114 protein-coding genes and 1 riboswitch (1 of these 115 only partly in view) are annotated in these 113,858 nt (G+C 46.5%); of the genes, 56 read left to right on the top strand and 58 right to left on the bottom strand.

Annotated elements, in window-relative coordinates; all coding sequences use genetic code 11:
- The first annotated feature begins 213 nt into the window (after window positions 1–213).
- The 4 genes from DB398_RS03305 (at window position 214) to DB398_RS03290 (ending at window position 6,558) form a co-directional block, all read left to right on the top strand.
- Entirely contained in the window at window positions 214–618 is a 405-nt protein-coding gene (locus DB398_RS03305; protein WP_108422986.1) for a hypothetical protein, read from the top strand.
- Between the two features lie 150 nt (window positions 619–768).
- The gene (locus tag DB398_RS03300) at window positions 769–1,851 is read left to right on the top strand and encodes an efflux RND transporter periplasmic adaptor subunit (RefSeq protein ID WP_108422985.1); all 1,083 of its coding nucleotides are present in this window, start codon (window positions 769–771) and stop codon (window positions 1,849–1,851) included.
- Between the two features lie 23 nt (window positions 1,852–1,874).
- Entirely contained in the window at window positions 1,875–5,144 is a 3,270-nt protein-coding gene (locus DB398_RS03295) for an efflux RND transporter permease subunit (RefSeq protein ID WP_108422984.1), read from the top strand.
- Window positions 5,122–6,558: a TolC family protein gene (locus DB398_RS03290; protein WP_417935538.1), complete on the top strand. Its 1,437-nt coding sequence runs from the start codon at window positions 5,122–5,124 to the stop codon at window positions 6,556–6,558. The genes DB398_RS03295 and DB398_RS03290 overlap by 23 nt, the downstream gene beginning before the upstream one ends.
- A 107-nt stretch (window positions 6,559–6,665) precedes the next feature.
- Here the strand turns inward: DB398_RS03290 and arr are convergent, their stop codons facing one another.
- The 5 genes from arr to gndA all read right to left on the bottom strand — a co-directional run bounded on the left by arr (window position 6,666) and on the right by gndA (window position 10,467).
- Complete coding sequence (gene arr, locus DB398_RS03285; RefSeq protein ID WP_417935543.1) at window positions 6,666–7,079, bottom strand: NAD(+)--rifampin ADP-ribosyltransferase; 414 nt, start codon at window positions 7,077–7,079, stop codon at window positions 6,666–6,668.
- Between the two features lie 38 nt (window positions 7,080–7,117).
- Entirely contained in the window at window positions 7,118–7,483 is a 366-nt protein-coding gene (locus tag DB398_RS03280) for a VOC family protein (protein WP_108422981.1), read from the bottom strand.
- Between the two features lie 147 nt (window positions 7,484–7,630).
- A complete protein-coding gene (locus DB398_RS03275; RefSeq protein ID WP_108422980.1) occupies window positions 7,631–8,485 on the bottom strand; it encodes a ChaN family lipoprotein in 855 nt (284 codons plus the stop codon).
- 42 nt (window positions 8,486–8,527) lie between these two features.
- Window positions 8,528–8,968 carry a DinB family protein gene (locus tag DB398_RS03270; RefSeq protein ID WP_159076292.1) on the bottom strand — a complete coding sequence of 147 codons (441 nt, stop codon included), beginning with the start codon at window positions 8,966–8,968 and terminating at the stop codon, window positions 8,528–8,530.
- A gap of 89 nt (window positions 8,969–9,057) precedes the next feature.
- Window positions 9,058–10,467 (bottom strand): NADP-dependent phosphogluconate dehydrogenase, encoded by a 1,410-nt coding sequence (gene gndA, locus DB398_RS03265; protein ID WP_108422978.1) that lies wholly within the window; start codon window positions 10,465–10,467, stop codon window positions 9,058–9,060.
- A 162-nt stretch (window positions 10,468–10,629) separates the two neighbouring features.
- Between gndA and zwf the strand changes: the two genes are divergently transcribed.
- Window positions 10,630–12,162, top strand: a complete 1,533-nt coding sequence (zwf, locus tag DB398_RS03260; protein ID WP_108422977.1) for a glucose-6-phosphate dehydrogenase — start codon at window positions 10,630–10,632, stop codon at window positions 12,160–12,162.
- Window positions 12,163–12,254: 92 nt separating this feature from the next.
- Window positions 12,255–12,980, top strand: coding sequence for a 6-phosphogluconolactonase (pgl, locus tag DB398_RS03255; RefSeq protein WP_108422976.1), 726 nt, complete (start codon window positions 12,255–12,257; stop codon window positions 12,978–12,980).
- Here the strand turns inward: pgl and DB398_RS03250 are convergent.
- Window positions 12,961–13,506, bottom strand: a complete 546-nt coding sequence (locus DB398_RS03250; RefSeq protein ID WP_108422975.1) for an acyl-CoA thioesterase — start codon at window positions 13,504–13,506, stop codon at window positions 12,961–12,963. The genes pgl and DB398_RS03250 overlap by 20 nt on opposite strands.
- Before the next feature lie 49 nt (window positions 13,507–13,555).
- Between DB398_RS03250 and DB398_RS03245 the strand changes: the two genes are divergently transcribed.
- Window positions 13,556–13,945, top strand: coding sequence for an endonuclease domain-containing protein (locus tag DB398_RS03245; protein WP_108422974.1), 390 nt, complete (start codon window positions 13,556–13,558; stop codon window positions 13,943–13,945).
- A gap of 44 nt (window positions 13,946–13,989) precedes the next feature.
- Here the strand turns inward: DB398_RS03245 and DB398_RS03240 are convergent, their stop codons facing one another.
- From DB398_RS03240 to DB398_RS03220, 5 genes are read right to left on the bottom strand one after another with little or no spacing between them, the layout of a single operon-like run.
- The gene (locus DB398_RS03240; RefSeq protein WP_108422973.1) at window positions 13,990–14,355 is read right to left on the bottom strand and encodes a 6-phosphogluconate dehydrogenase; all 366 of its coding nucleotides are present in this window, start codon (window positions 14,353–14,355) and stop codon (window positions 13,990–13,992) included.
- An 11-nt stretch (window positions 14,356–14,366) separates the two neighbouring features.
- Window positions 14,367–15,671: a DNA recombination protein RmuC gene (gene rmuC / locus DB398_RS03235; protein ID WP_108422972.1), complete on the bottom strand. Its 1,305-nt coding sequence runs from the start codon at window positions 15,669–15,671 to the stop codon at window positions 14,367–14,369.
- Between the two features lie 40 nt (window positions 15,672–15,711).
- Window positions 15,712–16,491, bottom strand: a complete 780-nt coding sequence (locus tag DB398_RS03230; protein WP_108422971.1) for an ABC transporter ATP-binding protein — start codon at window positions 16,489–16,491, stop codon at window positions 15,712–15,714.
- The gene (locus tag DB398_RS03225) at window positions 16,491–17,522 is read right to left on the bottom strand and encodes an iron ABC transporter permease (protein WP_108422970.1); all 1,032 of its coding nucleotides are present in this window, start codon (window positions 17,520–17,522) and stop codon (window positions 16,491–16,493) included. Before DB398_RS03225 ends, DB398_RS03230 begins: the two co-directional genes overlap by 1 nt.
- Window positions 17,523–18,674: an ABC transporter substrate-binding protein gene (locus DB398_RS03220; protein WP_108422969.1), complete on the bottom strand. Its 1,152-nt coding sequence runs from the start codon at window positions 18,672–18,674 to the stop codon at window positions 17,523–17,525.
- Window positions 18,675–18,729: 55 nt separating this feature from the next.
- Window positions 18,730–18,970, top strand: a riboswitch (cobalamin riboswitch).
- Window positions 18,971–19,039: 69 nt separating this feature from the next.
- On the opposite strand from DB398_RS03220, the gene DB398_RS03215 reads away from it, so the two are divergent.
- Window positions 19,040–20,902 (top strand): TonB-dependent receptor plug domain-containing protein, encoded by a 1,863-nt coding sequence (locus DB398_RS03215; protein ID WP_108422968.1) that lies wholly within the window; start codon window positions 19,040–19,042, stop codon window positions 20,900–20,902.
- Between the two features lie 139 nt (window positions 20,903–21,041).
- Here DB398_RS03215 and DB398_RS03210 read toward each other — a convergent pair whose 3' ends face one another.
- Window positions 21,042–22,538 carry a S41 family peptidase gene (locus tag DB398_RS03210; protein ID WP_108422967.1) on the bottom strand — a complete coding sequence of 499 codons (1,497 nt, stop codon included), beginning with the start codon at window positions 22,536–22,538 and terminating at the stop codon, window positions 21,042–21,044.
- 209 nt (window positions 22,539–22,747) lie between these two features.
- Here DB398_RS03210 and DB398_RS03205 point away from each other — a divergent pair, with 209 nt between their 5' ends.
- The 6 genes from DB398_RS03205 (at window position 22,748) to DB398_RS03180 (ending at window position 27,625) form a co-directional block, all read left to right on the top strand.
- Window positions 22,748–23,257 (top strand): RNA polymerase sigma factor, encoded by a 510-nt coding sequence (locus DB398_RS03205; RefSeq protein ID WP_108422966.1) that lies wholly within the window; start codon window positions 22,748–22,750, stop codon window positions 23,255–23,257.
- Window positions 23,244–23,678: a hypothetical protein gene (locus DB398_RS03200; RefSeq protein ID WP_108422965.1), complete on the top strand. Its 435-nt coding sequence runs from the start codon at window positions 23,244–23,246 to the stop codon at window positions 23,676–23,678. The genes DB398_RS03205 and DB398_RS03200 overlap by 14 nt, the downstream gene beginning before the upstream one ends.
- Window positions 23,679–23,690: 12 nt before the next feature.
- Entirely contained in the window at window positions 23,691–24,230 is a 540-nt protein-coding gene (locus tag DB398_RS03195; protein WP_108422964.1) for a DUF4252 domain-containing protein, read from the top strand.
- A 115-nt stretch (window positions 24,231–24,345) separates the two neighbouring features.
- On the top strand, window positions 24,346–24,885 hold the full coding sequence (locus DB398_RS03190) for a DUF4252 domain-containing protein (protein WP_108422963.1): 540 nt from the start codon (window positions 24,346–24,348) through the stop codon (window positions 24,883–24,885).
- A gap of 137 nt (window positions 24,886–25,022) precedes the next feature.
- Complete coding sequence (locus DB398_RS03185; protein ID WP_108422962.1) at window positions 25,023–25,838, top strand: mechanosensitive ion channel family protein; 816 nt, start codon at window positions 25,023–25,025, stop codon at window positions 25,836–25,838.
- A 257-nt stretch (window positions 25,839–26,095) separates the two neighbouring features.
- A complete protein-coding gene (locus DB398_RS03180) occupies window positions 26,096–27,625 on the top strand; it encodes a dienelactone hydrolase family protein (protein ID WP_234416017.1) in 1,530 nt (509 codons plus the stop codon).
- Window positions 27,626–27,853: 228 nt separating this feature from the next.
- Here DB398_RS03180 and purB read toward each other — a convergent pair whose 3' ends face one another.
- Both purB and DB398_RS03165 read right to left on the bottom strand, forming a co-directional pair.
- Window positions 27,854–29,197 carry an adenylosuccinate lyase gene (gene purB / locus DB398_RS03170; RefSeq protein WP_108422959.1) on the bottom strand — a complete coding sequence of 448 codons (1,344 nt, stop codon included), beginning with the start codon at window positions 29,195–29,197 and terminating at the stop codon, window positions 27,854–27,856.
- Window positions 29,198–29,244: 47 nt separating this feature from the next.
- Window positions 29,245–29,817 carry a hypothetical protein gene (locus DB398_RS03165; protein ID WP_108422958.1) on the bottom strand — a complete coding sequence of 191 codons (573 nt, stop codon included), beginning with the start codon at window positions 29,815–29,817 and terminating at the stop codon, window positions 29,245–29,247.
- Between the two features lie 34 nt (window positions 29,818–29,851).
- Between DB398_RS03165 and DB398_RS03160 the strand changes: the two genes are divergently transcribed.
- A complete protein-coding gene (locus DB398_RS03160; RefSeq protein ID WP_108423215.1) occupies window positions 29,852–30,304 on the top strand; it encodes a heme-binding domain-containing protein in 453 nt (150 codons plus the stop codon).
- On the opposite strand, the gene DB398_RS03155 is transcribed toward DB398_RS03160, so the two are convergent.
- Complete coding sequence (locus tag DB398_RS03155; RefSeq protein ID WP_108422957.1) at window positions 30,288–30,986, bottom strand: SIR2 family NAD-dependent protein deacylase; 699 nt, start codon at window positions 30,984–30,986, stop codon at window positions 30,288–30,290. The genes DB398_RS03160 and DB398_RS03155 overlap by 17 nt on opposite strands.
- Before the next feature lie 9 nt (window positions 30,987–30,995).
- Window positions 30,996–32,312: a Na+/H+ antiporter NhaA gene (nhaA, locus tag DB398_RS03150; RefSeq protein WP_108422956.1), complete on the bottom strand. Its 1,317-nt coding sequence runs from the start codon at window positions 32,310–32,312 to the stop codon at window positions 30,996–30,998.
- A 254-nt stretch (window positions 32,313–32,566) separates the two neighbouring features.
- Here nhaA and DB398_RS03145 point away from each other — a divergent pair, with 254 nt between their 5' ends.
- From DB398_RS03145 to DB398_RS03135, 3 genes are read left to right on the top strand one after another with little or no spacing between them, the layout of a single operon-like run.
- Window positions 32,567–33,220 (top strand): TrmH family RNA methyltransferase, encoded by a 654-nt coding sequence (locus tag DB398_RS03145; protein WP_108422955.1) that lies wholly within the window; start codon window positions 32,567–32,569, stop codon window positions 33,218–33,220.
- A 45-nt stretch (window positions 33,221–33,265) separates the two neighbouring features.
- Complete coding sequence (locus DB398_RS03140; RefSeq protein WP_108423214.1) at window positions 33,266–33,790, top strand: SRPBCC family protein; 525 nt, start codon at window positions 33,266–33,268, stop codon at window positions 33,788–33,790.
- Between the two features lie 5 nt (window positions 33,791–33,795).
- Window positions 33,796–34,176 (top strand): VOC family protein, encoded by a 381-nt coding sequence (locus tag DB398_RS03135; protein ID WP_234416016.1) that lies wholly within the window; start codon window positions 33,796–33,798, stop codon window positions 34,174–34,176.
- Here DB398_RS03135 and DB398_RS03130 read toward each other — a convergent pair.
- The 4 genes from DB398_RS03130 to DB398_RS03115 all read right to left on the bottom strand — a co-directional run bounded on the left by DB398_RS03130 (window position 34,165) and on the right by DB398_RS03115 (window position 39,295).
- Entirely contained in the window at window positions 34,165–35,862 is a 1,698-nt protein-coding gene (locus tag DB398_RS03130; protein ID WP_108422954.1) for an alpha-amylase family glycosyl hydrolase, read from the bottom strand. The two genes, DB398_RS03135 and DB398_RS03130, sit on opposite strands and share 12 nt — an antisense overlap.
- An 87-nt stretch (window positions 35,863–35,949) precedes the next feature.
- Entirely contained in the window at window positions 35,950–36,729 is a 780-nt protein-coding gene (locus tag DB398_RS03125; protein WP_108422953.1) for a carboxypeptidase-like regulatory domain-containing protein, read from the bottom strand.
- A 75-nt stretch (window positions 36,730–36,804) separates the two neighbouring features.
- Window positions 36,805–38,571: a DEAD/DEAH box helicase gene (locus tag DB398_RS03120; RefSeq protein WP_108422952.1), complete on the bottom strand. Its 1,767-nt coding sequence runs from the start codon at window positions 38,569–38,571 to the stop codon at window positions 36,805–36,807.
- Between the two features lie 142 nt (window positions 38,572–38,713).
- The gene (locus DB398_RS03115; protein ID WP_108422951.1) at window positions 38,714–39,295 is read right to left on the bottom strand and encodes a non-canonical purine NTP diphosphatase; all 582 of its coding nucleotides are present in this window, start codon (window positions 39,293–39,295) and stop codon (window positions 38,714–38,716) included.
- Window positions 39,296–39,355: 60 nt separating this feature from the next.
- On the opposite strand from DB398_RS03115, the gene DB398_RS03110 reads away from it, so the two are divergent.
- A complete protein-coding gene (locus DB398_RS03110; RefSeq protein ID WP_108422950.1) occupies window positions 39,356–39,808 on the top strand; it encodes a methyltransferase family protein in 453 nt (150 codons plus the stop codon).
- Window positions 39,809–40,170: 362 nt separating this feature from the next.
- Entirely contained in the window at window positions 40,171–42,063 is a 1,893-nt protein-coding gene (gene serA, locus DB398_RS03105) for a phosphoglycerate dehydrogenase (RefSeq protein ID WP_108423212.1), read from the top strand.
- Between the two features lie 87 nt (window positions 42,064–42,150).
- Here the strand turns inward: serA and rlmH are convergent, their stop codons facing one another.
- Together rlmH and DB398_RS03095 are read right to left on the bottom strand one after the other, a co-directional pair.
- Window positions 42,151–42,624 carry a 23S rRNA (pseudouridine(1915)-N(3))-methyltransferase RlmH gene (gene rlmH, locus DB398_RS03100; protein ID WP_108422949.1) on the bottom strand — a complete coding sequence of 158 codons (474 nt, stop codon included), beginning with the start codon at window positions 42,622–42,624 and terminating at the stop codon, window positions 42,151–42,153.
- Between the two features lie 356 nt (window positions 42,625–42,980).
- A complete protein-coding gene (locus DB398_RS03095; protein ID WP_108422948.1) occupies window positions 42,981–44,525 on the bottom strand; it encodes a BspA family leucine-rich repeat surface protein in 1,545 nt (514 codons plus the stop codon).
- Between the two features lie 521 nt (window positions 44,526–45,046).
- On the opposite strand from DB398_RS03095, the gene nadC reads away from it, so the two are divergent.
- The 4 genes from nadC to priA are packed head-to-tail and all read left to right on the top strand — an operon-like array spanning window position 45,047 to window position 49,769.
- Complete coding sequence (gene nadC, locus DB398_RS03085) at window positions 45,047–45,904, top strand: carboxylating nicotinate-nucleotide diphosphorylase (protein ID WP_108422946.1); 858 nt, start codon at window positions 45,047–45,049, stop codon at window positions 45,902–45,904.
- Window positions 45,905–46,885 carry a YihY/virulence factor BrkB family protein gene (locus DB398_RS03080; RefSeq protein WP_108422945.1) on the top strand — a complete coding sequence of 327 codons (981 nt, stop codon included), beginning with the start codon at window positions 45,905–45,907 and terminating at the stop codon, window positions 46,883–46,885.
- Window positions 46,860–47,309: a DUF2147 domain-containing protein gene (locus DB398_RS03075; RefSeq protein WP_108422944.1), complete on the top strand. Its 450-nt coding sequence runs from the start codon at window positions 46,860–46,862 to the stop codon at window positions 47,307–47,309. Before DB398_RS03080 ends, DB398_RS03075 begins: the two co-directional genes overlap by 26 nt.
- A gap of 3 nt (window positions 47,310–47,312) precedes the next feature.
- Window positions 47,313–49,769, top strand: a complete 2,457-nt coding sequence (priA, locus tag DB398_RS03070) for a replication restart helicase PriA (RefSeq protein WP_108422943.1) — start codon at window positions 47,313–47,315, stop codon at window positions 49,767–49,769.
- A gap of 7 nt (window positions 49,770–49,776) precedes the next feature.
- Here the strand turns inward: priA and DB398_RS03065 are convergent, their stop codons facing one another.
- A complete protein-coding gene (locus tag DB398_RS03065) occupies window positions 49,777–50,469 on the bottom strand; it encodes a LytR/AlgR family response regulator transcription factor (protein ID WP_108422942.1) in 693 nt (230 codons plus the stop codon).
- A 236-nt stretch (window positions 50,470–50,705) separates the two neighbouring features.
- Here DB398_RS03065 and rpsF point away from each other — a divergent pair, with 236 nt between their 5' ends.
- The 4 genes from rpsF (at window position 50,706) to DB398_RS03045 (ending at window position 52,382) form a co-directional block, all read left to right on the top strand.
- Window positions 50,706–51,044, top strand: a complete 339-nt coding sequence (rpsF, locus tag DB398_RS03060) for a 30S ribosomal protein S6 (RefSeq protein WP_108422941.1) — start codon at window positions 50,706–50,708, stop codon at window positions 51,042–51,044.
- Window positions 51,045–51,048: 4 nt separating this feature from the next.
- Entirely contained in the window at window positions 51,049–51,345 is a 297-nt protein-coding gene (gene rpsR / locus DB398_RS03055) for a 30S ribosomal protein S18 (protein ID WP_072882551.1), read from the top strand.
- Between the two features lie 13 nt (window positions 51,346–51,358).
- Entirely contained in the window at window positions 51,359–51,811 is a 453-nt protein-coding gene (gene rplI / locus DB398_RS03050) for a 50S ribosomal protein L9 (RefSeq protein ID WP_108422940.1), read from the top strand.
- Window positions 51,812–51,911: 100 nt separating this feature from the next.
- Entirely contained in the window at window positions 51,912–52,382 is a 471-nt protein-coding gene (locus DB398_RS03045) for a DUF6495 family protein (RefSeq protein ID WP_108422939.1), read from the top strand.
- Between the two features lie 115 nt (window positions 52,383–52,497).
- Here the strand turns inward: DB398_RS03045 and DB398_RS03040 are convergent, their stop codons facing one another.
- Window positions 52,498–53,091: a collagen-like triple helix repeat-containing protein gene (locus DB398_RS03040; RefSeq protein ID WP_108422938.1), complete on the bottom strand. Its 594-nt coding sequence runs from the start codon at window positions 53,089–53,091 to the stop codon at window positions 52,498–52,500.
- A gap of 134 nt (window positions 53,092–53,225) precedes the next feature.
- Between DB398_RS03040 and hisS the strand changes: the two genes are divergently transcribed.
- Complete coding sequence (hisS, locus tag DB398_RS03035; RefSeq protein ID WP_108423210.1) at window positions 53,226–54,614, top strand: histidine--tRNA ligase; 1,389 nt, start codon at window positions 53,226–53,228, stop codon at window positions 54,612–54,614.
- Here hisS and DB398_RS03030 read toward each other — a convergent pair.
- Window positions 54,598–55,209 carry an NUDIX hydrolase gene (locus DB398_RS03030; protein WP_313777779.1) on the bottom strand — a complete coding sequence of 204 codons (612 nt, stop codon included), beginning with the start codon at window positions 55,207–55,209 and terminating at the stop codon, window positions 54,598–54,600. The genes hisS and DB398_RS03030 overlap by 17 nt on opposite strands.
- A gap of 133 nt (window positions 55,210–55,342) precedes the next feature.
- Window positions 55,343–56,431, bottom strand: coding sequence for a M42 family metallopeptidase (locus DB398_RS03025; RefSeq protein WP_108422937.1), 1,089 nt, complete (start codon window positions 56,429–56,431; stop codon window positions 55,343–55,345).
- Between the two features lie 588 nt (window positions 56,432–57,019).
- Between DB398_RS03025 and DB398_RS03015 the strand changes: the two genes are divergently transcribed.
- A complete protein-coding gene (locus tag DB398_RS03015) occupies window positions 57,020–57,724 on the top strand; it encodes a DUF4294 domain-containing protein (RefSeq protein WP_108422935.1) in 705 nt (234 codons plus the stop codon).
- Here DB398_RS03015 and DB398_RS03010 read toward each other — a convergent pair.
- Window positions 57,721–57,957 (bottom strand): DUF6095 family protein, encoded by a 237-nt coding sequence (locus DB398_RS03010; RefSeq protein WP_108422934.1) that lies wholly within the window; start codon window positions 57,955–57,957, stop codon window positions 57,721–57,723. The genes DB398_RS03015 and DB398_RS03010 overlap by 4 nt on opposite strands.
- 56 nt (window positions 57,958–58,013) lie before the next feature.
- Here DB398_RS03010 and DB398_RS03005 point away from each other — a divergent pair, with 56 nt between their 5' ends.
- Window positions 58,014–59,333, top strand: coding sequence for a GntP family permease (locus DB398_RS03005; protein WP_108422933.1), 1,320 nt, complete (start codon window positions 58,014–58,016; stop codon window positions 59,331–59,333).
- A 1-nt stretch (window position 59,334) separates the two neighbouring features.
- On the opposite strand, the gene DB398_RS03000 is transcribed toward DB398_RS03005, so the two are convergent.
- The 8 genes from DB398_RS03000 to DB398_RS02965 all read right to left on the bottom strand — a co-directional run bounded on the left by DB398_RS03000 (window position 59,335) and on the right by DB398_RS02965 (window position 70,555).
- On the bottom strand, window positions 59,335–60,228 hold the full coding sequence (locus tag DB398_RS03000; RefSeq protein ID WP_108422932.1) for a DUF4249 family protein: 894 nt from the start codon (window positions 60,226–60,228) through the stop codon (window positions 59,335–59,337).
- Between the two features lie 4 nt (window positions 60,229–60,232).
- Window positions 60,233–62,632, bottom strand: a complete 2,400-nt coding sequence (locus tag DB398_RS02995; RefSeq protein ID WP_108422931.1) for a TonB-dependent receptor — start codon at window positions 62,630–62,632, stop codon at window positions 60,233–60,235.
- 118 nt (window positions 62,633–62,750) lie between these two features.
- Window positions 62,751–64,973, bottom strand: coding sequence for an NADP-dependent isocitrate dehydrogenase (locus DB398_RS02990; RefSeq protein ID WP_108422930.1), 2,223 nt, complete (start codon window positions 64,971–64,973; stop codon window positions 62,751–62,753).
- 616 nt (window positions 64,974–65,589) lie between these two features.
- Window positions 65,590–65,940: a 50S ribosomal protein L19 gene (gene rplS / locus DB398_RS02985; protein WP_108422929.1), complete on the bottom strand. Its 351-nt coding sequence runs from the start codon at window positions 65,938–65,940 to the stop codon at window positions 65,590–65,592.
- Between the two features lie 137 nt (window positions 65,941–66,077).
- The gene (trmD, locus tag DB398_RS02980) at window positions 66,078–66,752 is read right to left on the bottom strand and encodes a tRNA (guanosine(37)-N1)-methyltransferase TrmD (RefSeq protein ID WP_108422928.1); all 675 of its coding nucleotides are present in this window, start codon (window positions 66,750–66,752) and stop codon (window positions 66,078–66,080) included.
- Window positions 66,753–66,854: 102 nt separating this feature from the next.
- Window positions 66,855–67,463, bottom strand: a complete 609-nt coding sequence (locus DB398_RS02975) for a tRNA (guanine-N1)-methyltransferase (RefSeq protein WP_108422927.1) — start codon at window positions 67,461–67,463, stop codon at window positions 66,855–66,857.
- A 116-nt stretch (window positions 67,464–67,579) separates the two neighbouring features.
- The gene (locus tag DB398_RS02970) at window positions 67,580–69,028 is read right to left on the bottom strand and encodes a glyceraldehyde-3-phosphate dehydrogenase (protein ID WP_108422926.1); all 1,449 of its coding nucleotides are present in this window, start codon (window positions 69,026–69,028) and stop codon (window positions 67,580–67,582) included.
- A 132-nt stretch (window positions 69,029–69,160) separates the two neighbouring features.
- Complete coding sequence (locus DB398_RS02965; protein ID WP_108422925.1) at window positions 69,161–70,555, bottom strand: S1C family serine protease; 1,395 nt, start codon at window positions 70,553–70,555, stop codon at window positions 69,161–69,163.
- Between the two features lie 134 nt (window positions 70,556–70,689).
- Here DB398_RS02965 and dapF point away from each other — a divergent pair, with 134 nt between their 5' ends.
- The 4 genes from dapF to DB398_RS02945 all read left to right on the top strand — a co-directional run bounded on the left by dapF (window position 70,690) and on the right by DB398_RS02945 (window position 73,831).
- Window positions 70,690–71,472 (top strand): diaminopimelate epimerase, encoded by a 783-nt coding sequence (gene dapF / locus DB398_RS02960; protein ID WP_108422924.1) that lies wholly within the window; start codon window positions 70,690–70,692, stop codon window positions 71,470–71,472.
- The gene (locus DB398_RS02955) at window positions 71,460–71,993 is read left to right on the top strand and encodes a GNAT family N-acetyltransferase (RefSeq protein ID WP_108422923.1); all 534 of its coding nucleotides are present in this window, start codon (window positions 71,460–71,462) and stop codon (window positions 71,991–71,993) included. The genes dapF and DB398_RS02955 overlap by 13 nt, the downstream gene beginning before the upstream one ends.
- Window positions 71,983–73,026: an endolytic transglycosylase MltG gene (gene mltG, locus DB398_RS02950; protein ID WP_108422922.1), complete on the top strand. Its 1,044-nt coding sequence runs from the start codon at window positions 71,983–71,985 to the stop codon at window positions 73,024–73,026. Before DB398_RS02955 ends, mltG begins: the two co-directional genes overlap by 11 nt.
- 160 nt (window positions 73,027–73,186) lie before the next feature.
- A complete protein-coding gene (locus tag DB398_RS02945; RefSeq protein ID WP_108423209.1) occupies window positions 73,187–73,831 on the top strand; it encodes a lysozyme family protein in 645 nt (214 codons plus the stop codon).
- A 45-nt stretch (window positions 73,832–73,876) separates the two neighbouring features.
- Here the strand turns inward: DB398_RS02945 and DB398_RS02940 are convergent, their stop codons facing one another.
- From DB398_RS02940 to dnaA, 3 genes are read right to left on the bottom strand one after another with little or no spacing between them, the layout of a single operon-like run.
- Complete coding sequence (locus tag DB398_RS02940; RefSeq protein ID WP_108422921.1) at window positions 73,877–74,605, bottom strand: SAM-dependent methyltransferase; 729 nt, start codon at window positions 74,603–74,605, stop codon at window positions 73,877–73,879.
- A 4-nt stretch (window positions 74,606–74,609) separates the two neighbouring features.
- On the bottom strand, window positions 74,610–75,062 hold the full coding sequence (locus DB398_RS02935) for a low molecular weight protein-tyrosine-phosphatase (protein WP_108422920.1): 453 nt from the start codon (window positions 75,060–75,062) through the stop codon (window positions 74,610–74,612).
- A gap of 18 nt (window positions 75,063–75,080) precedes the next feature.
- Entirely contained in the window at window positions 75,081–76,505 is a 1,425-nt protein-coding gene (gene dnaA / locus DB398_RS02930) for a chromosomal replication initiator protein DnaA (protein WP_072882584.1), read from the bottom strand.
- Window positions 76,506–76,708: 203 nt separating this feature from the next.
- Between dnaA and DB398_RS02925 the strand changes: the two genes are divergently transcribed.
- The gene (locus DB398_RS02925; RefSeq protein ID WP_108422919.1) at window positions 76,709–77,107 is read left to right on the top strand and encodes an acyl-CoA thioesterase; all 399 of its coding nucleotides are present in this window, start codon (window positions 76,709–76,711) and stop codon (window positions 77,105–77,107) included.
- Between the two features lie 393 nt (window positions 77,108–77,500).
- Here DB398_RS02925 and DB398_RS02920 read toward each other — a convergent pair whose 3' ends face one another.
- Genes DB398_RS02920 through ribD form a run of 4 tightly spaced genes read right to left on the bottom strand, consistent with a single transcriptional unit; the run spans window position 77,501 to window position 80,621 of the window.
- Window positions 77,501–78,109: an IMPACT family protein gene (locus tag DB398_RS02920; RefSeq protein ID WP_108422918.1), complete on the bottom strand. Its 609-nt coding sequence runs from the start codon at window positions 78,107–78,109 to the stop codon at window positions 77,501–77,503.
- Window positions 78,109–78,972 carry an EamA family transporter gene (locus DB398_RS02915; RefSeq protein ID WP_108422917.1) on the bottom strand — a complete coding sequence of 288 codons (864 nt, stop codon included), beginning with the start codon at window positions 78,970–78,972 and terminating at the stop codon, window positions 78,109–78,111. Before DB398_RS02915 ends, DB398_RS02920 begins: the two co-directional genes overlap by 1 nt.
- Window positions 78,973–79,575, bottom strand: a complete 603-nt coding sequence (locus DB398_RS02910) for an HAD family hydrolase (protein ID WP_108422916.1) — start codon at window positions 79,573–79,575, stop codon at window positions 78,973–78,975. It abuts the gene before it with no gap.
- Window positions 79,572–80,621, bottom strand: coding sequence for a bifunctional diaminohydroxyphosphoribosylaminopyrimidine deaminase/5-amino-6-(5-phosphoribosylamino)uracil reductase RibD (gene ribD / locus DB398_RS02905; RefSeq protein WP_108422915.1), 1,050 nt, complete (start codon window positions 80,619–80,621; stop codon window positions 79,572–79,574). Before ribD ends, DB398_RS02910 begins: the two co-directional genes overlap by 4 nt.
- 29 nt (window positions 80,622–80,650) lie before the next feature.
- Between ribD and DB398_RS02900 the strand changes: the two genes are divergently transcribed.
- The 4 genes from DB398_RS02900 to DB398_RS02885 are packed head-to-tail and all read left to right on the top strand — an operon-like array spanning window position 80,651 to window position 84,325.
- Window positions 80,651–81,136 carry a GNAT family N-acetyltransferase gene (locus DB398_RS02900; protein WP_108422914.1) on the top strand — a complete coding sequence of 162 codons (486 nt, stop codon included), beginning with the start codon at window positions 80,651–80,653 and terminating at the stop codon, window positions 81,134–81,136.
- Window positions 81,136–82,056: a peptide chain release factor N(5)-glutamine methyltransferase gene (prmC, locus tag DB398_RS02895; RefSeq protein ID WP_108422913.1), complete on the top strand. Its 921-nt coding sequence runs from the start codon at window positions 81,136–81,138 to the stop codon at window positions 82,054–82,056. The genes DB398_RS02900 and prmC overlap by 1 nt, the downstream gene beginning before the upstream one ends.
- On the top strand, window positions 82,035–84,035 hold the full coding sequence (gene ligA, locus DB398_RS02890; RefSeq protein ID WP_108422912.1) for an NAD-dependent DNA ligase LigA: 2,001 nt from the start codon (window positions 82,035–82,037) through the stop codon (window positions 84,033–84,035). The genes prmC and ligA overlap by 22 nt, the downstream gene beginning before the upstream one ends.
- Window positions 84,032–84,325, top strand: coding sequence for a hypothetical protein (locus DB398_RS02885; protein WP_108422911.1), 294 nt, complete (start codon window positions 84,032–84,034; stop codon window positions 84,323–84,325). The genes ligA and DB398_RS02885 overlap by 4 nt, the downstream gene beginning before the upstream one ends.
- A 262-nt stretch (window positions 84,326–84,587) precedes the next feature.
- On the opposite strand, the gene DB398_RS02875 is transcribed toward DB398_RS02885, so the two are convergent.
- Both DB398_RS02875 and DB398_RS02870 read right to left on the bottom strand, forming a co-directional pair.
- On the bottom strand, window positions 84,588–85,499 hold the full coding sequence (locus DB398_RS02875) for a metallophosphatase (protein ID WP_108422909.1): 912 nt from the start codon (window positions 85,497–85,499) through the stop codon (window positions 84,588–84,590).
- A 160-nt stretch (window positions 85,500–85,659) separates the two neighbouring features.
- Window positions 85,660–86,430, bottom strand: a complete 771-nt coding sequence (locus DB398_RS02870) for a 5'-nucleotidase C-terminal domain-containing protein (RefSeq protein ID WP_234416012.1) — start codon at window positions 86,428–86,430, stop codon at window positions 85,660–85,662.
- Between the two features lie 61 nt (window positions 86,431–86,491).
- Here DB398_RS02870 and DB398_RS02865 point away from each other — a divergent pair, with 61 nt between their 5' ends.
- The 13 genes from DB398_RS02865 to DB398_RS02805 all read left to right on the top strand — a co-directional run bounded on the left by DB398_RS02865 (window position 86,492) and on the right by DB398_RS02805 (window position 98,905).
- Entirely contained in the window at window positions 86,492–87,025 is a 534-nt protein-coding gene (locus DB398_RS02865; protein WP_108422908.1) for a DUF6913 domain-containing protein, read from the top strand.
- Window positions 87,026–87,916, top strand: a complete 891-nt coding sequence (dapA, locus tag DB398_RS02860) for a 4-hydroxy-tetrahydrodipicolinate synthase (RefSeq protein ID WP_108422907.1) — start codon at window positions 87,026–87,028, stop codon at window positions 87,914–87,916.
- 106 nt (window positions 87,917–88,022) lie between these two features.
- A complete protein-coding gene (locus tag DB398_RS02855) occupies window positions 88,023–88,856 on the top strand; it encodes an outer membrane protein assembly factor BamD (protein WP_108422906.1) in 834 nt (277 codons plus the stop codon).
- Window positions 88,857–88,878: 22 nt separating this feature from the next.
- Window positions 88,879–89,205: a DNA-directed RNA polymerase subunit omega gene (locus DB398_RS02850; RefSeq protein ID WP_108422905.1), complete on the top strand. Its 327-nt coding sequence runs from the start codon at window positions 88,879–88,881 to the stop codon at window positions 89,203–89,205.
- A gap of 3 nt (window positions 89,206–89,208) precedes the next feature.
- Window positions 89,209–90,414, top strand: coding sequence for a bifunctional phosphopantothenoylcysteine decarboxylase/phosphopantothenate--cysteine ligase CoaBC (gene coaBC, locus DB398_RS02845; protein ID WP_108422904.1), 1,206 nt, complete (start codon window positions 89,209–89,211; stop codon window positions 90,412–90,414).
- Window positions 90,407–91,297, top strand: a complete 891-nt coding sequence (gene porD, locus DB398_RS02840) for a type IX secretion system protein PorD (RefSeq protein WP_108422903.1) — start codon at window positions 90,407–90,409, stop codon at window positions 91,295–91,297. The genes coaBC and porD overlap by 8 nt, the downstream gene beginning before the upstream one ends.
- A gap of 46 nt (window positions 91,298–91,343) precedes the next feature.
- On the top strand, window positions 91,344–92,996 hold the full coding sequence (gene recN / locus DB398_RS02835; protein WP_108422902.1) for a DNA repair protein RecN: 1,653 nt from the start codon (window positions 91,344–91,346) through the stop codon (window positions 92,994–92,996).
- Window positions 92,997–93,108: 112 nt separating this feature from the next.
- Entirely contained in the window at window positions 93,109–93,921 is an 813-nt protein-coding gene (locus DB398_RS02830) for an enoyl-ACP reductase FabI (protein WP_108422901.1), read from the top strand.
- 55 nt (window positions 93,922–93,976) lie between these two features.
- A complete protein-coding gene (locus DB398_RS02825) occupies window positions 93,977–94,984 on the top strand; it encodes a glycosyltransferase family 2 protein (RefSeq protein WP_108422900.1) in 1,008 nt (335 codons plus the stop codon).
- 3 nt (window positions 94,985–94,987) lie between these two features.
- Window positions 94,988–95,947: a CdaR family protein gene (locus DB398_RS02820; protein WP_108422899.1), complete on the top strand. Its 960-nt coding sequence runs from the start codon at window positions 94,988–94,990 to the stop codon at window positions 95,945–95,947.
- On the top strand, window positions 95,944–96,531 hold the full coding sequence (gene coaE / locus DB398_RS02815) for a dephospho-CoA kinase (protein WP_108422898.1): 588 nt from the start codon (window positions 95,944–95,946) through the stop codon (window positions 96,529–96,531). Before DB398_RS02820 ends, coaE begins: the two co-directional genes overlap by 4 nt.
- A gap of 70 nt (window positions 96,532–96,601) precedes the next feature.
- A complete protein-coding gene (locus DB398_RS02810; RefSeq protein ID WP_108422897.1) occupies window positions 96,602–98,182 on the top strand; it encodes a sensor histidine kinase in 1,581 nt (526 codons plus the stop codon).
- A gap of 9 nt (window positions 98,183–98,191) precedes the next feature.
- The gene (locus tag DB398_RS02805) at window positions 98,192–98,905 is read left to right on the top strand and encodes a response regulator transcription factor (RefSeq protein WP_108422896.1); all 714 of its coding nucleotides are present in this window, start codon (window positions 98,192–98,194) and stop codon (window positions 98,903–98,905) included.
- Window positions 98,906–98,978: 73 nt separating this feature from the next.
- On the opposite strand, the gene DB398_RS02800 is transcribed toward DB398_RS02805, so the two are convergent.
- The 8 genes from DB398_RS02800 to DB398_RS02765 all read right to left on the bottom strand — a co-directional run bounded on the left by DB398_RS02800 (window position 98,979) and on the right by DB398_RS02765 (window position 106,424).
- Window positions 98,979–99,476 (bottom strand): gluconokinase, encoded by a 498-nt coding sequence (locus DB398_RS02800; RefSeq protein ID WP_234416010.1) that lies wholly within the window; start codon window positions 99,474–99,476, stop codon window positions 98,979–98,981.
- On the bottom strand, window positions 99,469–100,392 hold the full coding sequence (gene miaA / locus DB398_RS02795; protein WP_108422894.1) for a tRNA (adenosine(37)-N6)-dimethylallyltransferase MiaA: 924 nt from the start codon (window positions 100,390–100,392) through the stop codon (window positions 99,469–99,471). The genes DB398_RS02800 and miaA overlap by 8 nt, the downstream gene beginning before the upstream one ends.
- Complete coding sequence (locus DB398_RS02790; RefSeq protein ID WP_108422893.1) at window positions 100,389–101,228, bottom strand: ion transporter; 840 nt, start codon at window positions 101,226–101,228, stop codon at window positions 100,389–100,391. Before DB398_RS02790 ends, miaA begins: the two co-directional genes overlap by 4 nt.
- Window positions 101,225–102,556 (bottom strand): exonuclease domain-containing protein, encoded by a 1,332-nt coding sequence (locus DB398_RS02785; RefSeq protein WP_108422892.1) that lies wholly within the window; start codon window positions 102,554–102,556, stop codon window positions 101,225–101,227. The genes DB398_RS02790 and DB398_RS02785 overlap by 4 nt, the downstream gene beginning before the upstream one ends.
- A gap of 15 nt (window positions 102,557–102,571) precedes the next feature.
- A complete protein-coding gene (locus tag DB398_RS02780; protein ID WP_108422891.1) occupies window positions 102,572–103,231 on the bottom strand; it encodes a YggS family pyridoxal phosphate-dependent enzyme in 660 nt (219 codons plus the stop codon).
- A gap of 3 nt (window positions 103,232–103,234) precedes the next feature.
- Window positions 103,235–104,470: a DUF1015 domain-containing protein gene (locus DB398_RS02775; protein WP_108422890.1), complete on the bottom strand. Its 1,236-nt coding sequence runs from the start codon at window positions 104,468–104,470 to the stop codon at window positions 103,235–103,237.
- A 5-nt stretch (window positions 104,471–104,475) separates the two neighbouring features.
- Window positions 104,476–105,363 (bottom strand): 3-hydroxyacyl-CoA dehydrogenase family protein, encoded by an 888-nt coding sequence (locus DB398_RS02770; RefSeq protein ID WP_108422889.1) that lies wholly within the window; start codon window positions 105,361–105,363, stop codon window positions 104,476–104,478.
- 92 nt (window positions 105,364–105,455) lie between these two features.
- Window positions 105,456–106,424: a Gfo/Idh/MocA family protein gene (locus tag DB398_RS02765; RefSeq protein WP_108422888.1), complete on the bottom strand. Its 969-nt coding sequence runs from the start codon at window positions 106,422–106,424 to the stop codon at window positions 105,456–105,458.
- 115 nt (window positions 106,425–106,539) lie between these two features.
- Here DB398_RS02765 and DB398_RS02760 point away from each other — a divergent pair, with 115 nt between their 5' ends.
- Window positions 106,540–107,181 carry a protein-L-isoaspartate(D-aspartate) O-methyltransferase gene (locus tag DB398_RS02760; RefSeq protein WP_108422887.1) on the top strand — a complete coding sequence of 214 codons (642 nt, stop codon included), beginning with the start codon at window positions 106,540–106,542 and terminating at the stop codon, window positions 107,179–107,181.
- Window positions 107,182–107,330: 149 nt separating this feature from the next.
- Here DB398_RS02760 and smpB read toward each other — a convergent pair whose 3' ends face one another.
- A complete protein-coding gene (gene smpB, locus DB398_RS02755; protein ID WP_108422886.1) occupies window positions 107,331–107,792 on the bottom strand; it encodes an SsrA-binding protein SmpB in 462 nt (153 codons plus the stop codon).
- Window positions 107,793–107,873: 81 nt separating this feature from the next.
- Here smpB and DB398_RS02750 point away from each other — a divergent pair, with 81 nt between their 5' ends.
- Window positions 107,874–108,617, top strand: coding sequence for a DUF6503 family protein (locus DB398_RS02750; protein ID WP_108422885.1), 744 nt, complete (start codon window positions 107,874–107,876; stop codon window positions 108,615–108,617).
- Here DB398_RS02750 and DB398_RS02745 read toward each other — a convergent pair.
- Window positions 108,614–109,138 (bottom strand): SixA phosphatase family protein, encoded by a 525-nt coding sequence (locus DB398_RS02745; protein WP_108422884.1) that lies wholly within the window; start codon window positions 109,136–109,138, stop codon window positions 108,614–108,616. The genes DB398_RS02750 and DB398_RS02745 overlap by 4 nt on opposite strands.
- Window positions 109,139–109,259: 121 nt before the next feature.
- On the opposite strand from DB398_RS02745, the gene DB398_RS02740 reads away from it, so the two are divergent.
- Window positions 109,260–110,657: a PorP/SprF family type IX secretion system membrane protein gene (locus DB398_RS02740; RefSeq protein ID WP_159076291.1), complete on the top strand. Its 1,398-nt coding sequence runs from the start codon at window positions 109,260–109,262 to the stop codon at window positions 110,655–110,657.
- Between the two features lie 4 nt (window positions 110,658–110,661).
- On the opposite strand, the gene DB398_RS02735 is transcribed toward DB398_RS02740, so the two are convergent.
- From DB398_RS02735 to DB398_RS02720, 4 genes are all read right to left on the bottom strand, one after another.
- Window positions 110,662–111,258 (bottom strand): TetR/AcrR family transcriptional regulator, encoded by a 597-nt coding sequence (locus DB398_RS02735; protein WP_108423207.1) that lies wholly within the window; start codon window positions 111,256–111,258, stop codon window positions 110,662–110,664.
- Between the two features lie 151 nt (window positions 111,259–111,409).
- Window positions 111,410–112,474, bottom strand: coding sequence for a dipeptidase (locus tag DB398_RS02730; protein WP_108422882.1), 1,065 nt, complete (start codon window positions 112,472–112,474; stop codon window positions 111,410–111,412).
- Window positions 112,475–112,478: 4 nt separating this feature from the next.
- Window positions 112,479–112,946, bottom strand: a complete 468-nt coding sequence (locus DB398_RS02725; protein ID WP_108422881.1) for a RidA family protein — start codon at window positions 112,944–112,946, stop codon at window positions 112,479–112,481.
- 4 nt (window positions 112,947–112,950) lie between these two features.
- Window positions 112,951–113,858 carry the 3' portion of a gluconate:H+ symporter gene (locus DB398_RS02720; protein ID WP_108422880.1) on the bottom strand. 406 nt of this gene lie beyond the right edge of the window, so 908 of the gene's 1,314 nt are visible here — the last part of the coding sequence; the start codon falls outside the window, past its right edge; the stop codon is at window positions 112,951–112,953.

Below are 113,858 nucleotides of genomic sequence, written 5' to 3'. Positions count from 1 at the left end.
CGGACAAGTTACGCAGGAAAACGGAAAATGGGTATAGATGAGGCCCATATCATCACTTTTGTTAAAACAATCACCATTATTTTACACTTAATGAAGGTATTGTTTGCCTATACAAATTTTATGGTAAAAATGATTTCTTGATTTCTGATTTTAACCATAATTAACACAGACTATTTGTTGGAGAAACTTCGGTGACCTAGTTTTGTTGCCCAAATGAAAAAGGCATTCCACTTTTATTTTCTTCCCCTATGTGTCCTTTTGTTGGGAGGGTTCATCAATCTATATGCGGATTCGCAGTACGATTCTGAGCCGGAGAATGCCTGTATCATCCAGTACGAACAAGACCAATGTCCAGTAGCTTCCATCGGATTGCAACATTTGGATTTGGAGAAAAAGCACTATGCCGAGACCGAGGTAGGTGAAAAAGAGGAAAAGGACGAAGAGGCCTCTTCATACAATTCAGATTTTGGACATGGCAGTTATTTGACTGCCTTTTTTTATGTTCCTATCGGGGAACAGAATGCCAGTGAACTTGGAACGAATCCCAAGCATTTTGCTTCGGATTCCAAAATCGTTGACCTTAAACGGCACATCCGGTTCCAGGTTTTTAGAATTTAGTATTTCCACCCAAGGAAGGCAATTTTTCATTCCACCGCTTTCCATATCCCGCCCTTTTTGGGCCATTTTCATTGACCGGGCAATCCCATCACGACGATAGGGGTTTCCCAAAGTACATCACAAAAATCAATTTCTAAACCAGTAAAGACCATGAGGAAAGTTACCATCTTCCTTGGCATGCTTGTGTTGCTTTGTTATACAAGTTGCGAATCCAAAAAACACGAAAAAAAGGACGAGACCAAATACCTCGTTTCCAGTCCTATCCAAAAGGACACCTCCATCACCAAAGATTATGTCTGTCAGATCCATTCCATTAGGCACATTGAGCTAAGGGCCTTGGAAAAGGGATATTTGCAGCACATTTATGTGGATGAGGGACAATATGTAAAAAAGGGACAGCAAATGTTCCACATCATGCCCAATGTCTATCAGGCAGATTTACAAAAAGCAAAAGCAGAGGCCGAAGTTGCCGAGATCGAATACAAGAACACCCAACTGTTGGCAGATGGGAACGTGGTCTCTTCCAATGAACTGGCCATGGCGAAGGCCGAATTTGACAGGGCCAAGGCCGAAGTGGCCCTCGCTCAGACCCATTTGGGCTTTACGGACATCCGAGCCCCCTTTGACGGCATCATGCACCACTTGGAAGCAAGGGAAGGGAGCCTTTTGGACGAAGGGGAACTGTTGACCACCTTGTCCGACAACAGCAAAATGTGGGTCTATTTCAATGTGCCCGAGGCCGAATATTTGGATTACATCACCAGTGCCAAAAAGAACAACAAGCAAGAGGTGGAACTCTTGATGGCGAACAACAAAAAGTTCAATCAGCCTGGAGTTGTGGAAACCATTGAAGGGGAATTCAACAACGAGACAGGGAACATTGCTTTCCGGGCCACTTTTGGCAACCCCGACGGCATTCTTCGCCATGGGGAAACCGGAAGCATCTTGATGACCGTTCCCTTGAAGAATGCCCTGCTCATCCCCCAAAAGGCCACTTTTGAGGTGTTGGACAAAAAATACGTGTTCGTCATTGACAAAGATGATAAAGTAAGTCAGCGCGAAGTAACGATAGGGGCCGAACTTCAACACCTGTTTGTAGTGGAAAAGGGACTTTCAAAAGATGATAAAGTATTGTTGGAAGGTATCCGTATGGTCAAGAATGGCGAGAAGATCCACTATGTGTTCGAGAAACCAGAGAAGATCTTGACGAGCCTGGACCTGTACGCAGAGTAACAACCTAAAAATCTTCAGACAAGATGTTCAAAAAATTTATCCATAGGCCAGTATTGGCCATTGTGATCTCTGTGATCATTGTGTTCACGGGACTACTTGCCATCAAGCAGTTGCCCATCTCACAGTTTCCCCAGATCGCCCCAACTACTGTAAACATATTCATTGCCTACCCTGGTGCCAGTGCCGACGTGTTGGTGAAATCGACCTTGATTCCTTTGGAAACGGCGATCAACGGGGTACAGGGCATGCGTTATATCGCTTCCGATGCCACTAGTGCAGGGGAAGGAACCGTTCGTATCATTTTTGAACCGGGCACGGACCCCAACGAAGCGGTGGTGCGGGTCAAAACGCGAGTAGACCAGGTGATGCCCTTATTGCCCGATCTGGTGCAGCGGGAAGGGGTGATCATTACCCCGGTAATTCCCAGTATGCTGATGTATGTAAACCTCTATAGCAAGGAGGACAATGCAGATGAACTGTTCCTGTACAACTATGCCTACACCAAAATGATTCCCGAAATCCAAAGGATCAATGGTATAGCCACTGCCCAAATTTTGGGAAGTAGAAAGTTTGCTATGCGAATTTGGTTGAAACCGGACCGTATGCGGGCCTATAGTGTGTCTGCAGAAGAAATCTTGGAGGCGATGGAGGAACAGAGTATCATTGCCCGTCCCGGTAGATTGGGACAGAGTTCAGGTAGAAATGCCCAATCCTTGGAGTATGTGTTGGTCTACCAAGACCGATATAGTGAACCCGAGCAGTACAAGGATATTATTATAAAAGCCAATGAGGAAGGGGAAATCCTAAAATTGGGCGATTTGGCCGATGTGGAGCTCGGTAGCGAGTTTTTCGATATTTACTCCAATTTGGATGGGAGACCTTCTGCTTCCATTGTGTTAAAACAAACGTTTGGCAGCAATGGTAGTGAGGTAATCAAGGAGGTAAAAGCAAAATTGAAAGAATTGGAAGCCGATCTTCCCCCCGGCATGGACTATCAGATCAGTTATGACGTGTCCAACTTCTTGGACGCCTCCATTGATCAAGTGATCCATACACTGCGTGATGCGTTCATTTTGGTGGCCATTGTGGTGTTCCTCTTCTTGGGGGATTGGCGGTCTACACTCATCCCGATCATTGCGGTGCCCGTATCATTGATCGGTGCTTTCTTTGTGATGCAATTGTTCGGACTGTCCATCAACCTGATCACACTTTTTGCCTTGGTATTGGCCATTGGTATTGTGGTGGACAACGCGATTGTCGTCGTGGAAGCGGTGCACGTGAAGATGCACGAGGAAAACCTCACGCCATACAAAGCGTCCTATGAAGTTTTGGGAGAGATTGGGGGTGCCATTATCGCCATTACTTTGGTAATGACCTCGGTGTTCATTCCTATTTCCTTCATGACGGGGCCAGTTGGGGTCTTCTACCGACAGTTCTCCATCACCATGGCAGGATCCATTGTGATTTCGGCGATAGTCGCATTGACATTGACCCCTGTACTCTGTGCCATGATGTTGAAGAACACCCATGGAAAGGAACGCAGGAAATCCCCAGTGAACCGTTTCATCGATTGGTTCAATGGCAAGTTTGAAAAACTTACGGGAAGGTATGTAGGTGTCTTGAACAAGATTGTGAACCGAAGGGTGGTCACTTTTGGTATCCTTATCGCTTTTTGCGCAGGAATCTTCTTTACGAACCAAGTGTTGCCTGCCGGATTTATTCCCAATGAGGACCAAGGGATGATCTACGCCATCATCCAGACCCCTCCAGGTGCTACCTTGGAGCGTACCAATGCCGTGGCACGAAAACTTCAGGAAATCTGCGAAGAAACCGAAGGTGTGGAATCCGTTTCGTCCTTGGCTGGTTATGAGATTATGACCGAGGGTAGGGGTTCCAACGCCGGTACCTGTCTCATCAACCTAAAACCATGGTCCGAAAGGGAACATACCGTTCACGAGATTATGGAAGAATTGGAGGAAGAAACCAAAGACCTGGGAGCGGTCATAGAATACTTTGAACCCCCCGCCGTTCCTGGGTTCGGTTCTTCCGGTGGTTTTGCCATGCGTTTGTTGGACAAGACCAATGGTACCGACTACCACGAGTTCGAAAGGGTGAACAATGACTTTATGGAGGCTCTAAGGCAGCGTAAGGAGTTGACAGGTCTGTTTACCTTCTATGCGGCCAATTATCCTCAGTATGAGCTGAAAATCAATAATAAGGCAGCGATGCAGAAAGGTGTTTCCATAGGAAAAGCCATGGAGAACCTGAACATTTTGATCGGTAGTACGTACGAGCAAGGGTTCATCCGTTTTGGTCGATTCTTCAAGGTATATACCCAGGCAGCGCCAGAATATCGTGCACTTCCATCGGATTTGGAAAAACTCTTTGTGAAGAACGAAGAGGGCGAAATGGTGCCGTATTCCGCTTTCATGACCATGGAAAAACGTTTGGGTCCCAACGAGATCACCCGTTATAACCTTTACAACTCTGCGGCCATCAACGGTCTGCCCGCAAAAGGCTATACCACGGGCGATGCCATCGATGCGATTAAGGAAGTAGCGGCACAGACCCTGCCCCGTGGCTACGATATCGCCTGGGAAGGATTGTCGTTTGATGAGGCACAGCGCGGTAATGAGTCGCTCTATATTTTCATCGTGGTATTGATCTTCGTGTATTTGGTGCTGGCGGCGCAATACGAGAGCTTCTTGCTGCCCATGGCCGTGATCCTTTCCTTGCCCGTTGGGGTATTTGGTTCCTTCTTCCTGTTGAAGTTGATGGGATTGGCCAACGACGTGTATGCACAGATTGGGGTCATCATGCTGGTGGGACTGCTGGGCAAAAACGCGGTATTGATCGTGGAGTTTGCCGTTCAGAAACACCGACAGGGCGCCACGATCCTGGAAGCGGCCATTGAAGGTTCCAAGCAACGATTCCGACCAATTTTGATGACATCCTTTGCCTTTATCGCCGGTTTGATTCCATTGGTGGTCGCTTCGGGCGCCGGAGCCATCGGTAACCGCACCATTGGAGGTTCGGCACTGGGAGGGATGCTTATCGGGACCATTTTCGGGGTGTTGCTGATTCCTGGATTGTATTTCATTTTCGCCAAGATGTCCGAAGGCAAGAGCCTTATCAAGGACGAACACGATGAACCGATTTCCGAAGAATTGTTCAAGGAGAATGAAAACGAAAGTAGGCTACGTGCACGCTTGCGCGAGGTGAACAAACTGTTGAAAAAAATGACCACACGAAATGGAAAAAAAAAGAAAAATGACAAAGATGAAGAACAGTAGATCATTTTTAATAGGGGTTATTTCGCTTGTGGCCTTTTATGCTTGTGTGCCCACCCGCGAGATCCGGGACGAGAATACCTTGGTTCCCGAGCAGTACCAAAACCAGTCCACGGACACCGTGAACTCGGGGTTGGTGCAATGGAAGGAGTTTTTCAAAGATCCCAACCTGATTGCCTTGATCGATACGGCCTTGGTGAAAAACCAGGAATTAAACATCATGTTACAACAAGTGGACATGTCCAAGAACGTGATTCGGGCCAAAACCGGGGAATATTTGCCCTTTGTCAACTTTCAGGCCGGTGCCGAAGTGGAAAAAGTAGGGGAGTATACCCGCAATGGTGCTGTGGAGAAGAACCTCGAAGTGAAGGAAGGGGAAGAATTTCCCGAACCCCTGACCAATTATGGTCTGGGTGCCTTTGCCACTTGGGAACTCGATGTGTGGAAGAAACTTCGCAATGAGAAAAAGGCGGCCGTGTACGAATACCTTTCCAGCGTGGAAGGGAAGAACTTCATGGTCACCAATTTGGTTGCGGAGATTGCGGATTCCTATTATGAGCTGATGGCGTTGGACAACCAATTGGCCATCATTGACCAAAACTTGGAAATCCAGCAGAATGCCCTCAACATGGTGAAACTCCAGAAGCAGGCGGCCCGTGCCACCGAATTGGCGGTGCAGCGTTTTCAGGCGGAAGTGTTGAAGAACCAAAGCCACAAGTACGAGATCCAGCAGGAAATCGTGGAGACCGAGAACAAACTCAATTTCTTGATCGGTAGGTCACCACAGCATATCAATCGTACTTCGGATAATTTTATCGATACCCCGATTGATCATCTTTATGCAGGAGTTCCTTCGCAATTGTTGCAGAACCGTCCCGATGTGCGTCAAGCTGAATTGGAATTGGCAGCCGCCAAATTGGACACCAAAGCGGCCAAGGCCAGTTTCTATCCACAGTTTACCATCAAGGCGGGTGTGGGGTTGGAAGCATTCGACACCAAATACTTGACCACCACGCCAGAATCCGTTCTGTATTCGGTGATGGGCGACATGGTGGCGCCCTTGATCAACAGAAATGCGATCAAGGCGCAGTATCTGAATGCGACGGACAGACAGTTGCAGGCGGTGTACGAGTATGAAAAAGCCATTTTGAACGCCTATATCGAAGTGGCCAACCAGTTGTCCAACATCGACAATTTGAAGAAAAGCTATGAATTAAAAGACGGTCAAGTACAGGCCCTGACCCAATCCATTGATCTTTCCACACGTTTGTTCCAATCCGCACGAGTGGAATATATCGAGGTGCTTTTGGCGCAACGGGAGGCTTTGGAATCGAAGATGGAGCTTGTAGAGACCAAAAAAGACCAGATGCTGGCCCAAGTAAAGATGTACCGGTCTTTGGGCGGCGGCTGGAATTAATGCCCCAAAACCAATGGACCTACTGTGTTGGCTGTTGATTTACCCAAGTGAAAGCCCATTTACATTTGTAAATGGGCTTTTTTTTATGGGTTTCTATGCTTTGGAGGTTATTCATCATTCAGTGAATCAATACCTTGGTCTTTTAATTGTTCAAGATGCCCCTTCATAGCATTGACCTGCTGGGGCGGATGCCCTTGCCAGATCGTGATTTCACCAACTACTTTGAAAGGATGGGTGGAACGATAGGATTTTGTCGGATTTCCAGGAAATTTCTGATCGGTCAAATCTGGGTCGTCCTCAATTTCCCCGGTGGGTTCCACCAGATAAATCCGCTCGTGACCTTCTCCCAAAGCGAGTTCGGCACCCCAGATGGCGGCATCCAAAGTAGCGGTCAGAAAGATGTATTTGGCATTTTTCCGTTGGCCAAAGTTGGAATTGTATCCAGGTTCGATGGTATCACCGATTTTAAGGTCAGCCTTTGTGCCGTGAAAATAGGTTTGGGCAAAAGGGCTTGGGGCCAGGTTTTGATGTTCTTTGTCTTGTTCCAATGAAATTTATCTTATCTTTTTTGTAGGTTGAACACGGTTCCCGCGGGATCTTGGATCCAATGCATGTTTTTGGGAATTTCCTCAATCTCGTCACAAGTTTCCACTCCGTTCTGTTCTAGGTAATTTGTTGCTTCTTCCACATCAGGAACGGTAAGCTGCAACCACGTTTCTGAGTGGGTGTAGTTGTCCACACAATCCAGCCATATAATATTATTGCCAAATTTCACCTCGTGTGTTCTTGAAACCGTTGGGTTGTCAATGGGCTTTTCTTCCACTTTCAATTTTAGAATATCCTTGTAGAAAGCAACAGTTTTGTCATACTTACTTTTTGGAATTTTTAGGGCAATATTGATTCCGGCTTCAAATTTTGGGGTCATTTGTATTTATAAGGTTTATGGCCACCAAGAGGAGCAAGGTGACGAGTGATTTTTTTGTTGGGATGGGATTAAAAAGTTTTAGATTTCTAAAAATACGGAATAATTCTCCTTATAAATGAAGAAGAATAAAATATTAGGAATAGCTGGTCAGTACGTAGTGGTCATGTTGCTGTCCACACAGATGACAAAGTCCGCAATGCCTATGTTTTCCTCATCCAATTGGTGAACATCGTCTTGCATGACGGTAGAAATGGTGCCGTATTGCAGGTCGGGTCGGTCTTTTTTCAAATACCAGACAATGCCTTCATAGTCGTTGGAGTGGTAGGCCCCGTTGTAGTGGAGGAACAAACTGCCTTCTTTGTAGTTTTTTAGCATGAAATGCGCCATGGTGGCATCTTTGATGGCCTGGGCCATTACTAGGGAAGGAGTGGCGTGCTCCCCCATCATGGCTAACATTTTCTTATATCCGGGCAGTTCAGGGTCGTAAGCAATCGGTAAGGGGGCTATCCACGACTTTTCCTCTTGGGTAAGGGTGTCCAAAACCTGAAAACCACCTCCTTTATAAACTAGGCTGGCATAGCGACGGGGCACATTGGAGGCCACGAAGACCAGTTTTTTGTCCTTGGCGAAATCCACCAAGGGAGCATAATCGGTTTTGTGGTTGTTCCACAGTCGAGCCGTGGAATCCAATGCCTTGTAATCGATGCTGCCCGCCAAATAGGCATCCAACTCATCCTGATTGTCGGCTTCCAGCATTTCGGCACCTAAGATCAGCGGTCTTTTGGCATACAGGTCGGAAGTCAACTCGTATTGCAACCAGTGTGCAATGGGGTTGTTGTGCAGTTCCCCGAAGAGCACCATATCCTTTTCCTCCAAACCCTTCAACATTTTTTCATAGGATACCTTTTTGCCCTTGGCGTTGTAGATGATATAAGGGGTTTTCTGAGCGAAACCAAAGGTTAGGTAAAGGATGCAGGCGAAAAGGGAGAGGAGTTTTTTCATTTTTTTGTTGTCAGGATATCAATTAAAAGTTAGTGCGGAGATTTATTGCTTCCACCAACCATTTTGCTTTCTAATGTAGACTATTTGTCCAGTGTGATAAGCGGTATGAGTGCACATATTGGCAATTTCACTGCCCCAATCATTGATTTGTTTTTCTGTTGCATTTTCAACCAGGGTTTCCCATTCGGTTTGTATACTGTCCAGCTTTCTTAAAGTTTTTACCCATTCTTCCTCACTGTACTTCTCAAAAGTCTCCTCGTTTTTGATATTTAAATCGGTAAAATTTTCGTTTTTGAAGGCCCTTAAGTTTGTTTCATTCCAAAACAGTAAATGGGAAGTCAACTCACTTATTGAATGATTTGTGGTGCTATCTTTCCAGCTTGCCTGTTCAAAAGTAACACCATCCAATGCCACCTTGGTCGGAGCAAACCATTCCTCCTGGGTATGGGTGTTTTTTAATTGTTGGGCAAGAAAAGCCTTCATTTGTAAACCATTCGGTTTACTGGAACAACTCATCAAGAGCAACCCTATGCCGAAAACAAATATCGATTTCACCATCTTTATACGAATGATTACTCTTCCCACTCCGTATGAAAAATCCCTTCGCGGTCCACACGCTCATAGGTGTGCGAGCCAAAATAGTCGCGTTGCGCTTGGATTAGGTTCAACGGTAATCGGCTGCTGGTATACGCATCAAAATAGGTGAGTGCATTGGAGAGCCCCGCCAAAGGAATTCCGTTCAAAGCTCCATAAGCAGTCATTTCTCTAGCCGCACCCACGGTTCCTTTTACCTTTTCCACAAAGGATGGGGATAGCAACAGGTTTTCCAGTTTTTCATTGGTTTGGTAGGCATCGGTGATGTCGGCCAACAAAGCAGCGCGGATGATGCAACCTGCCCTCCAGATCTTGGCAATTTCGCCCAGTTCCAGTTCGTAGCCATATTCCTTGGAGGCATCGGCCAATTGGTGCATGCCCTGCGCATAGGTGATGATAAAGGCAAAGTACAATGCCTGCTCCGCTTTGGAGATAAAATCGGCTTTGTCCACCGTTGTTGGGGTTGGACGGTCGTAAAGGTCATCTGCTTTTACGCGTTCTTCCTTCAAGGCGGAAAGTTCCCGCATGCTCACGGCCACATCGATAGTGGGCACAGGAATACCGAGGTCCATGGCGTTTTGCGAGGTCCATTTTCCGGTTCCTTTTTGTTTGGCCTTGTCCAGGATCTTGTCCACGAGTTCGCCATCGCCCAAATCGTCTTTTTGCTCAAAAATTTCAGAAGTGATCTCTACCAAAAAGGATTGCAATCGGCCTTCGTTCCATTTTGCAAAGGTTTGGTGCAGTTCTGCATTGGAAAGCCCGCCTGCTTTTTTCAGCAGGTCATAGATTTCCGAAGTCAGCTGCATCAACCCATATTCAATACCGTTATGGACCATTTTCACATAGTTTCCGGCCGATTTCGGACCCAAATAGGCCACACAGGGCTCACCTTTATATTTGGCGGAAACCGCCTCAAAAATAGGTTTTACATGTTGGTAGGCTTCTTTGGAACCTCCAGGCATGATACTTGGCCCTTTTCGGGCCCCTTTGGCACCTCCGGAAACCCCGGCGCCAAAAAAGTTGATGCCCTTTTCTTTCAAATAGGCTTCGCGACGGTCGGTATCCGTAAAAAAGGAATTTCCACCATCGATGATGATATCACCTTTGTCCAAATGTGGCAGTAGGCTTTCGATAACGATGTCCACCACTTTTCCGGCCGGTACCAACAACATGATCTTTCGGGGTGTGGTCAATGCATCTATGAAGGTTTTTGCATCAGTGGAGGCATTGACTTTGCTTGTATCGCCCCCTTCTTTGATCAAAGCTTCCACTTTTTCATCATCCAAATCGTTCCCAAAAGCGGTAAAACCATTATCGGCCACATTCAAAATAAAATTGCGTCCCATTACCCCAAGGCCCACAAGGCCAAAATCATACGTATCTGCCATCTTGTTTTTTTATCTTCTTTCGTTGTTAAGACAACCCTAAGGATGCCCTTTCTTCAATTACGAACCTAAAATAAACCTTATATTCGTGATGCTCAAAAATAAATGACCACAAGCTTGATGTTGGGTCATGGCAACAATCGACCAGCAAAATTTTAAGATACTATGAAGAAGACCGAGAACCAGATGCTCGTAATTTTTGGAGCGTCGGGAGATCTGACTGCAAGAAAACTGATTCCCGCACTGTTCAACCTACATTTGGCCAAACAACTGCCCAAAGGCTTTGTTGCGCTTGGGGTGAGCCGAAGTGATATGACTGATGAAGCCTTCCGGGACCGAGTGGTTTATGACAGCGATTACCTGAAGGATAAATTGAAGAAGTTGGACAAAGCGGAGATCAAGGAATTTGCGGACAAACTTTTCTATGAGGATTTGGGCGAAAGCTACGATACCGATTACAAAGGCTTGCGCAAGCGGGTAGAGGAACTAAAGGCAGCCCATGATACTTCTGGGAACATCATCTATTACCTTTCCACGCCACCCACTTTGTACGAGACCGTGGCACATAAGCTGGCCGATGCCGGAATGAACACCCAAAAGAATGGTTGGAAACGGTTGATCGTGGAAAAGCCTTTTGGCTATAGTTTGGAAACCGCCAAAAAACTGAACGAAGGCCTGCACCAGTATTTTACGGAACCACAGATATACCGCATTGACCATTATTTGGGCAAGGAGACGGTACAGAATCTCTTGGTGACACGCTTTGCCAACAGCATTTTTGAACCCTTGTGGAACCGAAACTACATACAACGCGTGGAAATTACCAATGCCGAAAGGGTAGGTGTGGAAAAACGAGGGGGTTATTATGACAAATCGGGGGCTTTGCGCGATATGTTCCAGAACCATTTGCTCCAGATAGTTTCCTTGGTGGTGATGGAACCGCCCATTGGTGCCGAAGCAGAAGAAATCCGAAATGAAAAGGTAAAGGCCCTTAAGTCGTTGCGTATCATGGAGGATGAGGAAACGCTCTACCAAAATACCATCCGGGCCCAATATGTGGGGTCTGTGGTGAACGGCGAGCCCATGAAAGGGTACCGAGAAGAAGAGGGGGTGGACCCCAATTCCACGACAGAGACCTATGCTGCCATCAAATTCTTTGTGGACAACTGGAGATGGCATGGTGTCCCTTTCTATGTGCGGACCGCCAAGCGAATGCCAACAAAGGTCACCGAGGTGGTGATCCACTTCAAGGAACCACACCATCAAATCTTTAAGGAGCCCGGCATGCACAACAAGGACAACAAATTGATCATCAGGATACAACCTGACGAAGGTATTTTGATCAAGTTTGGTGTGAAGGTGCCCGGACAAGGATTTACCGTGGAGAGGGCCAATATGGATTTTTATTATTCCAGTCTGGCCGAAACCTATGTGATGGAAGCCTATGAGCGCCTGCTGTTGGACGCCATGCAGGGCGATGCCACCCTTTATGCGCGTGCTGATGAGGTGGAAGCGGCTTGGGAGTTTGTGGACCCCATCCTCAATTATTGGCAAAAAGGCAAGGATGTGCGCATGTACGGCTATGCCGCCGGTGTCTGGGGACCCGAAAATGCTGACGAACTGTTCGAAGGAGATGGCTTTTGGCGCAATCCAGGGGAGAATTTGGCCGATGATCCTGGGTATTGTGTGATTTGTTGATTTCAATTATCAATGAACAATAAACAATTTTCAGTTTGGGATATCATTCTGAGCGCAGTCGAAGGAATGCTCAAGAACACAAGTAAGTTTAGATGGAAATAAAAATATATAAAGACAAAAACGAAGTCGCTGAGCAGTTCTCGGCCTATTTTGTGGAAAAGGCAAATGGAAAAGGAGCTTTTCATGTGGCCCTTTCCGGAGGGAGTACCCCCAAGATTGTGTTCGATGTGTTGGCCCAAAACTTTGCCGATAAAGTGGATTGGACCAAAGTGCATTTTTATTGGGGAGATGAGCGTTGTGTACCCCCAACGGATGATGAGAGCAATTACAAAATGACCGTGGAGCACCTTTTTTCCAAACTTGACCTGCCCGAAGGGAACATCAACCGTATTTTGGGTGAAAAGGATCCTGAAGGCGAGGCCATGCGCTATGCCAATCTTCTAGAAATCAACCTGGACAGGGTAGAGGAGGTGCCCCAATTCGATTTGGTGATCTTGGGCATGGGCGATGATGGACATACGGCATCCATTTTTCCCCATCAAATAGAGCTTTGGGATGCTGCGGACCATTGTGTGGTGGCCACCCATCCCGATTCTGGTCAAAAACGGGTGTCCATCAATGGAAAAGTGATCAATACGGCCAAAGAAGTGGCCTTTTTGGTCACAGGCGCATCAAAAGCGGAAAAAGTGGAGGCCATCATTGAAAAAACGCAAGGCTCAGAAATGTATCCTGCATCGTTGGTCCACCCAACATCGGGAAAATTGGTCTGGTTCTTGGATGAGGAGGCCGCGGCCCAACTCAATCAAAGTCCATCATAACATTTTCCCCTTGTAGAAACTCCAGAAAATCGTTCACCTTAAAATTGGCCGATTCGTACTTGCTGTCCCGTTGGTAGGCAGATTCTTTCCGTTCCTTGCTCCGGGCAAAACGTCGGATGTCCTGTTTGGTCTTTAAGATCAAACCGGGAACGGTCTTGTTCTTGCCGTCCTTTCCCTTGGCTACCATGGTAAAGTAGGAGGAATTGCAATGTTTTACCTCTCCAGTGGTCACTTTTTCGGATTCTACACGCACCCCAACCACCATGGAGGTCTTGCCCGTGTAGTTGATGGAGGCCTTTAGCGTGACCAGTTCGCCCACCTCGATGGGATTGAGGAAATCTACACGGTTCACGGAAGCGGTCACACAATAACTCTGGGAGTGTTTGGAGGCACAGGCAAAGGCAATCTGGTCCATCAGGTTCAGGATGTGCCCCCCGTGCACCTTGCCCCCAAAGTTGGAATGGGAGGGGAGCATCAGTTCGGTGATGGATACCCTACTTTCCTTGGACGACTTGAATTTTTTCATATTTTGTCGGGATTTAATCCCTTTTGAAAAGGAACAATGGCGGAATGAAATGATCATCAAATATAACCCAAAGCTCAAAGAACTTGCAAGACAATTGCGGAACAATGCCACTAGGTCCGAAGTGCTCTTGTGGCAGAAGTTGAAGAGGGACCAAATGCATGGATATGATTTTCACCGACAAAAGCCAATTGATGAATATATCGTTGATTTCTTTTGCAACAAATTACGACTCGCCATAGAAGTGGATGGGTATTCACATGAAATCTTGGAAGTTTGGGAAAAAGATGTGAAAAAAACCAAACGATTGAACGAACTGGGCATCCATGTCCTCCGATTTTCGGACCATCAGGTTTTGAAGGATATGGAGAATGTCCTACGGACGATAGAGGATTATATCTCAAATTTTGAGGCCACACCTCCCTCTACCCCTCCTTATTAGGAGGGAAGTTCCGTTCCCCTCTAAAAAGGGGGCAAGGGGTGTGTCTAGTTTCTAAAAAGAGGCGATTTTTCTTCCTGTACCTCCGTGATGAAATATTTGGTGTCGCCCAACCAGAAAAAGGTGGCGTAGCGTTCTTTGTAAGTGACCTTGATGTAATGGCCTTGGTATTCCTTCATCTTTTCGATGATTTCCTTTTCCTTGTCCTCCACAGAGAAGGAAAATACATTGGTGCCGCCCAATCCTTGGGTAATCTCTCCTTCCCAGGTTTTTACGGCAACGCCCCTGCGACTGAACTTGATGAGTTCCCCGGAGCGGTACCCCTCACTGAACGGGACGTAGTAAATAAAGGCAAAGTAAGCCGCTGTCCCCAATACAACGACAGAGATAAAAAGGATCAGGAATTTTTTCATGGTCAGTGTATTTAATCTTCATCGTCCTCTTGGGCGCGTTTCAAAATAGGCTCCGGCAGTGCTTTTTTGGCCTTGGCACCCATGGAGCGAAGCTTTTCGATACTTGTGATGATATTTCCACGCCCATCGAACAATTTGTTCATAGCGTTTTTGTATTCTCCTTTGGCGTCGTCCATCTTTTTGCCCACTTGCGTCAAATCACCCATGAAACCAACGAACTTGTCATAAAGTGCCCCGGCCTGTCTTGCAATTTCCATGGCATTCCGTTGCTGTTTTTCATTGCTCCACATACTGTCAATGGTACGGAGTGTGGCCAGAAGAGTGGAGGGGGTAACGATGACGATGTTCTGCTCAAAAGCTTTGTTGTATATGGAACTGTCCTCGTTGATAGCAATGGCAAAGGCAGGTTCTATCGGAACGAACATCAATACAAAGTCCGGACTTTCCATTTCGTACAGGTCTTCGTATTTTTTGGCGGAGAGCTGCTCCACGTGCCTTCTCAGGGAGTTGATGTGGTCCTTCAGGAATTTGGCCTTGTCCCCCTCATCGGCATTGGTGTAGCGTTCGTAATCCGTCAAGGAAACCTTGGAGTCCACTATCATTTTCTTGCCGTCGGGCAGGTGGATGATTACATCGGGCATCACCCTTCCGCCATCCTCCCGCGTGAAGCTTTGCTGTACACTATATTCCCTATCTTTTTCAAGGCCAGACTTTTCCAATACACGTTCCAACACCAGTTCCCCCCAATTCCCCTGCATTTTGCTGTCGCCTTTCAAAGCTTTGGTCAAGTTTTCGGCTTCTTGGGTGATTTTGAGGTTTTGGGTCTGTAAATGGAGCAATTGTTCTTTAAGGGCTGCATGTAGACCAAAGCTTTCCTTTTGGTTTTCCTCTACCTTTTTTTCAAATAGCTGGATTTTTTCCTGGAGCGGGTTTAGGATAAGTTTGATGTTCTTTTGGTTTTGCTCCGTAAATTTCTCGCTCTTTTCCTCCAAGATCTTGTTGGCCAGGTTCTCAAATTCCTTGGTGAACTTTTCCTGGAGCTTTTCAACTTCCTGTTTTTGCTCCACAAGTTTTTCAGTCAAATTTCCGGATTTGGCTTCTTCTTTTGCCAATGCAATTTCAAGTTCGGACTTTCGATTCTGGGTATGACTGAGTTCTGTTTTCAGGGATGTAATCTCTTGATGGGCTCTTTCTTCCTTATCATTCCAAACACTTATATCGGATTTAGTCTTCAGTTTTTGGATGTACATGCCCCCGAAGAGCCCAAGGGCCAAAGTGATTATTGCGATGATGACGTAGATCAATTCTGTACTCATGTAATGGTTTCTGAAGGATAAAGATAACGGATCACGGGCATTATTTGGTGATTTTAAATGAACCGGTCTTTGCATCAAACTGCACCATTTCCATCGGGAACAAACGCTCAAAATGCTTTTGTTCAATCAGTTCACAAGGGTCGCCGAAGGGATTGGTGTCCCCATCCAAAATCAGGATTTTGTCGCACAGTTGGATGGCAAGGTCAATCTCATGGGTGGAAAAAAGGATGGTCTTTTGCTGGTCGTGGGCCAACTGTTGCAGCATTTTCAAGATCTGTACCTTATGATAGAGGTCCAAATGTGTGGTGGGTTCATCCAAAATGATCACTGGGGTATCCTGGGCCATGGCACGAGCAATCAATACCCGTTGCAATTGCCCATCGCTAAGTTCGTGACATTTTCGGTGTTTGAGCTCGTTCAATAAAAAGGCATCCAGACTGTTCTGAACCTGTTTTTGGTCCTCAGGGGACAGGGTGCCCAACCAATTGGTATAGGGCTGTCTGCCCAAAGCTATGAGTTCTCCAACAGTAAGGTTTTTGGAGGCAGGTGGTTCGGTCAACACCACGCTCAATTTTTTCGAAAGGCCGGAAGGGGAGTGGTCTTCCACATTTTTTCCTTCCAGTTGTATGCTTCCGGATAGTTTGGGTTGGAACCTTCCCAAGGTACGGAGCAGAGTGGATTTTCCTATGCCGTTGACACCGACAATTCCACACAACACCCCTGGTTCCAAAACAAAATGGATGTCCTTGGCCACGATTTTTGAGCCATATCCGATGGACAAATTCTTGGTTGAGAGGATGGTCTTACTTTTGTTTTCCATCAGAATAGCATTTTGCGTTTTCGGACCAAGAGCCATATGACCACGGGGGCACCCACCAAGGAAGTAATGGCGTTGATGGGCAGTACATTGGCCGAATTGGGCCATTGTGCAATCATATCGCAGAGCAGCATCAATATGGAACCGTAAAGGAACACGGCCGGCACCAACACTTTGTGTTCCATGGTATCAAATAGCTGTCGGGTGAGGTGAGGGACGGCCAAGCCCACAAAGGCTATAGGTCCGGCAAAAGCTGTAATGCCACCTGCCAATAGACCCGTCGCTATGATGATGATGAACCGGGACCGTTTCAGGGAAACTCCCAGACTTTGTGCATAGCGTTCCCCCAAAAGAAAGGCGTTCAATGGTTTCAATGAGATGATGCTGAGCAAGATGCCCATCAAAACGATGCCCGTCAACAAAAGGATTTGCTGTGGACTTAGGTTGCCCACACTTCCGAAGGACCAGAAAATGAAACGTTGGAGGTTTTCTGCACTGGAAAAATAAGCCAGGACACTCACAATTGCGGAGGTGATGCTGCCGAACATCAACCCGATGATCAAAAGCGCCATGGTGTCTTTTACGCGTTGCGCAACCACCATCACCACGGCCAACACCAAAAAACTGCCGATGCTGGCTGCGAGGGCCAAGGAAACATCGCCCAAAAAAGACAAAGAACCCATCCCGACGAACAATGAGGTTCCCATAAGCAAGAGTGCGGCCCCTAAACTGGCCCCAGAACTGATGCCCAGTACAAAAGGCCCTGCCAATGGGTTACGGAAGAGGGTCTGCATCAAAAGTCCGCTCAGCGAAAGCCCACCGCCCACCAAAATGGAGGTGAATGCCTTGGGCACCCGAAAGTCCCAGATAATGTAGTTCCAGGTATCCACTTGGGCAGCGGTGCCCGAAAGAATGGAAACCACTTCAGAAAACGGAATATTCACTGACCCTGAACTGATGTTCAGCAACCATGCGAGTACCAAGGCGATGCCCAATAGGACAAAGGAAAGGCGATATGGTGCTGTTCCCTGCATTTACTGTAGCGGTTTGATGAATCGGAGTTCATGATCGGGCAGCAACCCTGGGTGCAAAATGGTGATGAGATCCTTTAGGACCAGATCGGGCCGTTGTGGGGCCAGTTCATAAAAAACAAGCCCTCCTTTGGCCCCTTTCTCTATTGCGTTGGAATAAATTTTCTTTTGGGTGAAGGCCTTAAACTGTTTGTGGTGTACGTTCACGCTTTCGAGTTCTTCATATGATGTTTGTGATGATGGATTGAGCCAAAAATCGGCTTGTTGGGCCTTTTCCAGTACAGATTCCAAACTCAGACCGATACTTCCTGTTTCTTCGGTGTCGGCCCAGAGATAGTCGGCATTGGCATCGTTCAGGAACTGGGCCATCCAGCTTTGCCCCCCGGCCACGTACCAAACATCCTTGTAGAGCCCACCAGTGAGGACCGTTGGCTTTTCTGTTGCTTTTTGGGCCAATTGTTTAGCCTGTTGGTAGGATGTTTCGATGTCATTGAAAATACGATCTGCTTGCTGCTCCTTTTGAAAAAAAGGTGCAAAAAACTTGATCCATTCGGCTTTGCCCAGCGGCGTCTGCTCCACCCAATCTCCGTTGTAAACTACAGAAATACCTGCATTTAGTAGCGTTTCGTAGGCCTTGTTGGTGTCGTTTATCCCAAAACCCATCACCACTTCGGGTTTCATGGCCAAGGCAATCTCGGTATTGATGCTTTCGTTCATGCCCAGTTCCTTGATTTGACCATTCTCCACCAGTTCCCTGGCTTTGGGCGATGAGATAAAATCCGTATTGGGAAAGCCGACCACCACATTCAGCTCGTCCAATGCTTCCAAGGAGGGAATATGGGTAGTGGAGGTGATCACCATTTTCTCCACGGGAGTGCCCACAATGGCATCGTAAGTATCCCTTGGAAAGGTCATGACCGCCAATTTTTCCTTGGGGACCAGGGCGTAGGTAAACGATTGCTGTGCTCCGGGCCATGGGGCCGTGACCTCAATGATGGTGACCTTATTTTCCGAATGCACGGTAAACCCTTTGGCGTGCCGGATGTTCTGGTCTTTTTTGAGAGGGGTTTCGGTAAGGGGAACCTTCTTTTCGCCACATCCGATGAGCATCAAAAAGGCAAATATGGACCCTATGTAAAGCTGTTTTCTTCCCATGGACCCAAAAGTAAGATTAATTCACTTTTGCAGAAAAAGATTGAACAGAATGATTACTTTCGCGCTGAATTTTGGTTCGTGCAGGGCGTTTTCCTGTACGATTAAAAGGGAATCCGGTGCAAATCCGGAGCTGTTCCCGCAACTGTAAGTCTTGCCAAAACCACCTGTCTGCAGACAGGCTTTTTGGCACCCCTTTGGGGATGTTGCTTTCTTCAAAACCACTGTCCAGTTTATGGGATGGGAAGGTGTTGCAACAGATGATAAGTCAGGAGACCTGCCCAATTCAAACAAACAATGTTAAACTTTCGGGATAAAAGTTTACGTATGGAAACCATACTATGCTCCCGTTTATTCACGTAAACGAAATGAAAAAAAATCATTTTTGGTTATTGGCCGCTCTATTGGCGGGCAAGGGACTTCTTGCGCAAAACACACAGCAGGATTCCCTAAAAGTGCAGCAACTGGACGAGGTTGTTGTGAGCGATTCAAAATTTGAACTGAAACGAGAAAATTCAGGAAAGACGGTAATCCAGATCACCGCAAAGGAACTGGAACGCAGCCAAGGCAAGACGGTTGCCGAGATCATCAACACCAAGAGCGGTATCGAGATTGCCGGTAGCCGTGGTCGCGACGGTGATGTTTTGGGCGTTTATGCCCGCGGCGGCCGGGGAAAACAGGTCTTGGTGATCATCGATGGGGTGAGGGTATCCGACCCCTCCACATTTTCGCAGGAATATGACCTTCGGTTGTTGTCCCCCACAAACATTGCGTCCATAGAGATCATCAAAGGGGCGGCAAGTACCTTGTATGGCACCAATGCAGCCGCGGCCGTGATCAACATCACCACCAAAAGAAGCTCCCAAAAGGACATTTCCGGCAGTTTCAGTACCAGTATCGGCACCAACCAGACCGCGGAGGACCAGAACTATGATCTGGGAAGCATCAGCAATGCGGTGAATGTGAACGGTACCTTGGACAAGTTCAACTATGCCGTGGATTTTTCCAACCGCTACAAGAGTGGATTGTCTGCAGCGGTAACGCCGGACAATGAAGAGGATGTGTTTTCGCACTACAGTACCAATGTGAGGTTGGGTTATCAGTTTTCCAAAGATTTTGAGGTGTCGGTCTATGGCAACCAGACCAAGTTCAGCAACGAATACGATGCATCGAATGCGGACGCCCCGAACATAGGAAGAAATGAACAGGAAAGGGTGGGTGTATCCTCTTCCTTTTCGTATGGAAAAGGTTCCTTGCACCTCAATGCGGCACTTACCGATTATGAGACCAACTCCAGGGATACCTATGGTGAAAGTGTTTCTGAGGGAAGCAATTGGGTGTTGGACCTCTACAACAAATATGTTTTCGGGGAGCAGTGGCATACCATACTTGGAGTGAATTACATCAAGGATGAAGCTATTTTTTCAGAAGATGTGGATTTCACCATTGTAGATCCCTATGCCAATGTGGTCTATGTTTCTGATTTTGGTTTGAACCTGAATGCCGGGGTGCGTTTGAACAACCATTCGGAGTATGGAAACCATGTGGTGTACAATGTCAATCCGTCCTATGTGTTCCAGACCTCGAACGGATATGTGAAATTGCTCGGGTCGTATGCCACTTCATACATTACGCCCAACTTGACCCAACTTTTTGGGGCATTTGGAGGAAATCCTGATTTGGAGCCCGAAGAGAACAGGACCATAGAAGGCGGACTTGAATTCAAGGTGAACGATAGGTTGCGGTTCAGCACGCTTTATTTTGACCGAAACGAAAAGAATGCCATTGGGTACGATGTCAATTTTATGAGCATCAATATTGCCGATGAGATCGATGCCAATGGAGTGGAAGTGGAAGCGGTATGGTTTCCTTTGGATGTCCTGACCATTGATGCCAATTATACCTTTACGGAACGCAAAGGGGACAATGCCATCCGCATTCCGAAACACAAGGCCAATGTGACCTTGGGGTATCAATTGTGCGAGAAAACAAATGTATCGTTGAGCTATGCCTACACGGGCCAACGGTTCGATACAGATTTTGTGACCTATACCGATGTGGCTTTGGAATCTTTTTCTTTGGTGAACCTGTATCTGGGGCACGAGTTGATTCAGAACAAACTCCATGTGTTTTTGGCGGCGGACAATTTACTGAACGAGGATTACACAGAAATTATTGGGTTTACCACTAGGGGACGAAATTTTCGGCTAGGCCTGAACTTGAATCTATAAAAATAAAAAGCCGTCTCTAAAGTATGGTGGTTCGTCATTCTGAATTCATTTCAGAATCCTATCATTGACAAACAAATCATTGTGAGAACCTGAAACAAGTTCAGGTTGACGGAAAAATCAACTTTAGAGACGACTTTTTTTATTGTATTTGGAGATCCAAAGGTTTATCTAAGTACATATTGTCCCTCATGGGTGTTTGGAGCCTTGAGGAAGTAAACGGTTCAGCCGGCATTTCAACCGTAAAGTCCATTTTAGCAGATTCTCCTGAGATTTCTAACAATGCACGGGCCAGTAAAGGTTCATCCATTTCTCCTAAAATTCCCAAATTGGTGATGTCTTCTACCAACTCAATATCGGGAACTAGGCCGCTGGTGTAATCGGAAAACCCAGCTGCATTTTCATTACGTCCAACCAAAGGTTGGAGACCCCAGCTATTGTTTGGGTTGATTTTGTCCTCACGGTTACTATTATAAGCAAAGTTATTATCCGGATCGTCCACCAAGGTAATGGAAAATTCATTTTTACCTCTAGTGGTCTCACCAATGTGGATGACTTCCATATGAGGTACCAATCCGTTCATCACCAGTTCGCTGGCAGAGGCCGAATCGTTGGTGGCCAATACAAAGACCCTGCTTAGGTTTAGGGCGTTGATGCTGGTCGTGCCCGTGGTATTGGCAAAATAATCGGTCAAAAATTCATTGGTCAATTGGGCTTGGACTTTATCGTTCCATCGTTGTTTTATATAAACTTCATCGGTGTGGGTGCCATAGATCATACTGGCCAAGAGGCGTGAAGTGTTCACATTGCCACCAGGATTGTAGCGCATATCCAGCACGAGTTCGGTGGCTCCTTCCACTTTAAACTGTGCAAAGGCCTGATTGAGTTGTTCGTCAAAACTGCTCAAAAAACGGTTGTACATCAAATAGGCCACCTTAGTGCCATTTACGTCCAGCGTTTTGGCTACCAGAATAGGGTTTTCGACTTGATTGGCCACTTTGGTCAGGGTGACTTCCTTGGCGTCATTCACAAAATCCCCATTTTCTATATGGGCCATGCCCAACGTATAGGTATCGTTGGCGCCAAAGAGCAAGCTGATATAGTTGCTATCTGTTAACTGTACACCATTGACACGGGTAAACATTTCTCCCCGAACAATGTCGGCACCAGAAGCATTGGAGTCGGGCAATACATACAATACATATCCGAAGATTTCATTGCCAGTGGAATATTTATACATCAAATTGAACTCAAGGCCATTGCTCTTGGAAACCCCGGAAAGATTGCTGACCAGATCTTCGTAATCTTCGTAGGCAAAACTAAACCTGTCCACCGCATTGTCCCCGTAAATTTCCTCGTGTTTGTTACAGATTTGATAGAAAAAGGCTTCAGGGTTGGATGTGGCCTCTAAAAACTTTGTGTATGCTGCATCCGAAGAAAACCGGTCATCCGCTAGGTCGGCCACATCCCCTTGCCAAAAATACCAAAGGTTCATCGCCTGCCACATAAAATGTTGAGCTATAGCTTCAGAACCCGCCAGTAGTTGCGGGGTTTCCCCATTTTTAATTTGATTATCATCATCGCTACAAGCAGAAAAGACCAAGGCAACGCCCAATAGGAGAAAGAAATATTTTTTCATAGCTTAATTTTATAAAAATTCCTCAATTTTCATTCCAATTCGATAAATAGGTTGGAATAGGGGCTTGGAATGTTTGGTAAAATTGAAAGAACCACTATGCAAAATAGGCACATAAAGGGAGATTACAAATTTTTTGTAACAATTTTCGATATGCGTCGTCGTGATATTGTAGGGCGATAATTAAGCCTGAAAACAACTAAGACAACCAAATGAAACAAACAGAATTTTTAAACGTGGTGATGCCCTTCAAGGACAAGCTTTACCGAATGGCCAAAAGGCTGTTGGTGTCCAGGGAGGAAGCGGAAGATGCCACACAGGAAATTTTGTTGAAGCTTTGGTCGAAAAATGAGTCGATGGGAGAGTACAAAAATGTAGAGGCCTTTGCCATGACCATGACCAAAAACTTTTGTTTGGACCGTTTGAAGTCCAAACAAGCTGGTAACCTGAAATTGGTGCACAGCAACTACACGGATGAAACCGTGTCGCTACAGAAGCAATTGGAAGCCGAAGATAGCATAGGTTGGATGGAGCGCATCATGGAAGAACTGCCGGAACAACAAAAAATGGTATTGCAACTGCGCGATGTGGAGCAATACGAGTTCGAGGAGATCTGTGACCTGCTCGACATGAAACCTACGGCGGTGCGCGTGGCACTGTCCAGGGCAAGAAAAACAGTTAGGGACGAATTAACAAAAAAACATAGCTATGGAATTGGGTAACATAGAAAAAATATTGGAAAAGTATTTCGAGGCCACGACCACCGTGGCCGAGGAACGGAAACTTAGGGAGTATTTCGCACAGGACAGCGTAGCACCGCACCTAGAGCAATATAGGCCCATGTTCAACTACTTTTCCATCGCCAAGGAAGAAAGGTACACCAAGCAGGTTCCATTAAAACCTAGAGTAAACTATTACAAGTGGCTATCCGTTGCAGCGGCAGTAGTTCTCACCTTTGGTCTCTATTTTGGTAAGCAATATCAGGATAGAAAACAGCAGGAACTTGAACAGGCAGAATATGCCTATCAGGAAACCAAAAAGGCCTTTGAGCTCTTGGCCGAGAATTTTGGAAGGGGCACGGAAAAAGTGGCCTACCTAAAAGAGTTCGAAGAAGCAAAACAAAAAATTTACAACAACAATTAAAAAACGAAAAAGATGAAAAAGTATATTTTGATCGCAGTGATGGCATTGTTGCCTTTGGCCGGATTTTCACAATCCCTTTTTGACAAGTTTGAAGATATGGACGAGGTCACCTCCGTAGTGGTGAACAAGAGCATGTTCAACCTGTTGTCAAAAATAGAAGTAGAGGTCAATGACCCAGAGGCCAGGGATTTTATGGACATTGCCAGTAGCCTGAAAAGCTTGAAAGTGTTCACTACCGACAACAAAAGTATCGGTTCCGATATGACAGCGGCCGTGAACAGCTACCTGAATTCTTCCAAAATGGAAGAATTGATGCGAGTGAAGGACAAAGACGCCAACGTGAAGTTCTATATCAAACAAGGAAGGGATGATGACCATGTGAGCGAGCTGCTCATGTTGGTGACCGACCTGGACAAGGTGAAGACCAATGGAAGAAACGTGGAGACCGTGCTGTTGTCACTTACCGGGGACATCGATCTCAACAAGATCAATTCATTGACCAAGAAAATGAACCTGCCCCAAGAGCTGAACAAAGCAGGAAAGAACAACTAAAAAGTCTGTCGGCTGATCGTTATGGGCTGGAAGTGTAACAAAACACAAAACCCAACCACCAATAACTATCAGCTGACATGCTGGTTTTTAATGAATCAATCAAAAAAGAGCAAAGATGAAAGGTATGATTAAAAGTATTTTGGCAAGCATGGCCATCCTTGTGGCTTCCTGTTCTTCGCAACAGAGCCTACAGGAATATTATGTGGACAATTCAGAGAACCCCAATTTCCTGTCCATAGATGTCCCGGCCAGTATCCTTAAAATGGATGGCGTGGATTTGACACCCACACAAAAAGAAGCAGTGGAATCCTTGAGGAAGTTCAATTTGTTGGCTTTCAAGAAGAATTCAGAGAACGGTGCCGAATTTGAGATAGAGAAGAAAAAAGTAAAGGAAATCCTCAAAGGCGACAATTTTGTGGAATTGATGAAGATCAATTCGAAGTACGGGAAGGGAGTGATCAAATATCTTGGCGATGAAGATGCCATTGATGAAGTGATCATTTACGGGGACAGTGACGACAAGGGTTTTGCCCTAGTGCGCGTTTTGGGCAAGGACATGAATCCCGCCCACATCATGCAATTGATGCAGGCCATCCAAAAATCCGAATACAAGGGTGAAGGTCTGGGCCAAATCGGTGACTTTTTGAAAGGTTAAGACCGACCATCATACAATGGAACGAGGGCGACATCTGTCGCCCTCGTTTGTTTTTGGGCCTATTTTTCGCACCTTTTTGTGACCATCTTTTTTAACTTAGTGTCTCATTGTAAGAACACTAACTTAAAAATCTTATCATGGAAAAAGCTGAAGAATGGATGAACTACGGCCTGGAATTGGCCAAAGAATTTGGTCCCAAACTCATTACCGCCATACTCATTTACCTTGTAGGCATCTGGGTGATCAAGAGAATAACAGGGGGCACCCGAAAAATGATGTCCAAGAGCAAATATGACGAATCGCTCCAAAAATTCCTGTTGAACCTGTTCTCGTGGGCGCTGAAGGTCTTCCTTGTGATTGTTGTTATTTCCAGGTTGGGGGTGGATGTGACCACCTTTGCGGCCGTGATCGCCGCTGCCGGCCTTGCTGTTGGGTTGGCGTTGCAGGGATCTCTTTCCAATTTTGCGGGCGGAGTGCTCATTATGATTTTCAAGCCGTACCGTATTGGGGACCTTATCGAGGCCCAGGGTATTCTGGGAAAAGTGAAGGAAATCGAAATATTCACCACCAAGATGGTGACTCCTCAAAACAAACTTGCCATTGTGCCCAACGGAGCTGTGGCGAACGGGAACATCATCAATTATACGGCAGAGGGGAAGATGCGTGTGGACACTGTGATCGGGGTGGGTTATGGAGAGGACATTAAAAAGACCAAAGAAGTGCTTTTGAATGTGTTGACCAGCAACCCCAAAGTGCTTCAGGAGCCAGCTCCTTCAGTAAATGTATTGGAACTGGCGGACAGTTCCGTGAATTTTGCGGTGAGACCCTATTGTAAACCTGAGGATTACTGGGATGTGTATTTTGAGACCTATGAAAAATCCAAATTGGCCTTGGATGCCGCTGGTATCGAAATACCCTATCCGCACCGAGTGGAAATTCGCAAAGAAGGGTAATACAGTTGTCGCTTTAGGCCTGCCTGCCGAAGGTAGGGGATTTTAGGGGTGTCGAAATATGTGTGATCGATAAGCATTCAGTTCTCGGCTGCGCTCGAACGCACACAACACTTGGCATTCTGAACGCAGTGAGGAATCTGAAGTGAGATAATCCTTCAAAATGAAAGAAAACCGGGCCAAGTAGGGTTTAAAAGGGCAAAAACTGTAACAAAGAAGAAATCAGGACATCTTTAAAAATGAATTCTAACCGATCTATTGTGAGATTGACCATTCTACCCATTTTGATGCTTTTCCAAGCACAACTGATCATTGCCCAGACTTCACTCAAGGAAATCAACCTTGAAAATGGCCATCACAACGTAGGATTTCGGCAGTATACAATTTCTGACAGCACAAGGACATACAGTAGAATATACGACTACACCAACGCCAAGGTGCCAAGGCCTATTTCCGTGAGTATGTGGTATCCGTCCGGACAAAATGTTGAAGTTCTGGAACCCTTACAGATTTTAGATTACTTCGAAATACTGAAAAAGGAAGAGGAGTGGGAGCATTTGCCCAACGAGCAATTGTTGAATTGGTTCTATTATTCCGATACGCCGGAAAACCAAAAGCATCTTGAAGAAAAAACGACCGCATATGCTGATGTGGAATTCGAAAAAAGAAAATTTCCACTGATTCTCTATACGCCCAGTTTCCAAGCGTCATCCATCGAGAACTTTGCCCTTTGTGAATATTTGGCAAGTCATGGTTTTGTGGTCATGTCAAGTCCAAGTAGGGGGGCCGAAACCCGCTGGTTTGGCAACAACAATGCAAAGGAAATGGAGACCCAAGCCAGGGATGTGGAGTTTTTGATGAAAGAAGCGGGGAAATTTCCAATGGTGGATCATGATAAAATAGCAGTCATGGGTTTCAGTTTTGGAGGATTGTCGAATATTATCGTGCAAAATCGAAATGACAACGTAAAAGCCATTGTCAGCCTTGATGGAACAGAACGGTATCAATATGGACTGCTCAATCAATCCCCTTTTTTTGATGAAGGTAAGATAGACGTCCCCTACATTCATATGGCGCAGAAGGACATCCCAGAAATCGTCTTGAAGGAAGATCAGATAGATGCGGAACTGAACTCCAAATTCCAATTGTATGATAGTATTTCAAACAGTAAATCCTATCGATTGAAGTTCCATAATCTGACGCATAGCCATTTCAGCACGTTGGGCGTCCTTTTTGCCCATAGGGACCCTAGGCAGGACAAAAGTGATTCGGAAATCATGGAATCCTATAAATGGGTCGCGGCCTACACCTTGAACTTTCTAGAGGCCACGTTGAATCAAAACAAAAAAGCATCGGATTTTATGGAAAATGGTCCCTTGGCCAATGGAATGGCAAAGTCGTTGGCGACCCAAACCATCAAACAACCGAAAATAGGAAGATTCAACTTTCAGGATTTCAATGATTTGGCCATGGCCCAGAACTATGAAAACCTATCTCAGCTACTCGATTCAATACTGAAAAGCCATCCCACGTTTAAAATACCGGAAGCTGATTTGAACACCCTTGGACTACAACTCGTTTTCAATCCAAAAAGGTCTTCCCAAGGAATCCAAGTATTTAAATTGGCCATAGCGCTTTTTCCAAATTCGTCCAATCTATATGACAGTCTAGCAGAAGGGTATCTGTTCATGGGTGAAAAGGAAAAGGCCATTGAAAGTTTTGAAAAGGCGTTGGAATTGAATTCCCAAAATCAAAACGCCATTACCCGATTGGAACAACTGAAGGAATGAACCGGGTCCAGATTGAAAACAAAATCTGGCTCTAGTCAATTCACTGAGATTATTTTTTTGGTTTCCGCCAAATGTAAAGAAGTATTGCAATAAAAAGCAGAAGATAGGCAATGGATATCAATAGGGAGCCATTGATGGGGCCAAATTCCCAGTGCAGAATTTTTATCAAAGATCCACCGAAAAGAAAAAGGAAACCAAAAGTCAACAGGATTTTTTGGTAAAGAGTCATTAGATTCCTGTATAATTTGCCGGTGTGATCTGTTTCAATTCCGTTTTGATGGCATCCGAAACCTCCAGCGTTTCAATGAAATCCGCAATGGATTTTTGGGTGATTTTTTCATTGGTCCGGGTCAGGCCCTTTAGGGCCTCGTAGGGATTAGGATAGCCTTCCCTGCGCAAAATGGTCTGGATGGCCTCGGCGACCACGGCCCAGTTGTCCTCCAAGTCCTTTTCAAACTTTTCTTGGTTCAGGACCAATTTGTTCAGCCCTTTCAAAGTGGATTGGAACCCGATCAGGGTGTGCGCAAAAGGAACACCCACATTTCGCAATACCGTACTGTCCGTTAGGTCACGCTGCATTCTGGAAATGGGCAGTTTGGCCGATAGGTGCTCAAAAACAGCATTGGCGATGCCAAGGTTGCCCTCCGAATTTTCAAAATCGATGGGGTTGACCTTGTGGGGCATGGCCGATGAGCCCACTTCCCCTTTTTTGATCTTTTGCTTGAAATAATCCATCGACACATAGGTCCAGATATCCCTGTTGAGGTCGATCAAAATCGTGTTGATACGCTTCAAACCATCAAATAGGGCGGCCATGTGGTCGTAGTGTTCAATCTGTGTGGTGGGAAACGAATGGTGGAGCCCCAGCTTTTGTTGGACAAACTGGTTTCCAAAAGCTTTCCAGTCCCTGTTCGGATAGGCCACTTTGTGGGCATTGTAATTTCCGGTGGCACCCCCAAATTTGGCCGCACTCGGGATGTCGTTCAATAAATTGAACTGCTCTTTGAACCGCTCCACAAATACTTCGATTTCCTTGCCCAAACGGGTAGGGGAGGCCGGTTGACCGTGTGTTCGTGCCAGCATGGGGATGTTTTCCCATTCCTTGGCCAGCTCCTTCAATTTTTCAAATACTTCCAAATAAGAAGGGACATAGACCTCGTGCATGGCTTCCTTGATGGATAGCGGAATAGCCGTATTGTTGATGTCCTGCGAAGTCAGTCCAAAATGGATGAACTCCTTGTATTTTTGGAGCCCCAGAGCATCAAATTTTTGTTTGATGAAATACTCCACGGCCTTTACGTCGTGGTTGGTGGTCTTTTCAATTTCCTTGATACCCAGTGCATCCTCCGAAGAAAACTCCAAATAGATTTTTTGAAGATCGGAAAACAACGCTTTGTCGAAATCGGCCAATTGGGACAAAGGCACCTCACATAGGGCAATGAAATATTCAATCTCTACCAGAACACGGTACCTGATCAGGGCCTCTTCGGAAAAGTAATCCCTTAGTGCCTTGGTTTTGTTTCCGTATCGGCCGTCAATGGGCGAAATCGCATTGAGTTGGGTCAAAGACATGGTCAAGAAAATTTTGAAAGCCCCAAAGATACTTAAACTCGTAGAGTTTAATGGCCTAATTGGGCCAACTTATCCAGGGTTTTTTTGGCCCGGTTCCGATATCCCGGAGTTCCATCGGCAAAGGTGTCCTGCAAAACCTGCTTCAGTTCTGGATGCACCCAATCAAATTTTAGCCCCAGATAGAAGAGGCTCGTCATAGAGAATACCTTTGGTGCCATGTTCATGGGGCTGATGAGCCAATCAAAACACACGGTCATGATCTGTTCCAGTTGGGTGTCGGTAATATGTTGTGTAAAAGCGGGTTCCTTCTTTTTAAAATAGGCCCTACAGACCATTTCGCACACATGGGCCATGGGGCGGATACAGGACTCGGTCCTCAGTTCGCCCAACCTGTTCGCAAAATCATCAAAGAAGGGCAACAGGTACTCCAACTTTTTTCGCATCAGGTGGTCAAAGGTCCAACTGGCGTTGAACGTACCCTCCCGGTCCTCCATAAATATCGCTTCAAATAGCACCTTGGCGAGTTCGGGCTGCTTTTCAAGCTCGCGTACCAATCGGTCAATTTGGGGCTTGGAAAGCCTTCCGGAGTCCAGTGCGATATGTAGTTCCTTTTCAGTCACAAAAAAAAGTATATTTATGACAAACCTTTTCGTGATGAAAATAGTGAAAAAAATAGCGATTGCCCTATTGGTGATCCTGATAGGCATGCAATTTTACAGACCTGAAAAAAACCAGGCCGAAGGCGATTATGTTGCTGCTTTTGAAGCAGAGACCGCGCCCAGTGCACAAGTGAAGGAAATTTTGCGATCGGCTTGTTATGATTGCCATAGTGCCCATACGGAATATCCGTGGTACAACAATGTGGCACCGGTATCCTATTGGTTGGCCGATCACATCAAAGATGGGAAGAAACACCTCAATTTTTCCGATTGGGAAAACTATACGGACAAAAAGAAGGACCATAAATTGGAAGAAGTGGTGGAAGAGGTGAAAAAAGGAGGTATGCCCTTAAAGGAATACACCTGGACCCATGGCGATGCCAGATTGACCCAAGAACAGATCATCGCTCTGGTGACCTGGGCCGATGGCGCTAGGGCCAAGTACTGAAAAGTTCTTCCACAAGGGGCGGAACCCCCTCCACAGCTGTTTTTGGGATGATGGTCAGGTTACCAAAATCCGATGCACGCACAGTTGGTTTGGGATCTACAAAATAAATGGGCGTTTGGCCATCCGCATAATGGATCAGGCTGGCTGCGGGATATACCTGCATGGAGGTGCCGATGATGATCAGCACATCGGCCTGTTGGGTGATTTCTGCTGCCGTTTGGAGCAAGGGCACCATTTCCCCGAACCAAACGATATGGGGCCGTAGTTGATGTCCGTGTGGATCCAGATCGCCCAGCACAAGGTCTTCCTTCCATTCCAACACATGATTTTCATCTTTGGTGCTCCGCACCTTGAAAAGTTCACCGTGCAGGTGTACCACATGGGAACTTCCCGCCTGTTCGTGAAGGTTGTCCACGTTTTGGGTCACTATGCTCACATCAAATCGGTTTTCCAATTGCGCCAAGGCCAGATGTCCTTGGTTGGGGCTTACTTGGAGCAATTGTCGCCTACGTTGGTTATAGAATTCCAGCACCAATTCAGGATTACGGGCAAAACCTTGAGGTGAGGCCACTTCCATCACATCATGGCCCTCCCAAAGACCATTGGCGTCCCTGAAGGTGCTCAATCCGCTTTCGGCACTCATGCCTGCTCCGGTAAGTACAACGACTTTTGGCTTGCTCATGGTTGTGTTTTATTGAGGATCAATGGAAATGGTCTTACGGGGTTTCCACCTCAAAATAAGGAAACCGATGACCGCAGAGATGAACGATCCCACAAGAATCCCGATTTTGGCCGAGTCTATATTGATGGGGTCGTTTTCAAAGGCCAGCCCTGCAATGAAAATGGACATGGTGAAACCGATACCGGCCAAAAAGGCGACTCCCACAATCTGCTGTGTCCCGATGTCCTTTGGCACCTCGATCAATTTGATTTTTTTGGCCAATAGGATGATGGTTGAGATACCGATACTGTTTCCGGCCACAAGGCAGATGGTCATATTGATGATGAGTTGGGTATCCAGGTCCGTCGAGTTGTTAAATGATACCCCTGCATTGGCCAGGGCAAAGACCGGGATGATGAAATAGGCGACCCAGCCGTGCAGATTGTGTTCCAGACGTTGAAGAGGGGATTGGTAGCTATCGGTCCAATATTCCAGGGTGTCAATTTCCCCGATCTGTTCTTTGGAGAGCATGGAGTTGTCCAAGACCTTGGCCTTTTTGATCCGTTCAGTGATCCGTGTCAGATTGTCTATGAATTCAGGGGTATCCACCTTTTGCCTGATGGGCACGGAAAAAGCCAACAGGATCCCTGCCAAGGTTGGATGGATCCCCGCCTTTAAAAACAATGTCCAGATGATGATGCCAAAAAAAGTGACCAGATATTTAGAGTAGATCCCTTTGTAGGCTATGGCATAGAGTATGGCCAAAAGCCCAAAGGCATAGAGCAGGAGGGAGAAGTCAATGTCACTGCTGTAAAAAACAGCGATGACCAGAACGGCCCCAATGTCGTCCACTATGGCAAATGCGGTCAGGAAGATTTTCAGGCTCAGGGGCACACGGGACCCCAATGCGTTTAGGACGGCCAAAGAAAATGCAATATCGGTGGCCATGGGAATGCCCCACCCCACTTGGGTTTCTGGACTGTGGTTGAGGAAGAGGTAAAAAAGTACAGGCACGGACATACCGCCCAAGGCTCCAAAAAGAGGGAAAGCTATTTTTTTGACCGAGTTGAGCTCCCCGATCAAAAATTCCCTTTTGATCTCCAATCCGATCAGGAAAAAGAAAATGGCCATCAATGCATCATTGATCCAAAGGATCAGCGGTTTTTGCAGTTCAAAAAAAGGAGTGCTGAACCCTAGCTTGTACTGCCAAATGGATTGGTAACTGTCCCCGAACGGTGAGTTGGCCCAGATAAGGGCTATTATGGTCGTGATGAGCAATAGGATGCCACTAAAGCCCTCAATCTTTACAAAACTCTGAAAAGGGGTCAGGATGATTTTTTTGATCATTTTTCCGTTTTTGGTGGTGAACGGTGCCCTGGCAACACTGTAGTTCCATCAATTCTTGTTTGGTGAAAAAGCAGGCTTTTTTGCCAGATGATGGCCTGCCTTACAAAACAACAAAATAATTATTGTTTTGAAAGTGAATTTAGTGGTTCTTATCATTTTTATGGGATAAAGAGTTGCTTGCTGCCATTGGAACAAGGGACTGCATATCCTGTGTTGAATCCCGGCACATTTCAAATTTGTCTATCTTGCGCCCCATGTTCGATCATGATCTCTTTGCTTATTTGGAAAGCTATCTCACCGAGGAACGCAAACAGCGTTTTTTGGAGGTGCTGCAGCACCGTACCAATTTTTTGACCGTGGCCATTGAGGATGTGTACCAAATGCACAACACCAGTGCCATTATCCGTAGTTGCGATGTGTTCGGGGTGCAGCAAGTGCATGTCGTGGAAGACCGTTTTGCCAAGGAATTGGACAAGAACATCGCCATGGGGGCGGAGAAGTGGGTGGATGTCCATAGGTACAGGAACACGGGGGACTGTGTGACCAGATTAAAGGAGGAAGGATATCAGATCATTGCCACCACGCCGCATGACAACTCCACACTGCTCCATGATTTTGACCCAGAGAAAAAGTCGGCCATTTTCTTTGGCACGGAAAAGGCAGGACTCAGCGATGAGGTGATGCAGCAGGCGGACATTTTTTTGAAGATTCCGATGGTGGGTTTTTCGGAAAGCCTGAACGTTTCCGTTTCGGCGGCCATCATCATACAGTACTTGGCCCAAAAAGTGAGGCAATCCAAGTTAGATTGGCAACTGTCTGACATTGAGATTCTTGAAAAACGATTGGATTGGACCAAAAAGTCCATCAACCATGTGAAGGGAATCATCAAAAGATACCGTTCTGAGTAAAGTTTTTTTGTATTTTTAGCTGTTAACCAATCATTTAAGCATATGATGACAGCACTTTACATTGTCCTTGGAATTGTTTTGTTGATCTTGATTTTGGCCACAATCGCGCCCAAAACCTACAACGTTTCCCGATCTATAGAGATAAACCGGCCGAAGGATGAGGTCTTTGTGCATCTGAAATCCTTAAAAAAGCAAAATGAATGGTCCCCTTGGGCCAAAAGGGATCCGGATATGCAACAAAAGTTCACGGGAACCGATGGTGAGGTTGGAGCAACCAATTATTGGAACGGCAACAAACAAGTAGGGGAAGGGGAGCAGGAAATCAAAAAAATTGTGGAAGGCGAACGGGTGGAAACTGAACTACGTTTTCTAAAACCTTTCAAGTCCACTTCGGATGCCTATTTGGTGACCGAAAGTGTTGCCGGGGACAGAACCAAGGTCACTTGGGGCTTTTCTGGCCATAATAAATTCCCCATGACCATTATGATGCTGTTCATGAGCATGGACAAAGCCGTTGGTAAAGATTTTGAGGAAGGTCTCAGCAACCTAAAGACAACTTTGGAAAAATAACGGATATGGATTACAATATGGTGGGCTGGTTCGAGATCCCAGTGGAGGATATGGAACGGGCGAAAACATTTTATGAAACAGTTTTTCAGATAGAAATAGGCCTACAGGATTTTGGTGGCACAAAAATGGGCTGGTTCCCAATGGATCATGCAAAACCTGGTGCGGCAGGATCTTTGATCCAGAATAAGGATTGGTACAAACCTAGCGGGAGCGAGGGAACATTGCTTTATTTTAATAGTATGGACGTGCAGAATGAACTTGACCGTATTGAGTCTAACGGAGGAAAAATTATGCAACCCAAGACCCAAATCAGTAAGGAAATAGGTTTTATGGCTGTGTTTTTGGATACAGAAGGCAACCGGATTGCCCTACATTCAAGGCAGTAAGGTCTGTTCCACCAATTCAAGAAGGGCAATGTCAAAGTCATTGTTCAAGAGTACCTTCCCGTTGGCAACGGTGACCTCTGTTTCGGAATAGGTATCGTACAGTTTGGTGCCATCCCCGAAGAATCCTTTCACCCATAGGGATTTTTTGCCCTTGGGCAAGTCCAGTCCAACGACCACTTTATCCCTGAAATCACCGTTCACATAGGTCCTTGAGAACACATAAGGGGACTTGGCCAACCTTTTGTGCTTGCCGGCCCCTATTGCTGGGTGATTTTTACGGAACTGCCCCAGTTTTTGCCAGTGTTTATGGATCTGTTGCACGTTGGGCAAACTATCCAGGTCTTCCCAGTTCATAAAGGAGCGCAAAGTGGCATCACCTTCGGCGCCCTCAATAGTGAGGCTTCGGGCTGTTTCGTCCCCATAATAGACTTGTGAGGCGCCGGGGGTCAAAAGCAGGACATTCGCGGCACGAATGGCTTTTTTCCGTTCCTTGTCGTAAGGGGTGCCATCATCATGTGAGGTGAGGTAATTGAGTACGCTTTTGTCCTTTAATTTCGTATTGAGGATGTCACTGTATTTTTTAAAGATGGATTCATAATCGTTATCGGCATCGGCCTTCAGCTCAAAATTGATCAAGCTTTTGAACCCATACTCAAAAAAGTCCACCTTCTTGTCGCCAAAATCAAATTGGCGTCCCCCTGAAATTCCATAATTATAGACTTCGCCCACCATATAGAAAGCATTGTCGTCCAAGATTTTGCTCTCGTGTTTCTTTTTCCACATTTCGAAAGCGTTGTTGGCTTCCTTGTGCAGTTCGCCCCATACATCTTCGTTCACGTGCTTTACAGTGTCCACGCGGAACCCATCCACTCCGAACTCGTTGATGTAATCGGTCAACCATTTGATGATGTAGTAGCGTGGGGCCCTTGGGTAGCCTGTGCGTTCGAAGAAAAGCTGGAGTTCATCCAGTTCCTTGCTCAAACGGCCCTCTTCTTTCCATTTGGCCAAAAGCGCATCTGGGAGTTCCACAGCTTCGTTGGATTCGGTAAGGATGTCCGGCAAGTTTTCTACCAAGGTACATGCCGTGGTGTTTTCGTAGGTGGTAAACTCACATTTGGGTCCGGTCCTTACCCAATCATCGGGCCATACGGGGTCTTGCTCGGTCACGGGCCCCGTGTGGTTCAGCACCACGTCCAGTAGGATGCGGATACCTTTTTTATGGGCAGCCTTCACCAGATTGCCCAAATCTTGTTTGGTGCCAAAATTAGGGTCTATGGCGGTCCAGTCCTTGGCCCAATAGCCATGATAGCCGTATGTTTTTCCAGTGCCTTCGTCCGTGGCCCCGTGTATCTGTTCCACAACGGGAGTGAACCAAATAGCGTTGATGCCCAAGTCGGTGAAATAGCCTTCTTCAATTTTTTTGGTGATGCCCTGTAGGTCACCGCCCATAAATCCCCGGAGCACGCCTGTCTCTTCCGTTCGTTCAAAATTGACATCATTTTCGGGATTTCCGTTGTTGAAACGGTCCGTCAGTAGAAAATAAACATTGGCGGCCTCCCAGACAAAAGGAACCTCTTTTTTGGGTGCCTCTTGCTGGACTACTTGTATTTTTTCAGGTTGTTTTTTAACCTCTTTACAGCCGATGAACAAGGGAATGGAGTACATGACGACAAGTAGCTTTTTCATGTATTGGGATTTTTTCTAAAGCTATAAAATGAATGTGGAAATATAAAATTTATTTATAGCTGGGCCCAGACCTGAAAATGAACGGTTCTATTGTTTTCGGTTCAATACTTTGTATTCTTCGTAACAACTGGAAATGGCATCCAAGATCTGGAGATCGTTGGCGGTGTTGATGAACGACTTGGAATAGTTACAGTTGTTGAGGATGTCCTCAATATCCACTTTTTCCAATTGGAGCAGTTCGGTAAGGGTCTCTCGGTCAAATTTTGAGGCGAGCAGGTCCCTAATGTTGTCATCTTCCTTGACCAGGCGCAGTTTGCGCATCTGCCGTGGCTGTTTGCCAAAAAGGTTGCGCAGCAGGTCGGCAGGGTTCAATATGGCCCCAAGGACCTTTGTCACTGCACTAGGGCTCTTGCTCCCAGCTTCATAACTGGTGTTGAGGCCAGAAATGCTGTACTGCGGCGCATTGTTGATGGGAAGGTTCTTTACATCGATTTCCAAATAGCCCGTGAGTTGATAAGGTCTTACGATGACTTCTTCCAGTGCGTAGGCGAGCTCGGTCAGTGCTATCTTGGTATCCCCGAACTTGAACATATCGTTGGTCACCCTCACTTTTTGAGTCTTAAAACCCAAATAGGAAAGGTAAAGGGTATCGTTCACGGCGGCCGGAATGGTAAATTTTCCGTTTTGGTTGGTGATGGTCCCTTTTACCTGGTTCAGGTTGATGACGTGCACACTTTCCAAAGGCATATCGCTCTGCGCATTGATCACCGTGGCAGTGATTTCACCGACCACTTGGTTTTCCAGATCATCTTGGGCAAAGCCATGAAGGGAAACAAGGGCGAAAAGTGTAAGTAATATTCTTCTCATGCAATCTTAGTAGGTATAAAAGTACTAAACAAAGAAAAAACTACAGTACCCTAGTAGCATTTAATATAGAATTAACTAATAGAAGCCAGTTCTCTTTTTGCCGCCGCCTTTTTTGCCGAATCCGCCTTTTTTGCCACCTTTGAAGGAACGGTTGTCCCCACCTTTGCGATGGCCACGTTTCCTGTCACGTTTTTTGCCGCCTTTACCACCACCAGACCCCCCTGGGTTTTTGGACACCTCCACATTGATGAAGCGCCCATCCACCTTGAATTCGGTGAAGGTCTGCAAGATGAAATCGGTCAATTGTGCATCCGAATTGAAAAAGGAGAAACTGTCCTTGGTATCCACGTTGAAAATGTCCTCTTTTTCGAGGTTCAATGTGTCCCTTAAGAAATCTTTCAGCGACATCCAGTCATAGCCGTCACGCTCACCAATGTTGATGAAGTAACGCACGGAACCTTCAGATGGGATATCCCCACCTCTGTCCTCGCTACTGCCACGTTCTCCCCTGTCAGAGTCGGAAGTGTTGAGATCCTTGGTCTTGCTATAGTAGTTGTAGAATTGGGTAAACTCTACAGAAACGATTTTTTTGATAAGCTCATCGCGGTCAATGCCTTCCAACACATCGTTGATGGCGGGAAGATAACTGTCGATTTCCTTGTTGACCTTGGTTTCCTTGATCTTGTTGGCCAAGTGGTACAACTGGATTTCGCAGATTTCTATGCCCGAAGGAATTTTTTTGGCAATAAAGTCCTGCTTGATCTTTCCTTCGATGGATTTGATCTTACGGAGTTCCGAACGGGTAACGATGACCATGGAAATTCCTGACTTCCCGGCCCTGCCGGTACGACCGCTACGGTGGGTGTAGGTCTCTATCTCATCGGGCAATTGGTAATTGATCACGTGGGTCACATCGTCCACATCGATGCCTCGGGCCGCCACATCGGTGGCCACCAACATCTGCACCTGTTTTTTTCTAAAGGCATTCATGACCATGTCCCGTTGGTTCTGGCTCAGGTCACCATGAAGTGCGCCTGCGTTGTAACCATCCTCGATCAATTTTTCCGCTACGCGTTGGGTGTCCCGTTTGGTCCTACAAAAGACCACGGAGAAGATACCGGGATTGGCATCGGCAAGGCGTTTGAGTGCCGAATATCGGTCACGGCCGCCCACCACATAATATTCGTGTTGTACAGTGGCAGCCCCCGCATTTTTGGTGCCTACGGTAATTTCAACGGGCTGATCCATGAATTTTTTGGCAATGGAGGCCACTTCTTTGGGCATGGTGGCCGAAAACAACCATGTCAATTTTTCTTGGGGCGTATTGGAGAGGATGTCCTTGATGTCCTCATAGAAGCCCATGTTCAGCATTTCATCGGCTTCATCCAAAACGCAGTAATCGATTTTTGAAATATCGACCATTCCACGTCCGATCATGTCCTTCATACGGCCGGGAGTGGCGACTACGATCTGCGCACCACGCTTTATTTGCTTGGCCTGTTCCGTAATGCTGGCACCACCATAGATGGCCACGGTGTTCAGACCCTTAATATATTTTGAATACAGTTTTAGTTCGTTGGTGATCTGCAAACAGAGCTCACGGGTAGGGGAAAGGATAAGTCCCTGTGTGGTCCTGCTCTCTGCATGGATCTTTTGGATCATGGGAAAACCAAAAGCAGCGGTCTTACCTGTTCCCGTTTGTGCCAAGGCCACCAAATCGGTGTCTTGTCCCAATAAAATGGGGATTGATTTTTCCTGTACTTCGGAGGGGGATTCAAATCCAAGATCGGAAATGGCATCCAATAGGGGTTGATCCAACCCCAAGGCTTCAAATTTTGTCATAGTGGTGTATACCTTAAAATCGCAAATATGTTGTGTTGCACCGAGCGATTTTTCTATAACCCTTTAAGCCCATCGCAACACCTTGCCCATACCGGCGGCGTTATTAAAGCGGCAAAGGTACATTAAATTTGGTCAGCCGTAGCTATAGGGCACTCTTTTTTAAAAATTCGACCAATTTTTGGATGGCCCTGCCCCTGTGGCTGATTTCGTTTTTGGTGGCTGAGGATAGCTCCCCGAAGGTTTTTTCGTGACCAACAGGCCTAAAGATGGGGTCATAGCCGAAGCCTCTGTTCCCCTGTTGGCTTTCAGTGATGAAGCCTTCGACAATACCATCAAAAACAAAACTTTTCCCTTTGATATTCAGGTGTATAACGGTTTTGAAATGTGCCGAACGGTTATCTTTACCGTCCAATTTAGACAATAGCTTGGCCATGTTGTCACCTGCATTTTTTTGCTCCCCGGCATATCTTGCCGAATACACGCCCGGTTCACCATTGAGACTGTCCACCAAAAGACCTGTATCGTCCGAAAAACAGTCCAAACCATAGGTTTGGGTCACAAAATCGGCCTTGATCTTGGCATTTTCCTCCAAAGTCAGCCCAGTTTCGGGGATTTCATCGAAGCATCCAATATCCTTGAGCGATAAAAGTTCGAAGGATTCCGGTAAAAGTTGTTGGACTTCGTGGAGTTTATGGTCGTTGTGGGTGGCAAATACAAGTTTCAAAACGTGGAGGGGTTCTATTTGATGATCAAAAGTAGTAATTTCGAAACTTAAACACGTCGCATGAAATTGAAATTGCCACCGGTTCTGGTGATGTTGCTGTTTGGGGGATCAATGTATGTCCTTGCCAAATTCCTGCCCGTTGGGGCCTTTGATTTTTTTGGCAGGAGGGAGCTGGCCCTCTTCTTGGCGGGCTTGGGATTTTTGGTGATTTTCATTTCTATCATACAATTCATCAAGGCCAAGACCACCACGGACCCACTGAGTCCGGGCAAGGCATCCCAATTGGTGACTTCGGGCATCTACAACTACACCCGAAACCCCATGTATCTGGGAATGCTGCTTTTTCTTTTGGCCTTAGGCCTGAAATTGGGGAACGCTTTCAATACGCTTTTGGCAGCGGGTTTTGTGTCCTACATGAACCGTTTCCAGATCAAGGGGGAAGAAGAGGCATTGGCAAAAATGTTCGGTAAGGAATACAGTATGTACTGCAAACTGACCCGGCGTTGGTTTTGAGGTCTGAAGTGTCACGTTGAGCGTAGTCGAAACGTCGGAAGTATTTCGTGCCTATTCGTGAAATTCGTGTCGAAATAGACGAAAGAACATAGACTTTGGTGATTGAGTTATTGATGACTGCTTACTGACTTCTGCCAACTGCATACTGGAATTTGGAATCTTGTGCTTGAAACTTGCGTTTTGAACTTGAACTTTCACTTCATCTTGAACCAAATTGCAAAAAGTTGGATTTCAGGTGCCATTTAAAACAAAATGTAAGGGTTTTTTGATTTATCGACAATTCTGTAAGGTTTTTGGGCAGCTCAGATTTCAGGGATGGAATTAATGCTTAATTTTACACCTTAATTTTTTTGATGGAATCCATGGTGCAAACGGGACGCAAATATGTTTTCGATTTTGACAGCACCCTCACAAGGGTCGAAGCGTTGGATGTTCTGGCGGAAATGACCCTTCAGGGAAACCCAAAGCGTGACGAGATCGTAAAGGAAATCCAACGGATCACCAACTTGGGGATAGATGGTGACATTTCCTTCACTGAATCCTTGGAAAGAAGGATACGTCTGCTCAACGCGAACAAGAGCGATCTTCAGGACCTCGTTGCCGAACTTCGCCAAAAGATATCCAAATCCATCGCGGCCAATAAGGATTTTTTCCACGAATTTTCAGAAGATATCTATGTGATTTCCTGCGGATTCAAGGAATTTATAGATCCCATAGTCGAAGAATACAAGATTCCTTCGGATAGGGTATATGCCAATACCTTCAAGTTTGATGAAGAAGGCAATATTGTTGGGTTTGATGAGACCAATGTGCTCGCGTCCCACAACGGAAAGATAGAATGTTTGAAAAACCTGGGTCTGGAAGGCGAGGTTCAGGTGATTGGCGACGGTTATAGCGATTATGTGATGCGCGAGGCCGGAATAGCCCATAAGTTTTTTGCCTACACTGAAAACGTGCACCGTGAAAAAGCGGCTAACAATGCCGATCACGTGGCACCTAACCTAGATGAATTTTTATTTGTGAACGATTTACCAAGAAACCTGTCCTATCCCAAGAACCGAATCAAGATCCTTTTGCTGGAAAATGTGCACACAGCAGCCTTTGAGAACCTATCCGAAGATGGATTTTCCGTGGAACTGGTAAAGCACAGTCTCTCCGAGGACGAACTTGTGGAACGCATCAAAGGGGTCCATGTACTTGGTATCCGCTCCAAGACACAAGTGACTCAGAGAGTGTTGGATGCCGCCAATAAACTGTTGGTGGTAGGGGCTTTTTGTATCGGGACCACACAAATCGATTTGGAATACAGCAAAAAGAAGGGGGTAGTGGTCTTCAATGCACCCTATAGCAACACAAGGTCCGTAGTGGAGCTTGCCGTTGGCCATATCATCATGCTTATGCGCAGTATCTTCCCGCGTAGTACCGAGATCCATAATGGGGAGTGGAACAAAACGGCTTCCAATTCAAGGGAAGTTAGGGGCAAGAACCTAGGGATTGTGGGCTATGGCAATATCGGAAAGCAAATGTCCGTATTGGCGGAAGCCATCGGTATGCATGTGTACTATTATGATGTGGAGGACCAATTGGCCCTTGGCAATGCGGTGAAATGCAATACGTTGGAAGACTTATTGTCCGTGTCCGATGTGGTCACCCTTCATGTGGACGACAACAAGGCCAACAAGAACTTTATAGGTGAGCGCGAGATCAACCAAATGAAGAATGGAGCTATGCTCATCAACCTATCTAGGGGCTTTGTGGTAGATATCGATGCACTGGCATCTGCGTTGAAGAGTGGAAAATTGGGTGGTGCCGCGGTAGATGTGTTTCCTTCCGAACCAAGTGCCAATGGCGCTTTCGAAACGCCTTTGCAAGGCTTGTCCAATGTGATACTCACACCACACATTGGTGGTAGCACCGAAGAGGCACAGCGCGACATTGCTGATTTTGTGCCCAGCAAGATCATGGACTATATCAATTCAGGGAACACGGTAGATGCTGTGAATTTTCCCAATATCAGGTTGCCCAAACAGAACAAGGCGCACCGTTTCCTGCACATCCATAAAAATGTGCCGGGCATCATGGCGAAGATCAATGAAGTGTTGGCCAAGTACGGTCTCAATATCACTGGACAATACCTCTCCACAGACCCCGAAGTGGGTTATGTGATCACTGATCTGGACAGGGAGTACGACAAAGATGTGGTGAAGGAACTGAAGAACGTGGAAAACACCATCAAGTTTAGGGTACTTTATTAATCGATTCAGGACCCCTTCGTTGCAAGAAACAGGAACAACAAAGACATTTGGTCTTGTTTCTTGATTCCTGTCTCTTGAATTTAAGGATTACTGGTGATGATACGGTTCGTTCCGTAGGATGGTGAATCCTCTGTACAATTGTTCCACCAAGAACAAGCGGACCATTTGGTGGGAAAAGGTCATTTTGGAAAGACTGATTTTTCCAGAGCATTTGGCATAGACCGCGTCACTGAACCCATAGGGACCACCAATGGCCAGGACCAGGTTTTTAAGGCCACTGTTCATTTTCTTTTGCAGAAATTGGGCAAAATCCAGTGATGTATATTGTTTGCCATTTTCATCCAAAAGCACCAGGGTATCGGTGGGCTGTAGCTGCGCCAAAATGAGTTCCCCTTCCTTTTCCTTCTGTTGGGCCTCCGATAGGTTTTTACTGTTTTTGATATCGGGCAGTACCACAAACTCGAACTTGATGTAGTGTTTTAGCCGCTTCTCATATAGGGCTATCAGTTGCTCCAGTTCGGCCTTGTCTGTTTTTCCTATGGCAATCAATGTAATCTGCATGATCCAAAAGTAGCTCTTTATGGGGAAAGAAAGCGGTTGGGATCAAAAGTCAAAGGAGGGAATACAATTGAGGATAAAGGTGAAGGGTTCAAGGGTAAAAGGAAAATCCGATTTGCAATGAACAATTGTCAATTACCAATATCACAATAGTCAGACTTCTGACCTCTGACTCCAGACCATCAAATAATCCCTCTCTGGACAGATTCTTCAAACACTCCGTATTTTCAGAATGACCTGCACCAACAATCCAAATAACCGAATAAACCTGTAACCAAATAACTTAACAAAAAAACCACCGAAAGACCAAGGGCCTCACGGTGGTAAATTTTAATGCATATAGTCCAATTTTTTCGGGATCAGTCGCAGGTGTTCTGTTGGGAGGCATTCCCTGTGAAGACCCAATTGTGATTGGTTAAGATCACTACGGCTTCAACACTCTCTGGACAAAAAATGATTCCATCGGCACCGAGGGTCACCCCATCCGGGCCGTTATTTTGTACCACAAAGTTTTTCCATCCCACAAGGGTATCCCTGAACTTGGACACTGACATGCCACAATTGTCAAACATCCCAGCCATATTGGTCACGCTGGAGATGTCCCAACCACCTATGTTCTGGTCAAAAGCAGTGGCTTTATTGAACATGTTGAACATGTTGGTCACATGGGAGGTGTCCCAGTCTCCAATGTTCTGATTGAAAGCAGTAGCTTCATTGAACATATTGGACATGTTGGTCACATGGGAGGTGTCCCAATCTCCTATCGGTCCATTGAAAGCATCTGTTTTATAGAACATATACCCTATGTTGGTCACTTGGGAAAGATCTGGAGTATCTGTGGCATTATAGGTCATGTTTGTACAATAGGCAAAAGCACGATTCAAAAGCTTCCAAGCAATGGTACCCCACTGCTCTATGGACAGCAATTTGGATGGTGTGGTCACCCCATTGATATACTGAATTGAAGGGAATGTACCCTTAATGACTACGGTGTGGTTACCAGCTGTGGCATAGATGTGGCTGACAGGAGTGTTGGAAGTAATCTGTTCTGAAGTGCCATCACCCCATTGGATTGTATAGTCATAGGTGAAAGAGTTGTTGGTACCTATGACAATTTCCTCGTTGTCGGCATCAGTTTTCCAGATGGTGATGAAGGCGTTGGGGTCGTTGGCAGGGCCAGGATCTATATCTTCTTCTATATCCTCTACAACAATGGTCACAGTTTCTTCTACTAAGGCTAGTCCGTCGCTTACCTGAACGGTAATGTTGTAAGAAGTTGCAGTTTCATAGTCCAGACTCTTGCCAGTGAACAAAGAGAGTTCTCCTGTAGTGGTGATCTCAAAGAGGTCATCGCTATTGGTCTTGATGCTAAAGGTAAGCTCATCGCCATCTGCATCTGTAGCTAGGACAGTGCCAATGACATCCGTATCCGAGACATCCTCTTGAACAGTGAACTCTATGAATTCACCCCCATTGTTAAACGTAAACTCGGGAGCGGTGTTCTGTGGAACGGTCTGGCTCACCTTGATGGTGATGGCGGCCGTTGCCGCATCCTCCCCATCGGTCACTTCCACGGTGATGCTGTGCTGTGCCTTGGTGGCGAAACTCAACGCCTTGCCGGGTGCCAGGCTCAGGGCCCCAGCGGCCGTGATCTCGAAAAGGGCATTGTCGTTGGTCTTGATGGAGAAGGTAAGGGCGTCCTTGTCCGCATCGGTGGCCACAACGGTTCCGATAACTTGGGCTTCGGTAATGCCCTCAAAGGCAGTGAATTCCTGTGCTGCTATCACTGGGGCCGTGTTCTTGTCGGATGGTTTTGGGTCGGTGGGCCCATCATCCTTTCCACAGGACCATACAAGGGCCATGGCAAGGATGGTAAGTCCCAATTTTTTCATGATGTTTTCCATAACATTTTTTTGTTTTAGGGTGAATAACGCGGCAAGATGGGAAATGGGCGAAAAAGATTTTTGCACGATCTGACGGATGTGTGGTTTGGGTTGACGGATGGTAGTTTTGGGTTGAGGGGGAAAAGCCCAAGTGCAAGTTTCAAGTTCAAATGCAGGTGGAACTATGGGTTTTGGGTTCCAAGTTTTATGTTTCAGGTTACAGTTGTTTCAGTATGCAGCAGACTTTGTCATTCTGAGCAACGCGAAGAATCTCTTACAGGATCAGATTCATCAAATGCTCCGCGTTTTTCAGAATGTCAAGCATCACGAATAACCCAGTAACCGAATCATCCAAGTCTATTTTCTCTGTTCTATGCTCTAACATCTGACTTCCGACGTTTCGACTACGCTCAACGTGACACTTCAGACTTCGGGCATCAGACATCAGTCTTCGAGCATCGGACATCAATAACCCAATAACTCAATAACCAAATCACAAAACAACACCAATGTTTTTAGTATTTTCGTGGAAACCCAAATGCATGATTTCTGAAGAACAATTTCAAAAAGAACTGGATCTGATCATTTCCAATGCGGTGCGTGAAGATGTTGGTGATGGTGACCACAGTTCGTTGGCCTGTATTCCATCATCGGCCACCGGAAAGGCCAAACTGTTGGTGAAAGATGAGGGCATCATTGCCGGTGTGGAATTTGCCAAGCTGGTTTTTCGTTACATCGACCCTAAATTGAAGGTGGATGTCCTGATGGAAGATGGAAGTCCTGTAAAATATGGGGATGTCGTTTTTTATGTGGAAGGAAGCTCCCAAAGCATCCTAAAGGCGGAGCGGTTGGTACTGAACGCCATGCAGCGCATGAGTGCCATTGCCACCAAGACCCAGGATTTTGTGTCCCTTTTGGATGACACGGACACCAAGATCTTGGACACCCGAAAGACCACCCCGGGCATCCGGGCGTTGGAAAAATGGGCCGTAAAGATCGGCGGTGGCGAGAACCATAGGTTCGCCCTGTACGACATGGTGATGTTGAAGGACAACCATATCGATTTTGCGGGGGGCATCACCAAGGCCATTCAAAAGACCCAGGAATACCTCAAGGAAAAGGGCAAGGACCTAAAAATCATTGTGGAGGCCAGGGATTTGACCGAGGTCGATGAAATTCTACAATCCGATGGAGTGCACCGCATCCTGTTGGACAATTTTGACTACGAGCAGACCCGCGAAGCCGTAAAACGCATAGACGGCAAATGCCAGACCGAATCCTCTGGAGGGATCAACGAAGAAACCATCCGGACGTATGCCGAATGTGGAGTTGATTATATTTCCTCCGGTGCACTCACCCATTCGGTCTATAATATGGACCTTAGTTTAAAAGCCGTGTAGATGTCAGTGGCCATAGAAGAGCAATTGGAGAAAATACCCGTGGTCAATTGGTTGGTGCGCTTGTTGAAACGCATCAAACTAAAGGCTTTTGAGGGCCTGTCCTTCTATGATGTGATGGAAATGTACTTGGTGGGCATCGTGAAGGGGACGCTGTCCTCCCGTGCCAGCTCCATTGCCTTCAGTCTTTTTATGGCCCTGTTTCCGTTGCTCATCTTTTTGGTGACGCTCATTCCCTTCATCATTCCCTTCGTGAGTGTGGGCAATGAAAATTTCGATGCACAGTTCCTCGATTTTTTGGAATCCTTCCTTCCGTCGGCCACCAGTGATTATTTTGGCGACATCTATCAGCAGATCAAGGACCAGAAGCAAGGGGGGCTGCTGTCATCGGCATTCTTGGTGTCCATCTTTTTGGTGGCCAATGGGGTGAACGCCATTTTCGGAGGATTCGAAAATTCGTACCATGTGGAGCTTACCCGTAATTTTTTCAGGCAGTATGCCTATGCGCTCATGGTGGGGCTCATCCTTTCCATTTTGCTGATCATTGGGGCCGTGGCCTTTGTGTACTTCGAGTTTTATATTGTGGAATACACGAGTCAATATCTCGGGAAGACCTTGGGCTACGATGTTGAAAAAGGGGACGATGTGGGCATACAAGCGGCCAAGATTATCTTTTTCCTGAGCCTGTCCTACCTTACCACTTCCATCCTGTATTATTTTGGGACCGCCGAAGGGAGGAATGCGCGATTTTTTTCGGCAGGGGCACTCATGACCACACTTTTGTTCCTTCTGACCTCATATCTTTTTGGGATATATGTGGAAAAATTCGCCCGATACAACGAACTTTATGGAGCATTGGGAGGATTATTGATCTTGATGGTGTTCATTTGGTTAAATTCCAATATCTTACTGTTGGGTTTTGAACTCAACGCAACCCTCAACTCTCTAAAAAAACGACATGAAAGGCAGCAGAACAATCCATAAGTGCATTTTCCTGATAGGCTTTCTGTGTGTTCAGGGGGTGTGGTCACAGACTGTTTTCGGCAAATGGAAAACCATTGATGACCGTAACGGTGTTGCCAAGGCGATCATTGAAATCTATAAGGAAGATGGCCTGATGCATGCCAGGGTGGTCAAAATATTGGAAGAAGGAAAGCAAGATGCCCTCTGTACCAAATGCGATGGCGAGCTGAAGGACAAACCGGTGCTCGGCATGAAGATCATGGACGATTTCGAGGACAATGGAAGAGGGGAATACAAGGGGGACAGGTTGTTCGATCCCGAACAGGGAATGACCTTTAGGGGCAAGGTCTGGCTGGACGATGAAAACAATAATCGACTGAAGGTGAGGGGCTATCTGGCCTTTTTGCACAGAACACAGACCTGGCACAGGGTGATTGAGGAGTAGTGTATGGAATATTTTTTGGAGGTTGTTCTTCCCATCCCTTTAGAAAGACTATTTACCTATAGCATTACCCAACGGGAGGCAGACTTTATCCAGCCGGGAATGCGCGTTGCCGTTCCCTTTGGGAAATCAAAGATATATACGGCCCTGGCCTATCGGGTACACCAAAATGCCCCGACTGCATACGAAGCCAAGGAAATCTATCAAATTCTGGATGATGCCCCCCTTGTGGGTCCATTTCAGCTGCAGCATTGGGAATGGTTGGCCAAGTATTACATGTGTACCCTGGGGGAAGTGATTCGCAGTGCATTGCCCAGTGCCTTTTTATTGGAAAGTGAGACTTTGATCCTGCCCAACAAAGAGGCAAGTGTGGACGAAATGGAACTCACTGATGATGAATTTCTGATCTATGAAGCATTGCAGCACCAGTCAGCTCTCCATATCCAGGAAATCAGCGATATCGTGGACAAGAAGAACGTCCTTTCCTTGGTCAACAGGTTGGTACAGAAAGGAGTGGTCCGGCAAAAGGAAGAACTCTACGAACAGTACAAACCTAAATTGGTCCGCTATGTGAAACTTTCCGAGAAGTATGACGATGACCAACAATTGGAAGAGCTGCTGAATGAACTTTCCCGGGCGCCCAAACAGAGCCAAGTGGTACTCTCCCTTTTTCAATTGCGGAGCGGGAACAACAAGCCCATCCCCATCACCGAGCTGGAAAAGCAAAGTGGTAGCTCCAAGGCCGTGATCAAGGCCCTTATCGATAAGGATATTCTAAAAGAATATCAGATCAGGCAAGATCGGGTGGAGTACAACGAGGAATCTGAGGAAGCTCGGAACATTGCCCTGAACGAACACCAAAGCAAGGCGTTGGAGGATATCAACAAAGGTTTGGCGGAGGACAGGCCGGTTTTGCTGCATGGGGTCACCTCATCGGGAAAAACAGAGGTATATGTAAAATTGATCCAGCAATGTTTGGACGGTGGCCGACAGGCGCTCTATCTCTTGCCTGAAATTGCGCTTACCTCCCAGTTGATCAATAGGTTGAGGGACTATTTTGGGCACAAAGTGTCCGTTTACCATTCCAAATACAGTATCCACGAACGCGTTGAGGTCTGGAACAATGTGCTGAAAAGCGCCGATAAGGCACAGATTGTCATCGGTGCCCGTTCCTCCTTGTTTTTGCCTTTCTCCAATTTGGGGCTCATTGTGGTGGATGAGGAGCATGAAAGTTCCTTCAAGCAATTTGATCCCGCGCCCAGATATCATGCCCGTGATGCGGCCATTGTGCTGTCCTCGCTGCATAAGGCCCACACCGTTTTGGGTTCGGCCACGCCGAGCATAGAAAGTATGTACAATGCCAGAAAAGGGAAATATGGCTATGCTTCGATTCAATATCGATATGGAAATGTGCTGATGCCCGACATCAATTTGGTGGATATCAAAGAAGCCACCCGAAAAAAGCGGATGAAGGGCCATTTTTCCGAAACCTTGATCAATGCCATTTCCGAAACTTTGGAAGCAGGGGAGCAGGTCATCCTTTTTCAGAACCGAAGGGGATTTGCCCCAGTGGTGGAGTGTACTACTTGCGGGCACGTGGCCCAATGTCCCAATTGCGATGTGAGTTTGACCTACCACCAACGCATGAACCAGCTTCGCTGTCACTATTGCGGTTACCATATAGCATTGCAACAGGCGTGCCTGGCCTGCGGAAGTCCTACGTTGGACAAAAAAGGATTTGGGACGGAACAGATCCAGGAAGAATTGGGTCAACTGTTCCCCGAAATCAATGTGGGACGAATGGATTTGGATACGACACGGGGAAAATATGCCTACGAAAAGATCATTTCAGCCTTCGAGAACCAAGAAATGGACATATTGGTGGGCACCCAAATGGTGACCAAAGGTCTGGATTTCAGGAATGTGAGTTTGGTGGGTATCATGAATGCGGACACGATGCTCAATTTTCCCGACTACCGTGCCCATGAGCGGAGTTTTCAAATGCTGACCCAAGTGGCGGGTAGGGCAGGGCGGACCCAGAAAAGGGGAAAAGTGCTCATCCAAAGTTATAATCCCTACCATCAGATCCTGCAACAGGTCACCACCCACGATTATGATAAAATGTTCGTGGAACAGTTGTACGAACGCGAACAGTTCAAATACCCACCTTTGGTGCGGATCATAAAGATCACGTTGAAGGACAGGGACTACAACAAACTGAACGAGGCCGCCCAATGGCTGGCCGACTCGCTCCGCAATGTGCTCGGACACCAGATTTTGGGGCCGGAATACCCTCCTGTGGGCAGGATTCGGCGGGACTACCTGAAAAACATCTTGATCAAGATCCCCAAAAAACAGTCGTTGGCACAAACAAAAAATAGCATTAAAAGAATTGAAAAATCCTTCAATGCTATTTCAAAGTATAAAAGTGTAAGACTGGTCTACAATGTGGACCACATATAGCTTTTGACTATACGTTGGCGAGCGCTTCTGCCAGCTCCGTCTTTTTGTTTCTGCTCAATGGAATCTGTCTGCCACCGACCTCAACATTTTTACTGTTGAACTTTTCGATTTTTTCCAGATTCACGATGTAAGATTTATGGATGCGCAGAAATTTTTCGGCAGGCAACTGCTGTTCGAAAGATTTCATGGTGGACAAGATCACGATATTGGCTTCATCGGTCACCAATTTGATGTAATCCCCAAGCGCTTCGATCCATTTAATGTCGTTTAGGATAACCTTACGTTTCTTAAGGTTGCTCTTTACAAAAATGTGTTCTTCGTCCTCATCTACCCGGTTGATCTGCTCAAATTTGGCAACAGCTCTTTTTACAGAGGCTTCAAAACGGGCCAAGGTGATGGGTTTGTGAAGGTAATCGGTCACATCATAATCAAATGCCTTGAGGGCATAATCGGGTTTCCCTGTGATCAAGATGACCTGTGGTGGGTTCTCTAGGGCCTCTAGAAGGTCAAAACCACTGATGATCGGCATTTCCACATCCAAAAAGATAAGGTCGATGTCGTGGTTCTTCAGGCCATTTTTGGCTTCAATGGCGTTACTGTATTCAGCAACCAAAGCAAGATGTGGATGATTGTTGACCAATTTAGCAACGGCCATCCGCTGCATGGAAGAATCGTCTACAATTATACTTTTTAATTTCATAGAATGGGGTGATTTGTAGGGTTTTAAATCATCGGCAAATTACATAAAAAAGACGCTTAAGAGCAACAAAAGATGTAAACATGGTCTATTTTGTTGTGTATATTACCTTTTACGTTATTTAGGTTTATGGGGTTCTTCATTGTTGATAACTCTTGTGATTTAAACGAAGTTTTTTTGGTTTTCTTGCAAGGAGAAGGAATAATTATTACTTTTGCGCTCCTTTAAAAATATATAATATGAACCATTACGAAACTGTTTTCATTTTGAATCCCGTTCTATCTGACACCCAGATAGAGGAAACAGTCAAGAAATTTGAGGATTTCTTGATTACGAATGGTGCCAAAATGGTCTCCAAGGAAGATTGGGGACTTAAAAAATTGGCCTATCCCATTCAGCACAAAAAAAGTGGTTTTTACCACTTGTTCGAATTCACCGCTCCAGGTGAGGCCATCGGCCCCTACGAGTTGGAATTCAGGAGAGATGAGCGCATCATGCGTTTCTTGACCGTTAAACTGGACAAGCATGCAATTGCTTGGGCAGAGAAAAGAAGAACCAAATTAAAAGCAAACGCATAGGGACATGGCATCCATAGAACAACAAGCAAAAGCAAAAAAGGACGGGGAAATCAGATATCTGACCCCTCTCAATATCGAGACCAACAAGCAAAAGAAATACTGTAGGTTCAAGAAATCAGGTATCAAATACATTGATTACAAAGACCCGGATTTCTTGATGAAATTGGTGAACGAGCAAGGGAAACTGCTTCCTAGAAGACTTACAGGTACTTCCTTGAAATACCAGAGAAAAGTGGCCCAGGCCGTTAAGCGTGCCCGTCACATTGCGTTAATGCCGTACGTTGGCGATATGTTGAAATAAAAAATACCGAAGAATGGAACTTATTCTAAGAGAAGATGTACAGGATTTGGGATTTAAGGATGATATCGTTTCCGTAAAGAACGGTTACGGCAGAAACTACCTTATCCCACAAGGTTTGGCCACATTGGCCACTCCATCTGCCAAAAAAGTTTTGGCCGAGAACCTTAAGCAAAGAGCCCACAAAGAGAAGAAAATCGTTGATGAGGCCACCAAGATTGCCGAAGCCCTTAAACAATTGCAGATCCGCATCGCTGCCAAAGCTGGTGCCGGTGACAAATTGTTCGGATCTGTGACCAACATTGATTTGGCAGAGGCTTTGGACAAGGAAGGACACCAAATTGAGAGAAAATTCATCAATATCAAAGGTGGATCTATCAAACGAGTTGGTCCTTACGAGGCTACCATTAGGCTTCACAGGGAAGTTGTATTGGAATTCCCTTTTGAAGTGATCGCCGAGGCGAATTGATCTCAATGTGATATGATTTATAGAGGGCCGTGCTTGCATGGCCCTTTTTTTGTTCCCGCTTTTTGGGACATCAACAACCTGTCTTTTTTATTTTTGCACCATGAAGTACAAACGATTGACCAAGGAACAACTGGAGGAACTGCACCCGGAGTTCATCAATTTTTTGGCCACACAGTCCATCACGGCCGACGAATGGGCAACCCTCAAGGCCGATAAGCCAGAGGTGGCCGAAGAAGAGTTGGATGTGTTCAGCGACCTGATCTGGGAAGGGGTGTTGTCCAAAGTGGAATACCTGGAGAACATTTCCGAACAGCACATGCATCTGTTCCACCTTACGGAGAAGGAAATGAAGCTCCTTTCCGTAAAAGTCCTGAATCCTGAGATCGACCTGCGGACCCATGAAGGATTTGGTTGGTTCAAGCGCAATTTCCAGTCCGATTTTGTGGAATACCTTACTGCATCCAAGGCCTATGGCGAGGACAAGAACGTGGACAAGTTTGAACTTTTGAAGCAAGGAGCCGTCATCACCAAAGGTGAGCTCTACCAATGGTTTGAACAGATTATGGAGTAACCCCATGAAAGCAGAAGTGCAAGAGCAAGTCACAAAATCAAAAGTATTCGTGTTGATTCGTGCAATTCGTGTCAGGTAATAATCATATGGATTTGGTATTGAAATCGTTCAACATCTATTCCAATCCAAAGAAACGAATCACCTCATTATAGTCATTTGCATCCACTCCATAATTCTTCAGTGAAAACATCTCATCCTGCGTCAATTTGCCATTTATGTTCTGAATTTCAATGAGAATAAGATGGAGCTCTGTAAACTCTGCAGCAAGAACCCAACCCTTGGTTAAATCAGATCCATCCAAGCTAGAAACCCCAATGAAAATTTCACCTACTGTATAATAGAAAATGAATTTTCTGTCCAATTCTTTTACCGCACCAGGGATTGCTACATAAATGGGATATAGTTCATTACTAGTCTTTAAATATGCCAAAACATAATGGCTTTGCAATCTTTCCTGTGTCAATTCAGGGATTTCAAAGAATATGTCTGTTTGATTTTGTTGAATGTCGCTAAGGTCTATAATAATACGTTGTGCATTGGTGTTGCCATCTTGCCCAGGTTCGCCTTGAGAACCCTGCTCACCTTGCGGTCCCTGCACACCTTGAATTCCTTGCTCGCCTTGGACTCCCTGTTCACCATTTTCACCCGAACAAGAAACCAAAGCTAAATTGATGACCAATCCCAGTAGTAATATCGTTTTTAGTTTCATATAGTTGGTTAAAGAATTGAATAAACATAGGTTTATATTTTTATAATTTTTGGATGAATTGACGGATGCCCCTTTTGATCTGACGGATGACCAATTTGATTGGTGTATATTTGCACGAGAATTTTAAAAACCACATGGCACAGAAACCATCCATACCCAAAGGGACCCGGGATTTTTCACCGGCAGAGGTCGCTAAGCGCAACTATATCATCCAAAACATCAAAAAGCATTTTGAAACCTTTGGATTCATGCCGATAGAGACCCCATCTTTTGAAAATTCGGACACTTTGATGGGCAAATATGGGGAAGAAGGAGATCGATTGATCTTTAAGATCTTGAATTCCGGGGATTTTATTTCGAAAGTGGATGATGTGACCTATAGCTCCAAAAATTCCACATCGCTGACCCCAAAAATATCAGAAAAAGCCCTTCGTTATGACCTTACCGTGCCCTTTGCCCGCTATGTGGTGATGCACCAGAACGAAATTGATTTTCCTTTTAAAAGATACCAGATTCAGCCCGTTTGGCGTGCCGACAGGCCCCAAAAAGGTCGTTTCCGTGAGTTTTACCAGTGTGATGCCGATGTGGTAGGGGCCAATTCCCTGTTGCAGGAAGCGGAATTTGTACAACTCTACGATGCTGTTTTTACCGATTTGGGATTGAAGGGCACCACCATCAAGATCAACAACCGAAAAATCCTGTCTGGGATTGCCGAAGTGATCGGGGCCAAACATCTGTTGGTCGATTTTACGGTAGCCCTTGATAAATTGGACAAGATAGGAGAGGAGAAGGTGAAGGCCGAAATGATGGAAAAGGGCATTTCTGAAAATGCCATAGCCAAAGCACAATCGCTATTCGAGATGTCCGGCTCCGCTTCGGAACAATTGGAGCAACTGAAAACCCTGCTTACCAACTCAGAAGTGGGCATGCTCGGGGTTGCGGAACTGGAAGAGATCATTTCTGCCGTGGGGATGATTGGGCTACAGTCTGCTCAATTGCAATTGGACGTGACCTTGGCGCGTGGGCTCAACTACTATACCGGGGCCATTTTTGAAGTGGCCGCTCCCGACGGCGTCAGCATGGGTTCCATTGGCGGTGGAGGCCGTTACGACGACCTTACCGGAATCTTTGGTTTGAAGGACGTCAGTGGTGTGGGCATTTCCTTCGGGTTGGACCGCATCTATCTCGTTCTGGAAGAATTGGGCCTTTTCCCGGACAGCTTGGACACTTCGTTGGACGTGCTCTGTCTCAACTTTGGAAAGCAGGAAGGTTTGGCCGCCCTCAAATTGGTGTCCTCTTTACGCCAATTGGGCTTGAGGGCCGATCTGTACCCTATGGATGCCAAAATGCAGAAGCAGTTCAAGTATGCCGATAAGCGTGGAGTTCCCTATGTGGTCCTTTTGGGTGAACAGGAACTGGCCGAGGGCAACTTTGTGGCCAAGAATATGAAAACCGGCGACCAGAAGGTCTATGGTCTGGGTGCTTTTGCACAATTTGCAGAAGCTGTCAAATCCGATTTTTGATCTCCTTTACGATGGTTTTGTAGTAGGTGGGGCCGTGGGGCACATAGTTGGCCGCATTGGCCAGACCCCAAGTTTCCTCGGCAAATCGGAAGAGCGGAATCAGTTCCAGGGCATCCACTTCGCTTTCTTGTTTGGTCAGTGCGGTGATAGGGACTTTTAGCTCACATAAAAAGAGGTGATGGAGCTCCGCATCGATAAAGACCTCGGAAATTTTATGGATGGCCTTAAAAGTGCCAATAGGCTCCAAGTCCGCTTCGGAAATGGTGAGTCCCACTTCCTCCTGTACTTCCCGGACCGCGGCAAGCGGAATATTTTCCCCGGCGGCCACATGGCCGGCCACTGACACGTCCCAAAGTAGGGGATGCGTATCTTTGTGCTTTCCACGTTGTTGGATCAGTACCTTTCCCTCCTGTGTATAGAGCCAAACATGGATGGTAGGGTGCCATAGCCCCTTTCGGTGCGCTTCCGACTTCAAACACGATTGTCCGGTCGGGTTGCCCTGCTCATCCAGAATGTCTACCAGCTCGTCCATAGGTTCATAAAGATAAGAAATTGTTCCATCGACCACAGATAGAAAACCAATAGTTCTTTCCAAAGATTTTCAGGCCATTTGAACCAGTCTTTTAAATCTCAGAACTACACGACTACGTCACCCTGAACTTGGTTCAGGGTCTCATATCAAACGGTATGCGATGCTGAAACAAGTTCAGCATGACCATAATCTACAATTAATCAAAATAACTAAATGTCTCCCCTTCTTTGATGGTCAACAAGGTTTCGTAGATCAATCGGATCACGTTTTCCACATCGTCCTTGTGCACAGTTTCCACCGTAGTGTGCATGTAGCGTAATGGGAGCGATATCAAAGCAGAGGCCACGCCACCGTTGCTATAGGCAAAGGCGTCCGTATCCGTTCCGGTGTATCTTGAGGAAGCCAATCGCTGGAACGGGATCTTTTTGCCTTCGGCCGTTTCAATGATGCGTTCCCTGAGCTTGTTTTGCACGGCCGGGGCGTAAGAAACCACAGGTCCGGACCCTATCAAGATCTCGCCCTCTTTCTTTTTGTCGATCATGGGTGTAGTGGTGTCATGGCACACATCGGTGACAATGGCCACGTTGGGCTTTATGGTCTGGGTGATCATTTCTGCTCCACGAAGACCGATTTCTTCCTGTACCGAGTTGGTCACATAGAGACCAAAGGGCAATTTTTTCTTGTTCTCGTGCAACAGACGGGCCACTTCGGCAATCATAAAACCACCTACGCGGTTGTCCAGCGCACGGCATACAAACTTGTCCTTGTTCAGAATCTGGAACTGATCGGGATAGGTGATCACGCAGCCCACATGCACCCCCATTTTCTCCACTTCAGCTTTGTCCTTGGCACCTATGTCGATAAAAATATTTTCCAAGGTCGGTGCTTCCTCCTTCGCACGATCGCGCGTGTGGATGGCAGGCCATCCGAAGACGCCCTTCACCACGCCGTTCTTGGTATGGATGTCCACCCATTTTGAGGGCGCGATCTGGTGGTCACTACCTCCGTTACGGATCACATATAGCAATCCGTTGTCGGTGATATAGTTGACATACCAAGAAATCTCATCCGAATGTCCCTCGATCACTACCCGGTATTTTGCCTTTGGGTTGATGACGGCCACGGCCGTTCCGTAGGTATCCGTTATAAATTCGTCCACATAGGGTTTGAGGTAGTCCATCCAGATTTTCTGGCCTTCCCATTCGTAGCCCGTGGGGGAGGGATTGTTCAGGTATTTTTCTAAAAATTCAAGGGACTTTTTATTGATGATTTTCGTTGTGGCCATGTATTTCGTTTAGTCCACAAACTTAAGCATATTCAATGTTATTTTGAAAATCTTCCAGTTTCGTTTGTTTTTTGTTGCTGGGGTATTCGGTGGTTTGGTCGCGGATAGGTTATTGTCAACTGCATACTGCCTACTGACTTTCCACTTATTTTGATTTCTGGGATTTGGAATTTGATGTTTGGTACCCGATGTCCGATGCCCGAAGTTGATCACTGCCCACTGCATTCTGACACGAATTTCACCAATGTCCACGAATGGATGCTTGAGGCGAAGTCGGTTTTTGTCTCTTTGCTCTCTATTCTATTTTCTATGTTCTCGTACTTGAAAACTCCCAACTGCATGCTGCCTACTAAGTTATTCGGTTATTAGGTTATTGTGGTTTGTTGCTTAAACTTGAAACCCAAAACATGAAACTACTGCATACTGCCCACTCCTTACTTAGTTATTAGGTTGTTCAGTTATTGGTTATTGGAATTTGGCTTTTGGTATTTGAAAGAGATACTACTTTTTGTTAAAGTTTGGAGTACATCAATGGCCTAATCATACCTTTATCCTTAATTTTGGCAAGACTTTTGAGAATTTGACCGAATGTTGCGCAACTGTTTTCTTGTTGTTTTTCTTGTGCTTTGTGCCCTTGGATTTTCCCAGGAATCCGAAAAGGATTCGTTGTTGTATCCAAAGGATTCCATTGAGGATTATTATGTTCGGTTTGAAGGGGATTCCGTCCTGCTCAGCTCCATTGAACTGGACGAGGTCTATATCTTTGGGGAGTTGGACTTTGCCGACCGCAAGGACCGTTTACGCTATTTGATCTTGCGTAGAAAGACATTAAAGGTGTATCCCTATGCCAAATTGGCCGCAGAACGTTTGGTGGAACTGAACGACAGCTTGCAGCATATCAAGAAAAAACGGCATCAAAAAAAATACACCAAAAAGGTCCAAAAATACATCGAAGAAGAATTTTCGGCAGAGTTGAAGAAACTTACCCGCACCGAAGGACAGATTTTGGTCAAGTTGATCCACCGCCAAACGGGGACAACGGCTTTTGAATTGGTAAAGGAACTTCGTAGCGGATGGCGGGCCTTTTGGTACAATACCACGGCGAGTATGTTCAAAATCAGTTTGAAAGAAGAATTCCATCCAGAGTTGGTGCATGAGGACTATCTCATTGAGGATATTTTGCAACGTGCCTTTGTGGCCAATCAGTTGGAACGCCAAAAATCGGTTTTGGACTACGATTATGCCCAATTGACCAACAAGTGGAAGAACAGTCCTCCAAAACCTAAGGACTAATCTTTGGTCTTTTTCCCAAAAACCGCATCCATGACAATGTTGATGGAACGGAACCCTAAATAAATGGCCGTCCCAGCGCAAATTATTCCCAGGATCAATACGGGCAAATAAAAGGGGTGGTCTTGATTTTTGAAGGCCTGATAGATCAGAAATGGCCCGGCGAACATGGCCAGTACTGTATAACCAAACGATTTCAATCCTTTTACCAAAAGTTCCTTGTCGGTGTGCCTCATAGGACCAAAGTAGCAATATTAGCTTATATTTAGAGGGTAACGCACAAAAATTAACCATGGAAATACTTGTTTTGGGAGCTGTGGTGCTTTTTATCATCATCGCCACGGTCAAATTCAAAATGCATCCTATTTTTTCCCTGACCATAGCTGCGGTGATCTCGGGTTTTCTTTTGGGGTTGTCCCCGCAAAAAATCATGGAGACCATCGGGGAGGGGTTTGGCAAGACACTCTCTGGGATTGGTCTCGTCATTGCCTTTGGAACGGTCATTGGTATTTATCTGGAAAAGACCGGGGCCACCCAGGTATTGGCCAACAGTATTTTGGGATTGATAGGATTGAAACGCTCCCCATTGGCCATCAACTTGGCTGGATATGTCATTTCCATCCCTGTATTTTGTGATTCCGGGTTCATCATCCTCTCATCCCTCAACAAGGCCATCAGCAAACGCACGGGCATCCCTGTATTGGTTTTTGCCATTGCATTGGCCACGGGATTGTATGCGGCCCATGTTTTTGTGCCCCCAACTCCGGGACCTTTGGCCGCAGCGGCCATTTTGGATGCCGATTTGGGATTGGTGTTGGTATTGGGACTTTTGGTCTCTTTGCCGGTCTCGTTGACGGGTTATTTTTGGGCCAGGTTTATTGGTAGGTCCCTTAAGGAGGAAGATGGCGTAGAAAAACCGGAAGGAAAAGAGGAAGTGCCATCAACGGTGAAACCATTTCAGGCATTTTTGCCCTTGTTGGTCCCTATTATTTTGATTGCATTGAAGTCTGTTGCCAATTATCCTTCTTACCCTTTGGGTAAGGGTTGGGTTTTTGGGGTGCTCGATTTTCTGGGTAGCCCGGTGATTGCCCTGCTCATTGGTGTATTCTTTGCTTTTTCGTTGGGGAGAAAAGCACCTACCAAGGAGAGAGGGGAATGGGTGTCCGAGGCCTTTAAACAGGCTGGGGCCATAGTATTGATCACTGGTGCAGGAGGTGCTTTTGGGGCCATATTGCGGACCGTTGATATTGCTTCCATCATCAATTTGGAGTCCAGTACGGGAGCTGGAGGCTTGTTGATCGCTTTTGCGATTGCGGCCGTTCTCAAGACGGCCCAAGGTTCTTCCACGGTGGCCATCATCACCACTTCTGCCATCATTGCGCCCTTATTGGAAACTTTTGGACTGCTGACCCTTACGGACAAGGCTTTGGCCGTATTGGCTGTGGGTGCCGGGGCTATGACGGTGTCCCATATCAACGACAGTTATTTTTGGGTGGTGTCCCAGTTTTCCAACATCAATGTAAAGACCGCTTTGCGAGGCCATACCCTAGGGACTTTGCTGCAAGGGGCCACAGGTATTTTGATGGTCCTGCTGCTCTATTTTATACTGTGAGCTATTCGATGGTGATGGTTTGGGAATAGGTCTGTACCACTGCAAAATAACCTAGCGCAAAATCATTGGGCCGTTCCACATTGTCAAAAATGTTGATATTGTCCAAACCTGTGATGTCAAAAACATTGCCCCTGGCAGTTGCAACCGGGGTCTGAAAAACGCCTCCAGTGTTAGTGGTCTGCTCGATGACCAAGTCCATATAATTGTAAAAGTCCTGGGTGGCCCCCAAAATGCTCACTGTAATATCCTGTCCGGCATTGAGGCTGTCGTCATAGAAATAGGAGAACTCAAATTCTTGTCCCTGAAAGAATTGATCCTCCACGGTCAGGAACTCTCCAAAACCGAAATCAAATACATAGAAATCATCGCGGTCGCCATCGTCCGTAAAAGTTACGACCACTTCGGTCTCCTCTTCGTCAAAAAGAGTGCCGTCACCCTGTTCCAAATGATCTATCGGGACTGTTGGGGCATACTCGGTCCGGGCATAATACCTTTTGCCTTTGTGGGTCAACTCTAGGATGAAGACCATTCCCGGTTCCACAACGGAGGTCCGGATGCGTTGGTCCGAGGAAAAGTTGGGGTCTGGGACATAGATGCCACTTCCCGGTTCTCTTTCGGCCAAGGAACAGAATGCCAAGCTTTCAAAAATATCACCGTTTAGGGGTATGCCATAGGTGATGACGGCATTTTCCACTTGGGTGGGCAGGTTTTCGTCAAAATAATTGGTGGTTTCCTTCATGCGGATCTCCACGTTCACAAACTCCTGGCTTTTATCCACCCGCAAAAGGCCATCGACAATGAGTTTGGCTTCCACTTCGGGCAAATCGACATCGATAACATCTTCGCATGCGAAGAGCAATAGAAGTCCGACGATATATAGAATTCCTTTTTTCATGGTGCTAAAATTTAAAGTTGTAGGTCACAGATGGGATGATGCCGAATACCGAAGTGCGTAAGGCTTCGTTTCGCCCGGTGTCCTCATTCTCCCTAAAGTTGATGGAGGCCGCATTCTTTCTGCTGTACAGGTTGTAGATGCCAAAGACCCATTCGGCCTGTACTTTCCGAGACCTGTTCTTCTTTGGGGTGAGTATGGCCGAAACGTCCAGTCGGTGATAGTCGGGCAACCTTTCCTTGTTCCGTAAGCCATAATAGGGCACGGTGACCCCTTCAAATTCAAATTGGCCAATGGGGTAGTTGGTGGGCTGGCCGGTTTGATAGATGAAATTGGCATTGAAGCTCCATTTGTCGTTAAGTTCAAAGTTGCCAAATAGGGAAAGGTCGTGGGTTTTGTCATAAGGGGTATTGTACCATTGCCCAAGATTGATCCCTGTTTCAAGATTGGATCGGCCGGTATCAAAATCCAAATCCCTTCCTGGGGTGCGTTGTTCCGATTTGGAAAGGGTATAAGCCAACCAGCCCGTGAACCGCCCCTCATTTTTCCTAAAAAGTATTTCCAGACCATAGGCCCGGGCCTGTCCGTTGAGGATAACCTGTTCGATGGCATTGTTGGCGATGAGATTGGCCCCATCAATATAATCGATCCTGTTCTGGATATCCTTGAAAAAGGCTTCAGTTTCGAACGTGTATTCCCCGCCCTTGATGTTCCTGAAATACCCGATGGCATATTGGTCCAGCAATTGGGGCTTCACGAAAGGACCACTTGGCGTCCATACATCCAGGGGAGTAGGGGAGCTGGTGTTGGACAGGAGGTGCAGGTATTGGGACAAGCGTGTGTAGCTTGCTTTGATGGCGTTCTTTTCGTTGAAATTGTACGACATGGACACTCTGGGCTCCAAGTTGAAGAATTTTTTCAAGGTGCCGGACCTTCCAGGGTTGATGGAGTCGATGGGTTCCGCTTCGCGATAGACCAAGGTGAAGGGGTCAAATTCCACAGGGTTGTTGTTCCTGTACACATAGAACTCATCTTGCCCCAATCGGTTGAATTGGCTTGCCCGAAGCCCATACTCGATGCTCAGGTTTTCGGTCACATCGTGTTCCACATCAATATAGATGGCACTTTCGTTGGCGTATTTTTTGATCAATTGTTCCTCAACAATGCCAGAGTCTGCACTATTCGGGGTTATTTCTCCAGGATTGAAGACGTAATAAATATTCTGGAGGCCATAGTTCATCTGCACCTTGTCGCTCAGGTAGTGTTTCAGGTCGTATTTGAGGTTGAAGTTTTGGATGCCTGAATTCCACTCAAACCCCACAAAATCAAGCTCTAGTCCGTAATAATAGTCTGAATAGATCAACGATAGGTTGGAAAAGATTTTTTCCGAGAACAAGTGGTTCCATCTGAAATTTCCGACGGCATTGCCATAGGTGTTCACAAAACGATCACCGATGCTGAACAGGTCCCTGCCAAAGTAACCGGAGAGGTAGATGTTATTGTTGTCATTGATCTTGTGGTTGATCTTTGTGTTCAAGTCGTAGAAATAGGCCTTGTTGTCCACATCAAAAATTGGCAGGAACAGATGAATGTAGGAAGCTCTTCCCCCGACCAAAAAAGCGGTTCTATCCTTGATGATGGGCCCTTCCAAGAGCAGTCGGCTGGCCACGGCACCAATCCCGCCATTGACCTTGAAATCCTTGCTGTTCCCTTCCTTTTGAAAAATCTCCAGCACGGAGGATACCCTTCCTCCATATCTGGAAGGAATGCCTCCCTTGAAGAGTTTTACATCCTTTATGGCATCTGGGTTGAAAACAGAGAAGAAACCAAACAAATGCGAAGAATTGAACACTGTGGCCTCATCCAAAAGAATCAGGTTTTGGTCAACGGCACCGCCCCTGACATTGAATCCTGATGACGCTTCACCGGCATTGGAAACCCCGGGCAACAACAACAGCGATTTGATCACATCGGCTTCCCCGAGCACCACGGGAATCTGTTTGATGGTCTGTGCGGTCAGGGTGTTCACGCTCATTTGGGGTTTTCGGATGTCCAATCGTTCCACATCATCGGTGACTACCACTTCATCCAGTTCCTCGGCTTCTTCGGCCAAATAAAAGTCCTTCTTGATGTTTTTGTCCAAGGATATGTTCTCCATCACATCCTGAAATCCCAAATAACTTACCATGACCCTGTATTCGCCTTTTGGAAGGGTAATGGAATAAAAGCCGTACTCGTTTGTCGTGGTTCCAGTGCCCAACTCTGGAATGGCTATGGTGACCCCGATCAGGGTCTCGTTACTGCTGGCTTCGGAAATGGTGCCGCTAAGGGTGAATTTCTGTTGGGCCTGGACCCAAGCGTGTTGAAGAAGTAAGATGGCCGAAATGGCCAAAAATCTTTTGGACATTGAAAGGTGTTTTCCTCTAAAATACACACTCCAGACCTATTTTGGCATAAAAAAAGCGCAAACCTGAAAAATAAACAGGGTTGCGCTTTTAGGTGGTAAGTCGTTGACTTGTTATCTGTTACGAAATGGAACCCAATATGCTGTTCAAGGTTTTACTGGGTCTCATCGCGTTGGAAGCCATCTCGGCATCTGGAAGGTAATAACCTCCAATGTTTACAGGAGCTCCTTGGGCATCTATCAATTCTTGGGCAATTTTGGATTCGTTGGAAGAGAGTTTATCAAAAACCTTACTGAAGGTGGCTTTTAGGTCACTATCTTGGTCTTGCAATGCCAATTGTTCGGCCCAATAGAGTGCCAAATAGAAATGGCTGCCCCTTGTGTCCAGTTCGTTTACCATTCGCGAGGGAGACTTGTCATTATCCAAGAATTTTTCGGTGGCCTTGTCCAATGCATCGGCAATGACTTTGGCCTTTTTGTTGTTGTTCTTTTCCCCAAAGAATTCCAAGGATACGGCAAGTGCCAAGAATTCACCCAAAGAATCCCACCTCAAGTGGCCTTCTTCGAGGAATTGTTCCACGTGCTTGGGGGCCGAGCCACCTGCTCCGGTCTCGAACAATCCACCACCGTTCATAAGCGGTACGATGGAGAGCATCTTTGCACTGGTGCCTACTTCTAGGATAGGGAAGAGGTCGGTAAGGTAATCCCGCAATACGTTTCCGGAAACCGAAATGGTGTCCTTGCCTTCTTTTATGCGTTTTAGGGTAAATGTGGTAGCTTCCAGTGGCGAAAGGATTCTAAGGTCAAGACCATTCGTATCGTGGTCTTTTAGGTATAGATTCACTTTTTTGATCAATTCCGCGTCATGCGCCCTGTCCTTGTCCAACCAGAAAACGGCTGGGGTATCGGTTGCCCTTGCCCTGGAAACGGCCAATTTTACCCAATCCTGTACGGGGGCATCCTTCACTTGGCACATTCTCCAGATATCGCCTTCCTCCACGGGATGTTCTAGTAAGGTTTCCCCGGTTGAAATGCTTACGACCTTAGCGGTCCCAGCCTTTGGAATTTCAAAGGTCTTGTCGTGGGAACCATATTCTTCGGCCTTTTGTGCCATCAGTCCCACATTGGGAACGGTCCCCATGGTGGTGGGGTCAAAAGCACCGTGTTCTTTGCAAAAATCGATGGTAGCTTGGTATATGTCCGAGTAGCTACTGTCGGGAATGATGGCCTTGGTATCTTTCAATTTACCGTTCTTGTCCCACATTTTACCTGAGCTACGGATCATGGCAGGCATGGATGCATCAATGATGACATCGCTGGGTACATGCAGGTTGGTGATTCCTTTGTCCGAATTCACCATGGCCAGATCAGGACCATTTTCCATGCTCTTGGCAATGGCCTCTTCAATCTCTTTGTGTTGGTCGGCTGGTAATTGGCCAATTTTGTCCAATAGCGTAGCCAATCCGTTGTTGGCATCTATGCCCAATTTCTCAAACGTGCCGCCATAGGTTTTGAACAGGTCGGCAAAATATACTTTTAGGGCATGGCCAAAAATGATGGGGTCGGAAACCTTCATCATAGTGGCTTTAAAATGCAGGGAAAGCAGTAGATTTTCTTTTCGCGCCTCGGCGATTTCCTTTGTTAGAAAATCCACCAATGCTTTTTTGCTCATGACGGTGGCATCTATGACCTCATCTTTCTGAAGGGCCACTTTATCCTTTAGGATAATGGTCTCTCCATTGGTGCCGACCAATTCAATACGCACATCATCCGCTTTGGGCATGGTGAGCGATTTTTCATTGGACTTGAAGTCTCCATGGGTCATGCTGGCCACATGGGTCTTGGAAGTGGCGGCCCATTCACCCATGCTATGTGGGTGTTTTTTGGCGTAATTTTTTACGGCATTGGGGGCCCTTCTGTCGGAGTTCCCTTCCCTTAGCACAGGGTTTACGGCACTACCTTTGATTTTGTCGTATTTTCCTTTGATGGTTTTTTCCTCATCGGTCTTTGGCTCATCGGGGTAGTTGGGGAGGTTGTATCCCTTTTTTTGTAGCTCTTCAATGGCCTCTTTCAGCTGTGGGATAGAGGCACTGATATTGGGTAGTTTGATGATATTGGCCTCAGGCGTTTTGGCCAATTCGCCCAAAATGGACAGGTCGTCCGGAATTTGTTGGTTTTTTTCCAAATATTCAGGAAACATGGCGCAGATCCTGCCGGCCAGGGAAATGTCCTTGGTCTCTATGGCAATGTTGGCGGTTTCTGTGAAGGATTTGACAATGGGTAGGAAAGATAGTGTTGCTAAGGCAGGTGCCTCATCGGTTTTGGTGTAATAGATTTTAGCCATTTATGTGTATAATGTTTGAGCGTTGCAAATATACAATATATTGTATGTTGAACGGCCAATAAAACTAACAGGGAGAAGCGGATGCGTGAAAAAACGAAAGCCATATCTGTGCCTGAACATAGATATGGCTTTCAGAAAAGATCTTGGATTGTTCTGCATTGTTACACAAAACCTGCAATCCTGGATTGCATCCACAGACCTTTGACGTTTCCTCTGCGTGTGTTTTTAATTTTTCAACTAAACTCCATCAAGCAAAGTGTACCTCGTTCCCTAAATTTTATCAAGAGGGGAAATTGCTCTCCCGTCCGCACATAAAATCCATTATTTCGATTTCGGACCTGCCTTAACCTGTCCCAATTCGAAATTCCTTTTGTGATCAGTAGTGTTACTAATTTAAAGGGGAATCCTCGGTTTTTAAAGAACGTCAACTTTAAAATCGAAATATGGTCCTGAATGGTATCGCTCTCATATCTCTTATACTAAAGTATAACAAAGCGTTGGATAATCACATTTTATAACCGATTAAAAATCAACAACGTATGAACCGAAGTTATTAACAATTGTTCATAAAAAAAGCACCCTTTTGGGGTGCTCTTTTCTTTGATGGGGCAATGGATTATCCCCTAACTTCTTTGATACGGGCCTTTTTACCGGTAAGACCTCTAAAGTAGAAGATTCTAGATCTACGTACTTTACCTTTTTTGTTGACCTCAATTTTTTGCAAAGCGGGCATGTTAACTGGGAAAATACGTTCCACACCTACTGTGCCTGACATTTTGCGAATGGTGAAGGTTTCTGTGGCACCGCTTCCCCTTCTTTGGATCACAACTCCTTTGAAGAACTGGGTACGTGTTTTTTCACCTTCCTTGATTTCATAATACACGGTGATGGTGTCACCGGATGAAAATTTTGGAAAATCTTTTTTTGGAACAAATTCGTCTTCAACAAATTTTACTAAGGATTCCATGGTATTTTTTTTTATCGTTTACCAAGACCAACTTTCACGTATTTCGTCAGAGGTTGATTTTGAGATTGCAAAAGTAATGCAATATTTAGAAATAGCAAGGTGTTTTGATGGTTTTTGGGCAATTTCGGGAAAAATGTTCATTCCAAAAGGTCGGGCCGTCGTTCCTTGGTCCGCTCCAAGGCCTGTTCCTCCCTCCATTTTTCAATTTTGGGCAGGTTTCCGCTCAGCAAGATCTTGGGCACTTCCATTCCTTTGTACTCGGCAGGGCGCGTATAAACGGGGGGAGCCAACAGGTTGTCCTGAAAGGTATCTGTCAGGGCAGAGGTTTCATCATTCAAAACTCCGGGCAAGAGTCGGATCACCGCATCGCAGACAATGGCAGCGGCCAGTTCGCCCCCGGAAAGGACATAGTCGCCAATGGAGATCTCACGGGTCACGAACATATCCCGCACCCTTTGGTCGACCCCTTTGTAGTGGCCACACAGTATAATGAGGTTGCCCTTTAGCGACAGCTCGTTGGCCATGCTTTGGTTCAGGGTTTTTCCGTCCGGGGTCATGTAGATGACCTCGTCATAATCGCGCTCGGCCTTTAAGCCTGAAATACATTTGTCAATGGGTTCCACCATCATCACCATGCCAGCGCCGCCCCCAAACTGGTAGTCGTCCACCTGTTTGTAGTTGTTGGTCGCATAGTCCCTCAGGTTGTGAAGGTGGATTTCCACCAATCCTTTCTCTATGGCCCTTTTCAATATGGAAGCTTCAAAAGGGCTTGTCAAAAGTTCGGGCAGTACTGTTATGATGTCTATCCGCATGGATAAGGTCTGTTATGGATTCTTGGCCCAAAAGTAGTGAAAGCTGTTAAAAACTTGGGGATGGCCCCAAAAGAAAAGGCTTCCTTTTGGGAAGCCTTTGAGTCATTTTTTCTGTTTGTTCAGCTCGTCCTGCAGTTGCCTGCTTATTTTTTGCTCCCGTTCCAGGGCCTTTCTTCTGTGGCTTTCGTATTCTGATTCCAGGTCGGCCAGTGCTGATTTAGCCTGTTGGGTCAAGAAGTTGCTGTTTTTGAATCGATAAATGAAGAACAAAAGCAACAACAATAGTCCAAAAATGATGGACCAGAGGATAAAATTATACGTTCCTTTCCCGATGAGGATGCCGAAGAAGGAAATACTGTCCTTTTCTTCCGTAATGGTGTTCAGCTTTTCGGTGGTGTCCCTTAACTTGGTATTGAGGTTGTCTATTTCGGCCTCATTGGCAGTTATGGTGGCGGAAAGGGTCTTTATGGACCCGTAAGCCGTGTTGATGGTATCAAAGATGTTGCTCTTCACCTCGTTGAGCGTGGACAGTTTGACGACTTCATATGGAACGCCATTTCCCGACCTATAATTGGTGGATTGTCTTTCCATGACCTCAAACTGACCTTTGATGGTCATGTCCTGTGGTTCTTCGGAGGTTTCCTCTTGTGCAAAGGATGAAAAGTAGGGTGCTAGCAGGGCAACTGCAAACAAAATTCGTAAATGCTTCATGGTCAAAGTGTTCTCGTATTAAATTTAGATTAAGGGTAAGACGAAATTACACCAATAAACCAAAATTCAAAAGAAAAACCTGCTTACCGGCGATATCTGCCCCTATGGTGCAATCGTTAATAATACGTATAACGCCTTACTTTGGCAATATATTTTGCAAGTCGTATCACTTGGTGCGAATAACCGTATTCATTGTCATACCAAACATAGAGCACCACGCTTTTCCCATCAGCGGAAACTATGGTCGCCTTGCTGTCATAGATGGATGGGGCAGAGGTGCCCACAATATCCGACGAGACCAGTTCATTGCTCAAGGAATATTTGATCTGTTCCACCAAATCCCCTTCAAGGGCATATTTTTTCAGAATCGTATTGATGCTTTCCGCTGTCGTCTTGTTCTTGACCTCCAAATGGAGAATGGCCAAGGAGCCATTGGGTACGGGCACCCTGATGGCATTTGAGGTCAATTTGCCTTTCAATGAGGGCAATGCCTTTGCCACTGCAGAACCGGCACCGGTTTCCGTGATCACCATATTCAGAGCGGCCGCACGGCCCCGACGGTATTTGCTGTGCATATTGTCCACCAAGTTCTGGTCGTTCGTGTAGGCGTGGATGGTCTCCAAATGTCCTTTCCGTATGCCCAGGGAATCTTCCATTACCTTTAATATAGGGGTAATGGCATTGGTGGTGCATGAGGCCGCCGAGTAGATTTTGGTCTTGTCGGGGTCAAAACTCTTGTGGTTCACGCCGTGGACAATATTGGGGACTTCCTTGCCCGGAGCGGTGAGGAGAACCCTACTGGCCCCTTTGGATTCCAAATGTCTGGAAAGGGCCTCTTTGTCACGGAAAGCGCCTGTATTGTCTATGATGAGGGCATTGTAGATTCCGTATGCCGTATAATCGATGTCTTCAGGTTTGTTGGCACGGATAAACTTTACGGTGGTCCCGTTGATGATCAATGCCTGATTTTGGGCATCCACATCCACAGTGCCCATGAACTGGCCGTGAACCGAATCGGTTTTAAGCAAAGCGGCCCTTTTTTCGAGGTTTTCCGCCGTCAGTTCGTCCCGTACCACAACGGCCCTGAGTCTGAGCTGGCTTCCCCGTCCTGTCTTGGCCATGAGTTCCCGGGCCACGAGCCGCCCGATCCTGCCAAAGCCATACAGCACCACATCCTTGGGTTTGATCTCCTTGGTGTGCTCGGCGTCCTTCAGTTTTTCTATGACAAAAGCCTTGACATTGAGATGGTTGTTGTCGTCCGAATGGTACTCGTAGGTCAACTTTCCAATGTCCAGCTTCGCAGGGGGCAGGTTGATGTCGTTGATGGCCCGCAAAATTTCCACAGAATCAAAAATGGAGATGGGTTTCTGTACAAATTCACCTGCATATTCGTGCAGGTTGATGATATCGCTGACATTCTTGTCGATAATCTGGTTTTTGAAAAGGACCACTTCAATGGCCTTGTCGTACCAAAGGTCGCTGATGATCTTGATGAACTCTGTGGTCGCTTTTCTTCTATCTGCCTGAAAGGCAAGCTCTTTTTCGTAAGATTTGATGTTGCTCATGGAACAGGTTGCAGTTCTATAGTTGAAAAATATGGGGCTAAAATAAATATTTCAAACGTTTTCGTAAAAGAATTTGAAAAATAAAAAGCACCCATTTTCAGGGTGCTTTCAAGTGTTTTTCAGGCACTTCTATCAAAGGATCATTCGTACTTTTTCACCTTCTTCGGTTACCATGGTGAAACTGGTCCTGCCATATCTTGAAATTTTTCCAAAAAGCTCTTGGGCATCATCAATATTGTTGATTTCTTCTCCATCCAACTCAATGATGACCTTGTCCTTCAACTGGTATTGGCTGAATGCCTCGGGTACGGCCATGATTTTGACCCCTTTGGAGACCCCGAATTTCTTCTTGTCTTCTTTGGAAAGGTTTTTTACCAAAAAATTGGTCACAGGAAGTGTGACGGACTGTCGCTCCTTTAGCGTCACATTTTTGACAAAACTTTTGCCATCACGGTCCACGGTCACCTTCACCATGTCGCCCGGTCTTTTAGAGGAAAGATAGCCGTTGAGTTCGGAGAACTTATGGATGGTAATGTTGTCCACCTGTTTGATGATGTCACCTTCTTGTAGTCCAGCTTCATCCGCTCCAGATTCCTCCTCAACGCTATGGATATATACACCCTCCAACTGGTCAAGGCCTCTTTCAATGGCAGCTGGGGAATTTATGTTTGCGGCAGAAATGCCTAAAAGCCCTTTCTGTACGTTGCCGAACTCCATAATGTCCTCTACAACCTTTTTGGCAATGTTACTGGGCACGGCAAAGGCGTATCCCACATAGGAACCGGTCTGTGAGGTAATGGCGGTATTGATCCCGATCAGGTCACCGTTGGTGTTGACTAGTGCCCCGCCACTGTTGCCGGGATTCACGGCCGCATCGGTCTGGATAAAGGATTGTGACTTCAAGGGCGACAACGACCTGGCCTTGGCGCTCACGATTCCTGCCGTTACGGTAGAGGTCAGGTTGAACGGGTTCCCTACGGCGAGTACCCATTCCCCGATCTTGGCATTGTCCGAATCTCCAAAAGCCAGATAAGGCAGGGCCTCTTCGGCATCCACCTTCAACAGGGCTATATCGGAATCTTCATCGGTGCCAACAAGCTCCGCTTTATAGGTCCTGTTGTTGTTCAAGGTCACCTCCAACTGGCTGGAGTTGGCAATCACGTGGTTGTTGGTGACGATGTATCCGTCCGGGGTGATGATCACTCCAGATCCTGTTCCCACTTGGGGGGTCTGTTGACGTTCAAATCCATAGAAAAAATCGGAAAGGCTACTGGGGCCTTTGCTCATGGTGAGGTTTTTCACGTGTACCACCGCATTGACCGTTTTTTCGGCGGCCAGGGTAAAATCCACTTCATTGATGCCGGCCCCTTTGGCGGAGGCGGGTATATTACTGGTGGCCACAAGCGGCATTTCCTGTCCTGCGGCTATCCATTTATAATTGTCCTTTTCAAAGAACAATTTGTACGCGCCAAGTGTGATGGCGCCTGCAAAAAGTGATACGACGAATAAATTGGCTATTCTCTTCATAACTCAATACGTATTTAACATTTAGCTTCAACAAATTTAAAAGAATTGCATTTTTGGTTCGGTCTGTTTAACGCTGTTTTAACTGCAAAAATATCCTTAAAGAATACCCTATATTTGTTCCTTTGTAAGTAAACATGAAACTGCAGTTTTTTAAATATCAGGGAACGGGGAATGATTTTGTGGTGATGGATAACCGTCAGCATATGTTCCCAAAAGACAATACCAGTTTGGTGGCACATTTGTGTGATAGACGTTTTGGTATCGGGGCCGATGGCCTTTTGCTTCTTGAAAATGATACGGAGACGGATTTTAGGATGGTCTATTTCAATGCCGATGGGGCAGAGGGAAGCATGTGTGGCAATGGCGGCAGGTGCCTCGTGGCCTTTGCCAACCATTTGGGTGTAGTTGGGGAAGAAGCGGTCTTCAATGCCGTGGATGGACTGCACCATGCCAGTGTGGACGGCAATATCGTTAACCTAAAGATGGTGGATGTTGATGAGATCCACGAAAAGGGCAATTACAGTTTTCTGAACACAGGATCCCCCCACCATGTACAATTGGTAAAAGATTTGGAACATTTTGATGTATATAAGGAAGGAAAAAAGCTTCGCTACGGATTGTATGGACAATCGGGGAGCAACATCAATTTTGTGGAGCAGTTGAATGATGACACCTTTCAGGTAAGGACTTATGAACGGGGAGTGGAAGACGAGACCCTTTCCTGTGGTACCGGGGTCACCGCTGTGGCCTTGGCCATGCACCGGTCAGGAAAAACCACCGCAACCAATGTCAACATCAAGACACTGGGCGGGGATTTGACCATCGGTTTTGAAGAGCAGGACGGAAAATACACCCATGTATTCCTCAAAGGGCCTGCCGATCAAGTATTTAAAGGAGAAGTGGAATGCTCAATTTAAAAGGGAAACAAATCCACCTCAGGGCGTTGGAGCCCTCTGATCTGGACTTTTTGTACGAACTGGAGAACGATACGGCCATATGGGAAATCAGTGGAACGTTGAAGCCCTATTCCAAAAAAGTACTACAGTTGTATCTGGAGAACGCCCATCGGGACATCTACGAAGTGAAACAGCTTCGTCTTTGTATTTGTAGGGCGGACCGGGAATGCATCGGTTTGATCGATCTGTTCGATTTTGACCCCAAGCACCAAAGAGCGGGCATTGGTATTGTGATCACCAACCCCGGTGACCGCAACAAGGGTCTAGGTGCCGAAGCGCTGTCCCTGTTGTGTGATTATGCCTTTTCCACTTTGGACCTCCATCAATTGTACGCCAATATTTTGGAGGACAACGAGGCCAGTATCCACCTTTTCGAGAAAATGGGTTTTGTGCCGATCGGCGTAAAAAAGGAGTGGATGAGAACCAGTTCAGGGTTCAAGAATGAAATCATGTTTCAAAAGATAAATTCGGATGTATCTTAAAAAAATCTTGTGGGCAGTAGCCATTTTGGGACTACTGATCTGTGGATTTGTAGTTTATCAGATCTATAGCGCCATTTTTAGTCCAAATACCCAGTTCAACAATGAGGAAGCCTATGTGTATATACCTTCCGATGCCATTTTCACCGATGTAAAGACCTCGTTGGAGCCTTTGTTGAAGGATCTTTCCAGTTTTGAGGCCGTTGCCCGCCGAAAGGGATACACCACCAATGTGAAACCCGGAAAATATGCCCTGAAAAAGGGGATGAACAACAACGAGATCATCAACACCCTTCGTAGTGCCAATATCCCTGTACGGGTTTCGTTCAATAATCAAGAGTCCTTGCAGGCATTGGCGGGCAGGATATCGGAACAGATTGAAGCGGACAGTCTTTCACTACTGCAGGCATTCAACGACCCTGCTTTTTTGAAGGCGTCCCATTTTGATGAGGACAGCAAGCTTGGCATGTATTTGCCCAACACCTATGAATTCTTTTGGAACACCAATGCGAAAGCTTTTCGGGAGCGGATGTGGACGGAATACGATAGGTTTTGGACCGAAGAACGCAAAAAAAAGGCCCAAAACTTGGGACTTGATCCCAACCAGGTCAGTGCTTTGGCGGCCATTGTACAAAAAGAGACCGTAAAGGCCGATGAGCGGCCACGTGTTGCCGGGGTATACCTGAACAGAGTGAAGCGAGGGATGCTGTTGCAGGCCGACCCTACGGTCATCTACGCCATCAAAAAGGAAACGGGCAATTACGATACCATCATCAAGCGAGTGCTCTATCGGGATTTGGAAATGGATTCACCCTACAATACCTATAAATATGCGGGTATTCCTCCGGGGCCCATTACCATGCCGGACATCTCGTCCATAGATGCCGTTTTGAACCCCGAAAAGCACGATTATCTCTATTTTGTGGCGGACGTTTCCAACTTCGGATATCACATTTTTGCCAAAACCTTGGAGCAGCACAACCGAAATAAGGTGCAGTACACCCGATGGTTGAATGAGCAAAAAGTGCTCAGATAATGTTGTTTGACGTTAATTGTCAGCCATTTAACGGATTTTAAGCCTCATTTAAGAAAATCTTAGGAGCTTTACTCAACCCGTTAAGTGAACTCCCCCTATATTTGCCGGCCAAATTGATTTTTGATACGTATATAGTGTCGAGATCACAAATATGAACATTATGAAAAGATGGATAGGTTACGTTCTACATCTTGCCATGATCGTAGTTTTGACAAGTTTTGGTTCCTATACCCTAATGAAAAAAGTGGACTATCATGTTCCTGATTCATTGAAGGTAGCGACCGGTCTAGAGCAATTTGCACCGCTGGATTCCATTTCGTCCGTGGGTGAAACAGGAGTTGTGCCCCCCTTTATTGGGAAGGCGTACAATGGTTTCAAGGAGGCACTTGCCTTCAAAGAGTCCCAGGGCAGATATCATGTAGTAAATTCGTTGGGTTACTTGGGCAAGTACCAGTTTGGGGGCAGCACCCTCAATCTTATGGGCATTTATGATATGGATGCCTTTTTGGACGACCCAATATTGCAAGAAAAGGCGTTTGAGGCCAATATTGCACGCAATAAATGGATTTTACGCAAGGATATCAAGCGTTTCAATGGAAAGAAAATAGCTGGGGTGGAAGTGACCGAATCAGGGATTTTGGCCGCGGCGCATTTGGCCGGGGCAGGAAACGTCAAGAAGTACCTACGGTCCTATGGGCAAGAAGATGTGACGGACGCTTATGGAAGCAGCATCTCCTACTACATGAAAAAGTTTGCGGGATATGACATTTCCAACATTGAGCAGAAAAAAAACGCCAAGGTCTAAGAACGACCAAAAAAAGAATAAGACCCGGACCAGTTCCGGGTTTTTTTATGCCTGAATGATATAGATGGTGGGTCTTTTGTCCAAGTCCAGTTCTATTTCGCTCCACTCGTGCACGCTTTTCGTCTGGATGAACTCCGTGGGCAGCGTAATGTCACTTGCAATGCAAAGACGGGTGGTTTTTTGGAGGATCCGTAGGAGCTCCTTCAATAGTTTGTTGTTCCGATAAGGGGTCTCCATGAAAATCTGTGACTGCCCTTTTTCACGGGACAGCTTTTCCAAGTTTTTTACCATGGTCTTGCGTTCGGCATTGTCTATGGGCAAATACCCGTTGAAGGCAAAATTTTGTCCGTTCATGCCGCTGGACATCATGGCCATCAAAATGGAAGATGGGCCCACCAACGGAACCACCTGTATCCTTTTTTGATGGGCTACCCGGACCACATCGGCACCGGGGTCGGCTATGCCCGGGCAGCCGGCTTCAGACAACAGGCCAATATCATGGCCATGTATGCAGGGGTCCAAGTAGGATGGGATTTCTTCCGGGTTGGTGTATTTGTTCAAGGTCTGGATCAAGAGATTGGGCTGTGGTTTGCCTGGGCTCACCCTTTTGATGAAACGTCGCGCCGTTTTCTCGTTTTCCACAATGTAATGGTCAATGCGTTCAATGGTGCCCTTAATGGAAATGGGCATCACTTCCAAAGGAGCGTTGTCTCCGAGTGTTGTGGGAATCAAGTAGACTTTGCCCACGACCAGACCAGGTTTGTTCTCTTCCATGGGTTCAATTTAGCTTTTTGGCAATAGCCTCGCAAGCCCTATCGATCATTTGGTACACATCCTCAAAACCATCGGCCCCACCGTAATAGGGGTCTGGAACTTCGGAAATGCCCAACGCGACTTCTTCCAACAACAGTTTTACCTTTTGGGTCTCTTCGGCTGTGGAGGCCAAATTGGCCACATTGGAAAAATTGCTTCGGTCCATCACGTAGATCAGGTCAAACGTTTCAAAATCCGCTTTGGAAAATTGTCGGCACCTTTGGTGGCTAATGTCCAATCCATGTTCCCGGGCCACGGCAACGGATCTTCGGTCAGGTGGGTTTCCTATGTGGTATCCCCCGGTTCCGGCAGAATCCACAAAGACATGATCAGGGTCCACTTTGGATGCCAATATACCTTCGGCCAAGGGTGATCTGCAAATGTTGCCCAAGCAGACCATCAAGACTTTGGTTTTCATAAAAAAGGGAATTGGTTCCTAGCTGAACTTTTTGTTCAGGTCGTCGATGTACTTTCGGAACTGTTTGTCGGTTTCGGCCAGATTGTCCACAGTTTTACAGGCATGGAGCACTGTGGCGTGGTCCCTTTTCCCAATTTGGGAGCCAATGCTGGCCAAGGAGGCCTTCGTGAATTTCTTTGCAAAGAACATGGCCAATTGTCGGGCCTGTACAATATGTCGTTTCCGGGTCTTGGACTGAAGGGTGGCCACATCCATTTCGAAGTAATCGGAGACCACTTTTTGGATATAATCAATGGAAACCTCGCGCTTCGTGTTCTTGACAAACTTTTCCACCACTTGTTGGGCCAGTTCCAAGGTAACCTCTCGTTTATTGAAGGAAGATTGGGCAATCAAGGAAATGATGGCGCCTTCCAGTTCGCGGATATTGGTCTTGATGTTTCGGGCCACATGGTCTATGATGTCATCCGGCATCTCCACACCGTCCCTGTACAATTTGTTCTTTAGGATGGAAACCCTAGTTTCATAATCCGGACTTTGGAGCTCGGCGGACAATCCCCATTTGAAACGGGAAAGCAATCGCTGCTCAATGTCCTGCATGTCCACGGGAGCCTTGTCCGAGGTCAGGATCACTTGCTTGCCGTTTTGGTGCAAGTGGTTGAATATGTGGAAGAACACGTCCTGGGTTCCAGATTTACCGGAGAGGAACTGTACGTCATCAATAATGAGTACATCGATCAATTGGTAAAAATGGATGAAATCGTTCCGGGTGTTCTTTTTTACAGATTCAATATATTGTTGGGTGAACTTCTCCGCAGAGATGTAGAGCACCGTCTTTTCTGGGTATTTGTCCTTGATCTCCACACCAATGGCATGGGCCAAGTGCGTCTTTCCCAATCCGACCCCTCCAAAGACAAGCAATGGGTTGAAGGAAGTGCCTCCCGGTTTGTTGGCCACGGCCATACCTGCCGATCGTGCCAAACGGTTGGAATCCCCTTCCAGAAAGTTGTCGAAATTGTAGTTGGGATTGAGTTGGGACTCTATCTTGATATTCCGGATGCCGGGTATGACAAACGGGTTCTTGAGTTCGGGACTTTTGGAGGTGATCGGCACGTCCAATTCTTGGGGCGCGACAGCGGTACGATTGGAACTCGGAATCTGCTCCGTGAATGGTTCCTTGTTTCCGTACTTGTTCTCCATTTTTATGATGTAAATGAGCTTGGCACTGCTTCCCAGTTCGCGGGTGAGGGCCACCTTCAAAAGCTTCACATAATGCTCCTCCAACCACTCGTAAAAAAACTTGCTGGGAACTTGAATGCTGAGTGCCTTGTCTGTTAATTTGATAGGCTTGATGGGCTCGAACCAAGTCTTGAATGCCTGCGGTTGGATGTTATCCTGGATAAAAGCCAAACAGTTGTTCCATACGGAATTAGCAGTGACACTCATAGAAGTTTTTCCTTGTTTTTGTTGGTTAGCTATAACACTTTTGATGCAGCATCTATGGGTATCTTAGACGCCTTTGGATGCGACAAATATGTGAACAATTCTTTTAAAAAAAAAATCAATTTGTCATTGAATGTTCTATTTTTTTTTCGCATGTTGCTTGCAATTTAACCAAGACTTTAAATATATACTTTTTAAGTTAAACTATGCAGTTAAATTCACATTCTTTTCGTGTCCGCTATGCAGAAACTGACCAAATGGGAGTGGTCTACCATGGTAATTATGCGCAATACTTGGAGATGGGAAGAGTGGAGTGGCTCAGGGCCTTGGGCATCACCTATAAAAGTATGGAAGACAACGGGGTGATGCTCCCCGTAATATCCTTGCATATCGATTATAAAAAATCTGCGCTATACGACGACCTGCTCACTGTGGAAACCAGCCTGAAGAGCAGACCGCTCGTCAAAATAGAGTTTGAGTACAAGGTCACCAATGAAGTGGGGGACCTGTTGGCCACGGGCCATACCGTTTTGGCCTTTATAGACAAAAACACGGGCAGGCCCATCAAATGCCCCGATTATATTCTGGAAAAACTGGAGGATTGATTTTTTTTAAGAGACAAGAGACAAGAGACAAGAGACAAGAGACAAGAGACAGGAGACAGGAGACAGGAGACAGGAGATCACTTCTGACTTTGCTTTGAACATCAAGCACCGTGCATCGAGCATCAAATAATAGTATGCAGTAACCTTCAACCTGAAACCAGAAGGCAGTTGACAGTATGCAGCCAAGAAATTTCAAGTGACAAGCTCAAGAATCAAGTTTAAGAACAAAGAACCCACCTCTTACTTGACTTCGAATACCAAACACCGTGCATCGAGGATCTAACATCAAATAACAGTATGCAGTTTGCAGCAACCTTGAACCTGAAACCTCAAACCTGAAAAACCAAAAAGGTCTCTGTTCTTTTTTCTAGCAGCGAAGCGGTCTTGGTCCCATTAAATAATGGACACATCCACCCCTTGCATTTCATCGAAAAGTTGGAACACCTGTTCCGTTTCACTTGACCGGACCGAGAGGATCAATTCACAATCCATATCCATTTTTTGGGAAACCATGGCGAGGTTCTTTTGCTTGATGGCCCGCATCACCTTGTCCATTTCCGGGTAGCCAAAACGGAGCTGGAGCCGGTCCTGTATGACCCGTTCCACAATTTCCGCACTCTCCAGGGCCATTTGCGCCGCGGTTCGGTAGGCTTGTATCAATCCGCCGACCCCCAATTTCGTGCCCCCGAATATCCGGGTCACCGTAATCAGCACGTTGGTCACATCAAAGGACTGTATCTGCCCATAAATGGGCATGCCTGCCGAATTGTTGGGTTCTCCGTCATCATTGGCGCGGTAGGAACGTTCTTTCTCGCCCAATTGCCATGCATAGCAGACATGGTTGGCCGTGTGGTATTTTTTGCGGAGTTCTTCCACAATCGGCTTTACCTCATCTTCGGAAGTAATGGGGAATGCCGAGGCAAAGAACTTACTCTTCTTATCCTTATATAAAATTTCAGGGGAGGGCGCTCCAATGGTTTTGTAGACATCATCTTTTTCCATCAGAACAAAGCTACCAATATGATGCTCAGGACTGCCAAGGCAACACCGCCCCAGTTTTTGGGTCTCAATCGCTCCTTGAACAGCAGGATGCCGAGAATGGTGGAAAGCATAACGATGGCCACATTGTTCAGTGTGAAGACCGCGGCACTATTGAGCATGTCCGAGCGAAGGGCCCGTATCAAAAAGAAAATGGAAAAGTAATTGGGTACCCCAAGTGCAATCCCACCAAGGATATTCCTAAAATTGACCTTCAATGGCGTCTTGAAGGATTTGATGCCGATGAAAACCAATCCGGTCAGGGCGGCACAGCCGAACACCATGGAAGAAAAAATGGGAATCTCTTGGTCGGTCAAGTGTTTTTCCTCAAAATATTTGATGCTGGTGTCAATAATACCCGAACCCAAAAACACCAATAGCGGCAGCAAGAGGTCCTTTTGGTTGATGGTAATGCCCTTCTCCTTTTGGGAAGATAGGTAAACAGCCAACAGGGCGAGCACGATTCCAACAATTTGGAGCAGGGACAGTTCTTCCTTATATATAAGCACTCCGACGACAACGGGAATTACCAATGACATTTTTGTGGCCACCGAGGTCACCGTTACCCCGGAAACCTGTGTGGACTTTGCCATCAAGTTGAAGATGGTGATAAACAATACGCCAAGCGCGATGGGTCCCCAATACCACGAAGTAGTGGTCAATTCCGTAACGTCCACATTTCCTTCGTACAAGAACAGGCCCACCAAGCATGCCACCACATAATTGGTGATGATGGCATAGAGGGTCTGCACTTTATAGACATCGAACAGCTTGAAGGCGACAAAAATCAGGGTGGAGCTGAGAACACTAAGGGCCAGGTCTATCATTTATAGGTGCGATTTTAGTTGGGTAATTTCCTCTTGGCCCACTTGCAGGTTCCATACATGAATGCCCAAAAGCGCAGCGGCATCCGTATTTTCCTTCACATCGTCCACAAAAAGGGTCTCCGCGGCGACCAAATGGTTTTCTTCCAGCACAAATTCAAAGATTTCGGCATCGGGTTTTCGCATGCCCATTTCGTAGGACAGATAAAACACCTCAAATGCATTTTTGAACCTGTTGAACCGCTCCATTCCCATTTGTTCCCTCACGCATTCCATATGCAAGTGGTTGGTGTTGCTCAATAGGAACAGGCGATATTCCTTTTCTTGTGCAAGATTTTCCAGAAACTCCAAGCGATGCTCCGGAAAATCCAATAAAATGGCATTCCAGGCATGGGTCAGGTACGCCATGTCCGCATTGGGGAAAAGCCCGGACACTTCGCCGAGAAAGCTGGGGGAATCCACCATTCCTTTTTCATAGTCCTTGAACAGGGCGTCCAAGGCGGGAGTGATGCCTTGAAACCCATACTTCATCATGGCCATTGCCGTGGCGGGTTTATCCAGGTTGATGAGTACATCGCCAAAATCGAAGATGATGTTTTTGATCATTGAGTATAAATGGATAAAATATCGGACAATATCGTTTCTCTGTGTTGAAGGGCTGCTTTTAATTTTGGAGCGGCAATCCCATTGCCAAAACGAACGGTCCCCGTAAATATTCGGGCTTCGTCCCAAAGTCCATCATCGATAAAAGTTTGAAGGGTTTTTGAGCCCCCCTCCACAATGACACTGTTGATGGAATGTTTGTGGAGTGCATCGCACATCTGCTGGGCCAAAGGCTTGTTGAAATCCAAGACTTCGTAGGCAACACCATCAATATATTTTGTAGCGTCCATTTGCTGGGTAAGTACTATGGTCTTCACCGACCCGTCCAGCACATGGAATTCAGGGCCTATCCTCAGGTTCTTGTCCAAAACGATTCGGATCGGGTTTTTGCCCACCCAATCTCGGGTGTTCAATTTCGGATTGTCTTCCAGCACAGTGTTGGTCCCGACCAAAATGGCCTGTTCCTCACTCCGCCATTGGTGCACCAACTGTCTGGAATAGGGGTTTGTGATCCAATAGGGTTCAGGTTTGTCCTCCCTTTTGGTGTTGTCGGGGGCCATAAAACCATCTTGGGTCTCGGCCCATTTGAGGATGATATAGGGTCTTTTCTTTTCCTGATACGTCAGAAATCGTTTGTGATGCTCCCTACATTCCTTTTCCAAGATACCGACGGTCACTTTGCAACCTGATTCTTCCAGTTTTTGGATGCCCTTGCCGGCCACCTTTTCATGGGGGTCCTTCAACCCGATGAATACTTCTGGAATGTTGTGTTTTACAATCAAATCGGCACAAGGAGGTGTTTTTCCATAATGCGAACAAGGTTCGAGGGTCACATAGAGCGAAGCTCGCGAAAGTACACTTTTGTCCTTGACGGAGTTGATGGCATTTACCTCTGCATGTGGACCACCATAAGGACTGGTAAAGCCTTCCCCGATAATTTTTCCATCATGCACGATCACGCATCCCACCATGGGGTTGGGGGCTGTGGTTCCCAGTCCCTTTTTGCCCAGTTCCATGCAACGGAGGATATATTTTTGGTGTATATTCACCCAGCAAAAATAGCATATTAAACGGCATTATGGGAAATGCGAAAATTCGGGAAATTCAGCCCGAAGATAACGAACAAGTGGCCAAGGTGATCCGCAAGGTCTTGGAGGACATGGGTGTCCCAAAAGTGGGCACCGCCTATGCGGACAAAGCTCTGGACGATATGTATGCCGAATATGACGTGCCCAAGGCAACCTATTTTGTGGTGGAGCACGATGGAAAGGTCATCGGCTGTGCCGGCATCGCCCCATTGCAGAACTATACGGGCAACGTTTGCGAGCTGCAAAAGATGTACTTTTTGGAAGAGGCCAGGGGCAAGGGCATCGGCTCGGAAATGATGCTGATATGTTTGCAAAAGGCCAAGGATTTTGGGTTTGATGAATGTTATCTGGAAACCATGCCCTATATGGCGGCGGCCCAAAAACTCTATAAGAAAAGTGGTTTTGAATATATTGATGCGCCATTGGGGAACACAGGGCATTTTTCCTGCCCCGTTTGGATGCTTAAAAAGTTGTAATGCTGCTCAAGGAGATCAAGAACATTTTTCATGACGAATTGGGGAAGACCTATCCCAAGGAAGAAATCGATTCCTTTTTTTACCGTTGCATTGAACACTATCTGAAATTGGAACGGTTCATATTGGCCATCCAACCCGAACTTGTTTTGACCAAGGAAGAGGAGCAGCCGTTGTTCGAGGCATTGTCCCAATTGAAGCAGGAAATGCCTCTGCAATATATTCTGGGAACGGCCCATTTTATGGACTTGGAACTTCACGTGAACGGAGCCGTTCTGATTCCCAGACCAGAAACCGAGGAGTTGGTGGAGTGGATTTTGGAGGATTGTCAAACAAAAAAGAAGAATCTGGACGCTGAGCGTAGTCGAAGCGTCATTTCGACTACGCTCAATGACCATTCCTTGCGAATTTTGGATATCGGCACCGGAAGTGGTTGTATCGCCATTGCCCTGGCCAAACATTTGCCCCATGCAAAAGTATATGCCGTCGATGTTTCGGAAAGGGCACTCGAAGTGGCCCGTGAAAATGCAAGGCTGAACCAAGTGGATATCACCTTCCTGAAAAACGACATCCTTGCCCCTGAACTTGAGCTTGAACTTGATATCATCGTATCCAATCCGCCCTATGTCAGGGAGTTGGAAAAGGAAGAAATGAAGAACAACGTCAAAGACCATGAACCATCTTTGGCGCTTTTTGTGTCCGATGGGGACCCGCTTGTTTTTTATAGGGCCATTGCCCAATTTGGCAGAACCCGTTTGAAAGAAGGGGGAAGTCTCTATCTGGAAATCAACCAGTATCTGGGAGAGGAAACAAAGGCGCTTTTGAAAGCCCATAATTTTTCGGAAATTGAACTGCGAAAGGACATCTTCGGCAATGACAGAATGCTAAAAGCACAACAGAAATGGACATCCAACAAAAAATAATCGCCCTACGGGAAGAACTCAACGAGCACAATTACAAATACTATGTGCTAGACCAACCCTCCATCTCCGATTATGAATTTGACATGAAGCTCAAAGAGCTTCAGCAATTGGAAGCACAGCATCCAGAGTTTTATGATCCCGCTTCGCCCACAATTCGCGTAGGGGGCATGGTCACCAAGAACTTTGATACCGTGGCGCATGAGCATAGGATGTATTCCTTGGACAATTCGTATTCCAAAGAGGATCTTGAGGATTGGGAAAAGCGTATCCAGCGCATTTTGGGTGATGTGGAGGTTGAGTTTACCTGTGAGCTGAAGTACGACGGAGCTTCCATCAGCCTGACCTACGAAGAGGGAAAACTGGTAAGGGCGGTCACACGGGGCGATGGCTTTCAAGGAGATGATGTGACTACCAACATCAAAACGATACGATCGGTCCCTTTGCAATTGAAAGGGGACTATCCTCCTAAATTTGATATCCGAGGAGAAATCATCCTCACCTTGGAGGGGTTTGCCAAAATGAACCAAGAACGCTTGGAGGCTGGGGAGGACCCCTACATGAACCCAAGGAACACAGCTTCCGGCAGTTTGAAATTGCAGGACAGTGCCCTTGTTGCCCAACGTCCTTTGGAATGCCTGCTCTACAGTATTACAGGCAGCAATCTGGGCATATCTTCCCAATTTGAGGTCTTGGAAAAGGCCCGCTCATGGGGTTTTAAGGTCCCGACAGTGGCCAAGCTCTGCAAATCCACCGCCGAGGTGATGCAGTTCGTGGAACATTGGGACACGAATCGGCACCACTTGCCCTACGAAACGGATGGGGTAGTGGTCAAAGTGAACAGCATACAGCAGCAGGAAGAGTTGGGCTATACCGCCAAATCCCCCCGATGGGCCATGGCCTATAAATTTCAGGCAGAACAGGCCTCCACGGTGCTCAATGAGATCACCTATCAAGTAGGAAGGACCGGTGCCATAACTCCTGTGGCAAATCTTCAACCTGTTCTGTTGGCGGGTACCACGGTGAAACGCGCTTCTTTGCACAATGCCGATCAAATTGCCAAGTTGGATGTTCGGGTGGGCGATACCGTTTTTGTGGAAAAGGGAGGAGAGATCATCCCCAAGATCATCGCGGTGGATTTTACCAAGCGACCTGCCGATTCCAAACCGACCGAATATATTACCCATTGTCCAGAATGTGCCACCGAACTGATCCGAAAGGAAGGGGAGGCCCAACATTTCTGCCCGAATGACACGGGATGTCCCACCCAGATCACGGGGCGCATCCAGCATTTTATTTCCCGGAAGGCCATGGACATTGAGGGTATGGGAAGTGAAACGGTGGAACTGCTCTTCAAACAAGGGTTGATTGCTAACTACGCAGACCTATACACCTTGACCAAGGAGCAGGTCGTTCCTTTGGAACGTATGGCAGATAAATCCGCGGAAAATTTGGTGAACGGGGTTGCTGCCTCCAAAGCCATCCCTTTTGAACGGGTACTTTTTGCCTTGGGTATTCGATACGTGGGGGAAACCGTGGCCAAAAAACTGGCCAAGGCCTATAAGAACATCGATGCCTTGATGGCCGCATCCCAGGAAGAATTGGTGGCCGTGGATGAAATTGGGGAGCGTATTGCGGAAAGTGTGGTCAACTTTTTCTCCGAACCTACCAATTTGGAGATCATTGATCGCTTGAAATCCTACGGATTGCAATTCTCCTTATCGGAAGAACAACTGGAGAACCAAACGGACAAGTTGAAGGGGCAGATTTTTGTGGTTTCGGGAGTTTTTGAGACCGTCAGTAGGGACGAATTGAAAAAGCTGATCGAGGACAATGGGGGCAAAGTAGCCTCTTCCATATCTTCAAAGACCAGTTTTGTGGTGGCGGGGGACAGTATGGGGCCCAGCAAAAGGATCAAAGCGGAAAGTCTGGGGGTACCCATCATATCCGAACAGGAATTTTTACAAAAATTGCACGCATGAGACCCAAAACCTACGACGCCTTTCAGGAAAGTCTGGATTTGACCGCTCCGCCCACGGATTGGCCAGAGTCCTTGCAATCCCTTTGGTTTGCTGCCAAGGAGGATTGGGATGCTTCGCACAATATTGCACAGGACATCCACACCTCCATGGGTAGTTGGATCCATGCGTACCTACATCGCTGGGAAGGGGATAAGTGGAATGCGGGATATTGGTATCGACAAGCAGGCCGGCCTTTTCCGGAGTATGGCCTGGAAGAAGAGCTCAAGGTTTTGGTGGAGGCGCATCTTTGAGAAGTCAGAAGTCAGAAGTCTGAAGTGTCACGTTGAGCGCAGTCGAAACGTCGGAAGTGATTTGTGCAATTCGTGTCCCCTAAAAACACCCCTAAAGTCCCCTCAAGGGGACAGTTGCTCTGGACAAACTGTTTACTACCTTTCCTAGTTTGCGGTTTCAGGTTATTGGAATTTGTGATTTGGTGGTAGTTTATTGGTTTTTTTTTGCTCTTGGACTTGAACTTTGAGCTGAGACCCGAAACCTTAAACTTCCCCAACCACATCAGACCACAATACTCACGCCTTCGGCAGAGGCATTTTTATCAGGATCAAAATAGAAATCGATACGCCCCAAATTGATGCCGTAACAGCCCACTTGGTTCACTAAAACAGCATTTCCTTTCTGGTTGGTCCGCACATCAGGTTTTTCAAGAAAGGTGTGGGTATGCCCCCCAATGATCAGGTCGGTATAATGGGTGCGTTGGGCCAATTGGGTGTCCATGGGTCTTTCGGGATTGTCATAGTCGTATCCCAAATGTGAAAGACAGATGACCAGGTCGCAGTTTTCCTCCTCCTTTAATTTTCGCTCCATATCCAAAGCAATCTCATACGGATTCAGATAAACAGTTTCTTTGTACAACTTTTTGGTGACAAGCCCATCCAACGCAATGCCAAGTCCATATACCCCAATTTTGACACCGTCCACCAAGTAGGTCTTGTAAGGTTTCACATAGCCGTTCATTACTGTGTTGGTGAAATCGTAGTTGGCGCAGATAAGCTCAAAGGAGGCATGGGGCATTTGGGCCAAAAGTCCATCGATCCCGTTGTCAAAATCATGGTTGCCGATGGCCGATGCATCATACTTCAATTTGCTCATCAACTTGAACTCCAGTTCGCCTCCATAAAAATTGAAATAGGGCGTCCCTTGGAAAATGTCCCCGGCATCAAAAAGCAAGGTATTCGGGTTCTCGTTTCGTATGTGCTCCACCAAAGTGGCCCTTTTGGCAATTCCGCCCAAGTTGGCAAACTCGGAGTGGGAGGCAGGAAATGGATCTATGTGGCTGTGCACATCGTTGGTGTGCAAAATGGTGATGTGCTTTTGGCCCAAACGGGAGCAAGAATTCATCCCCAATCCTCCAAGACCTATGAGGGTGGAAGCAGCAGCGGTGTTCGTTATAAAATCCCTTCTTTTCATTGGTCACATATGTTGTTGAAACTATACACTTAAGTGTATGACTTCACTTTTTATGAATATCATTTTCATAAGAGTTATTGGGTTATGGATCATTGAGTTATTGAAGCGAACCATTTGCCGAATAACGGAGTAACCCTGTAACTTAATAACTCTTTCCATTTTATTTATCCAGTTGTATAAAACGATCGTCCACTACAGCTTTCAAGGTGTCTACTTTCCTGAAATGGTCAATAATGGCATTGCGCAATAGGTAATCGGTATCGGTAACAGATATCATTTCATTGAAAAAGCCGATGCTCGGCCCACCCTGTACCAGATAATCGGAAGTGGCGACGTAATAGTTGCGGGATTCATCAAAAGGTTCCCCTTGGATGTCCACGGCTTCCAGGCCACTATTTTTGTCCACTACGATATGTATCCCCGAAACAGGATGTCTTCGGGTGGCCTTGGCCACAAAATCAATGAGCTTTCTCACGGCGGAACCATCCAGTTCCACCACTACGATATAATTTTCAAAAGGCATCACCTCATAAGCATTTCGCGCGCTGACATTGCCTGCGGAAATGATGGATCGTACACCACCGTAATTGAGCACCACAAAATCTAGATCTTTTCCTGTCCTGCTCTTGAAAATAGGGGCCGTTTCTTCAAAAACGATGTCGGCCATCAGGTTGCCCATGGAAGTGTTCCGCTTGCCATCGTCCAATAAAAATGGTTTTGGGGCATAGGCCAAGGTGCTGTCCAGCACTTCGTTTATGCGGTTTTTGTATGGGGAGACAAATTCGGATATGGATTCGGTCGGTTTGATGGACGCATCAATGGGAATCTGCTTTCCTTGAATTTCGGCGAGGTCACCGGTAGTATTCTTGCAGGAGAATAAAAAACAAAAAGTTACAATTGCAACAATTTGTTTAAATTTTAAATCAATCACGTGCGTATCTTTGTTAAGTCGTCTTGGTAGATTATTTACCTTTGTAAAAATGCACAAAAATATGTTCATAAGGGGACTCCAAGACAAATTTAAGGTTAAATCTGGGCTCAAATATTTGAAGGAGGAAATGCAAAAGCCCTCCACGCCCATAGACCGGGAAAAAGGAATTACCAGTGTTGGCTGTATAGTGGACGTGGACAATTTCCAGAAGGCCGAGCTCTTTTATGAATTGATCGAGGAATTTTCGCTACGCCCCAATGCCATAAAGATTGTTGGGTATAAGAGGGAATACGACAAAAACTCCCCATACTCCATCCAAATGTTCTCGGACAGGGACCTAGGGTGGAAAGGGCAGATAGAGAACGGATATGTACTGGAGTTTTTGGGTAGGGAGTACGATATGCTCATCAACTATTATGAAGAGGACAACCTGATGATGAAGCTGCTGTCCGTAAAGACACAGGCTCGTTTGAAGGTGGGCTTAGGGTCTCAGGATCAACAGATCAACGATTTGATCTTGAATACGCCCTTGAACGATTTTAAATTGTTCAAGACGGAACTGAAAAAATATTTAAAGGTTTTAAACGAAATATAGATGGAACAATTGATCGGTACAGGAGTCGCTTTGGTTACTCCGTTCAGGGAAGATTTATCCGTGGATACCATTGCCCTACAACAAATTGTGGAGCACAACATCCAAGGAGGTGTTGATTATCTAGTGGTGTTGGGCACCACTGGGGAATCTGCCACACTTTCCAAGGCCGACAAACAATTGGTCATGGATGTAGTGGTGCGCACCAATGCCGGAAGATTGCCTTTGGTATTGGGTGTTGGGGGAAATCATACCGAAGCGCTTGTGGAGGAATTGAATGCTTTGGATCTGACGGAATACGATGCCGTTCTATCCGTGTCCCCATACTACAATAAGCCTACCCAGGAGGGCATCTATCAGCATTTCAAGGCCATTGCGGGAGCTTCCCCAAAGCCAGTCATCCTATACAATGTGCCTTCGAGAACCGGAAGTAACATGTCGCCCGAGACCACATTGCGCCTCGCACACGATTTTTCCAACATCATCGGCATCAAGGAAGCTTGTGGTGATATGGTGCAGATCGATAAGATCATCGCTGGCAAACCCAAGGATTTTTTGATCATCTCCGGTGATGATTTCACCGCACTTCCAACCGTTTTGGCGGGTGGAGCAGGGGTGATATCGGTCTTGGGACAAGGATTGCCTTCCCAATTCTCCAAAATGATGAATCTGTGCATACAGGGCAATACAGCAGGAGCCTATCAGATCCACTACCAACTTTTGCCTTTGATGGGACTCATTTTTGAGGAAGGAAACCCGGCAGGCATCAAAAGTGTGCTGGAAAACCTAGGGCTTTCCAAGGCCACGGTCAAGTTGCCCTTGGTGGAGGCAAGTCCATCATTGAAAAGCAAGATCCAGGCATTTTTGAAGTCGATGGACGCGGCACGTGTTTAAAATTCGTTAAATATTGCCCTTGGTTATTGGGTAGTGACCTCCATACCCTTACTTTTGAGCGGTAAAATCTTTTTTTAAATCCGTTCATTATCACTAATTTTGCAAAATGTTTTTGAAAATGAGGTCAATTCTCCTTCTTTGCGTAGCAGTAGTTTTTCTAACGTCCTGTAGCGAGTACCAAAAAGTACTCAAGAACACGGACTCCAAAGCCAAATACGATTTGGCCGAAAAACTATATAACGAAGGGGATTACAAAAGAGCAGTTCGACTGTTCGAGCAGATAGCTCCACAATATGTTGGAAAACCCCAAGGAGAACGGGTCATGTTCTTCTTTGCCGACTGTTATTACAAAAATGAGGATTATTACTTGGCCGGATATCAGTTTGAGCGCTTTGTGAAATCCTACCCCAGAAGTGAAAAAATACAGGAGGCCAGTTTTTATGGGGCCAAGAGCTATTATGAGCTGTCCCCACGATATACGCTGGACCAAACCGATACGGACAAGGCACTTTCCAAGCTACAGGTCTTTATCAACACCTATCCAGAGTCAGAATTTTTCGAAGAGGCCAACGCCATGGCCACGGAGCTGACCACCAAAAAAGAGAAAAAAGAGATCGAGATAGCCAAACAGTTCAATAAATTGGGCAAGTTCAACTATCCCATTTTGATTTCTGCCATCACGGCCCTTGACAATTTTATTTCGGACAATCCAGGTTCCATCTACAGGGAGGAGGCACTCTACTACCGTATTGAGGCGACTACCAACCTTGCCATGAACAGTACCGAGGACAAAAAGAAAGAACGTTTGGAAGACGCTCTTGGATCATACAACAATTTAATGCGCTACTTTCCGGAAACCAAGTTCAAGGACAAGGCAGACGACCTTGCCAAGTCCATCCAGAAGGAACTGGGCGCATATACCACCACCGTTTCAAAATAAAAAGTTTAAAGCTGCACACATTATGCAAGATTTGAAGAATACCAAAGCTCCGGTTTCCACAGCTACCCACAACAGGAATGAGTTCGATTCCAAGACCGGAAACATCTACGAAGCCATTTCCATAGCTTCAAAGCGTGCTATCCAGATCAACTCTGACATCAAAAAAGAGTTGTTGGAAAAACTGGAGGAGTTTGCCACCTACAGCGATAGTTTGGAGGAAGTTTTTGAGAACAAGGAGCAGATAGAAGTGTCCAAGTTCTACGAAAAATTGCCAAAACCCCATGCTTTGGCCGTTCAGGAGTGGTTGGAAGACAAAATCTATTACAGGAACACAGAGAAAGACGCCTAAGAAATGCTTGGCGGTAAGAACATCCTTTTGGGTATTTCCGGGGGAATTGCCGCGTACAAGACCACATTTCTGGTTAGGTTACTGATCAAAGCTGGTGCCCAGGTCAAAATAGTGATGACCGAGAGTGCCAGCTCTTTTGTTTCCCCCCTCACACTATCCACGTTGTCCAAAAATCCCGTTCTGCTGGATTTTGTCCACGAAGAGGAGGGGAGCATTTCTTGGAACAACCATGTGGAATTGGGTCTTTGGGCAGATATTATGCTCATTGCCCCCGCTACGGCCAATACGCTTTCCAAAATGGCCAACGGAACCTGCGACAATCTACTTTTGGCCTCCTACCTTTCTGCAAAATGCCCCGTGTATTTTGCGCCCGCAATGGATTTGGATATGTACAAGCATCCATCCACCAAGACTTCCATCGAAAAATTGGAATCCTTTGGCAATGTCCTCATTCCTGCCGAGTCAGGGGAATTGGCCAGTGGCCTACAAGGCGAGGGACGTATGGCAGAACCGGAAAATATCATCAGTTTTATCGAGGCGGATCTGGCAAAAGGATTGCCCTTGAGTGGCAAAAAAGTACTGATCACCGCTGGGCCGACCCACGAACCTATTGATCCTGTCCGTTTTTTGGGCAACCATTCATCGGGGACCATGGGCTTTGAACTGGCCAAAAAGGCCGCAGACCTTGGCGCAAAGGTGATTTTGGTGTCCGGACCTACCTATTTGAACCTGGAACATGGCTCGGTTGAGTTGATCAGGGTTACATCGGCACGGGAAATGTACGATGCCTGCCACAAGCACTACAAGACCGTGGACGTGGCCATCTGCGCCGCGGCGGTCGCAGATTATCGACCCAAGCATGTGGCAACGGAAAAGATCAAGAAGAAGGATGGCGACATGCAGATCGAGCTGGAACGGAACCCGGACATCCTCCTGTCCCTTGGAGAAGAAAAAAAACACCAGTTTTTGGTAGGCTTTGCGTTGGAGACCGAAAATGAGCTGGAAAATGCGAAGGGCAAGCTGAAGCGCAAAAACCTAGATGGTATCGTCCTGAATTCATTGAAGGAGGATGGGGCAGGTTTTGGTGCAGGGACCAATAAAATTACCTTCATTGATAAGAATTTGGACATAAAAACGTTTGGATTGAAGACGAAGCCCGAAGTGGCCTCGGACATTTGGGAAGAAATCATCTCCAGGATCCATGCGTAAGACACTGTTGTCCATTTTTTTACTTTTCATTTCGTTGTCGCTCTCTGCACAAGAACTCAATTGTGTGGTCACGGTCAATTCCGATCAGGTGGGGCAGACCAATCAGCAGATTTTCAGAACCTTGGAGCGTTCCCTGAACGATTTTGTCAACAAAAGCAAATGGACGAACAGGACGTATCGGGAGAACGAACGGGTGAATGCGCGGATGTTCATCACGGTGACCCAATACGAATCGGACCGTTTTGAGGCCAACATACAGATCCAGTCGTCAAGGCCGGTGTTCAACACTTCCTACGAAAGCCCTGTGTTCAATTATAAGGACGATGCCTTTAACTTTCAATATCAGGAATTCCAACCCTTGGTCTATAACCCCAACTCCTTCGATTCCAATCTAGTGGCCGTGATGTCCTACTACGTTTATATGGTTTTGGGATTGGATGCCGATACTTTTTCATTGGAAGGAGGAAACGATTATTACCGAAGGGCACAAAACATTGTTACCCAGGCCCAGAGTTCCAATTATAGTGGGTGGAGCCAAGAAACAGGACAACGTACCCGGTTTGAATTGGTGGATAACCTGCTCAGCAACTCGTTTAGGGAATACCGCATCGCCATGTACAACTACCATAGGAAGGGATTGGACATTTTGGCGGACAACAACAGTACCGGGAAGCAGATCGTTGCGGGAAGCCTTCGGCTTTTTGAGACTTTGGTGCAGCGAAGGCCCAATGCCTTTCTGATCCAGACCTTTTTTGACGCCAAGTCCGAGGAGATCCAGAACATCTTTTCCGATGGACCTACGGTAGATGTTGTCAAACTGAAAGAAACCCTGAACAAAGTGGCCCCATTCTATTCCAACACTTGGAATGAGATAAAATACTAGTGCAGTTCTATAAAGAGATTTATATTTACGGATAAAATCTTCAGAATTGCTGACAAATCTTTCCATCCAAAATTATGCGTTGATAGACGATGTGAACGTTGCGTTCCCCAAAGGTTTCACGACCATTACAGGGGAAACCGGCGCAGGAAAGTCCATCTTGTTGGGAGGTCTTTCCTTGGTGTTGGGCAAGCGTGCCGATCTCACGTCCCTCAAGAACGAGGAGCAAAAATGTGTCATTGAAGCTGAGTTTGACCTTTCAAAATACCAACTCCAACAGTTTTTCAAGGAAAATGACCTGGATTACGAAGATGTGACCATTCTCCGCAGGGAAATCCTGCCAAGTGGCAAATCCAGGGCCTTTGTGAACGATACGCCCGTTACTTTGGACGTGTTGAAGGCTTTGGGCGATCAATTGGTGGACGTGCATTCCCAGCACCAGACGATGAGGCTCACGGAGAACGACTTCCAGATGAAGGTGGTGGATGCCCTCGCCGGAAATGCCGACAATCTAAAGGAATATGGAGCGCAATTGCAATTGCTGAAGAAGGCCGCCAAAGAGCTGAAAGAGTTGGAAACGTTCCAGTCCAATGCGGACAAGGAGCACGAATACAACAGTTTTTTGCTCAAGGAACTGGAAGAAGCCAAGTTGAAGGAAGGCATGCAAGAGGAGCTGGAAACGGAATATGAGCAGTTGAGCAATGTAGAGCAGATCATGGAGCAGCTTTCTGCGGGACATCAATTGCTGAACGATGAGCAACTGGGCATTTTGGGCCGATTGGCCGATCTGAGGCGTGCCTTTCAAGTCTTGACCGAGTTTGGCCCTGCATACAAATCACTTGGCGAACGGATTGAATCCGTGTTGATAGAAACCGACGACATTGCTTCGGAAATAGAACAACTGAAAGATACCGTGGAGGCCGATCCCGCACGATTGGAAGTCGTGAACGGTCAGTTGCAGTTACTCTACGACCTACAGAAAAAGCATCATGTGGCCACAGTAGCTGAATTGATCGTTATACGTGATGAGTTGGCCCTGAAAGTGGAAGCTGTTGCCAATATTGAATCAAAAATAGCGGAAAAGAAAGGTGAAGTGGGCCGGATTACCCAGCAAGTGGAAGCATGGGCCCAAAACATACACAAAGCCAGAAAAGGGGTTGTTCCCCAACTGAAGCAGGTACTCCAGGAGAATCTGGCGTCCTTGGGAATGCCATCAGCTACTTTTAAGATCGAGATAAACCTATCCAATGCCTTCAAAACCAATGGAAAAGATGATCTCGAATTCTTGTTTTCGGCCAATAAAGGTTCCAGTTACGGAGAGTTGAAGAAAGTGGCATCGGGCGGGGAACTTTCCCGCATCATGCTGACTATCAAATCCATTTTGGCGACCTACGAACATTTGCCCACCTTGATGTTCGATGAGATCGATACCGGGGTTTCCGGGGAGATTTCCAACCGCATGGGCGAGATCATGCAGCAAATGAGTCAGAACATGCAAGTGTTTTCCATTACCCATTTGCCCCAAGTGGCCTCCAAGGGACAGTACCAGTTCAAGGTATATAAGGAAGAGAGTGAAGAGGGGACGAGCACCCACATCAAACAGTTGAGTGTGGAAGAACGGGTGAGGGAACTTGCAGAAATGTTGGGCGGCAAGAGCATATCCGAGTCCGCATTGGCCCATGCAAGGGAACTGTTGCAATAATTATGAATCTTTTTCCTCTATTCTTTTAGTGCAGCGGTCTTTTGCGCTTTTATTGGGCAATAGTGAATCAGAATAAATATCTTTGTCCCACAATCAACAATTGAAAGAACATATGGCATACAATCTTTTAAAAGGTAAGAGAGGAATCATTTTTGGAGCATTGGATGAAAATTCCATTGCATGGAAAACCGCGGAACGGGTCCATGAAGAAGGAGGCACGTTTGTGCTTACCAACGCACCCATTGCAATGCGCATGGGGCAGATAAAGGAACTGGCCGCAAAGACCAACTCAGAGATCATTCCGGCAGATGCCACCAATGAAGAAGACTTGAAGAACCTCGTGGAGCAATCCATGGAAGTTTTGGGCGGTAAACTGGACTTTGTCCTTCACTCCATAGGAATGTCCGTCAATGTTAGAAAAGGAAGGGCCTACACAGACGAGAACTACGATTTCACCGCCAAGGGCTGGGATGTGTCCGCGTTATCTTTCCACAAAGTATTGCAGACCTTATATAAGGCCGACGCCATGAGCGAGTGGGGCAGCATTGTGGCCCTGACCTATATGGCGGCACAAAGGACCTTTCCGGATTACAACGATATGGCCGATAACAAGGCCTATTTGGAATCCGTGGCCAGAAGTTTTGGCTATTTCTTCGGAAAGGAAAAGAAAGTTCGTGTGAACACCATTTCCCAATCTCCGACCCCGACCACGGCCGGGCAAGGTGTGAAAGGGTTCGGCGGGTTCATCAACTATGCCGAGAAGATGTCCCCCTTGGGCAATGCCACGGCCGATGACTGTGCCAACTACACCGTGAGCCTGTTCTCGGACCTCACCAAAAAAGTGACCATGCAGAACCTCTTCCATGACGGTGGGTTCTCCAATACCGGGGTAAGCCAAGAGGTAATCGATGAGTTTAGCAAATAAGCAACATAAATAATACAGGAAGCCATCCTTTTTAGGGATGGCTTTTCTATTTCACATGAACACCTTTTTCTCCATAGTGGTGCCTGTGTACAACAGGCCTGAAGAAATCCGGGAGCTTTTGGAAAGCCTTCGGAAACAGGATTTTAAGGAAGATTTTGAAGTGGTGATCGTTGAAGATGGCTCTTCGGAAAGCTCGGAAAGGGTAGTGGAAGGGTTTCAGGACAAGCTCCACATCTCCTACTATTACAAATCCAATTCAGGCCCCGGCGATTCCAGGAACTTTGGCATGCAAAGGGCCAAGGGAAATTACTTCATCATTCTGGATTCCGATTGTATCCTTCCCCAACAATACCTCACCGAAGTGGACAAGGAACTCAAAAGGGAGTTTGTACACTGTTTTGGTGGACCGGATGCTGCGGACCAATCGTTCACCACGGTACAAAAAGCAATCAATTATGTGATGACCTCCTTTTTTACCACTGGAGGGATACGCGGAGGAAAAAAAGCAGTGGGGAAATTCCAGCCGCGAAGTTTTAACATGGGGATTTCCAGCGAGGCCTTTGCCAAAGTGGGTGGTTTTGGCCGCATACACCCCGGAGAGGACCCCGACCTCACTTTCCGTATTTGGAAGGCGGGTTTCGATTCCCGATTGTTCCCCAACGCCTTCGTATACCACAAAAGGCGTATCGATTGGAACAAGTTTTATATCCAAGTGAACAAATTTGGAATGGTACGCCCCATTCTCAATACATGGCATCCAGGTACCGCCAGACCTACCTATTGGTTTCCAACGCTTTTTATGTTGGGTCTAGGTCTGTCCTTGGTCATTTCTTTTTTTGGGATGTGGCTTCCCTTGATGCTCTATATTTTTTATTTTTTGGTTTTGTTTCTCGATGCATGGATCAAAAACAGGGATATCCAAGTTGCTTTTTTGGCACTTTATGCCGCATTGACCCAATTTTATGGGTATGGAGTCGGTTTTCTTAAGTCCACGATCTTGCTTACTTTTAGTAACAAGGAACCAGAGGAGCTGTTTCCAAAACTGTTTTTCAAGAAAAAGTAGAAAGTGTTCAAGAAGTTGCTGAGCGGGCTCAACCAAAAGAAAGTGAAAGTGTTCTCACTCTTCCTGCTATGCTCATTTTTGTCGTGGTTCATCAGTAACCTGTCCGAATCCTACGAATCTCGGACCGATTTTATCCTCAATTACAGAAACTTGCCGGACACGCTTCTGTTGGGCAAGGATTCGGAGGATGTGATCCAAGCAAAGATCAGGGCCAGCGGGTTCCAGTTTCTGTACCATAACTTTTTCAAGGAGCGCATTGATGTGGATGTGTCCCAAACCACATTCCAAAATGGAAAATATGTATTGGCCGGTGAAGAGCTCCGCAAACAAATGGACCTGCAACTGTCCCAGAACATCTCGTTGATGGATCTGGATAGAAGGGAACTTGTGGTGGATATGTACCGTGTGGCCTCAAAAGAGATACCCATCAAAGCAAACCTGAACCTCCAGCTCCAGCAAAACTATTTGTTGGAAGGAGGGATTTTGATCACTCCGGACCATATTGTTGTCAAAGGACCAAGCAGGGAAATTGATAGCATCGATGAGATTACTACATCTGTGCTGCAGATGAACAATGTTTCCAGTGATTTTTCACGCGAAGTGTCCCTGAAGTTGCCCAAAGGGTTGGAAAACAGTGTCTTTTCTGCAGGAAAGGCCGTTGTTTCGGGAAGGGTGGCCAAGTTTTCGGAAAAGGTTTTCGAGGTCCCCGTGAAGGTATTGAACATTCCCGAGGGATATCAGGTACAGACCTTTCCGGATAGGGTAACAGTGGTCTGCAAGGCAACGATAGATCGTTTGAAGGAGATTTCCAAGGCCGATTTTGAAGTGGTAGCGGATTATGCCCAACTGAACGGGTCCGAAGGCAGTACCCTTTTCCTCAAAATCACCCAACGTCCCGAGAATGTATATGATGTAAGGTTGCAGGAAAACAACACGGTCAATTTTGTATTGAAGCAGTTATGAGAATTGTTGGACTTACGGGAGGAATTGGCAGCGGAAAGAGCACCGTGGCCAGAATGTTCAGGGAACTCGGGGTGCCGGTTTACGATTCCGATTCCGAGGCCAAACAATTGATGACCTCTTCAGACAAGGTCAGGGAAGCCATAATAGGTCTTTTGGGCGAAACCGCATACCAAGGCAAGGAGCTGAACAGGTCCTTTGTGGCAGAAAAGGTGTTCAAGAATCCTGAATTGCTTCAAAAACTGAATGCGATCGTACATCCTGCAGTAAGAAATCATTTCAAGGAATGGGCCAAGGCCCAAAACGCCCCATATGTGGTGCAGGAGACCGCCCTGATCTTTGAAAACGGGTCCCAGGACCACTACGACCACATCATTCTGGTGACGGCACCTCTAGATGTACGCCTTAACCGAGTGATGGAAAGGGACGGCGTAGGGCCAAAAGCCGTATTGGAACGGATGAAAAACCAAATGGACGATGCGGACAAAGTGGATCTGGCCCATTTCTGTATCGAGAACCTAGATTTGGAAACCGTAAAGGAGCGAGTTAAAGAACTTCACACCAAACTTATGGCAATGGCGACATAATTTTAACATTTTTGTTAAGGTTAGGTTAAACGGCCAAAGGCCTAAATGTTAAATTTTTAATTTTGGCACAATGAACAAGAAGCTATTCGTTCTTCTGGTCATTCTGATGAGTTTATCCCTTTTAGGGATAATTTTCGTTCAGGTTTATTGGATACGGACATCCATAAACGACAAGGAAGAACAGTTCTCAAGGACGGTAACGGACATTCTGGATAAAGTGGCGGACAGGGTGGAGATGATGGAGATGAAAGAATATTCCGATCGTCTGGCTTCCATGGTGGATAGTGTCGAGCCGAAGAGTACACAGTTCCGGAATTTTTTGTTTGTGGACAGGGATTTGAACTCTGATGAGATTCTTTTTTATTCCCATGGAATCCTAGAGGAAGATTACAACATATCATCAACGTTCTTTGATAACACTACGGGTGAGGACACCACAACCCTCAGAAACTATACGAGCAAGCGCACCAAAGCCGTGTTCAAGGAAGAGTATGGCTTGGACGGGAAAAGTTTCAATCGACTTACGCCCATCCAACGAATGGAAAAGATAGGTGGCCTTACCAGTATAGAAAGAGCGGCCTGGGAAGATGTTTTCATGGAGTATGCCAAGACAAGGCCCATACACAAGAGGGTGTCCAAGCAAGAGTTGGAACTGTTGCTGAGCCAAGAACTGTCGAACAGGAACATCAATATCGATTACGAATACGGGGTGTACAGTCAGGGATATCCCACCAAGATAAGGTCCAACAAGTTCAAGTTCTCAGGAGTGAAGATGTATAAGGCCCCTATTTTTGAAGATAGTGAGGGATATACCAGTTTTTCACTATTGCTGACCTTCCCGACCATGAAAAGGTTCATTTTCAGTTCCATCATGAAAATGGCGCTATTGTCCTTGGTTTTCACTTTGGTCATTATGATAGCCTATACCAGTGCCATCTATCAATTGATAAAGCAAAAAAGGATATCGGAGATCAAGTCGGATTTCATCAACAATATGACCCATGAGTTCAAGACTCCCATAGCCACCATCAACTTGGCCGTGGAAGCCATCCGAAACCCAAAGTCCATCGAGGACAAGGAAAAGGTGCTGCGGTATTTGGGGATGATCAGGGACGAGAACAAGCGGATGCATGCCCAAGTGGAGAACGTACTGCGGATATCGAAATTGGAGAAGAACCAATTGGACATCAACAAGGACAGGGTGGACATGCACGATATTATCGGTGACGCCATTGCCCATGTGGAGTTGATAGTGCAGGATAGGGGAGGTTATGTGAATGCCCATTTGGATGCCGAAAGGTCGGATGTGCTCGCAAACGATATGCACATGACAAATGTGATTGTGAACATTTTGGACAATGCGGTGAAATATTCGCCCGAGACCCCAAAAATTGATGTGTTCACGGAGGTGGTGAAGAACAATATCATCATCAAGGTACAGGACCAAGGAGCAGGTATGAGCAAGGCCGTACTGAAGAAAGTGTTCGAAAAATTCTATCGGGAACATACCGGTGACATACATAATGTAAAAGGCCACGGATTGGGATTGGCCTATGTGAAACGAATTATTGAAGATCATCAAGGAGAAGTTTACGCTGAGAGCGAAAAAGGAAAAGGAAGCACGTTCTTTATAAAACTTCCCTTGATCTAAAATCAAACTATGGAAACAGAAAAAAAGAAGATACTATTGGTGGAAGACGATCCAAATTTTGGGATTGTCCTAAAAGATTACTTGAACATGAACGACTTTGATGTTGTTCTGGCCAAGAACGGAATGGAAGGTTTTGAAAAGTTCAAGAAGGACAATTACGATGTCTGTATCTTGGATGTGATGATGCCTTACAAGGATGGATTTACCTTGGCTAGGGAAATCCGCGAGAAGAACGAGAACATTCCGATCATCTTCCTTACCGCCAAGACCATGAAAGAGGATGTGTTGAAGGGATATAAGGCAGGTGCGGATGATTATTTGAACAAGCCCTTTGATTCCGAAGTATTGTTGATGAAACTCAAGGCGATTCTTCAAAGAAAAGCATCCAGTACCTTGGCGGACAGCAAGCAGTTTGAGTTCCAGATCGGGAATTTCCACCTGAACTCAAAACTACGCTTCCTGAAATTCAAAGAAGAGGATCCCATCAAATTGTCGCCCAAGGAGAATGAGCTTTTGCGCTTGTTGGCACTCCACGAAAATGACCTCATGCCCCGCGAATTGGCACTGACCAAGATCTGGAGGGATGACAATTACTTCACATCACGTAGTATGGACGTTTATATTGCCAAACTGAGAAAGTACCTCAAGCGTGACGACATGGTGGAAATCTTGAACATCCACGGGGAAGGTTTCCGTTTGGTGGTCAAGGCCGAAAATCAATAAAATCCACTTCATATAATACAAAAAGCCACCGATTTATCGGTGGCTTTTTTATTGATTAAAGTTGACAGTATCCCTATTGCTTGAGTTCTTTGACAATGTCCCCAACTATCTTGGAAGGTTTCGCCTCAACTGAATAGGTAAGTGCCTTCAAAGGAGGCTCCAAGGTGTCAAACTGTGATTGTAAGAGGTGTAAGGGCATGAAATGTCCTTTTCTGCTCTCCAGTCTGGATTTGATGAGTTCAAAAGAGCCCTTCAAGTAAACGAACTGTATATTGTTCCCCAAACCGGCCCTCAAAAGTCCCCTGTAATTTTTCTTCAGGGCTGAACAGGCAATCACGGCACCCGATTTTTTGTGTTCCAGGGCCAATTGGTTCAACCGAATGAGCCACCCTTTTCGGTCGTCATCGTCCAAGGGAGTGCCACTCTGCATTTTTTTGATATTTTCCGCCGGATGGTAATCGTCCCCATCAAAAAAGGGGTATTTCAATTTTTCGGAAAGCAATTTCCCAACAGTTGTTTTTCCGGTGCCGCTCACTCCCATGACCACCAAAACGATGTTCTTTTTAGGCATGGGTCACGGTTTTGAGTCGGTTGGTAATCTGTTCGATCATGGTGTTCGGTTCTGCATCGTATTCCACCCAGAGTATGCCTTCGTTTTTTCGCAGCCATGTCAATTGCCTTTTGGCGAAACGTCTCGTATTTTTCTTGATTTCCGAAACGGCAAATTCGAGGGAACAATGTCCGTCAATATATTCAAAAAGTTCTTTGTAGCCAACTGTTTGCAACGCATTCAATGCTTTATGGGCATGTAGTTTGGTGGCTTCATCCAGCAATCCGGATTCCATCATGAGGTCCACCCGAGCATTGATTAGTTCATAAATGATGCTTCTTGGAGCTTCAAGACCGATATAAAGCGTTTTGAACGGCCTCTCGGGTCTGTTGTGGCCCAAGAAGGAGGAATAGGGGGCATTGCTTGCAATGCACACCTCCAGCGCCCTGATGAGCCGGTGGGGGTTGTCCAGGTCAACCACATTGTAATACGCGGGATCTCGGTGCTTCAATTCAGTTTGGAGGGATTCCAGACCTTCCTCTTGCAGTCTGTGGTCCAGCGAAGCACGGATTTTAGGGTCAACTTCGGGAAATTCATCCAGGCCGTTCACTACGGCATCCACATAGAGCCCGCTGCCGCCGACCATGACCACAATATCATGTTTTTGGAACAACGTTTCCAATAGTTCCATGGCCTCACGTTCAAAATCGCCCACGGAGTACGGTTCAAAAATGCTCTTGTGTTGAATGAAATGATGGGTGGCCGCATTGAGTTCCGATGGAGAGGGCACGGCGGTACCTATTTCCATTTCCTTAAAAAACTGACGGGAATCCGCAGAAACGATTTCCGTTTGAAAATGCTTGGCCAAGAGGATACCGAGTGAAGTTTTTCCAATCGCCGTAGGACCTACCACTGCTAACAGGATTTTTTGGCTCATAATGGATGTCCGCAGTTATAACAATGTGTGGCATCGTCCCTATGGCCTTCAGCCGAGCAGTTGGGACAAGCCTGAGTGTTTACGTGGACCACATTGGAGCCTTCTTTCTCCTTTTTACTCATGGAAAATTCGGCAGTCACGATTCCTGTGGGCACAGCAATGATCCCATAACCCAAGATCATGATTACCGTGGCCAAAAATTGCCCTAAAGGGGTCTGGGGAGCAATATCACCATACCCCACAGTGGTAAGGGTGACAATGGTCCAGTAGATGCTTCGTGGAATGCTGGTGAATCCTGCTTCATCACCTTCAATCAGGTACATCAGGGTGCCCAAAATGACGGACAGGATCAAAACCACGTAGATGAACACGGCGATTTTGGTCCGGCTGGCCTTGAGGGCGGATTGCAGTTGGGATGCCTCGCCGATAAATTTTACCAATTTCAATATCCGGAAGACCCGTAGCAACCGAAAGGCCCGTACCGCCAATAGCACTTGCGAACCGGCCAGGATGTAGGAAAGATACAACGGGATGGTGGAAAGAAAGTCTATGATGCCATAAAAGCTGAAGACGTACTTCCACGGTTTTTTGATGCTGATGAGGCGGGCAATGTATTCCAGGGAGAAAAAAATCGTGATGCACCATTCCAGGGTCAGGAGCAATCTGTGATGGTTTTGGTCCACCTCCTCTATACTTTCCAGCATGACCAACACCACACTGATGATGATCAGAAAGAACAGTACAATGTCAAACAGTTTTCCCGCAGGGGTGTCCGCTTCATAGATGATTTCATGAAGTTTGCTCTTCCATCCGCTATGTGGTCTGTACGCTTTCAAGGTTTTGGGTTTAGCGCAATGGTTTTTGGTGCATTGCTCTTTCTTAAAAAGGATTGGATGATGAAAGTGGTGTTTTCATCACCGGACATTGGCGTCATAATCGATTCCAAGATATGAATATTATTGATCTGATAATTGAGTTCCACATGGCCATATCCTTGAAGCACACCAGATTTGATCAAAATAAAACTGCGCTCACCGGTTTGGCGTCCCCGGTCCAGGATGACCATATCCTTGGCGTGCGTGCTGTATTTTTCCAGGGCGGACATGATCTTGGAGTTGCACTCTTCAGCGGTACGGTTGTCATCTGGGGCCTCATTGTCCACATCGATGGAGCAGGAGCACAGTTCAAATTCGGACCGTATCTTGTCCAAGAAACTTTTGGCCGAAGCCAATCCGTTGAATCCCATGTTATCGAGCTTCAGCATCCTACTCTTCTCAATTTTCAGGGTAAGGTAACCCGATTTGTTCTGTTCCGTCCCAAGGATGTGCGAGAAAAGCTTTTTCCTGGGATTGTTGTTGTACTTTGGTTTGTTCTTGAACGATTCGAGGTATTCCTTCAAAACGGCCACCAATTCGCTGCCCGTGGTCTCATAGGCCACCTTCTTTGTTTCTTTTTGCAACTTTCTGGCAAGGCTCCCCACATTGGTAAAGTGTTGGTTCACCCTTTTTTTGATGTTCTTTGTCTTGCCGATAAAAATAATGGCCCCATCCTTGTCATACATGTAGTACACCCCGGTTTCCGAGGGAAGGTTCAGGACAATGTCCAACTGGTTGGGCGAGAGTTCCCCGTGGGTCTCTTCGCGCATGACCTCCGTGATGATCTTTTTGTCCGTATCCTTGCCCAGAAGCAACTTGAACAATTTCAAGGTCGCCTGCGCATCTCCATTGGCCCGGTGACGGTCGCTTGTGGCAATTCCGAGCGAACGGGCCAGTTTGCCCAGACTGTGCGATTCGGCATCTGGGATCAATTGTTTGGAAAGATCTACGGTACAGAGGGTCTTTCGTTGGTAATCATACCCCAAACGCCTGAATTCGGTACGGAGGATCCTGTAGTCAAATTGGGCATTGTGCGCCACAATGACAGCCCCTTCGGTAATTTCAACGATCCGTTTGGCCACCTCATGGAATTTGGGAGCGGAGCGGAGCATTTTGTTGTTGATGCCCGTGAGTTTGGCAACAAAGGGCTGTATTTCCCTTTCCGGATTGATCAAGCAGATGAACTGGTCCACGACTTGATGCCCATCAAAACGATATATGGCAATTTCCATGATGCCCTCTTCATTGTATTTTCCTCCCGTGCTTTCAATATCGAGTATGGCGTACATGAAAATCCTTGAATTTTATGAATAGTTCCTTGACCCAAATATACTACTTCCAATGCGCACCATGGTGCTGCCCTCTTCGATGGCGATGGTATAATCGCCGCTCATGCCCATGGAAAGGGTGGAAATACCGGGCATTTTTTTCCGTAACCCATCAAAAATGGATTTCAATTGCGCAAATTCCTTTCGGATCTGTGCCTCGTCGGAAGTAAACGTGGCCATGCCCATCAAACCCACGATTTCCACATTTTTCATGGATTTGAAGTCGTCGGACCCAAGCAGTTCTTCCAGTTCCGCAACGTCCAATCCGAATTTGGTATCCTCTTCGGCAATGTGTATTTGAAGCAAACAGGGAATTGTCCGATGGTGTTTTTCGGCCTGTTTGTCGATTTCCTTTAGCAGTTTCAGGCTATCCACCCCGTGGACCAACGAAACGAACTCCGCCATATACTTGACCTTGTTTCGCTGCAAATGGCCGATCATGTGCCATTCGATGTCCTTGGGCAGTTCTTCCCATTTCTGGACCATCTCCTGTACCTTGTTTTCGCCAAACACCCGTTGCCCCGCTTCGTAGGCTTCCCAAATATCACCGTTGGGCTTGGTCTTGGAAACAGCGACCAAGGTGACCCCTTCGGGCAATTCGGATTTGATATGGTGGAGATTATCTTTTATCGACATAGTTTACAGTTCATAAATGGCAAGCCCGCTGCGGAGCTTTGGTTCAATATACGTGCTTTTTGGGGGCATTACCAAACCTGCATCGGCAATGGCCTTGATTTCTTCAATGGTCGTGGGCACCAAACTGAACCCTACGGCAAAATCGCCCTTGTCCACACCTTCCTTCATGCGGATGAGGTTGTCCTTCCCACATCCATACGAGATCCGTTCATCGTTGCGGAGGTCACTGATGCCCAAAATGGGCTCCAGAACAGTCTTGAAAAGGATTTGCGTGTCCAATTGGCTCAGCGCATCCGTAAAGAGGTATTGGGTCTTCCGCAGGTGAAGGATATAAAAAGTTCCTCCCAAATACATGCTGAATTCATGCTTTTGCTTTGGCCTGTATAGCCCATCGTCCCGTTTCTCGATTATGAAATGTTTGTCCAGTTGGATCAGGAACTCCTCCTTGGCATAGCCGTTCAGGTCTTTGACCATGCGGTTGAACTCATAGATCCTGATCTGGGATTCGGGAATAAGGTAAGCCATGAAATAATTGTAAGGTTCCCTTCCCGTGTGGGATTTGTTCTCGGTTTCCCTATGCTCCGCCAAAAGATTGGAGGAAGCGCTTCGGTGGTGTCCGTCGGCAATGTAAAGGGAGTCCATCCCCTCGAAGGCCTTTTCCAATTTTTCAATGCCTTCGGGATAGGAAATCCGCCAGAGTTTATGGTTTACCCGGTCCGTGGAGGTGAAATCGTACTCGGGTTCCCGTTGTATTTTTCGTTGGAAAATGGTATTGATCAGCTCATTGTCGGGATAGGTCATCAACACAGGCTCCGCATTGAACCCAACGGTGTGAAGGTAATCAGCAAAAAGGGCTTCGCGTTGCTGGATGGTGTCCTCATGCTTCTTAATGGTGCCGTTGCGGTAATCGGCAACACTGCAGGCGCAGAAAAACCCCAAGCTCTTGAAATCCCCTTTTTCAATTTGATACAGATAAAAGCCCGCTTCCCCATCTTTTTGAAGGATATGCTCCTCCAAAAACTCCAAGTAACGGTTGCGGACCAAGTGAAAGCGTTCCCTTCCCGTGATGTTCTTTTCAAACTTGAATCCGGGATTGATGATGTGCAGGAATGAAAAGGGATTGTGCTGGAGTACTGCGTGCAGTTCATCCGGCCCATATTCCTCGTAGGAGCGCGAGGCCACAAAAAAAGCTTTGTCCTTGGTGGGACGGATGGCTCTGAACGGTCTTATGGTCGCCATGCAGTCTAGTTGAATTGTGACGACACCTTTTCCGCTTTTTTGGATTCAGAATAGTCGTAAAAGCCTTCCCCTGATTTTACCCCAAGTTTACCTGCCATCACCATGTTTACCAATAAGGGGCAGGGGGCGTATTTTGGGTTTTTGAAACCGTCATACATCACGTTCAAAATGGAAAGGCATACATCCAACCCAATAAAGTCCGCCAATTGTAACGGCCCCATCGGGTGGGCCATACCCAATTTCATCACGGTGTCGATTTCTTCCACCCCGGCAACGCCGTTATATAGCGTCTCAATGGACTCGTTGATCATCGGCATCAAGATGCGGTTGGCCACAAATCCCGGATAATCGTTGACCTCGGTGGGTGTCTTGCCCAACTTTTTGGACAGCTCCATGATGGTCTGGGTCACCTCGTCCGAAGTGTTGTACCCGCGTATGATCTCCACCAGTTTCATAATGGGAACGGGGTTCATGAAGTGCATGCCGATGACCTTTTCGGGTCGCTTGGTGACCGCGGCTATTTGGGTTATGGAAATGGAGGACGTATTGGTGGCCAAAATGGTCCCTGCTTTGCAGGTTTGGTCCAAATCCTTGAAAATCTTTAGTTTGATGTCGAGGTTTTCCGTAGCGGCCTCGATGACCAATTGTACCTCGGAAACACCTTCTTCCAAAGCAGTGAAAGTGGTGATGTTGGAAAGGGTCTCCTCTTTTTTGGCCTCATCAATGGCCTCTTTGGCCAGCATACGGTCCAAATTTTTGGAAATGGTGGACAACCCTCTGTCCAACGACGCTTGCGAAATATCGATCAGGTTAACTTTAAATCCGTTTTGCGCAAAAACGTGGGCGATTCCGTTGCCCATGGTCCCTGCACCGATCACTGCTATTTTTTCCATTGTTGTAGTAGTTGTCATGTTGTCTGTTTTGTCATCTAGAACCGTCATCCTGAGCTGTCACCCTGAGCGCAGTCGAAGGACGGGACAACAACTTATTGTTTTTTGAACGATTCGATGATCTGTAGGGCCACTTTCAGCGCCTTAGTGCCTTGTTCCAAGCTCACGACCGGTGTGGTATCGTTGCGAATGGCATCGGCAAAGGTTTCCAGTTCGTCCAAAATGGCATTGTTCACATCGATTTCGGGGTTTTCAAAATAGATCTGTTTTTTCTCCCCTTCGGCATTCTGCAGTATCATGTCAAAATCACCGGGCTGTTCGGGAGCGTCCTTCATTTTTACCACTTCTACCTTTTTCTCCAGAAAATCGACCGAAATGTAGGCGTCCTTTTGGAAAAAGCGCGATTTCCGCATGTTCTTCAAGGAGATACGGCTAGAGGTGAGGTTGGCCACACAGCCATTTTCAAATTCGATACGGGCATTGGCGATGTCCGGTGAATTGCTGATGACGGAAACCCCACTGGCGTTTATCTGTTTCACTTCGGAAGGTACAACGCTGAGGATCACGTCGATATCGTGGATCATCAAATCCAAAACTACAGGTACGTCGGTCCCTCTGGGGTTGAACTCTGCCAAACGGTGCGTCTCGATGAACATGGGGTTCTGGATGTTGTCCTTCACCGCCAAAAAGGCCGGATTGAAACGTTCCACATGTCCCACTTGCCCCTTTACCTTGTGTTTTTCAGAAAGTTGGAGCAGCTCTTGGGCCTCTTCCAAGGTATTGGTGATGGGTTTTTCAATAAAAATGTGTTTTCCCTTGCCAATGGCCTTCTTGGCGCATTCGTAATGGGAAAGTGTGGGGGTCACAATGTCCACCACATCCACGGCGTCCATCAGGTTGTTGATATTTTCGAAATGGGTGTAGCCAAATTCGGCAGCCACTTTTTTTGCGTTGATCTCGTCGGGATCGTAGAAGCCCACAAGCTCGTATTTTTCGGACTGGTTCAACAGTCTGAGGTGGATCTTACCCAAATGTCCCGCACCGAGGACACCAACTTTAAGCATAATACCTGTTTTTGTCAAAAATAAGGATATGATACCACTCTTCCACAAAAAATAGGTCCGAACTGGCGGTAAAGTATTGGGGAACTTTTTAAATTCGTGGACCAGACCAAAGACGATGAAGGATACGCTCAAGCATAGGGGCATGCGCAACAAATTGGCGGAACTGTTGGAAGCCAAGGGAATAACGGACGAAAAAGTGTTGAACGCCATAAAGACCATACCACGACATTTGTTCCTGGACAGTGGTTTTGAGGACCATGCCTATCAAGACAAGGCCTTTCCCATTGGGGCGGACCAGACCATTTCACAGCCCTATACCGTGGCTTTTCAGAGCGAGTTGCTCCAAGTGAAACCCAATGACAAGGTGCTGGAAATAGGAACGGGGAGCGGCTACCAAACTGCTGTGCTGTTGGATTTGAAGGCCAAGGTATATACCATTGAACGTCAACAGGAACTCTTCAAAAAAACCAAACTGTTTTTTACCAAAATGGGCTATCGGCCTAAAAAAATGATTTTTGGGGACGGTTACAAAGGTCTGCCCGAAGAAGCTCCGTTTGATAGTATCATCGTGACGGCCGGTGCTCCCGAGGTGCCAAAGCCTTTGATGTCCCAGTTGAAAGTAGGGGGGCGGTTGGTGATTCCAGTTGGAGTGGATGAACAGGTCATGACCCTTTTTGTGCGAAAGTCCGAGAAGGAGTTCCAAAAGCAGGAGTTGGGTGCCTTTCGGTTCGTGCCCTTGCTCGAGGACAAGAATTGATTTTCAAGTGCAAGTGCCAAGTTCAAGCTCAAGTGTCAAGTTCAGGTTTAAGAAAATAGAGCAAAGAATCAGGAGACAAGAACCCAATTGACAGTAACTGACTTCGGACTTCTGACATCAAACATCAAGCACCAAATCCCAATAACCAATCAGTCGTTGAAACTCTTCTTCACACGATCTAGACTGCGCTTACTGTCCCGGTCCTTTATGGTCTCCCGTTTGTCGTAGAGTTTTTTTCCTTTGGCAAGTGCGATGTTCATCTTGGCCAAGCCCCTGTCATTGATGAAAAGATTAAGGGGGATAATGGTCAGTCCCGTGGTGGTGACTTCTTTCCGCAGTTTTTTCAGTTCCCTTTTATTGAGGAGCAATTTGCGTTCGGCCTTGGGCTTGTGGTTGTAGTAGCTGCCATGGCTGTATTCGTCCACCTGCATGTTCACCACAAAAATTTCACCCTTGTCATTGAACTCACAAAAGCTCTGCGACAGGTTGGCCTTTCCCAATCGGATTGATTTTATCTCGGTACCTCCCAATACGATCCCTGCCGTATAGGTGTCCAGGATTTCAAAATCGAATCGGGCCCTTTTGTTCTTTATGTTGATGTTTTTCTGCATTGTGCGCAAAAATATAAACTCTTGGCCAAGAAAATTGTAATGTTGCATTAGATTTTACGATTATACACCAAACTGTTCCCCATGCAAAGAATTTTTCCGCTCCTTTTTGTATTGTTGTCCATTGCTTGCAAAGAAACTCCCCAAGAACCCCCTACGGCCCAAGAGATTGTGGATAAGTCGATTGTCGCCAGTGGTGGTGCACGTTACAATGATCATAGCACCTCTTTTCACTTCAGGGACAAGGAATATGTGTCCAGGAATGAAAATGGAAAACGGGTGTTCGAACGGATTTCCCGATTGGATTCCGCTACCATTACCGATGTGAAAAAGGACGCAGGTTTTGAAAGATACATGAACGATTCCTTGGTGGCCGTGCCCGATTCTATGGCTGTCAGATATGCCAATTCCATCAATTCCGTCCATTATTTTGTGCGTTTGCCCTTCGGGTTGAACGATGGGGCCGTGAACAAGGAATTACTGGGGAAGGAATCCATAGCCGGAAAGGAATACTACAAAATAAAAGTGACCTTTGACCAGCAAGGTGGCGGTGATGATTTTGAAGATATCTATTTGTATTGGTTTGATACAGAAAGTTTTAAACCGGATTATTTAGCTTATGACTTTCAGGTGGAAGGAGGTGGGCAACGCTTCCGGAAAGCGTACAATGAACGCTACGTGGACAGTATCCGTTTTGTGGATTATGAAAATTACAAGCCCAAGACCGAGGGCTCAGATATTTTGGAAATAGGGCAACTTTATGATAAAGGAGAATTGGAACTTTTGTCCAAAATAGAGATTACGGACATCGAGGTACGGAACGATTAATCCATCTTCAAACGGATATCAGTCGGGACACCATCAATGATGCGGACAATGAACAGACTGCCATTGTCGCTGTCATCCATGTCTTCATATTTTTCCATATCGATCATGCGGTTCACAAAAGCAGGTATGGTATTGCTGTGGCCCACGACCAGCACATTTTTCCCTTCATTGGTGAATTTGAACTCCTCGATGTTCACGGCATTGGGGTCGTAATATTTCACATCGATGTTTTTCTTGACCGAAGTAGGGGCGGCCGTCATGGAAGTCCTTTCGTAGTTGGTGGAGTAGATCACATCCAAGGGAATGGGGTCAAACACCTCTGCCCATCGGATGGCCCTGTTGAGACCATCTTGGTTCAGTTCCGGATCAGGGTTTTCGGGGTCGGTCCTGTCCTTTTCGGCATGTCGGATAAAATAGAAAGTGGATATGATCGGGTCTTCTGCAATTTTCGTATCTTTTTTGCAGCTGATACTTCCAACGATTAAAATTGCAAGCGCAATTAGAGGTTTGATGGTTCGCATAGTTCTAAGCTAAATGGTTCCCCGAGGTTTTTTGTTAATTTGATTTAAAAGTAACGTTTAATTTTCATTTTATCGTATGCGCAGGATTTTCGTTTGCACGCTGTGGGCAATGGTTTTGACGATGGCTAGGGGCCAGGAACGACAATTGCCCACCGATTTGAGACAGCATACCCTTGTGCAGTTCGGTTCAAGCCTCATGAATGCCTCCTATGCTCCCGATTGGAACCTGCCCAATTCCCTTTCCGTCTGGACCCGATGGCAATGGCAGGACATTGATGGGGATCCCACTACCATTTTCGCCAATTACACCCATCAAATCAATCCCCGCTCCACTGCCGGCCTTGGTTTCTTGCAGCACAATACAGGTATTTTCCTTTTTACAGGTGGAAATGGCAATTACACCCATACATTTCAGTTGGACGATGAAGTCCAGTTGTTGGCAGGAGTGAATGTCTTTGCCTTTCAGCAGACCGTGGCCGATGAACGCTTTGGCCAGGATGGGGAGGTGGATCCGGCCATTTTGGAAAGTTTTGAAGGTTTTCGGATGACATTTTCACCGGGGTTCCGTTTGTTGGTCAACCGGTTCAGTTTGGGATTGGCCTTTGAGAATGCCGTGGGCTTTTATCTTTCAGGGGAAGGGGAAACAGAGAATTTCCAGACCATCATGGGGACTTTGGGGCACGATTTTCCCGTGACCTTGTCCAGTGGTCTGGGCGACAGTTTTGTGCGTCCCATGATCTATGTGAAGTCGGTTCCCGAAGGAGATACCCAATTTGGTCTGAACGGACTTCTGTCCACATCCAGGTTCTGGTTGCAGGGTGGCTACAATAGTTTTTATGGAGTTTCGGGAGGATTGGGAGTTACCTTGGCCAATGCGTTTTCCATAGGTGGACTTATGGAATTTGGAACGGATTCTTCTTTGGAAGAGGAGGACCCAACCATCGAGATCATTGCTTCCTATCGCTTTGGAAAGCCGGATGGGCGTAAAAAAGTGGTGGGTTTTGATGTGGAAAAGGAAGTGGCTTTGGAGCAGGAGCGATTGAAGAGGGAAGAAGAGGCCGAACTTGCACTACAAAGGGAAGCTGCACTTCAGCAAGAAAGGGATTCATTGGCCCAGGCCAGACAACTGGCTGAACAATTGCGCGAACAGCAAAGAAAGGACAGTATCGCCCAAGTGTCACTGCAACGGCAGCAGGACAGTCTGGCAAGGCTCAGAAACCAGAACGTGGAACTGCGGCCCAATGAAAAATATGAGGAGGTGCAAGGTGAAGAAGGGCTGGAACCAGGTTTTTATTTGATAGCCAATGTGTACGGTACCCAAAAGTATTTTGATAACTTCATGAAGACCCTTCGGACCAAGGGATTGGAGCCCAAATCCTTTTATCGAAAAGCCAATAAGTACAATTATGTGTATTTGGAGCGGTACGATACGATGGACGAAGCACGGACGGCAAGGGATAGCAAGTTCAATGGGAAATACCCAGATAAAATCTGGATTTTCAGGGTAAGAGGGAATTGAAAAACTATTTTTTGATTTCCTTGCGCACCAAATGTTCCAAATAGGTAAGCGTATTGATAAGATATTTGCGGTCGCGGGTGATGGTGCTCATCGCAACGGCCCCTTGGATCATGGTGAACAACTGCTTGGCAAACTGTAACGGGGGGACGGGAAGGTACAATTCATTCTGTTTGGCCCCATTTTCCAAAACCAAGGCTATTTTTCCTTCGATGTCCTTGACGGTTTCCTTTACCGCAGCGGCCAACAGGGTGTTGTTGCCTTGGGCGTCAATCCCAACGTTCAGAATGGGGCATCCGCCCATCGGAAGGGTGAACACGTCATATTGCTTGTAGAAATTGATAAGGGAAAACAATTTTCCAAGGGAGTCTTCCTCGGCGTCCAATGGTTCGTCTATGGCACTTAGCAATTGGTTTCGGTTATATTCAAAAGCAGAGAGGGCAAGGGCTTCCTTGTTCTCAAAATTGCCATAAATGGCACCTTTGGTGAGACCTGTGGCCTCGGTGAGGTCGCTCATGCTAGTTCCGATATATCCGTGCTTGTTAAAGATCGGGGCTACCGTCTCAATGATATAGGCGGTGGTGCGTTCTGCTTTTTTGGACATGGTGGTACGGGTTGGTTCGGGTGAAACGAAGATATAAAAAAACAATACTGTTTGGTATTATAGCGGTTTAAAAGCCGTTATTTTAACAGTGTTGGCGCATTTTCCATGTCCGAAATAAGGATTGAAAGCGATTTTGGGGACAATGTCCCCATCACCCCCAGACCCTTCTCAAGAAATTGAGGTAATTCTGGCTGGTGATGTTTTCGATATCGGATGCCGTATACCCTCTTTTGGACAAGAGTTCGGGGATTTTTTGCAGGTCGGCGATCGTATCCACATCATAGGGCCCCTGTTCTGTTCCAAAGCCACCGTCCAAATCGGTACCAATACCCACGTGGTTCGTATTTCCGGCCAACTGACAGATGTGGTCTATATTGTCCGCCATGATTTCAAGCGAGACCCCCATAGCTTTTGGGTCGGATTTCCTCCGGACCCAATTGGGGACCATCATCCAAGCATCCAGCACCATCCCGATCACCGCTTCCCTCTGGATCAATTCCTTGAGCTGTTCGTCCGTAAACTGTCGGTTGTGGTCCACAAACTTCCGACAAAGGCTATGGCTGGCCCAGACTGGACCGTTGTAGGCCGTCATGGTTTCCCAAAAACTCATATCACACAAATGTGTGGCATCCAAAATGAGGTTGAGTTCCTCTATTTTTTTTAAGAGTTCCCTTCCCTTTGCGCCAATACCTCCAACGGAATCCGTGCCATGCGCATAGATTCCGGGACCATAATGTGCGGGACCGATGGCCCTCAAACCGGCTTCATACGACCTTTCCAAATAGCCCATATCCACAATGGAATCGGCGCCTTCCAGGCTCAAAATGTATCCTATGGGTTTATGTTCCTTTTCGCTTTGCCAAAGTTGTAAGTGATTGTCCAAACCCCCCAAATCCGTGATCTGGACCATTTCGCCTTCATTTTCCATGGCTTTGTACCATGCCAACTGTCCTTGGGTCTGCGCCCAGGCTTGGTGTTGGGAATGCCAACCGGGAAGAGGGTTGTTTTTCTTGACGTAACGGGCAATCTGGGTGGCCACGCAAAGACCTACATGGCCCTCGCGCATGGCGGGGAAAGAAACTGTGTTGTTGCCACGATCGGGTTTGTCCGTCATTCCCTTTTCCCGCTCCCGTATTTCGGAAACGGGGAGCCTGAGGTCGCGGTTCCACTCCATGGCGTTCATGGAGAGGTCCAAGTGCACATCAAATATGAACATGGGACTAGGGATGAAGTTCGAACATGGCCTCGACCTCCACGGGAATATTGCCGGGAAGCATCATCCCAACGGCACTCCGCACGCCAATACCGTTTTCCTTTCCAAAAACATCGGCCATCAATTCACTGAATCCGTTGACGACATAGGGTTGTTTTCCAAAATCTGGAGTGGAGTTGACCATCCCCAGCACTTTTACGACCCTTTTGATGCGGTCCAAGCTCCCAAAATGGGTGATGATGGTGGATAACATGGTCAATCCTACCTGTCTGGCCGCCAATTTGGCCTGATCGGCATCCAGGTCGTCCCCGGCACGGCCTATCATTAGGGAACCATCGAGCTGGACGGGACCTTGACCTGATACGTATAAAAAATTATCGACGACCAAAATGGGTCTATATACCCCGGCGGGTGGTGGGGCAGGTGGGAGCTGAAGATTCAGTTCCTCAACTCGTTTTGAAGGTGTACTGTTCATATGTTTAAATCAATGTATTTAAAACCAAAACTCCGATAAGCCCCATAATACCGACCAAGGTTTCCATAACGGTCCAAGTGGACAGGGTTTCCTTCACCGAAAGATTGAAATATTCCTTGAACATCCAGAAACCGGTATCGTTCACATGGGAAAGCATCAAACTGCCAGAGCCTATGGCAAGGACCATCAGCTCGGGGCTTGTGCCGGTGCCTGATGCCAAGGGGAGTACGATTCCGGCTGCGGTCAAGCCTGCAACGGTGGCCGATCCCACACTGACCCGAATGGCCGTGGCGATGACCCAGGCCAGCACCAAGGGCGATATGCTGGAGCCTTTTAGGCTATCGGCAATGTAATCGCTCACATGGCTGTCGATCAATACCTCCTTCAATGCCCCTGCCCCTGCAATGATCAATAGGATCATGGTGATGCTGGACACGGATGCCGAAATGGAATCCATGATGGTGGACATAGACTTGCCCTTGGACAGCCCCAAGGTGTAAATGGCAAGCAATACGGAAATCAACAAGGCAATCACTGGATTTCCAATGAACATGAGCACTTCCCTGAGCTTGCCTTCTTCCAGAAATTGTTCCGAGGCAATGCCGATGCCTATCAGTAATATTGGTGATAAAGCAGTAAAAATACTGGTGAAGGTCGATGGTAGTTCTTCCTTCGGGATGATATTTGGGTTGTAAAATTCCTTCAAGGGTTTGGCCTCCACTTTCTTGATGGTACGTGCGAAGAGGGGCCCGGCCACAATAATGGCAGGAACCGCAATGATGAGCCCGTACAGTAATGTTTTTCCAATATCTGCATTGAACATGGCCGCAATGGCCGTGGGTGCAGGGTGGGGAGGGAGGTACCCGTGGGTCACCGAAAGTGAGGTGAGCATGGGCAGTCCCACATAGAGCA

The organism is Flagellimonas amoyensis (assembly GCF_003058265.1).
GTDB lineage: Bacteria > Bacteroidota > Bacteroidia > Flavobacteriales > Flavobacteriaceae > Flagellimonas > Flagellimonas amoyensis.
This window is presented reverse-complemented; position numbering and strand designations above follow the sequence as displayed.

What these genes read in the sequence shown, in the direction of transcription:
- rmuC (WP_108422972.1), bottom strand. Translation starts at nt 15,671, where the DNA reads ATGAGTACAGAATTGATCTACGTCATCATCGCAATAATCACTTTGGCC.
- DB398_RS02810 (WP_108422897.1), top strand. Translation starts at nt 96,602, where the DNA reads ATGAACAAGAAGCTATTCGTTCTTCTGGTCATTCTGATGAGTTTATCC.
- DB398_RS02850 (WP_108422905.1), top strand. Translation starts at nt 88,879, where the DNA reads ATGCAAGATTTGAAGAATACCAAAGCTCCGGTTTCCACAGCTACCCAC.
- DB398_RS02990 (WP_108422930.1), bottom strand. Translation starts at nt 64,973, where the DNA reads ATGGCTAAAATCTATTACACCAAAACCGATGAGGCACCTGCCTTAGCA.
- hisS (WP_108423210.1), top strand. Translation starts at nt 53,226, where the DNA reads ATGGCACAGAAACCATCCATACCCAAAGGGACCCGGGATTTTTCACCG.
- DB398_RS03225 (WP_108422970.1), bottom strand. Translation starts at nt 17,522, where the DNA reads ATGCAGGGAACAGCACCATATCGCCTTTCCTTTGTCCTATTGGGCATC.
- DB398_RS03210 (WP_108422967.1), bottom strand. Translation starts at nt 22,538, where the DNA reads ATGAAAAAATATTTCTTTCTCCTATTGGGCGTTGCCTTGGTCTTTTCT.
- serA (WP_108423212.1), top strand. Translation starts at nt 40,171, where the DNA reads ATGGTGCAAACGGGACGCAAATATGTTTTCGATTTTGACAGCACCCTC.
- DB398_RS02945 (WP_108423209.1), top strand. Translation starts at nt 73,187, where the DNA reads ATGAAAAGATGGATAGGTTACGTTCTACATCTTGCCATGATCGTAGTT.
- DB398_RS03190 (WP_108422963.1), top strand. Translation starts at nt 24,346, where the DNA reads ATGAAAGGTATGATTAAAAGTATTTTGGCAAGCATGGCCATCCTTGTG.
- DB398_RS02740 (WP_159076291.1), top strand. Translation starts at nt 109,260, where the DNA reads ATGGCTAGGGGCCAGGAACGACAATTGCCCACCGATTTGAGACAGCAT.
- DB398_RS02765 (WP_108422888.1), bottom strand. Translation starts at nt 106,424, where the DNA reads ATGCTTAAAGTTGGTGTCCTCGGTGCGGGACATTTGGGTAAGATCCAC.
- DB398_RS02885 (WP_108422911.1), top strand. Translation starts at nt 84,032, where the DNA reads ATGAGACCCAAAACCTACGACGCCTTTCAGGAAAGTCTGGATTTGACC.
- DB398_RS02750 (WP_108422885.1), top strand. Translation starts at nt 107,874, where the DNA reads ATGCAAAGAATTTTTCCGCTCCTTTTTGTATTGTTGTCCATTGCTTGC.
- DB398_RS02725 (WP_108422881.1), bottom strand. Translation starts at nt 112,946, where the DNA reads ATGAACAGTACACCTTCAAAACGAGTTGAGGAACTGAATCTTCAGCTC.
- DB398_RS02855 (WP_108422906.1), top strand. Translation starts at nt 88,023, where the DNA reads ATGTTTTTGAAAATGAGGTCAATTCTCCTTCTTTGCGTAGCAGTAGTT.
- dapA (WP_108422907.1), top strand. Translation starts at nt 87,026, where the DNA reads ATGGAACAATTGATCGGTACAGGAGTCGCTTTGGTTACTCCGTTCAGG.
- DB398_RS02995 (WP_108422931.1), bottom strand. Translation starts at nt 62,632, where the DNA reads ATGTCCAAAAGATTTTTGGCCATTTCGGCCATCTTACTTCTTCAACAC.
- DB398_RS03215 (WP_108422968.1), top strand. Translation starts at nt 19,040, where the DNA reads ATGAAAAAAAATCATTTTTGGTTATTGGCCGCTCTATTGGCGGGCAAG.
- ligA (WP_108422912.1), top strand. Translation starts at nt 82,035, where the DNA reads ATGGACATCCAACAAAAAATAATCGCCCTACGGGAAGAACTCAACGAG.
- DB398_RS03155 (WP_108422957.1), bottom strand. Translation starts at nt 30,986, where the DNA reads ATGAGCAAGCCAAAAGTCGTTGTACTTACCGGAGCAGGCATGAGTGCC.
- DB398_RS03160 (WP_108423215.1), top strand. Translation starts at nt 29,852, where the DNA reads ATGAAAATAGTGAAAAAAATAGCGATTGCCCTATTGGTGATCCTGATA.
- DB398_RS02940 (WP_108422921.1), bottom strand. Translation starts at nt 74,605, where the DNA reads ATGGAAGAGAACAAACCTGGTCTGGTCGTGGGCAAAGTCTACTTGATT.
- DB398_RS02970 (WP_108422926.1), bottom strand. Translation starts at nt 69,028, where the DNA reads ATGAGCAACATCAAATCTTACGAAAAAGAGCTTGCCTTTCAGGCAGAT.
- DB398_RS03040 (WP_108422938.1), bottom strand. Translation starts at nt 53,091, where the DNA reads ATGAAACTAAAAACGATATTACTACTGGGATTGGTCATCAATTTAGCT.
- coaE (WP_108422898.1), top strand. Translation starts at nt 95,944, where the DNA reads ATGAGAATTGTTGGACTTACGGGAGGAATTGGCAGCGGAAAGAGCACC.
- DB398_RS03025 (WP_108422937.1), bottom strand. Translation starts at nt 56,431, where the DNA reads ATGGCCACAACGAAAATCATCAATAAAAAGTCCCTTGAATTTTTAGAA.
- DB398_RS02865 (WP_108422908.1), top strand. Translation starts at nt 86,492, where the DNA reads ATGTTCATAAGGGGACTCCAAGACAAATTTAAGGTTAAATCTGGGCTC.
- DB398_RS03250 (WP_108422975.1), bottom strand. Translation starts at nt 13,506, where the DNA reads ATGAAAAAATTCAAGTCGTCCAAGGAAAGTAGGGTATCCATCACCGAA.
- DB398_RS02915 (WP_108422917.1), bottom strand. Translation starts at nt 78,972, where the DNA reads ATGATAGACCTGGCCCTTAGTGTTCTCAGCTCCACCCTGATTTTTGTC.
- DB398_RS02900 (WP_108422914.1), top strand. Translation starts at nt 80,651, where the DNA reads ATGGGAAATGCGAAAATTCGGGAAATTCAGCCCGAAGATAACGAACAA.
- DB398_RS03015 (WP_108422935.1), top strand. Translation starts at nt 57,020, where the DNA reads ATGTTGCGCAACTGTTTTCTTGTTGTTTTTCTTGTGCTTTGTGCCCTT.
- DB398_RS02735 (WP_108423207.1), bottom strand. Translation starts at nt 111,258, where the DNA reads ATGTCCAAAAAAGCAGAACGCACCACCGCCTATATCATTGAGACGGTA.
- DB398_RS02910 (WP_108422916.1), bottom strand. Translation starts at nt 79,575, where the DNA reads ATGATCAAAAACATCATCTTCGATTTTGGCGATGTACTCATCAACCTG.
- DB398_RS03075 (WP_108422944.1), top strand. Translation starts at nt 46,860, where the DNA reads ATGAAAGGCAGCAGAACAATCCATAAGTGCATTTTCCTGATAGGCTTT.
- DB398_RS02920 (WP_108422918.1), bottom strand. Translation starts at nt 78,109, where the DNA reads ATGGAAAAAGATGATGTCTACAAAACCATTGGAGCGCCCTCCCCTGAA.
- priA (WP_108422943.1), top strand. Translation starts at nt 47,313, where the DNA reads ATGGAATATTTTTTGGAGGTTGTTCTTCCCATCCCTTTAGAAAGACTA.
- mltG (WP_108422922.1), top strand. Translation starts at nt 71,983, where the DNA reads ATGTATCTTAAAAAAATCTTGTGGGCAGTAGCCATTTTGGGACTACTG.
- DB398_RS03065 (WP_108422942.1), bottom strand. Translation starts at nt 50,469, where the DNA reads ATGAAATTAAAAAGTATAATTGTAGACGATTCTTCCATGCAGCGGATG.
- DB398_RS03245 (WP_108422974.1), top strand. Translation starts at nt 13,556, where the DNA reads ATGATCATCAAATATAACCCAAAGCTCAAAGAACTTGCAAGACAATTG.
- DB398_RS02935 (WP_108422920.1), bottom strand. Translation starts at nt 75,062, where the DNA reads ATGAAAACCAAAGTCTTGATGGTCTGCTTGGGCAACATTTGCAGATCA.
- DB398_RS02925 (WP_108422919.1), top strand. Translation starts at nt 76,709, where the DNA reads ATGCAGTTAAATTCACATTCTTTTCGTGTCCGCTATGCAGAAACTGAC.
- DB398_RS03000 (WP_108422932.1), bottom strand. Translation starts at nt 60,228, where the DNA reads ATGAAAAAAGGAATTCTATATATCGTCGGACTTCTATTGCTCTTCGCA.
- pgl (WP_108422976.1), top strand. Translation starts at nt 12,255, where the DNA reads ATGGAAATAAAAATATATAAAGACAAAAACGAAGTCGCTGAGCAGTTC.
- zwf (WP_108422977.1), top strand. Translation starts at nt 10,630, where the DNA reads ATGAAGAAGACCGAGAACCAGATGCTCGTAATTTTTGGAGCGTCGGGA.
- dapF (WP_108422924.1), top strand. Translation starts at nt 70,690, where the DNA reads ATGAAACTGCAGTTTTTTAAATATCAGGGAACGGGGAATGATTTTGTG.
- DB398_RS03185 (WP_108422962.1), top strand. Translation starts at nt 25,023, where the DNA reads ATGGAAAAAGCTGAAGAATGGATGAACTACGGCCTGGAATTGGCCAAA.
- DB398_RS02805 (WP_108422896.1), top strand. Translation starts at nt 98,192, where the DNA reads ATGGAAACAGAAAAAAAGAAGATACTATTGGTGGAAGACGATCCAAAT.
- DB398_RS03145 (WP_108422955.1), top strand. Translation starts at nt 32,567, where the DNA reads ATGTTCGATCATGATCTCTTTGCTTATTTGGAAAGCTATCTCACCGAG.
- DB398_RS03305 (WP_108422986.1), top strand. Translation starts at nt 214, where the DNA reads ATGAAAAAGGCATTCCACTTTTATTTTCTTCCCCTATGTGTCCTTTTG.
- DB398_RS03220 (WP_108422969.1), bottom strand. Translation starts at nt 18,674, where the DNA reads ATGGGAAGAAAACAGCTTTACATAGGGTCCATATTTGCCTTTTTGATG.
- DB398_RS03095 (WP_108422948.1), bottom strand. Translation starts at nt 44,525, where the DNA reads ATGGAAAACATCATGAAAAAATTGGGACTTACCATCCTTGCCATGGCC.
- DB398_RS03125 (WP_108422953.1), bottom strand. Translation starts at nt 36,729, where the DNA reads ATGAGAAGAATATTACTTACACTTTTCGCCCTTGTTTCCCTTCATGGC.
- DB398_RS03280 (WP_108422981.1), bottom strand. Translation starts at nt 7,483, where the DNA reads ATGACCCCAAAATTTGAAGCCGGAATCAATATTGCCCTAAAAATTCCA.
- DB398_RS03120 (WP_108422952.1), bottom strand. Translation starts at nt 38,571, where the DNA reads ATGACAAAATTTGAAGCCTTGGGGTTGGATCAACCCCTATTGGATGCC.
- DB398_RS03290 (WP_417935538.1), top strand. Translation starts at nt 5,122, where the DNA reads ATGACAAAGATGAAGAACAGTAGATCATTTTTAATAGGGGTTATTTCG.
- prmC (WP_108422913.1), top strand. Translation starts at nt 81,136, where the DNA reads ATGCTGCTCAAGGAGATCAAGAACATTTTTCATGACGAATTGGGGAAG.
- DB398_RS03140 (WP_108423214.1), top strand. Translation starts at nt 33,266, where the DNA reads ATGACAGCACTTTACATTGTCCTTGGAATTGTTTTGTTGATCTTGATT.
- DB398_RS02800 (WP_234416010.1), bottom strand. Translation starts at nt 99,476, where the DNA reads ATGCCTAAAAAGAACATCGTTTTGGTGGTCATGGGAGTGAGCGGCACC.
- DB398_RS02770 (WP_108422889.1), bottom strand. Translation starts at nt 105,363, where the DNA reads ATGGAAAAAATAGCAGTGATCGGTGCAGGGACCATGGGCAACGGAATC.
- nadC (WP_108422946.1), top strand. Translation starts at nt 45,047, where the DNA reads ATGATTTCTGAAGAACAATTTCAAAAAGAACTGGATCTGATCATTTCC.
- DB398_RS03045 (WP_108422939.1), top strand. Translation starts at nt 51,912, where the DNA reads ATGAAGTACAAACGATTGACCAAGGAACAACTGGAGGAACTGCACCCG.
- DB398_RS02875 (WP_108422909.1), bottom strand. Translation starts at nt 85,499, where the DNA reads ATGAAAAGAAGGGATTTTATAACGAACACCGCTGCTGCTTCCACCCTC.
- DB398_RS02760 (WP_108422887.1), top strand. Translation starts at nt 106,540, where the DNA reads ATGAAGGATACGCTCAAGCATAGGGGCATGCGCAACAAATTGGCGGAA.
- DB398_RS03135 (WP_234416016.1), top strand. Translation starts at nt 33,796, where the DNA reads ATGGATTACAATATGGTGGGCTGGTTCGAGATCCCAGTGGAGGATATG.
- trmD (WP_108422928.1), bottom strand. Translation starts at nt 66,752, where the DNA reads ATGCGGATAGACATCATAACAGTACTGCCCGAACTTTTGACAAGCCCT.
- nhaA (WP_108422956.1), bottom strand. Translation starts at nt 32,312, where the DNA reads ATGATCAAAAAAATCATCCTGACCCCTTTTCAGAGTTTTGTAAAGATT.
- DB398_RS02780 (WP_108422891.1), bottom strand. Translation starts at nt 103,231, where the DNA reads ATGTCGATAAAAGATAATCTCCACCATATCAAATCCGAATTGCCCGAA.
- DB398_RS02730 (WP_108422882.1), bottom strand. Translation starts at nt 112,474, where the DNA reads ATGTTCATATTTGATGTGCACTTGGACCTCTCCATGAACGCCATGGAG.
- DB398_RS02965 (WP_108422925.1), bottom strand. Translation starts at nt 70,555, where the DNA reads ATGAAGAGAATAGCCAATTTATTCGTCGTATCACTTTTTGCAGGCGCC.
- DB398_RS03195 (WP_108422964.1), top strand. Translation starts at nt 23,691, where the DNA reads ATGAAAAAGTATATTTTGATCGCAGTGATGGCATTGTTGCCTTTGGCC.
- rplS (WP_108422929.1), bottom strand. Translation starts at nt 65,940, where the DNA reads ATGGAATCCTTAGTAAAATTTGTTGAAGACGAATTTGTTCCAAAAAAA.
- coaBC (WP_108422904.1), top strand. Translation starts at nt 89,209, where the DNA reads ATGCTTGGCGGTAAGAACATCCTTTTGGGTATTTCCGGGGGAATTGCC.
- miaA (WP_108422894.1), bottom strand. Translation starts at nt 100,392, where the DNA reads ATGAGCCAAAAAATCCTGTTAGCAGTGGTAGGTCCTACGGCGATTGGA.
- DB398_RS03005 (WP_108422933.1), top strand. Translation starts at nt 58,014, where the DNA reads ATGGAAATACTTGTTTTGGGAGCTGTGGTGCTTTTTATCATCATCGCC.
- DB398_RS02955 (WP_108422923.1), top strand. Translation starts at nt 71,460, where the DNA reads ATGCTCAATTTAAAAGGGAAACAAATCCACCTCAGGGCGTTGGAGCCC.
- DB398_RS03200 (WP_108422965.1), top strand. Translation starts at nt 23,244, where the DNA reads ATGGAATTGGGTAACATAGAAAAAATATTGGAAAAGTATTTCGAGGCC.
- DB398_RS03080 (WP_108422945.1), top strand. Translation starts at nt 45,905, where the DNA reads ATGTCAGTGGCCATAGAAGAGCAATTGGAGAAAATACCCGTGGTCAAT.
- porD (WP_108422903.1), top strand. Translation starts at nt 90,407, where the DNA reads ATGCGTAAGACACTGTTGTCCATTTTTTTACTTTTCATTTCGTTGTCG.
- DB398_RS02745 (WP_108422884.1), bottom strand. Translation starts at nt 109,138, where the DNA reads ATGCGAACCATCAAACCTCTAATTGCGCTTGCAATTTTAATCGTTGGA.
- dnaA (WP_072882584.1), bottom strand. Translation starts at nt 76,505, where the DNA reads ATGAGTGTCACTGCTAATTCCGTATGGAACAACTGTTTGGCTTTTATC.
- DB398_RS03110 (WP_108422950.1), top strand. Translation starts at nt 39,356, where the DNA reads ATGAAATTGAAATTGCCACCGGTTCTGGTGATGTTGCTGTTTGGGGGA.
- DB398_RS03240 (WP_108422973.1), bottom strand. Translation starts at nt 14,355, where the DNA reads ATGAAAAAATTCCTGATCCTTTTTATCTCTGTCGTTGTATTGGGGACA.
- rpsF (WP_108422941.1), top strand. Translation starts at nt 50,706, where the DNA reads ATGAACCATTACGAAACTGTTTTCATTTTGAATCCCGTTCTATCTGAC.
- DB398_RS03230 (WP_108422971.1), bottom strand. Translation starts at nt 16,491, where the DNA reads ATGGAAAACAAAAGTAAGACCATCCTCTCAACCAAGAATTTGTCCATC.
- rlmH (WP_108422949.1), bottom strand. Translation starts at nt 42,624, where the DNA reads ATGCAGATTACATTGATTGCCATAGGAAAAACAGACAAGGCCGAACTG.
- DB398_RS02975 (WP_108422927.1), bottom strand. Translation starts at nt 67,463, where the DNA reads ATGAAGCATTTACGAATTTTGTTTGCAGTTGCCCTGCTAGCACCCTAC.
- rpsR (WP_072882551.1), top strand. Translation starts at nt 51,049, where the DNA reads ATGGCATCCATAGAACAACAAGCAAAAGCAAAAAAGGACGGGGAAATC.
- DB398_RS02825 (WP_108422900.1), top strand. Translation starts at nt 93,977, where the DNA reads ATGAACACCTTTTTCTCCATAGTGGTGCCTGTGTACAACAGGCCTGAA.
- DB398_RS03270 (WP_159076292.1), bottom strand. Translation starts at nt 8,968, where the DNA reads ATGAAGGCTTTTCTTGCCCAACAATTAAAAAACACCCATACCCAGGAG.
- DB398_RS03010 (WP_108422934.1), bottom strand. Translation starts at nt 57,957, where the DNA reads ATGAGGCACACCGACAAGGAACTTTTGGTAAAAGGATTGAAATCGTTT.
- DB398_RS03300 (WP_108422985.1), top strand. Translation starts at nt 769, where the DNA reads ATGAGGAAAGTTACCATCTTCCTTGGCATGCTTGTGTTGCTTTGTTAT.
- DB398_RS03130 (WP_108422954.1), bottom strand. Translation starts at nt 35,862, where the DNA reads ATGAAAAAGCTACTTGTCGTCATGTACTCCATTCCCTTGTTCATCGGC.
- DB398_RS02775 (WP_108422890.1), bottom strand. Translation starts at nt 104,470, where the DNA reads ATGGCGACCATAAGACCGTTCAGAGCCATCCGTCCCACCAAGGACAAA.
- DB398_RS03205 (WP_108422966.1), top strand. Translation starts at nt 22,748, where the DNA reads ATGAAACAAACAGAATTTTTAAACGTGGTGATGCCCTTCAAGGACAAG.
- DB398_RS02830 (WP_108422901.1), top strand. Translation starts at nt 93,109, where the DNA reads ATGGCATACAATCTTTTAAAAGGTAAGAGAGGAATCATTTTTGGAGCA.
- smpB (WP_108422886.1), bottom strand. Translation starts at nt 107,792, where the DNA reads ATGCAGAAAAACATCAACATAAAGAACAAAAGGGCCCGATTCGATTTT.
- gndA (WP_108422978.1), bottom strand. Translation starts at nt 10,467, where the DNA reads ATGGCAGATACGTATGATTTTGGCCTTGTGGGCCTTGGGGTAATGGGA.
- purB (WP_108422959.1), bottom strand. Translation starts at nt 29,197, where the DNA reads ATGTCTTTGACCCAACTCAATGCGATTTCGCCCATTGACGGCCGATAC.
- DB398_RS03295 (WP_108422984.1), top strand. Translation starts at nt 1,875, where the DNA reads ATGTTCAAAAAATTTATCCATAGGCCAGTATTGGCCATTGTGATCTCT.
- rplI (WP_108422940.1), top strand. Translation starts at nt 51,359, where the DNA reads ATGGAACTTATTCTAAGAGAAGATGTACAGGATTTGGGATTTAAGGAT.
- DB398_RS02785 (WP_108422892.1), bottom strand. Translation starts at nt 102,556, where the DNA reads ATGTACGCCATACTCGATATTGAAAGCACGGGAGGAAAATACAATGAA.
- DB398_RS03275 (WP_108422980.1), bottom strand. Translation starts at nt 8,485, where the DNA reads ATGAAAAAACTCCTCTCCCTTTTCGCCTGCATCCTTTACCTAACCTTT.